Annotated in this window: 94 protein-coding genes (2 of these 94 cut by a window edge); 52 read left to right on the plus strand and 42 right to left on the minus strand. The window is 59.6% G+C overall.

Annotated features, from left to right (window positions below; translation table 11 throughout):
- The 3 genes from HGP16_RS13325 to HGP16_RS13335 all read right to left on the minus strand — a co-directional run.
- Positions 1-1,180 carry the 5' portion of an epoxide hydrolase family protein gene (locus tag HGP16_RS13325; RefSeq protein ID WP_168840497.1) on the minus strand. 104 nt of this gene lie to the left of the window's left edge, so the window shows 1,180 of its 1,284 coding nt (coding positions 1-1,180); it begins with the start codon at positions 1,178-1,180; its stop codon lies off the left edge, out of view.
- Positions 1,181-1,605: 425 nt separating this feature from the next.
- Positions 1,606-2,115 carry a cytochrome P460 family protein gene (locus HGP16_RS13330; RefSeq protein ID WP_168840498.1) on the minus strand — a complete coding sequence of 170 codons (510 nt, stop codon included), beginning with the start codon at positions 2,113-2,115 and terminating at the stop codon, positions 1,606-1,608.
- A gap of 141 nt (positions 2,116-2,256) precedes the next feature.
- Entirely contained in the window at positions 2,257-3,129 is an 873-nt protein-coding gene (locus HGP16_RS13335) for a helix-turn-helix domain-containing protein (RefSeq protein WP_168840499.1), read from the minus strand.
- Between the two features lie 111 nt (positions 3,130-3,240).
- On the opposite strand from HGP16_RS13335, the gene HGP16_RS13340 reads away from it, so the two are divergent.
- From HGP16_RS13340 to HGP16_RS13400, 13 genes are all read left to right on the plus strand, one after another.
- A complete protein-coding gene (locus tag HGP16_RS13340; RefSeq protein ID WP_168840500.1) occupies positions 3,241-4,557 on the plus strand; it encodes an alpha-glucosidase/alpha-galactosidase in 1,317 nt (438 codons plus the stop codon).
- A gap of 167 nt (positions 4,558-4,724) precedes the next feature.
- Positions 4,725-5,519 (plus strand): DeoR/GlpR family DNA-binding transcription regulator, encoded by a 795-nt coding sequence (locus HGP16_RS13345; RefSeq protein ID WP_168840501.1) that lies wholly within the window; start codon positions 4,725-4,727, stop codon positions 5,517-5,519.
- Positions 5,516-6,514, plus strand: coding sequence for an N-acetylglucosamine kinase (locus HGP16_RS13350; RefSeq protein WP_168840502.1), 999 nt, complete (start codon positions 5,516-5,518; stop codon positions 6,512-6,514). The genes HGP16_RS13345 and HGP16_RS13350 overlap by 4 nt, the downstream gene beginning before the upstream one ends.
- Entirely contained in the window at positions 6,507-7,763 is a 1,257-nt protein-coding gene (locus HGP16_RS13355; protein WP_168840503.1) for a sugar ABC transporter substrate-binding protein, read from the plus strand. The genes HGP16_RS13350 and HGP16_RS13355 overlap by 8 nt, the downstream gene beginning before the upstream one ends.
- On the plus strand, positions 7,760-8,677 hold the full coding sequence (locus HGP16_RS13360; RefSeq protein ID WP_168840504.1) for a carbohydrate ABC transporter permease: 918 nt from the start codon (positions 7,760-7,762) through the stop codon (positions 8,675-8,677). Before HGP16_RS13355 ends, HGP16_RS13360 begins: the two co-directional genes overlap by 4 nt.
- Entirely contained in the window at positions 8,677-9,534 is an 858-nt protein-coding gene (locus HGP16_RS13365; protein ID WP_168840505.1) for a carbohydrate ABC transporter permease, read from the plus strand. Before HGP16_RS13360 ends, HGP16_RS13365 begins: the two co-directional genes overlap by 1 nt.
- A gap of 12 nt (positions 9,535-9,546) precedes the next feature.
- Positions 9,547-10,500 carry an SIS domain-containing protein gene (locus HGP16_RS13370; RefSeq protein WP_168840506.1) on the plus strand — a complete coding sequence of 318 codons (954 nt, stop codon included), beginning with the start codon at positions 9,547-9,549 and terminating at the stop codon, positions 10,498-10,500.
- On the plus strand, positions 10,497-11,795 hold the full coding sequence (locus HGP16_RS13375) for a D-tagatose-bisphosphate aldolase, class II, non-catalytic subunit (RefSeq protein WP_168840507.1): 1,299 nt from the start codon (positions 10,497-10,499) through the stop codon (positions 11,793-11,795). Before HGP16_RS13370 ends, HGP16_RS13375 begins: the two co-directional genes overlap by 4 nt.
- A 73-nt stretch (positions 11,796-11,868) precedes the next feature.
- Positions 11,869-12,933 carry an ABC transporter ATP-binding protein gene (locus tag HGP16_RS13380; RefSeq protein ID WP_168840508.1) on the plus strand — a complete coding sequence of 355 codons (1,065 nt, stop codon included), beginning with the start codon at positions 11,869-11,871 and terminating at the stop codon, positions 12,931-12,933.
- A gap of 108 nt (positions 12,934-13,041) precedes the next feature.
- Positions 13,042-13,365: an ArsR/SmtB family transcription factor gene (locus tag HGP16_RS13385; RefSeq protein WP_168840509.1), complete on the plus strand. Its 324-nt coding sequence runs from the start codon at positions 13,042-13,044 to the stop codon at positions 13,363-13,365.
- Positions 13,362-13,793 (plus strand): SRPBCC family protein, encoded by a 432-nt coding sequence (locus HGP16_RS13390; protein ID WP_168840510.1) that lies wholly within the window; start codon positions 13,362-13,364, stop codon positions 13,791-13,793. The genes HGP16_RS13385 and HGP16_RS13390 overlap by 4 nt, the downstream gene beginning before the upstream one ends.
- Positions 13,794-13,914: 121 nt before the next feature.
- Positions 13,915-14,535 (plus strand): YdeI family protein, encoded by a 621-nt coding sequence (locus tag HGP16_RS13395; protein WP_168840511.1) that lies wholly within the window; start codon positions 13,915-13,917, stop codon positions 14,533-14,535.
- Positions 14,536-14,745: 210 nt separating this feature from the next.
- Positions 14,746-15,495: a 2OG-Fe(II) oxygenase gene (locus HGP16_RS13400; protein ID WP_168840512.1), complete on the plus strand. Its 750-nt coding sequence runs from the start codon at positions 14,746-14,748 to the stop codon at positions 15,493-15,495.
- A gap of 21 nt (positions 15,496-15,516) precedes the next feature.
- On the opposite strand, the gene HGP16_RS13405 is transcribed toward HGP16_RS13400, so the two are convergent.
- Positions 15,517-16,278 carry a multiprotein-bridging factor 1 family protein gene (locus tag HGP16_RS13405; protein WP_168840513.1) on the minus strand — a complete coding sequence of 254 codons (762 nt, stop codon included), beginning with the start codon at positions 16,276-16,278 and terminating at the stop codon, positions 15,517-15,519.
- Positions 16,279-16,447: 169 nt separating this feature from the next.
- Between HGP16_RS13405 and HGP16_RS13410 the strand changes: the two genes are divergently transcribed.
- Both HGP16_RS13410 and HGP16_RS13415 read left to right on the plus strand, forming a co-directional pair.
- Entirely contained in the window at positions 16,448-18,706 is a 2,259-nt protein-coding gene (locus HGP16_RS13410) for a marine proteobacterial sortase target protein (RefSeq protein WP_168840514.1), read from the plus strand.
- On the plus strand, positions 18,703-19,323 hold the full coding sequence (locus HGP16_RS13415; RefSeq protein WP_168840515.1) for a class GN sortase: 621 nt from the start codon (positions 18,703-18,705) through the stop codon (positions 19,321-19,323). The genes HGP16_RS13410 and HGP16_RS13415 overlap by 4 nt, the downstream gene beginning before the upstream one ends.
- 38 nt (positions 19,324-19,361) lie before the next feature.
- Here HGP16_RS13415 and HGP16_RS13420 read toward each other — a convergent pair whose 3' ends face one another.
- On the minus strand, positions 19,362-20,351 hold the full coding sequence (locus HGP16_RS13420) for a nitrilase family protein (RefSeq protein WP_168840516.1): 990 nt from the start codon (positions 20,349-20,351) through the stop codon (positions 19,362-19,364).
- 90 nt (positions 20,352-20,441) lie between these two features.
- On the opposite strand from HGP16_RS13420, the gene HGP16_RS13425 reads away from it, so the two are divergent.
- Positions 20,442-21,344, plus strand: a complete 903-nt coding sequence (locus tag HGP16_RS13425; RefSeq protein ID WP_168840517.1) for a LysR family transcriptional regulator — start codon at positions 20,442-20,444, stop codon at positions 21,342-21,344.
- Between the two features lie 137 nt (positions 21,345-21,481).
- Here HGP16_RS13425 and HGP16_RS34415 read toward each other — a convergent pair whose 3' ends face one another.
- From HGP16_RS34415 to uxuA, 3 genes are all read right to left on the minus strand, one after another.
- The gene (locus tag HGP16_RS34415) at positions 21,482-21,607 is read right to left on the minus strand and encodes a hypothetical protein (protein WP_281408225.1); all 126 of its coding nucleotides are present in this window, start codon (positions 21,605-21,607) and stop codon (positions 21,482-21,484) included.
- Positions 21,608-21,743: 136 nt separating this feature from the next.
- Positions 21,744-23,219 carry a mannitol dehydrogenase family protein gene (locus HGP16_RS13430; protein ID WP_168840518.1) on the minus strand — a complete coding sequence of 492 codons (1,476 nt, stop codon included), beginning with the start codon at positions 23,217-23,219 and terminating at the stop codon, positions 21,744-21,746.
- Positions 23,216-24,433: a mannonate dehydratase gene (uxuA, locus tag HGP16_RS13435; RefSeq protein ID WP_168840519.1), complete on the minus strand. Its 1,218-nt coding sequence runs from the start codon at positions 24,431-24,433 to the stop codon at positions 23,216-23,218. Before uxuA ends, HGP16_RS13430 begins: the two co-directional genes overlap by 4 nt.
- Positions 24,434-24,533: 100 nt before the next feature.
- Between uxuA and HGP16_RS13440 the strand changes: the two genes are divergently transcribed.
- From HGP16_RS13440 to HGP16_RS13465, 6 genes are all read left to right on the plus strand, one after another.
- Complete coding sequence (locus tag HGP16_RS13440) at positions 24,534-25,271, plus strand: GntR family transcriptional regulator (RefSeq protein ID WP_168840520.1); 738 nt, start codon at positions 24,534-24,536, stop codon at positions 25,269-25,271.
- A 99-nt stretch (positions 25,272-25,370) separates the two neighbouring features.
- On the plus strand, positions 25,371-26,408 hold the full coding sequence (locus tag HGP16_RS13445; protein ID WP_168840521.1) for an L-idonate 5-dehydrogenase: 1,038 nt from the start codon (positions 25,371-25,373) through the stop codon (positions 26,406-26,408).
- Positions 26,409-26,449: 41 nt separating this feature from the next.
- The gene (locus HGP16_RS13450) at positions 26,450-27,865 is read left to right on the plus strand and encodes an MFS transporter (protein WP_168840522.1); all 1,416 of its coding nucleotides are present in this window, start codon (positions 26,450-26,452) and stop codon (positions 27,863-27,865) included.
- A gap of 224 nt (positions 27,866-28,089) precedes the next feature.
- Positions 28,090-29,562 (plus strand): nucleobase:cation symporter-2 family protein, encoded by a 1,473-nt coding sequence (locus HGP16_RS13455; protein WP_168840523.1) that lies wholly within the window; start codon positions 28,090-28,092, stop codon positions 29,560-29,562.
- A gap of 272 nt (positions 29,563-29,834) precedes the next feature.
- Positions 29,835-30,212 carry a hypothetical protein gene (locus tag HGP16_RS13460; RefSeq protein ID WP_168840524.1) on the plus strand — a complete coding sequence of 126 codons (378 nt, stop codon included), beginning with the start codon at positions 29,835-29,837 and terminating at the stop codon, positions 30,210-30,212.
- A gap of 241 nt (positions 30,213-30,453) precedes the next feature.
- Positions 30,454-32,550, plus strand: coding sequence for a carboxy terminal-processing peptidase (locus HGP16_RS13465; RefSeq protein ID WP_168840525.1), 2,097 nt, complete (start codon positions 30,454-30,456; stop codon positions 32,548-32,550).
- A gap of 82 nt (positions 32,551-32,632) precedes the next feature.
- On the opposite strand, the gene HGP16_RS13470 is transcribed toward HGP16_RS13465, so the two are convergent.
- Positions 32,633-33,931 (minus strand): MFS transporter, encoded by a 1,299-nt coding sequence (locus HGP16_RS13470; RefSeq protein WP_168840526.1) that lies wholly within the window; start codon positions 33,929-33,931, stop codon positions 32,633-32,635.
- 348 nt (positions 33,932-34,279) lie between these two features.
- Entirely contained in the window at positions 34,280-35,155 is an 876-nt protein-coding gene (locus tag HGP16_RS13475; RefSeq protein WP_168840527.1) for a helix-turn-helix transcriptional regulator, read from the minus strand.
- 112 nt (positions 35,156-35,267) lie between these two features.
- Between HGP16_RS13475 and HGP16_RS13480 the strand changes: the two genes are divergently transcribed.
- From HGP16_RS13480 to HGP16_RS13500, 5 genes are all read left to right on the plus strand, one after another.
- Positions 35,268-36,722: an MFS transporter gene (locus tag HGP16_RS13480; protein ID WP_168840528.1), complete on the plus strand. Its 1,455-nt coding sequence runs from the start codon at positions 35,268-35,270 to the stop codon at positions 36,720-36,722.
- Between the two features lie 293 nt (positions 36,723-37,015).
- On the plus strand, positions 37,016-37,510 hold the full coding sequence (locus tag HGP16_RS13485; protein WP_168840529.1) for an Lrp/AsnC family transcriptional regulator: 495 nt from the start codon (positions 37,016-37,018) through the stop codon (positions 37,508-37,510).
- Positions 37,511-37,630: 120 nt separating this feature from the next.
- Entirely contained in the window at positions 37,631-39,127 is a 1,497-nt protein-coding gene (locus HGP16_RS13490) for an NAD-dependent succinate-semialdehyde dehydrogenase (RefSeq protein WP_168840530.1), read from the plus strand.
- Positions 39,128-39,158: 31 nt separating this feature from the next.
- Complete coding sequence (locus tag HGP16_RS13495) at positions 39,159-40,538, plus strand: aspartate aminotransferase family protein (RefSeq protein WP_168840531.1); 1,380 nt, start codon at positions 39,159-39,161, stop codon at positions 40,536-40,538.
- A 143-nt stretch (positions 40,539-40,681) separates the two neighbouring features.
- Positions 40,682-42,112 (plus strand): PLP-dependent aminotransferase family protein, encoded by a 1,431-nt coding sequence (locus HGP16_RS13500; protein WP_168840532.1) that lies wholly within the window; start codon positions 40,682-40,684, stop codon positions 42,110-42,112.
- A gap of 21 nt (positions 42,113-42,133) precedes the next feature.
- On the opposite strand, the gene ehuA is transcribed toward HGP16_RS13500, so the two are convergent.
- The 10 genes from ehuA to HGP16_RS13550 form a co-directional block, all read right to left on the minus strand.
- Positions 42,134-42,898 carry an ectoine/hydroxyectoine ABC transporter ATP-binding protein EhuA gene (ehuA, locus tag HGP16_RS13505; protein WP_168840533.1) on the minus strand — a complete coding sequence of 255 codons (765 nt, stop codon included), beginning with the start codon at positions 42,896-42,898 and terminating at the stop codon, positions 42,134-42,136.
- On the minus strand, positions 42,895-43,587 hold the full coding sequence (gene ehuD, locus HGP16_RS13510) for an ectoine/hydroxyectoine ABC transporter permease subunit EhuD (protein ID WP_168840534.1): 693 nt from the start codon (positions 43,585-43,587) through the stop codon (positions 42,895-42,897). Before ehuD ends, ehuA begins: the two co-directional genes overlap by 4 nt.
- Entirely contained in the window at positions 43,584-44,249 is a 666-nt protein-coding gene (gene ehuC, locus HGP16_RS13515; protein WP_168840535.1) for an ectoine/hydroxyectoine ABC transporter permease subunit EhuC, read from the minus strand. Before ehuC ends, ehuD begins: the two co-directional genes overlap by 4 nt.
- A 93-nt stretch (positions 44,250-44,342) precedes the next feature.
- Positions 44,343-45,200 (minus strand): ectoine/hydroxyectoine ABC transporter substrate-binding protein EhuB, encoded by an 858-nt coding sequence (gene ehuB, locus HGP16_RS13520; RefSeq protein ID WP_168840536.1) that lies wholly within the window; start codon positions 45,198-45,200, stop codon positions 44,343-44,345.
- Between the two features lie 104 nt (positions 45,201-45,304).
- Entirely contained in the window at positions 45,305-46,324 is a 1,020-nt protein-coding gene (gene doeB, locus HGP16_RS13525; protein WP_205927516.1) for a N(2)-acetyl-L-2,4-diaminobutanoate deacetylase DoeB, read from the minus strand.
- 9 nt (positions 46,325-46,333) lie between these two features.
- The gene (doeA, locus tag HGP16_RS13530; protein ID WP_168840538.1) at positions 46,334-47,512 is read right to left on the minus strand and encodes an ectoine hydrolase DoeA; all 1,179 of its coding nucleotides are present in this window, start codon (positions 47,510-47,512) and stop codon (positions 46,334-46,336) included.
- Positions 47,509-48,525 (minus strand): ectoine utilization protein EutC, encoded by a 1,017-nt coding sequence (gene eutC / locus HGP16_RS13535; RefSeq protein WP_168840539.1) that lies wholly within the window; start codon positions 48,523-48,525, stop codon positions 47,509-47,511. The genes doeA and eutC overlap by 4 nt, the downstream gene beginning before the upstream one ends.
- A complete protein-coding gene (eutB, locus tag HGP16_RS13540; RefSeq protein ID WP_205926448.1) occupies positions 48,522-49,508 on the minus strand; it encodes a hydroxyectoine utilization dehydratase EutB in 987 nt (328 codons plus the stop codon). The genes eutC and eutB overlap by 4 nt, the downstream gene beginning before the upstream one ends.
- Before the next feature lie 600 nt (positions 49,509-50,108).
- The gene (locus HGP16_RS13545) at positions 50,109-50,411 is read right to left on the minus strand and encodes a hypothetical protein (protein ID WP_168840446.1); all 303 of its coding nucleotides are present in this window, start codon (positions 50,409-50,411) and stop codon (positions 50,109-50,111) included.
- 95 nt (positions 50,412-50,506) lie between these two features.
- Entirely contained in the window at positions 50,507-51,349 is an 843-nt protein-coding gene (locus tag HGP16_RS13550; RefSeq protein ID WP_168840540.1) for an oxidoreductase, read from the minus strand.
- Positions 51,350-51,507: 158 nt separating this feature from the next.
- On the opposite strand from HGP16_RS13550, the gene HGP16_RS13555 reads away from it, so the two are divergent.
- Positions 51,508-52,371 (plus strand): AraC family transcriptional regulator, encoded by an 864-nt coding sequence (locus HGP16_RS13555; RefSeq protein ID WP_168840541.1) that lies wholly within the window; start codon positions 51,508-51,510, stop codon positions 52,369-52,371.
- Between the two features lie 242 nt (positions 52,372-52,613).
- On the opposite strand, the gene HGP16_RS13560 is transcribed toward HGP16_RS13555, so the two are convergent.
- Both HGP16_RS13560 and HGP16_RS13565 read right to left on the minus strand, forming a co-directional pair.
- The gene (locus tag HGP16_RS13560) at positions 52,614-54,254 is read right to left on the minus strand and encodes an FAD-binding dehydrogenase (RefSeq protein WP_168840542.1); all 1,641 of its coding nucleotides are present in this window, start codon (positions 54,252-54,254) and stop codon (positions 52,614-52,616) included.
- A 109-nt stretch (positions 54,255-54,363) separates the two neighbouring features.
- Complete coding sequence (locus HGP16_RS13565) at positions 54,364-57,390, minus strand: glycoside hydrolase family 38 C-terminal domain-containing protein (RefSeq protein WP_168840543.1); 3,027 nt, start codon at positions 57,388-57,390, stop codon at positions 54,364-54,366.
- A gap of 362 nt (positions 57,391-57,752) precedes the next feature.
- On the opposite strand from HGP16_RS13565, the gene HGP16_RS13570 reads away from it, so the two are divergent.
- The 8 genes from HGP16_RS13570 (at position 57,753) to HGP16_RS13605 (ending at position 66,361) form a co-directional block, all read left to right on the plus strand.
- A complete protein-coding gene (locus HGP16_RS13570; protein ID WP_168840544.1) occupies positions 57,753-58,055 on the plus strand; it encodes a DNA-binding transcriptional regulator in 303 nt (100 codons plus the stop codon).
- The gene (gene hyfB / locus HGP16_RS13575) at positions 58,052-60,073 is read left to right on the plus strand and encodes a hydrogenase 4 subunit B (protein ID WP_168840545.1); all 2,022 of its coding nucleotides are present in this window, start codon (positions 58,052-58,054) and stop codon (positions 60,071-60,073) included. Before HGP16_RS13570 ends, hyfB begins: the two co-directional genes overlap by 4 nt.
- Positions 60,064-61,020 (plus strand): respiratory chain complex I subunit 1 family protein, encoded by a 957-nt coding sequence (locus tag HGP16_RS13580; protein WP_168840546.1) that lies wholly within the window; start codon positions 60,064-60,066, stop codon positions 61,018-61,020. The genes hyfB and HGP16_RS13580 overlap by 10 nt, the downstream gene beginning before the upstream one ends.
- Positions 61,020-61,685: a hydrogenase-4 component E gene (locus HGP16_RS13585; protein WP_168840547.1), complete on the plus strand. Its 666-nt coding sequence runs from the start codon at positions 61,020-61,022 to the stop codon at positions 61,683-61,685. The genes HGP16_RS13580 and HGP16_RS13585 overlap by 1 nt, the downstream gene beginning before the upstream one ends.
- Positions 61,682-63,145 carry a hydrogenase 4 subunit F gene (locus tag HGP16_RS13590; RefSeq protein ID WP_168840548.1) on the plus strand — a complete coding sequence of 488 codons (1,464 nt, stop codon included), beginning with the start codon at positions 61,682-61,684 and terminating at the stop codon, positions 63,143-63,145. Before HGP16_RS13585 ends, HGP16_RS13590 begins: the two co-directional genes overlap by 4 nt.
- A gap of 16 nt (positions 63,146-63,161) precedes the next feature.
- Complete coding sequence (locus HGP16_RS13595) at positions 63,162-64,673, plus strand: NADH-quinone oxidoreductase subunit C (protein ID WP_168840549.1); 1,512 nt, start codon at positions 63,162-63,164, stop codon at positions 64,671-64,673.
- A gap of 13 nt (positions 64,674-64,686) precedes the next feature.
- Complete coding sequence (locus tag HGP16_RS13600) at positions 64,687-65,214, plus strand: NADH-quinone oxidoreductase subunit B family protein (RefSeq protein ID WP_168840550.1); 528 nt, start codon at positions 64,687-64,689, stop codon at positions 65,212-65,214.
- 118 nt (positions 65,215-65,332) lie between these two features.
- Positions 65,333-66,361, plus strand: a complete 1,029-nt coding sequence (locus HGP16_RS13605) for a DUF4365 domain-containing protein (protein WP_168840551.1) — start codon at positions 65,333-65,335, stop codon at positions 66,359-66,361.
- A gap of 268 nt (positions 66,362-66,629) precedes the next feature.
- Here HGP16_RS13605 and HGP16_RS13610 read toward each other — a convergent pair whose 3' ends face one another.
- Positions 66,630-67,004: a helix-turn-helix domain-containing protein gene (locus HGP16_RS13610; RefSeq protein ID WP_168840552.1), complete on the minus strand. Its 375-nt coding sequence runs from the start codon at positions 67,002-67,004 to the stop codon at positions 66,630-66,632.
- Between the two features lie 161 nt (positions 67,005-67,165).
- Here HGP16_RS13610 and HGP16_RS13615 point away from each other — a divergent pair, with 161 nt between their 5' ends.
- Entirely contained in the window at positions 67,166-68,302 is a 1,137-nt protein-coding gene (locus HGP16_RS13615) for an ROK family transcriptional regulator (RefSeq protein ID WP_168840553.1), read from the plus strand.
- Between the two features lie 15 nt (positions 68,303-68,317).
- Here HGP16_RS13615 and HGP16_RS13620 read toward each other — a convergent pair whose 3' ends face one another.
- Positions 68,318-69,364: a Gfo/Idh/MocA family protein gene (locus HGP16_RS13620; RefSeq protein ID WP_168840554.1), complete on the minus strand. Its 1,047-nt coding sequence runs from the start codon at positions 69,362-69,364 to the stop codon at positions 68,318-68,320.
- Between the two features lie 272 nt (positions 69,365-69,636).
- On the opposite strand from HGP16_RS13620, the gene HGP16_RS13625 reads away from it, so the two are divergent.
- The 6 genes from HGP16_RS13625 to HGP16_RS13650 all read left to right on the plus strand — a co-directional run bounded on the left by HGP16_RS13625 (position 69,637) and on the right by HGP16_RS13650 (position 76,009).
- The gene (locus tag HGP16_RS13625; protein ID WP_168840555.1) at positions 69,637-70,935 is read left to right on the plus strand and encodes an extracellular solute-binding protein; all 1,299 of its coding nucleotides are present in this window, start codon (positions 69,637-69,639) and stop codon (positions 70,933-70,935) included.
- Between the two features lie 67 nt (positions 70,936-71,002).
- Entirely contained in the window at positions 71,003-71,932 is a 930-nt protein-coding gene (locus tag HGP16_RS13630; RefSeq protein ID WP_168840556.1) for a carbohydrate ABC transporter permease, read from the plus strand.
- Entirely contained in the window at positions 71,929-72,771 is an 843-nt protein-coding gene (locus tag HGP16_RS13635) for a carbohydrate ABC transporter permease (RefSeq protein ID WP_168840557.1), read from the plus strand. Before HGP16_RS13630 ends, HGP16_RS13635 begins: the two co-directional genes overlap by 4 nt.
- Positions 72,772-72,809: 38 nt before the next feature.
- Positions 72,810-74,048, plus strand: coding sequence for an ROK family transcriptional regulator (locus tag HGP16_RS13640; protein WP_168840558.1), 1,239 nt, complete (start codon positions 72,810-72,812; stop codon positions 74,046-74,048).
- Positions 74,049-74,078: 30 nt separating this feature from the next.
- Positions 74,079-74,933: a sugar phosphate isomerase/epimerase family protein gene (locus tag HGP16_RS13645; protein ID WP_168840559.1), complete on the plus strand. Its 855-nt coding sequence runs from the start codon at positions 74,079-74,081 to the stop codon at positions 74,931-74,933.
- Positions 74,934-74,953: 20 nt separating this feature from the next.
- Positions 74,954-76,009, plus strand: coding sequence for an ABC transporter ATP-binding protein (locus HGP16_RS13650; protein WP_168840560.1), 1,056 nt, complete (start codon positions 74,954-74,956; stop codon positions 76,007-76,009).
- A 27-nt stretch (positions 76,010-76,036) separates the two neighbouring features.
- Here HGP16_RS13650 and HGP16_RS13655 read toward each other — a convergent pair whose 3' ends face one another.
- The 6 genes from HGP16_RS13655 to HGP16_RS13680 form a co-directional block, all read right to left on the minus strand.
- Complete coding sequence (locus HGP16_RS13655; RefSeq protein ID WP_205927517.1) at positions 76,037-76,699, minus strand: invasion associated locus B family protein; 663 nt, start codon at positions 76,697-76,699, stop codon at positions 76,037-76,039.
- A gap of 970 nt (positions 76,700-77,669) precedes the next feature.
- Entirely contained in the window at positions 77,670-78,563 is an 894-nt protein-coding gene (locus tag HGP16_RS13660) for a CsgG/HfaB family protein (protein ID WP_246705526.1), read from the minus strand.
- A gap of 143 nt (positions 78,564-78,706) precedes the next feature.
- Positions 78,707-79,015: a curli assembly protein CsgF gene (locus HGP16_RS13665; protein WP_168840563.1), complete on the minus strand. Its 309-nt coding sequence runs from the start codon at positions 79,013-79,015 to the stop codon at positions 78,707-78,709.
- 41 nt (positions 79,016-79,056) lie between these two features.
- Positions 79,057-79,560 (minus strand): hypothetical protein, encoded by a 504-nt coding sequence (locus HGP16_RS13670; protein WP_168840564.1) that lies wholly within the window; start codon positions 79,558-79,560, stop codon positions 79,057-79,059.
- Entirely contained in the window at positions 79,557-79,985 is a 429-nt protein-coding gene (gene csgH / locus HGP16_RS13675) for a curli-like amyloid fiber formation chaperone CsgH (RefSeq protein ID WP_168840565.1), read from the minus strand. Before csgH ends, HGP16_RS13670 begins: the two co-directional genes overlap by 4 nt.
- A 27-nt stretch (positions 79,986-80,012) precedes the next feature.
- Positions 80,013-81,107 (minus strand): hypothetical protein, encoded by a 1,095-nt coding sequence (locus HGP16_RS13680; protein WP_168840566.1) that lies wholly within the window; start codon positions 81,105-81,107, stop codon positions 80,013-80,015.
- A gap of 327 nt (positions 81,108-81,434) precedes the next feature.
- On the opposite strand from HGP16_RS13680, the gene HGP16_RS13685 reads away from it, so the two are divergent.
- The 3 genes from HGP16_RS13685 to HGP16_RS13695 are packed head-to-tail and all read left to right on the plus strand — an operon-like array spanning position 81,435 to position 82,778.
- Positions 81,435-81,920 carry a hypothetical protein gene (locus tag HGP16_RS13685; protein ID WP_168840567.1) on the plus strand — a complete coding sequence of 162 codons (486 nt, stop codon included), beginning with the start codon at positions 81,435-81,437 and terminating at the stop codon, positions 81,918-81,920.
- Positions 81,904-82,347: a helix-turn-helix domain-containing protein gene (locus HGP16_RS34680; protein WP_168840568.1), complete on the plus strand. Its 444-nt coding sequence runs from the start codon at positions 81,904-81,906 to the stop codon at positions 82,345-82,347. The genes HGP16_RS13685 and HGP16_RS34680 overlap by 17 nt, the downstream gene beginning before the upstream one ends.
- 5 nt (positions 82,348-82,352) lie before the next feature.
- Positions 82,353-82,778, plus strand: coding sequence for a DUF6941 family protein (locus HGP16_RS13695; protein WP_168840569.1), 426 nt, complete (start codon positions 82,353-82,355; stop codon positions 82,776-82,778).
- Positions 82,779-83,193: 415 nt separating this feature from the next.
- On the opposite strand, the gene HGP16_RS13700 is transcribed toward HGP16_RS13695, so the two are convergent.
- The 4 genes from HGP16_RS13700 to HGP16_RS13715 all read right to left on the minus strand — a co-directional run bounded on the left by HGP16_RS13700 (position 83,194) and on the right by HGP16_RS13715 (position 87,711).
- Positions 83,194-83,961, minus strand: a complete 768-nt coding sequence (locus HGP16_RS13700; protein ID WP_168840570.1) for a response regulator transcription factor — start codon at positions 83,959-83,961, stop codon at positions 83,194-83,196.
- Between the two features lie 260 nt (positions 83,962-84,221).
- On the minus strand, positions 84,222-84,893 hold the full coding sequence (locus HGP16_RS13705) for a Crp/Fnr family transcriptional regulator (protein WP_168840571.1): 672 nt from the start codon (positions 84,891-84,893) through the stop codon (positions 84,222-84,224).
- A gap of 227 nt (positions 84,894-85,120) precedes the next feature.
- Positions 85,121-86,368, minus strand: a complete 1,248-nt coding sequence (locus HGP16_RS13710; RefSeq protein WP_168840572.1) for a polysaccharide pyruvyl transferase family protein — start codon at positions 86,366-86,368, stop codon at positions 85,121-85,123.
- On the minus strand, positions 86,365-87,711 hold the full coding sequence (locus HGP16_RS13715) for a hypothetical protein (RefSeq protein WP_205926447.1): 1,347 nt from the start codon (positions 87,709-87,711) through the stop codon (positions 86,365-86,367). Before HGP16_RS13715 ends, HGP16_RS13710 begins: the two co-directional genes overlap by 4 nt.
- Before the next feature lie 225 nt (positions 87,712-87,936).
- Between HGP16_RS13715 and HGP16_RS13720 the strand changes: the two genes are divergently transcribed.
- The 5 genes from HGP16_RS13720 to HGP16_RS13740 all read left to right on the plus strand — a co-directional run bounded on the left by HGP16_RS13720 (position 87,937) and on the right by HGP16_RS13740 (position 103,188).
- A complete protein-coding gene (locus HGP16_RS13720) occupies positions 87,937-88,779 on the plus strand; it encodes a glycoside hydrolase family 16 protein (protein WP_246705527.1) in 843 nt (280 codons plus the stop codon).
- 296 nt (positions 88,780-89,075) lie between these two features.
- Positions 89,076-90,992, plus strand: coding sequence for a non-ribosomal peptide synthetase (locus tag HGP16_RS13725; protein WP_246705528.1), 1,917 nt, complete (start codon positions 89,076-89,078; stop codon positions 90,990-90,992).
- Positions 90,989-99,058, plus strand: a complete 8,070-nt coding sequence (locus HGP16_RS13730) for a non-ribosomal peptide synthetase/type I polyketide synthase (RefSeq protein ID WP_168840573.1) — start codon at positions 90,989-90,991, stop codon at positions 99,056-99,058. Before HGP16_RS13725 ends, HGP16_RS13730 begins: the two co-directional genes overlap by 4 nt.
- Positions 99,055-101,538, plus strand: coding sequence for a condensation domain-containing protein (locus HGP16_RS13735; protein WP_168840574.1), 2,484 nt, complete (start codon positions 99,055-99,057; stop codon positions 101,536-101,538). The genes HGP16_RS13730 and HGP16_RS13735 overlap by 4 nt, the downstream gene beginning before the upstream one ends.
- A gap of 48 nt (positions 101,539-101,586) precedes the next feature.
- Entirely contained in the window at positions 101,587-103,188 is a 1,602-nt protein-coding gene (locus HGP16_RS13740) for a hypothetical protein (RefSeq protein ID WP_168840575.1), read from the plus strand.
- Here HGP16_RS13740 and HGP16_RS13745 read toward each other — a convergent pair.
- Complete coding sequence (locus tag HGP16_RS13745; protein ID WP_168840576.1) at positions 103,158-103,895, minus strand: 4'-phosphopantetheinyl transferase family protein; 738 nt, start codon at positions 103,893-103,895, stop codon at positions 103,158-103,160. The two genes, HGP16_RS13740 and HGP16_RS13745, sit on opposite strands and share 31 nt — an antisense overlap.
- A gap of 1 nt (position 103,896) precedes the next feature.
- On the minus strand, positions 103,897-105,081 hold the full coding sequence (locus tag HGP16_RS13750) for a DegT/DnrJ/EryC1/StrS family aminotransferase (RefSeq protein WP_168840577.1): 1,185 nt from the start codon (positions 105,079-105,081) through the stop codon (positions 103,897-103,899).
- Positions 105,082-105,293: 212 nt separating this feature from the next.
- Here HGP16_RS13750 and HGP16_RS13755 point away from each other — a divergent pair, with 212 nt between their 5' ends.
- Complete coding sequence (locus HGP16_RS13755; RefSeq protein ID WP_168840578.1) at positions 105,294-107,024, plus strand: GMC oxidoreductase; 1,731 nt, start codon at positions 105,294-105,296, stop codon at positions 107,022-107,024.
- Here the strand turns inward: HGP16_RS13755 and HGP16_RS13760 are convergent.
- From HGP16_RS13760 to HGP16_RS13785, 6 genes are all read right to left on the minus strand, one after another.
- On the minus strand, positions 107,006-107,842 hold the full coding sequence (locus tag HGP16_RS13760) for a methyltransferase, TIGR04325 family (protein WP_246705529.1): 837 nt from the start codon (positions 107,840-107,842) through the stop codon (positions 107,006-107,008). The genes HGP16_RS13755 and HGP16_RS13760 overlap by 19 nt on opposite strands.
- 37 nt (positions 107,843-107,879) lie before the next feature.
- Positions 107,880-109,397, minus strand: a complete 1,518-nt coding sequence (locus tag HGP16_RS13765) for an oligosaccharide flippase family protein (protein WP_168840579.1) — start codon at positions 109,395-109,397, stop codon at positions 107,880-107,882.
- Between the two features lie 433 nt (positions 109,398-109,830).
- Positions 109,831-110,523, minus strand: a complete 693-nt coding sequence (locus HGP16_RS13770) for a sugar transferase (RefSeq protein ID WP_168840580.1) — start codon at positions 110,521-110,523, stop codon at positions 109,831-109,833.
- Positions 110,524-110,654: 131 nt separating this feature from the next.
- Positions 110,655-111,962: a glycosyltransferase family 4 protein gene (locus tag HGP16_RS34545; RefSeq protein WP_168840581.1), complete on the minus strand. Its 1,308-nt coding sequence runs from the start codon at positions 111,960-111,962 to the stop codon at positions 110,655-110,657.
- A 4-nt stretch (positions 111,963-111,966) separates the two neighbouring features.
- Positions 111,967-115,221, minus strand: coding sequence for a GNVR domain-containing protein (locus tag HGP16_RS13780; RefSeq protein WP_168840582.1), 3,255 nt, complete (start codon positions 115,219-115,221; stop codon positions 111,967-111,969).
- A 30-nt stretch (positions 115,222-115,251) separates the two neighbouring features.
- Positions 115,252-115,343, minus strand: the 3' portion of a protein-coding gene (locus tag HGP16_RS13785; RefSeq protein ID WP_168840583.1) for a polysaccharide biosynthesis/export family protein. It continues 1,249 nt past the right edge of the window; only the last 92 of its 1,341 coding nucleotides appear in the window; its start codon lies beyond the right edge, outside the window — the gene reads right to left on this strand; the stop codon is at positions 115,252-115,254.

Below are 115,343 nucleotides of genomic sequence, written 5' to 3' on the forward strand. Positions count from 1 at the left end.
GGTTGCCGTAGCACCGCTCGGTCCAGGTCTTCGGAGCTTGGTAGATTTCGCCGGGAAAGACACTCACGGCAACCGGCAGCTTTGGAATGTGAATGGCGTTAAAGTTATTGGTGTGATCTTCCCAATAGATCTGGGCCGCGGACGTTCCGGTTTCCGTGAACCAGTAGAGAGAAATGTCATCCAGCATCTCGTCGCGGCTCAACACTTTTTCCGGCTGCTTGTTACTGTAAGTCCAAGTGACAAACTTGTCGTGGATCCAAGCGGCCAGACCGACCGGCGAGTCGACGAGCGAATAGCCGATGGTCTGCGGGCGGGTGACCATCATATTGGCGTAGCCAGAGCTGTCGCGATAGAATTCCGCCAGCTTGTCGAAACAGGCGCGCTCCTTGTCCGTCAGATCAGCCGGTGCGGGATCGCCGGCTGCAAGGATGTGGGCAATCTCCTTGGGGACGATGCCGGGCATGTTGAGATGGATGCCGAGCAATCCCGGCACATTCTGGAGCGCCATGCGCTGCGAGATGACCGAGCCGCAATCACCGCCTTGCGAGGCGAAGCGCTCATAGCCAAGGCGATGCATCAGCGTGCCCCATGCCCGGCCGATATGGTCCGAACCCCAGCCCGTTGTCGTCGGCTTGCCCGAGAAGCCAAAGCCTGGGATTGACGGCACGACCAGATGAAACGCGTCTTCGGCCTTGCCGCCGTGGGCCGTCGGGTTTGTCAAAGGATCGATCACCTTGAGCATTTCCAGGATCGAGCCCGGCCAGCCATGGGTCATGATCAGCGGCATTGCGTTTTCGTGCGGGGAGCGCACGTGAATGAAGTGAATATCCAGCCCGTCGATTTCGGTGATGAACATTGGAAGGGAATTAAGCTTCTGCTCCACCTTCCGCCAATCATAGCCGTCGGCCCAATATCCAACGAGATCGCGCAGACGCTCGAGCTGCACACCCTGGGAATCATCGGCGACATTTTCCTTGAGCGGCCAGCGTGCCGTCGCAAGCCTCTGCTTCAAATCGCTGATCGCACTGTCGGGGATATCAATCTTGAACGGCTTGACGCCATCGGGCAAGGCTTGCGAGCCGGCAAAGGACATCGCAGGCTTGAGCAGCGCCGCTGCGCCGGCGACAGCAGCCGCCGTGACGAAGGCGCGTCGATTCAATGAGAAGGATGAAGGCGACATCAGGAGCTCCATATATTTGGGAAGTTTGTCGAATGCCGCGACGTTCTGCCTTCCACGTGTATCTCCGTTGTGTCTTCAACCGCATCGAATTGTATCCCTCCGTGTCAAGACCGAGGAAGGCTACAATGGATTACAGAAGCCGCCTTTCAGGTTCCATCGGCAAAGATGAAATACACACAACGCACCTCCAGCCAGATAGGTCGGCGCGAGGCGGTACGCTGGAAAACCGCAGCCTGGAAAAGCGCGCTGCGCTGTACATGGCTCGATAGCTGCGCGCTATGAGCAACGGGTCGATACCAATGAGCTGCCCGGTCCTGAAAGATAGGGGCCGCTATCCCGGCGGGAGGAGGAGACCGTGGATAGCCGGCCGGCCTGATGTAAAGAGATCGGGCCGGCAATTTCCAACTGCGCAACGTTGCAGCACCTTATGGTGCATAGCGCGTGAAGACGTAGTCATGGTCCTTCACGTTGCCGACATGGCAGCTGAGACAGGTCTCATGCTGTGCGATATCGACCGGCTTGCCATCGATGAAGCGTCCGAAGCCCCAGCCGTGGCTATCGGGATATTTCTTCGAATCCTTCACCATGACCTGCACGGTCGTCGGCGCTCCCGGCACCGTTGCCGGCGCAAACTCCGTCGATTGCTTGCGCTTGTAGGCCAGCTTGACAAGGATCGAACCATCGGGAAAAGGCAGGGTACCCTTCTTGTAGGCGTCGACGGCGATATCGTTGCCGAGCACCGCGCGAAGCTCGTCGAGCGGCGGGGCTTCCTGCGCCGGCGCAATGAATTTCCAGTCTCTATAACCTTCGGGGATGGTTACGCCATAGATCGGCGAGGCGTTTTCGGACGGCGTTGCGGGACCTGCCGACTGCGAAGCGGCAACGCCGACAGCGAGGCTTGAGACAAGAAATGCGCCAAGGAATTCGAGTTTCATTTTGGACTCCTGCCCGACCGATGATCTGATAGGAAGATCGCGCAGAATTGTATCTGCCAGATTTCAGTTGGCGGCCCGATTGTATCGAACTGTAGTTTCAATAACTGGCGGCAAGCCGTTCCCCGGCTGGCGAACCGAACATCAGTCCGTTTTCCCGTCGCGCCCGAGAGACGAACGGAACACCCTTGGCGTCGTTCCCGTTCGTCGCTTGAAGATGTCGTAAAACCGGCTGCTGGAACCGAAACCGCAGTCATAGGCAATCTGGAGGATCGGTGTCTCCGTCTCAGCAAGCTGCTGCATCGCCCGCGCCAGACGATAGCGTGTGAGATATTCGTTGACGGAAATGCCAAGGACGTTGCGGAAGATCGTGTTGGCCGTGGCCGGATGCATACCGGCAAGCCTCGCCAGCATCGGCAGGCTGACCGGCTCGGAATATCGAGCGTGAATAAGATCGGTCAACGTTTCGGCCCGACGTATGGCGGCACTGGCGCCTAATGCCGAGGATTGGCGGGTGGCAGAATGATCGCCGATGGGAGCATCGAGGACGAAGCGCCGTATCCTGAGCTTGACCTCATCCACGATTAGCTGTCGCTCGGCCGCATCGCCGAATTGCCAGTCCTCCGCCCACTGAGGCAAAAGAATTGCATCGGCGGCATAGGCGCGCGCATCCGCGAAAAACCGTCCTTGCATGATCGCCTGGCGGACGCCGCGATCGATCGGCAAACCGAGGAAATCGACGAGCGGAAGATAGAGGCAGACGAGCGGCGCATTCGGCGTAACTGCGATCGTTCTATGGGGAATGGCTGCCCAGAAGAGCACCAGCCGCCCCGCCTCGACTTGTTCCTGCCTTCCATTGAAGAGGTAGGTCATCTGGCCCTCGAGCAGATAGTTCAGCTCGATATGATCGTGCCAATGCGCCGCGTTCATAGCGTCAGCAATATGGCGCTCGATCATAAAGTCGCCCTGGGATATGACAAGAGCGCCCCGCGCGGCGGATATGCGAAGTTTTGGCATGGTCGCTCGCTCTTACGCGCGAATCTGGGAATAATCTCTTCATTAGCAGGAGGAAATCCCGATTTGAAAGGCGCACTTGGCTCGACAAACATCTTTTGTGGAGGCTTTCCCATGCCAAAGATCTGCCTGATCGGTGCCGGTAGCACCGTCTTTGCCCAGAACATCCTGGGCGACGTCCTTTCCAGCCAAAGCGGTGGCGACTATGCCATCAGTCTCTTCGACATCGATCCCCAGCGTCTGAAAACATCCGAAATCGTAGCGCGGCGCATCTGTGAGGCGCTCCGGCTCGACAAGGTGCGCGTCGAGGCCACGCTCAATCGCCGGCAGGCATTGCAGGGCTCGGATTTCGTCATCCTGATGATGCAGGTCGGCGGTTACAAGCCGGCGACCGTGACCGATTTCGAAATCCCGAAACGACACGGACTGCGGCAGACCATTGCCGATACACTCGGAATTGGCGGCATCTTCCGCGGGCTTCGTACCATCCCCGTCCTACAAGCGATTTGCCGCGACATGGAAGAAGTGTGCCCCAACGCCATGCTGATGCAATACGTCAACCCGATGGCGATCAATTGCTGGGCGATCAAGAAGATTGCCCCAAGCATTCGGACCGTGGGGCTGTGCCATAGCGTGCAGCATACAGCCGCCCATCTTGCCCATTGTCTTGGCGAGGATGTCGCAAACGTCAATTATCTCTCGGCCGGCATCAACCATGTCGCCTTTTTTCTCAAATATGAAAAGCTGCATGCCGATGGTAGCCGTGAGGATCTCTATCCGCGCCTGCACGCCCTCGCGGAGGAAGGGCACATCCCGGCCGACGATCGGGTCCGTTTCGATGTTCTCAAGCGGCTCGGCCACTTCGTGACCGAATCGAGCGAGCATTTTTCGGAATATACATCCTGGTACATCAAGGAAGGTCGCAACGATTTGATCGAGCGGCTCAACATTCCGCTCGATGAATATATCCGCCGGTGTGAGGCCCAGATTGCCGAGTGGCACGAATTGCGCCGCGATCTGGAAGGCGAAAAGCCGATCGACATCTGCCGTAGCAATGAATATGCGGCTGGCATCATTCATGCCGCGGTAACGGGCCAACCCGCGCTGATCTACGGAAATGTCCCGAACGATGGTTTGATCCAGAATCTGCCGGATGAGTGCATCGTGGAAGTGCCGTGCCATGTCGATCACAATGGCTTTCAACCGATCCGCATCGGACGCATACCCTCCCAGCTCGCGGCCGTGATGAACTTAAGCGTTTCCGTGCAGGGACTGACAGTCGAGGCGGCGCTGACGAAGAAACGGGATCGCATCTACCAGGCAGCTCTGCTCGATCCGCACACGTCGGCGGAGCTGTCACCGGACCAGATTTGGAAGCTCGTGGATGACATGATCGAGCAGCATGGCAATCTTTTGCCCGCCTATCACTAGTCTCTAATATTTCGCCGAGCACTCCCCAGAGCGCGGCCTTCTGTGAGAGGAAGCCTCCTACCCGTCCAAATTAAATTAGATCACAAAACGTCAAAAACATGATTGACATTGATCGTATTGGATGGAAATCTGAGCGAAATAGAATTTCCTATGAAAGGGAGCAGTCGTTGAGCCAAGCGGGAGCAATGAAAGTCGATCGGCTGGACGCCATTCGCAGTCATTTGTATGCGAACGGATTTTCGACGATTCAGGCGCTCGCCGATGCCATCGGCGCTTCGCTGGCAACGGTGCGCAGAGACCTGCAAGTTCTTGAAAGAGAAGGCGCCATCGACCGCGTACATGGCGGCGCTCGCATCGCCGAGGGATCATCGGTGGAACTTGCCTTTCAGGAGCGAGCCAAACGGCACTTGTCCGCCAAGCGTGCGATAGCGACTGCCGCCTATAATCTGTTGACGCCGCGCGCGGCGATCTTTCTCGATGCAGGCACCACCGTTCTCCAGCTTGCGCGCCTTATCCGTCTCAACCCAATGCCGCTTCGCATCTTCACCAACGGCCTGACCGTCGCGCAGGAGTTTCTCAACATCCCCAATTTGGACGTCGTCTTGCTTGGCGGGCATCTGCGCAGCGAGAATGCCTCGCTGGTCGGCCCGCAGGCCGAAGAGATGCTGGAATCCATCTGGTTCGACCAGCTCTTTCTCGGCGCAAGTGCCATCAGCCCCGACGGCGCGATCTACAGCGTCGACAGCGCGGAGGCGAGCCTCAACAAATGCATGCTTGCCCGCTCTGCCCATCGCTTTGTGCTCGCCGACTCCTCGAAATTCGGCACGATGACAACCTATAAGGTCGCCCCATTGAGCGCGGTGAAGGTGATTACCGATGCGGGACTTTCCACGCATTGGCGCGGTGAACTCGCCAATCTCGGCGTCGAGATGACGATTGCGGAGCTGGGAGCGCCGGAATGAGCGACGACCTGATCCTCGGCATCGACGGCGGCGGCAGCAAGGTGCTGGTCGCACTTGCAGACAGGGCCGGCAACGTGCTGCGGATGTCGCGCGGCAGCGGCGTCAATCCAATGGACAATCCGAACTGGCGGTGCGAACTGGATCGCTCCTTACGTCCCTTCATGCAGGAACAGCAACTGGCCGCCGTCGCCGCCGCCTTGCCCGCCTATGGTGAGGTGGTCCGGCTGTCGGAACAGCAGCGCGAGGCGATCGAAAAGAGTTTCCCCAAGACACGGCAGCATATTCTCAACGATGTCGACGCAGCTCATCTCGGCGCCTTTGCCGGCCGGCCCGGCATTTTGATCCTGTCCGGCACCGGTTCGATGGCCTGGGCGCGTAATGGCGCCGGCGTATCCGCGCGCGTCGGCGGCTGGGGCGATGTCATCGGTGATGAGGGCAGCAGCTATTGGATCGGACGGGCGGCGCTTAGCCTCGTCAGCCAGAGCCTCGACGGACGCGCGGCCCCAACCGCGCTGGCAAAGGCAATGTTCGAATTCCTGAATCTCGACAGTGTCGACCCGGTCAATGCACTCGGCGGATGGGCGAGCGAACTCGAAAACCCTCGTGCCAATATCGCCACCCTTTCCGTTCTCGTCGATCGCGTCGCGCGCGCCGGCGATGGCGCGGCAAAGCAGCTGATCGAACAGGCCGCATCCGAGCTTGCAAAGCATGTCGAAGCCATATCGCCGCATTGCAATCCAGCCACAGACTGGACCTATGCGGGCGGAACATTTGCAAGCCGCTCTTTGCTTGCCGCACTCGAGCGGCGGATCGGCCGCGCCGCCGCAATACCGAAGCTTCCTCCCATCGGCGGCGCCCTCCTGGCAGCCGCCCGTCTTCTCGACTGGCCGGTGGATGACGGCTGGATCACGCAAATCGCCGCAACGGCAAAGACCGCAGTGGTGCATTCAAGTGAAGCAGACCTCAATAACAAGGAAAGAAGGGAACATGCGTAAAATCACTTTGCCATTCGTCGCCTTGGCGGCACTCATTGCCGCCGTTCCGGCTCTCGCTCAGAATGCGAAACCGCTTGCCGGCCAATCGATCACGGTGCTGATGCCCTCGCCGCAGGCAGCGAATATCGCCGGCGATTTCGAGGCCGAAACCGGTATCCACGTCAACATGCAGACCCTGTCATGGGACGATATCCGGCCGAAGCTGGTCACCTCGCTGATTGCTGGTGCCGCGCCTGCCGATGTCACCGAATTCGACTGGTCGTGGACCGGCCAATTCAGCGCTGCAGACTGGTATCTGCCGCTCAATGACGTCATCGATGCGGATTCCGTCAAGGATATCGGCGTTTCCAGGATCTTCACGGTCAACGGCAATCTTCTCGGCGTGCCCTATACGAATGATTTCCGCGTCATGCTGATCAACAAGAAGCACTTCGCGGATGCAGGCATTGCTAAGATGCCAAAGACGCTCGATGAGCTGGTTGCCGCAGCAAAGCAGATCAAGGAGAAGAAGGTCGCGACCTATCCGATCGGCCTGCCGCTTTCGGCGACCGAAGGTGCGTCGACCAGCTGGTATCTGCTAACGAAAGCCTTCGGCGGCGAGCTGTTCGACCAGGATTTCAAGCCACTCTTCGTCTCAAAGGATTCCGCCGGCTACAAGGCGCTCGCCTTTGAGCTAATGCTGCTGAAGGAAGGACTGGTCGATCCCGCCTCCACCGGCCTCAAGGACAGCCAGATCAATGAAAGCATGTTCGCTCAGGGCGTCACCAGTATCATGATTTCGGGCGAGCCCGGCAGGATCGGTCAGATGAACGATCCCAAGCAGTCGAAAGTGGCGGGCCAGATCGAGGCAATCCTGGTGCCAACCGCCAGCGGCGAAACCCGCAGTTTCGGCCTGCCAGAAGCGCTCGCCATTCCCCGCGTTTCGCAGAACAGGGAAGCCGCCATCGCCTTCGTCAAATGGTTTACGAGCAAGGAGTTCCAGAAGAAGAACGCGGCCAATGGCGCCTTACCGACCCGCACTTCGGCGTTGGCCGAGCTCAATGCTGCCGGCGAACTGCAGAGCGGCGACGCGCTGGTGGCCCAGTCGAAGACGGTCGAGCCGCTATTCCAACAGGGCACACCCCCCTGGTATCCGGAATTTTCGAGCGCGGTGAATACGGCGATCAATAGCGCCGCGAAAGGCCAGGTCACCGTCGATCAGGCCGTGCAGAACATTGCAGAAGCGGCAAAACAGGCATCGGCGCAATGACAATCGCAATCTCTGCCGGTGGCAGGAGCAAGCGTGGTGCCGGCGTCAAGGCCGACACCACGCTCGGAATCCTGCTTGTTTTACCGATCCTGATCACGATGGCAGCCCTGGTCTTCTTCCCGATCGGAAGGACCGTCTGGGACAGCCTGCACAGGATTAATCCAATGCAGGCCGGCACGCCCTTTGTCGGCCTCGAGAACTACACCCGCATGTTCTCCGACGCGCAGTTGGGCACGACCTGGGTCAATACGCTTCTTTACGTTGTGCTCGCAGTTATGGCCGAAACGGTCTTCGGCGTGCTTGCAGCCGCCCTCATCAATCAGGTTAAGGTCGGCCGGCAATGGCTGCTCGCGGCCGTCGTCCTGCCCTGGGCGCTGCCGGGGGTCGTCAATGCGGTGATATGGCTCTGGATCTATCAGCCCGGTGCCGGATTGCTGAACGGCATTCTGTCGGCTATGGGCCTGCCTTTTGAAAACCACGTCTGGTTCAACGATCGCACCAGCGCCATCATCGCGGTGACCGTGGTTCACGTCTGGCGCATGATGCCGCTGACCGTCGTCATCGTGCTGGCCGCCATGCAGAGTGTTCCGGCACATCTCTATGAGGCAGCGCGCATCGACGGCGCCACGCGCACGCAGATGTTTACCCTCGTCACGCTTCCGCTGGTGCGCAGCGCGATTGCCGTCGCCATGACCAATGCGACCGTCAACGCATTCAACCTCTTCGACGAGGCCTGGGTCCTGGCCGGCTCCAGCCTCGAGACGAGGCCCGTTCTCGTCCAGATCTATCTCGAGACGTTCCAGAACCTGCGTTTCTCCTACGGGATGGCGCTATCGCTCGTGATCACGCTGGTCTCGCTGCTGGTTTCGCTCGTCTATGTCCTGCGCGTCTATCGCAACACCCGGTTTGACTGATGAAACAGAGCCTTTCCTATCGTTTGCTTATCTGGGCCGGTGTAGCGCTTCTGCTGATCTGGTCGCTCGGACCGATCTATTGGACGCTCGCAAGCTCCATCACCCCGACCGAGGATTTCTCGGTTAGACCGATCCATTTTTTCCCACAGCATTTCACGCTGGATCATTTCTCGCGCCTGCTCGGCATTGATATCGCGAGAATCGGCGGGGTGCAGGTCTGGTCGCAGTTCCGTGCCGCGCTGATCAACAGCGTCGTGACCTCGGTTGCCGCAACGCTTTTTTGCGTCGCGATCTCCGCGCTGGGCGCCTACGCCTTCACGCGCATCCGGTTTCCCGGCAGGGGTTTTCTGTTTGCGGCTGTTGTCGCTACGCTTGCAATTCCGGGCTATGCGGTACTGATCCCGCTTTACCGGATCATGATCAGCCTGCATCTGGTCGACACCTATGTCGGCGTCGCACTGATCTACGTGTCGGCCTACCTACCGCTATCCCTATGGCTGCTGCGGAGCGTCTTCGAGGCCCTGCCGATCGCGCTTGAAGAGGCGGCACAGCTCGACGGTGCCGGCAGGCTCTACATCTTCTTCAACATCGTTTTGCCGCTTGCGGGTCCCGGCCTGACGGCGGCGGCAATCCTGACCTTTCTTGGCGCATGGGGACAGTATCTCGTCCCGCTCATCTTCTCGCCGCAGGCGACGAAACCTTTGACGGTGCTGATCCCCGAATTCGTCACCAAGAACTTCATCGACTATGGGCTGATCACGGCAAGCGGAGCAATTGCCATCATCATTCCCGCCCTGGTTGTCATCTTTCTCAATCGATACCTCGTCAGCGGTCTGCTGGCCGGATCGGTCAAGTGAATCGGAGCTAGCATGAATACGACGGAAAAGGTGATTTTCGAGCAATTCTCCTATTGGGAGAAGGCGATCGGATCAGTCTCCACCCCGCATGATGCCGAACTAACGGTTTTTCTCGGCTGCGGGACATCCTACAATCTTGCCCTGTCGCTTGCGGCACATGCCAATCGCGCCGGCTATCCTGCGATTGCGGTGCCGGGCGCTGAATGGCTGAACCGGCCGGCCGTCTTCTGGCCGCGCTGGCAGAAGGTCCATCTGGTAGCCCTTTCCCGCAGCGGTGAAACAACGGAAACCGTTGCCGCCGCCAGGGCAAGCCGCAAAGCCGGTGTGTTCGTCACCGCCATTACGGTCGAGCCCGAAAGCTCGCTTGCCAGGAATTGCGATCGGCTGATCGAAGCTCAGACCCATGACGACGAAGGGATCGTCATGACGGTTTCGGCAAGCTTGATGCTGCTATTGGGCATGCAGATGGTCGGCGTAAAAGTCCCGCCATCGATTGTCCAGTCTGCACGCCGGCTGGCCGATCAGCTCGATGCTGCTCTTCCGAAGGTCATCGAAGGTCGCTCGCATTTCGTTTTCCTTGGCAGCGGATCGCTCTACGGCATTGCCCTGGAAGGTGCCTTGAAGCTGATGGAAATGAGCCAGATCATCACCCAGGGCTTCCATCCCCTGGAATACCGCCATGGACCGATCAGCCTCGTCGATAAGAACACCACAGTCGTCATGCTCTACAGCGCCGATCAGAAGGCGGCTGAAGCGCTGCTGGTCGAGGAACTGCGGGAAAAGGGAGCAACCGTCCTCGGCTTCGGCGGTCCCGGCGACCTGGAACTGGCCGTCGATTGCGATCCGGCACTTGCCGGTCTCTGTGTGCTACCGGCCCTGCAGGTTCTTGGCGAACGGGCAGCGCAGTCGAAGGGTGTCGATACGGTATCACCCCGTCATCTGACCAAGGTCGTGATGCTCGGATGAACGCCTGCGTCGAACACAATCGCAGCGTTGCGCTGAAGAAGCTTCTCGGTAATCGCGTCAAGACGTTGCCGCGCGGACTCACGTCGGTCTGCTCGGCGCATCCGCTTGTCATCGAGGCGGCGCTCAGGCGTGCAGCCTGCGGCGACACGGTCGCGCTGATCGAGGCGACCTGCAATCAGGTCAATCAGGACGGCGGTTACACCGGGATGACGCCCCGCGACTTCCGCCGCTTCGTCGAGGACATCGCCGCCGCAGTCGGCTTTCCCATCGATCGCCTCATCATCGGAGGCGATCATCTCGGGCCGAACCCGTGGAAGAAGCTGTCGGCAAAGCAAGCAATGGTGAAGGCCGAGGCGATGATTGCGGCCTATGTCGAAGCGGGTTTCGAAAAGATCCATCTCGATACATCGATGGGCTGCGCAGGCGAGCCCGTGGCCTTGGCCGACGAGCTGACAGCGGAGCGCGCTGCGCGGCTTGCCCGCATAGCGGAACAGGCGGCTCTTCGTTTTGGTCGCCGCCCGCCCGTCTACATTATCGGAACCGAGATCCCGCCGCCCGGCGGCGCTACCCATGCCCTCGACGAGCTCGAGGTGACGCGACCAGAGGCTGCGATAAACACACTGGCAGTGCATCGTGCCGCCTTTGCGAAGGCCGGCGTCGAAGATGCTCTGGAGCGGGTGATCGCTATCGTCGTCCAGCCCGGCGTCGAGTTCGGCAATGCCAATGTCGTCCTCTACAGACCGGATCGCGTGCATGGTTTGGTTGCCGCTCTCGACCAAATGCCCGGCCTGCTTTTCGAAGCGCATTCCACCGACTACCAGCCTGGAGAGGCGCTTGCCGCCCTCGTGAAGGGCGGTTTCGCAATCCTCAAGGTCGGCCCGGGCCTGACCTTCGCCTTGCGAGAAGCGCTCTATGGACTCGACACCATTGCGTCGGTTCTCGCCGGAGAGGCTTTGCCTGGCGCGATCTACGCGACCATGGAATCCGTCATGCTTGAAAATCCGGGTCATTGGAATTCCCACTATGGCGGATCGGCCGGGGAACAGCGCCTGCAGCGGCACTTCAGCTATAGCGACCGAATCCGCTACTACTGGCCGGACGAGAAGGCAGCAGCGGCAGTCGAGACTCTGCTAGCGCGCTTCGATGGCGATATTCCCGAAACGCTCATCAGCCAATATCTCGCCCGGATCTACCCGGCCGTGCTCGCAAAAAAAGTTCCGCCTCGTGCGCGCGATCTCTGCATTGCTGCGATCGATGCAGCCCTGGCGCCCTATTGCGCCGCAACCACCGCATAGGCCGACTTGGCGCCTGCAAGGCCTGCGAGGTCGCGGCCGATCGAGCAACACGCTTTTCTATTTGGAGATCATTATGGCATCAGTAAGCGTGACGAACGTCCGCAAGAGCTACGGTCATTTCGAAGTTCTGCATGGGGTGAATATCGATATCGAAGACGGTGAGTTCGTCATTCTCGTCGGGCCTTCGGGCTGCGGAAAATCGACCCTTCTTCGCATGATCGCCGGGCTTGAGGAGATCAGCGGCGGCGATGTCGCCATCGGCGGCAAGGTGGTCAACGATGTCGAGCCTAAGAGCCGCGATATCGCCATGGTGTTTCAATCCTATGCCCTTTATCCGCACATGACTGTCGAGGCGAACATGGGCTTTTCGCTCCGGCTGGCGAAGGCGCCGAAGGAGGAGACCCAGCGGCGCGTGCGCGGCGCTGCGCAGATTTTGGGGCTTGAGAACCTCCTCGACCGCTATCCGCGCAACCTGTCCGGCGGCCAGCGCCAGCGCGTCGCCATGGGCCGTGCGATCGTGCGCCAGCCGCAAGTGTTTCTGTTCGATGAACCGCTATCGAACCTGGATGCTAAGCTGCGCGTCCAGATGCGCTCCGAAATCAAGCAGCTACACCAGCGCCTGCGCACGACGACCATCTACGTCACGCACGACCAGATCGAGGCCATGACGATGGCGGACCGGATCGTGGTCATGCGAGATGGTTATGTCGAGCAGATCGGCTCGCCTCTTGAGCTTTATGATCGGCCGGCCAACCTTTTTGTCGCCGGCTTCATCGGCTCTCCAGGGATGAATCTCATCCGTGGCAAGATCAGCAGTACCGGCGCGCTGGAATTCGTCGCCGATGGCGGCGGGCGCCTGCCGCTGCCGGAAGGGCTCGATCTCACGCAAGGGGCCGAGGTCTTCTATGGCATTCGGCCGGAAAACATCTCGATCAGTGAAGGCGGGATCGATGCTGAAGTCGTGGTCGTGGAGCCCACCGGAGCAGAGACGCTGATCGTCTCCCGCATAGGGCAGGACAATCTCGTGATGGCGTTGCGCGAGAGGGTAAGTGCGCGGGCTGGAGAGCGTCTCTCGCTGATGCCCGACCTTGGAAGGCTGCATCTTTTCGACGGAGCGACGGGCCGTCGGCTTGAATGAGCTAACCTTTCTCGATCGAAGTTCGTCGCAAAGGTTGTGCGCCTACTTGACTTATTCATAACTCTTTGGCTATCAATTAAATCAATAGCCAAAGAGTTATGAATTGCCATGGCAAAAGCTCACGATCCAATTTTCAGGGCTCTCGCCGATCCGACGCGGCGGGCGATCTTCGAGCGATTGTGCCACGATGGCGATCAGACAGTCGCCGCACTTACCGCTTATGCCGGCGTGTCTCAACCAGGTGTTTCAAAGCATCTCGCCGTTCTAAAACAGGCAGGGCTGGTGTGTGACCGGCACGAAGGACGCCAGACCCATTACAGCGTACAGCGAGACGCCCTTAAGCCGCTGGTTGATTGGGCAGGCCAAATGGCTGGCTTTTGGGAGGGCAAGCTCGACGATCTCGAAGACTTGCTCGGCAGGATGGACCAATGAAAGAAGTGTCGCCCGACTTGCGCGCTGTCGTCGTCGAGCGCGAAATCGCTCACCCGCCTGAGCGGATTTGGCGAGCCCTCACACAGCCGCATCTGATGGCGGAATGGCTGATGAAGAACGATTTCGTTCCCGCCTTGGGTCACAGGTTTACTCTTCGCACCGACTGGGGCGGTGTTTTGGATTGCGAGGTGCTCGTTATCGAGCCGAACAGCAGGCTATCCTACAGATGGAATTTCGCACATGACGATCCTGCTTTCGATCTGGAGAGTGTCGTGATCTTCACGCTGGCGCCGACGGTGAGAGGAACCCATCTGCGCGTGGAACAACTCGGCTTCCGACCGTATCAGAAACAGGCCTATGGAGGCGCCAAAGCGGGATGGCGGCAGTTCCTTAAAAGGCTTGAACAGGTGCTGGCGAACGTGAGTTGAGACCACAGTCGGCAAGCCGAGGATGTCATCATGCTTAGACTGCCCCACCGCCTTCGTTCGTCGGACATGGTATCCTGTTTGACGATGTGCCGAGTAGCAAAATTAGGAATTGGATGAGGACATGATTACCGATATCGAGGACTTCTTCAGCAAGGGATGCGGACGCTGCGAGCGCTTTGCGACGCTGGACTGTTCGACCAGGCAATGGATTGACGGTCTGAACGAATTGCGTCGGATCTGTCTGGAGGCGGGGCTCGCCGAGACGGTGAAATGGGCTCATCCATGTTACATGCATGAGGGACGAAACATCGTCATCATCGGCGCATTTCGCGGCGATTTTCGCCTCACTTTCTTTAACGCGGCACTGATGAAAGACCCTCAAGGGATGCTCGAAAAGCAAGGGCAGAATACCCGGCATCCGGATATGATCCGCTTCGTGAGCAATGCCACCGTGGCGAAGATGGAGCCCGTCATCCGAGCCTATCTGGAGGAGGCGATGGGATATGCGGAAGCTGGTATCAAGCCTGCGAAAGAGGTGGGCGAAATCGAACTGCCGGACGAACTGATCGAGGCGCTTGATTCCGATCCCGAGCTGGCGGAGGCTTTCCACGATCTGACGCCAGGGCGAAAGAAAAGCTACGTGATCAACCTCGGCTCCGTGAAGAAGTCCGAAACGCGAGCCGCGCGGATAGCGAAGTTCCGCAACCATATTCTCGCCGGAAAGGGTGCACTGGAGCGATAACCGACCTACTCGACCGCTATCCTCGCAACCTGTCTGCCGGCCAGCGCCAGCGCGTCGCCACGAGCCGAGCGATCGCACGCTAGCGTCTCATTCATCTGAGCGGCTGAGTGGAAATCGGGTGGCCGTCGTTCAGGTTTGGACGCTAGGATTCGAGTTCTCGCGGCGCCGGGAGTATCAAAGCTCCCAAGCCGCCTACACCGAGGACGCGACATGAACACATCGACATCCATTCCTGCCCAGGCCTCCACGGAAAACCCTGTCGAGGCGCGCGTCGACGCCTATGATTGGAAAGCCCTCACCGGGGAGCTCGACAGCTTCGGCTGCGCCATCCTCCCACAGCTGCTCACGCCCGAGGAGTGCCATGCGATCTCCAGGCTGTACCCGCAGGAGCGCCACTTCCGCAGCCATGTCATCATGGCGCGTCACGGTTTCGGGAAAGGCGAATACCGCTACTTCAGCTATCCGCTACCCGGACTTCTCAGCGGGTTGCGCACCGCGCTCTATCCTCATCTGGCCGGCATCGCCAACGAATGGAATGAACGCATGGGCATGGATGAACGCTATCCGGATGAGCATGCGTCCTTCCTGACGCAATGCCATGAGGCCGGCCAGACACGCCCGACACCGCTGTTGCTGCAATATGTTCCCGGAGACTTCAATTGCCTGCACCAGGATCTCTACGGTGAGCTTGCCTTTCCCATCCAGGTGGCGATCCTGCTTTCCGAACCGGGCCAAGACTTTACCGGAGGCGAGTTCGTTTTGACCGAGCAGCGGCCGCGCATGCAAAGCCGCGTGGAGGTCGTGCCCCTTCGCCAAGGCGATGCTGTCGCCTTCGCGGTTCATAATCGCCCCGAGCAGGGAACCAGGGGAAGTTACCGTGTCAATCTCCGCCACGGGGTCAGCCGGGTCCGCTCGGGCATGCGTCACACTGTCGGCATCATCTTTCACGATGCCCGATGACGGCTATGCCGGCAGCGTGTCTCAGCCCACGAAGCCGGCGTAGCTCTCGCCGGTAATTCGGCGCATTACCGCGGAATAAGCCTCGTGATTCTGATCTTCGGCCGAAACGCGCCCCAACGATGGTTTTGCAAAGGCCGCGATTGGCAGCAGGGCCAATGGCGTCGAGACGGGCGTCAGATGCGAGCCCTGGCCGGCGCGCAAGGTCGTTAGTAGGCCGAACATCTCGCCGGTGATGCTCGGCCTGGACAATATCGCCATGCGGTATTGCCCGGACGAATTCGTCACGAGGTAGATATGCCCCGACAGATGCGGAACGGATACCGAGCCCTGCTGCGAAAACGAGGCGTCGCTGCGCTCGCGCTCCCTGAAGCTCAGGCAGGCGCGCTCCCCATCCCAGGCGATCTCGGTGCAATAGGCAAAAATCGCATTCGGATCGCCGAAGGACGGACGAAGCGTCAGGTAAGTGCCCTCGAGCCATGAGACCGACGCGCGGGAATAGGCGCCAAGTTCCTCGGGAGCATGACCGGGCTTGTCGTTGATCGGAGGCGATTGTGCTCCGCCCGCATCGCGCAGGACGACTCCCATCGCCTGCTCCAGGCGGATGAGGGTCGCAAGCGTGAAAGGGCGGTGCCCGGAAAGAGCCTTCTCCAATGTCGAAAGACTGATGCGCGCATCGTTGGCAAGTCGCTGCCTGGAAATTCGCCTCCGGGCGATTTCCTCCCTCACCCGCTCCGCCACGGCACTGTTCTGATGATCGGATAGATACGGGTCGCCCTGGACCATTCACTCGTTTCCTGATTGCGTAATTTCCTTCACAATTCCACACATGGCCGCCACCTACAAGACCGTTTGCGGCAAGATGCGGACGAAACAGGGCGAAGCTTACGCTGGCAAGAAAATCGCCTTTGTTCACAATGGCTTCAGTCATTCCTCAGCGAACAAGGAGCCTGTCATGTCAGCCTCGCCAAACCTTTCCCGCAGCCGAAATCGGCAAACAGCCCTCACGAGAATCGGCCTGCTATTGTGGTTCAGCAACGCCATCCTGCTGCCGGTGCTTGCCGTCATTTTCGCACTGCTTCATCCCGTGGAATCGCACGCGCAGCCGGCGGCCTTCGTCACGCCGAACGACATGGGTGCGGGCAGCCTTCTTCTGCAGACCAAGGAAGAAGGCAAATATATCGAGGCGCCGCGCCTTGCGACCGATGTCGATATCGACGTCAACGGACCGACGGCGCGCGCGGTCCTGACCCAGGCCTTCGAAAACTCGACGGACAAATGGGTCGAAGCCCTCTACGTATTCCCTCTTCGGGAGGATAGCGCCGTCTATTCGCTGAAGATGATCGTCGGCAACCGGGTCATTGTCGCCGACATCAAGGAGAAGCAGGCCGCACGTGCCATCTACGAGAAGGCGCGCAGAGAAGGGAAGAAGGCGACCCTGGTCGAGCAGCAGCGACCGAATGTCTTCACCAATGCGGTTGCCAACATAGGCCCGCATGAAAAGATCGTCGTTCAGATCGAATACCAGCAGGCCGTACACCTAGCCGATGGCCGCTTTTCCCTACGGGTTCCGCTGGTCGTCGCTCCCCGCTACACGCCGCAAAATGCAGAAGCCATCACACAGCAAGCCGATCTGAAAGCCGGCTGGGGACAGACCAAGCAAAGCCCATCGCGCAAGACCGGCGACAAGCCCGTCTCCGCACCTCTGTTGGCACCCGACAGCAACCGCATCAATACCGTGACGCTGAAGGTCAATCTCAATGCCGGCTTTCCGCTCGACGATGTCAAAAGCCTCTATCACACGGTCAAGATCGATAAGGTAAGCGACGGTGCACGGCGGATCGTTCTCGACGGCGAGGCGACGGCTGACCGTGACTTCGTGCTGGAATGGAACGCTGTCGCAAGCAATGTGCCGAGCGTCGGTCTGTTCCGCGAGCATGTCGGCAAGGATGATTATGTGCTTGCCTATGTGACGCCGCCGGCATTGTCGACACCGCAAAAGACCGGCCGCGAAGTAGTCTTCGTTATCGACAATTCCGGCTCCATGGGCGGCACGTCGATCGAGCAGGCACGGGCAAGCCTCGATTATGCCCTGTCCCGGCTCGAGCCGAACGACCGCTTCAACGTCATTCGCTTCGATGACACGATGACCAAATTCTTCCCGGATTCACTCACAGCGACATCCGACAATATCGCCTCGGCCCGCCGCTTCGTCACCGGCCTGGAGGCTGCTGGAGGCACCGAAATGCTGCCGCCGCTCCATGCAGCACTTAATGACAGCCATCAGGCCAATGGATTGCGTCAGGTCGTGTTCCTGACCGACGGCGAAGTCAACAACGAGCAGCAGCTTCTCGATGCCATCGCCCAATCGCGTGGACGCTCGCGCATCTTCATGGTCGGTATCGGCTCGGCGCCGAACACTTATCTGATGAGCCGCGCCGCCGAACTCGGCCGCGGCAGCTTCACCCATATCGGGTCGGTGGCAGAGGTGAACGAACGCATGCGTACCCTCTTCGACAAGCTGGAGAATCCCGCCGTCACCGACGTCGCGGCGGCCTTCTCGGAAAAGAACGTCAACATCTCACCCAACCTTCTGCCCGACATCTATCATGGCGAGCCGCTGGTCCTGGCAGAGCGCATGGGGAAAGCTGCCGGCACCCTGACCGTCAGCGGCATGGTCGGCGATCGGCCCTGGACAATCTCCCTGCCGCTCGATCAGGCAAGCGATGCCAAGGGCATCTCCAAGATCTGGGCACGCCGCCAGATCGATGACGCCGAGGTCAATCTCACGCTCGGCAAGATCACGCAGACGGAAGCAGACAAGCGCATCCTGCAGCTGGCGCTGGAGCATCATCTGGTGACGCGCCTGACGAGCCTCGTCGCGGTCGACACCAAGCGCCTGCGCCCAGCAAACGCACCGCTGACAGCAGCCGCCATTCCGCTGCAGCTGCCGGCCGGCTGGGACTACGACAAGCTCCTCGGCGTCGATGCGGCGCGGGAAGCAAAGGCAGACACCAAGCACCATCAGACGGGCAACAAGTCGCAAGGCGTCGAAACAGCCGCAGATGCTCAGGAAATTTCGGCACCATCTTCCACAAGCCCGCCCCTGCCGCAGACGGCAACACCCGCAACACTCCTCATCCTGCAGGGATTGCTTGCCCTGCTGTTCGGAACGTCGCTGCTGGTCTTCGTATCGAGAAGGAGCAAGGCATGATCGCCGTCGCTCGGATCCAATCAATCGGGAGCGCGCCTGCGCGCTCCCTTCTGTCCCTCGCCGCCGGCGTTTTGATAGCCACAGGCCTTTTCCTCGCCGCTCAGGGGGGATGGATCTACGCGAAAGCAGCTTTGGCGCAGGTTCTGCTGGAGCGTGCCTTTGCCGAAAGCGTGACGTCCGGCTTGCCGGTCAAGCCCTGGCGCTGGGCCGACACCTGGCCCGTGGCGCGCATCGAGGTTCCACGTCTCGGCGTTTCCGCCATCGCCCTTAATGGCGCAAGCGGTCAGGCGCTGGCCTTCGGCCCCGGTCATCTCGACAACACGCCGGAGGCCGGCGAGAATGGAATGGCGGTTTACGCGGCCCATCGGGACACGCACTTCACCTTCCTGCGAAATATCAAGGAAAATGACCAGATCGGGATCACACGCCGCGACGGCCGGATTTTCACCTTCCGCGTGACGCATATGGCCGTCGCACGCTGGGATGAGGCCGGGATCGACCCCGACGCGCGAGGCGTTCACCTCGTGCTCGCGACATGCTTTCCCTTCGACGCCGTGACCTCAGGGCCGCTTCGCTATCTGGTCTATGGCGATCTTGAAGAAACGGCCATGCCATGACGACTCGGGTGAAATGCCCTGACATCTTGCACTAGACCCTATTTGTTCGGCCCCGGCTGCTCGATGCCGCGGGTAGACGCTTCCGAGTAACGCGCGTCCATGGCTGAAAGACCATTGGCATTGGGTTGGGTCAAGACGCCGTAGAGTTCCGGGCGGCGGCCCCTTATCCAGCGCTGGCCTGTGCATTTGTCGAGCAGAGCCAGATCGATTTCAGCGCTCACCCTTGCATCGGCAGCCGCCCAGGTTTCAACCAGAATCCGTCCATAGGGGTCGAGGATCATGGCGTTGCCGGTTCGCACTTCGTCTTCATCCTGGCCGACGCCGTTGCTGAAGACGATGAACATCCCGTTGTCGTGCGCGCGCGAGGGAAGCCAGCGCATGAACCACTCCCGGCCATTCGGACCGCGAAACTCGGCTTCCATCGCCTCTGGATCTTGGTGACGATTGATCCATTTTTCGACGGGTATTCGCTTCAGCCCGTGCGGGCTTACCGATTGGCCGCCGCCTGCCTGGTGCGGCGCGATCAACAATTCGGCGCCAAGCAACGCCGTTACTCGAGCATTCTCGATCAGATTATTGTCCCAGCAGATCAGGATGCCGGCGCGAATTCCCCAAGGCGTATCGAAGACCGTGAAGGCATCGCCGCTGGAAATGAGGCGATGCTCCCAGGCATGCAGTTTGCGATGGCAGTGGATCTTTCCGTCCGGCATGCAGACCGCATAGCTGTTGTAGAGCTTCTCATTCTCGCCCGCTTCCAAGAAACCCGCGCCGATCGCGATGCCCTTCTCCCGTGCCAGAGCGGCCACCCGACTGAGCGAGGGACCTGAGAGCGGCTCCGCCAGCGCCTGCAGCGCGGGACCATCGAGCTTGGGAACGTGCCAATATCCGCAGATGCACATTTCGGGAAATACGACGAGCTGGTTGCCCGCCTGAACGGCTTCTTCCGTGAAATGCACTATGCGCGAGAGATTGTAGGCCTTGTCATTGGCCCGATGCTGAAACTGCACGGATGAAATCTTGAGCGCCATGTCGATTGCTCCTTTTGTCTCGAAGCAATTTGACCACGCGCCTTCTCTTTCGTAAAATGACTTTATCGATTAAAATTATTCTTAGATAGAATGGAAATAAAACTCCTCCGATCCTTCGTTCAATTGATCGACACCGGCCATTACGGCAAGGCTTCGGCAAAACTGTTCGTCACCCAATCGACCCTGACCAAGCAGATACAGGCTCTCGAAGCGGCGATGGGTGGAGCGTTGTTCGAACGTGGTCGTCATGGCGCGAAGCTGACGCCACTCGGAGAGCTGTTGCAACGCGAAGCACGCCCGCTTCTTCGCTTGAACGACGATGTCGACCGGAAGATGCATCGCGCCATTACCGGCCTTACCGGATACCTCGATATCGGATTTGGAATATCGACGCTGGTCGCCGCACCGCAATTGATCGCCAGCTTTCGTGCCGTGACACCGGATTGCAGCATCACACTCAACGACCTGTCTTCACGGGACCAGCATCAGCGCCTGCTCGACGGCCGGCTTGATATCGGTTTCTGCCGGGCGCCGGAGGAAGATAGTGGCCTGGCGTTCATGCCCGTACTCGAAGAGCATCTGGCACTGGTGCTTCCAAGTGGAGTGACGATGCCGGCCCAGGGTTGGTTGACGGAACTGAATGAGCTCGGCTTTGTGGCACTTTCGCCATCGCGCGGGCCAGGACTGGATGACCAGATCAAGCGCTGGTGTTCGCTCATCGGCTTCGAGCCCCGTATCGTCCAATATGCGGATGATATACTGACCGTGCATGCCATTGTTTCTGCCGGCCTGGGCGCGGCATTTCTGCCCTGGCGTGGCGTGCAGGCATTGGCTGGGTCAAGCCATAAGCAGTCTCTTTCAGGACCAGAATCAAGATGGCCGGTTGGGATTTGCTGGCATCGCAGACATACGAGCCCACTATCAGCCCGCTTCGTGGATCATGTATCGAAGAATCTTGAATTCGACCGAGCGCAGGCCGAGCGGCAATCCTGACGCATCGGCGTTCTGCGATGCAAAGCGATCGCTCTCTTTGCCGGCAATGGGGCTATACATCCCAACGCCATTGTCCAAAAGGCGCTAAACGTGAGTCCACTCGACGTCGTCGGTGGACGGCTCAAGCGCCTTGATTGTCAAAACGAACCATGCAGCCAAAGCATTGTCGGCGTGCCGAGAATTGCTGCGGCAATTACCGCCGAAACCGCCATCTTGATCGCCTTGATGCGCCGCGTCCTGACGCCGCTCCAGTCGTAACTCACAATCACTAACCCTCACAAATCATTAGAAATTCGCAAACTAGAGCTCAACGGGCCCTCGACAAGGGAGGTGTGTGATTCGTCCACAGCGGATATTTTTGAGACTGTGCTCGTCATCTAAGACGGCATCAGTCGCATGCTAATGCACCAGTTCGGAAGCAACCGCCGCCTGCATCCCATCCCTCATCATCTTGCCAAGCCGGGACGACACGGCATTCAGCCATTGGGGATCAGAGCGAAGGCGGTCAGGAAATAGGCCTGGAAGGGCATGCAACGCCTTGGCCAAGTCCGACGGCGAGCGGCTGCTCGAAACAGCCTTGGCGATATCGGTCTCGCGCGGGTCGTTGAGGGCATAGACCGTGCCGTCGTCCAGGCGCCCGAGACAATAGCGCATCCAGGCTGCAACGGCGAAAGCGAAGGGCCCTATATCCGCGTCTTCGGCCAAGAGTTCGGCGGCCGGTGTCAGCAGGCGCTGCGGCAACTTCTCAGTACCATCCATTGCAATCTGGCGGGTCTCGTGGGCAATGGCCGGATTGGCGAAGCGGGCAAGAATATCCGCCGCATAAACATCGAGTTCTATGCCGGGTAACGGCCGAAGCGTCGAAGCCGCAGCGCTCAGATGCCGCATGATCAACGGTCGGAAACCGGCCGGGCCGACCGTATCGCGGACATAGCGCCGGCCAGTCAGGAACCCCGCATAAGCCAGCATCGAATGCGATCCGTTGAGCATGCGCAGCTTCATCGTCTCATAGGGACGCACGTCATCGACAAACAATGCGCCGCCTGTCTCCCAGGCCGGGCGTCCGCTTGGAAAGCGATCCTCGATCACCCATTGCCGAAAAGGCTCGGTTTCGATCGCGGCATGGTCCACATAGCCCGTTATTTGCTGGGCATCGTCGAGCGTCCGCTGGGTTGCCGCAGGTGTGATGCGATCGACCATGCTTGACGGAAAGGCGACATCCGTTGCGATCCAGTCGGCAAGCGCCGGGTCGAATCTGCGGGTAAAATCAATAACACCAGCCCGGACGAAAGCTCCGTTGTCAGGCAGATTATCGCAGCACAGCACGGTGAAAGGCGCCGTGCCGGATGCGCGCCGTCGCTTTAGCGCCTCCGTCAGAACGCCGAGTACGCCAGTCGGCTGCGCAGGTTTTGCCAGATCTGCCGCAACGGCGGAATGGTTGAGATCGGCCGTCATCCTGGCGCGATCGATGCCGTAGGCCTTCTCCGTCACGGTCATCGACACGATACGCGTCGCCGGATCCACAAGCGCCTGCATCAGCGCGGCAGGCTCACGGCTCGCGGCGATGACGCGTTCGATGCTGCCGATGACCCTTGCACGTGCCCTGGCAGCATCGCGTTCGATCAGCGTGTAGAGGCCGTTTTGCGGATTGAGGGCGTCGGCAACGTCATGGCCGCGAAGGCTCACGCCGACGATACGCCAATCACCGCCGCGAGCGGCAAGCGCCGCATCCGTATAATCGGCCTGATGCGCACGATGGAACGCACCGACGCCCAAATGCACGATGCCGCAACCATGACGGCTTGGCTCATAGCCGGGCCTTGACGCGGAGCCGGCTATATCGGCGAGCGAAGACAGGCGTTTTCGATCGGTCATGCCCGCAGCCCTGCCGAGGGATGGGATAAAGCTGTCTCGATGCCGCGCAGTTCGGCAAGCCCCTTGAGCCGACCGATTGCGGGATAGCCGGGCTGACCTTCGCGCTTGAGGTCATCGAGAATATCCTGCCCGTGATCCGGCCGCATCGGGATCTGCCAGTCAGCGCGCCCGCTGGCGGCGCGCCGACGCTCCTCGCGCAGGATGGCGGCAATCATCGCCACCATGTCGGTGCCGCCTCCAAGGTGCTCGGCTTCGTAGAATGAGCCGTAGACACCGCTGGATTCGCGCTGGACGTTGCGCAGGTGCAGGAAATGTACGCGATCGCCGAGCCGTTCCATCATGCCGGGCAGGTCATTGTCCGGCCGGGCGCCCAAAGATCCGGTACACAGCGTGATGCCGTTTACCGGACTGTCGACAGCTTTCATCAGCGCCGCATAATCCGCCTCCGTCGACATGATGCGCGGCAGGCCGAGAAGCGCGAACGGTGGATCATCCGGATGGCAACAGAGCCGCATGCCAAGCCGTTCCGCCACGGGAACGACTTCGGACAGAAAATCTATCTGATGAGCCCGCAGCCGGTCCGCCGAGACATCATCATAGTCCTCCAGATGGGCACGCACGTCCGCCAGCGTGAAGTTTTCGGCAGCACCCGGCAGGCCGCAGACGATATTGTTTGCCAGCCGCTGCCGTTCCTCCTCACTCATGCCAGCATGCCTCTCGCGCCCCTGCTCCACGAGCCAGTCGGGCAGCTCCTGTGCGGCGGCGGCGCGGGCGAGAATAAAAAGATCGAAGGCAGCAAAATCGACCAGATCGAACCGCATGCAGGTCGAGCCGTTGGGCAGGCGCCATCTCAGATGGGTTCTCGTCCAATCCAGAACCGGCATGAAATTGTAGCAAATCGTTTCGATGCCGGCGTCGCGAAGATGGCCAAGGCTGAGCTTGTAGCTTGCGATATGCTCGCGCCACTCGCCTTTCTGCTTCTTGATATCTTCGGAAACAGGCAGGCTTTCGACCACATCCCAGGCCAGACCGGAGGGGCTGCCATCCGTCATCCGGCCTATTTCGGCCTTGCGCTTGGCAATCTCGGCTGCGGACCACACGGCCCCGGTGGGGACGTGATGCAATGCGCTGACAACACCCTGCACGCCAGCCTGCAGCATATCGTCGATCGAAACCTGATCCCGCGGCCCGAACCATCGCCAAGTCTGCTTCACGATATCACTCCCTTCCGAGACGGCATCACTAAATGTGCGATTGCATTAGCACGCATGATTGTGATTGACTAGTATGGTAGTCCACTATAAGTGAATAGCCATGGCGACGATTGAACCCCCAACCCGAATAGCGGCGCAACGCACGGACGAGACCCGATCGACGGTATGGTCGCTGGAAGCGACGGCCCCCGTGGGACCGCAAATATACAAAGCGCTTCGACGGTTGATCGTCCGGGGCGAGTTCAGTCCCGGCACCGCGATGTCGGAAGTGGATATTGCAGGGCGATTTACCACGAGCCGCCAGCCGGTGCGCGAGGCCTTTATCAAGCTTGCCGAGGACGGCCTGCTCGAAGTCAGGCCACAGCGCGGTACCTTTGTTCGAAAGATCAGCATCGCTCAAGTGATCGACGCGCGTTTCGTGCGCGAGGCGATCGAAACCCATATCGTGCGCGAGCTTGCGACCAAGAGCGACGCGCGCCTGATCAGACATCTTCGCCTGCAGCTGGAAGATCAGGCGGCAATCCCGATCGACAGGCCGGACGACTTCATGAAATTGGACGAGCAGTTTCATTGGACCCTGGCCGACGCGGCGGGCCGGTCCTATGGCTGGAAGGTCATCGAGGACGTGAAGCTGCAGATGGACCGCGTGCGTCACCTTACATTGAGAAGCTTTCCGCAGCAGAAACTCGTGCGACAGCATACCGCCATCGTCGACAGCATAGAACGCTCCGCCCCGGACGAGGCCGAGCGCGAAATGAGACAGCACCTGCAGCTCATCCTGGAGGATCTGCCGTCGGTCGCGGCGCAATATCCCGATTTTTTCACGCCGTCGACCTAGCCGTTTGGCAATCGGCGCAGCCAAGGCAGCGGCGCTGATTGGCTGCTCAGAGCCGTGTCCTAGCGGTGATGGCCATCCAAGACACACAGGAGGAAGCTCATGAAGACGAGAGCTTGCGTGCTTCACGCTCAAGGCGACATACGCATCGAGGAGCGCGAGATCGGTACGATCGGCGACAGACAAGTCCGGGTGCGTGTTGGAGCCGGGGGGATCTGCGGATCGGATATCCATTATTTCTGGGATGGCGGGATAGGCACCATCCGCGTCACCGAACCGATCATTCTTGGTCACGAGGTCGCCGGCACCGTTGAGGCCGTCGGCGCAAGCGTTGGGAACGTGAAACCGGGGGATCGGGTGGCACTTTGCCCGAGCCGGCCCTGCGGCCACTGCCACTTCTGTCAGATCGGACAACAGCAGCATTGCCTGGAAATGCAATTCTTCGGAAGCGCGATGCGCAAGCCGCATTGCGATGGCGGCTTTCGTGATCTCATTGTCATCGAGGATTTTCAATGCGAGCCCGTCGGTGAGGCAAGCCTGGACGAGGCGGCCTGCGCGGAGCCACTCTCGGTCGGTCTTCATGCCATCAACAATGCCGGCAGCCTGCTTGGCAAGAGCGTGGTGGTTATGGGAGCAGGTCCGATCGGCGCCCTACTGATCGGAGCGGCACGCATGGCAGGCGCGCGCGAAGTCGTTGCGGTCGACCTGGCGGAGGCTCCGTTGAAGGCGGCGGAGAAAATGGGAGCCGCCCTGACCATCAATGGCGGCGACGGCGATCGCCTCGCCAGCTATTCCGAAGACAAGGGATACTTCGATGTCGGTTTCGAATGCACCGGATCCGGCATCGCTCTGGGCAGTCTGTTTCCTATCGTGAAGCCGCGCGGCACCATCGTTGCGGTCGGTGTTAGCAACGGCTCGCATATTCCGTTCAATGCCCTGGTCGGAAAGGAGATCCGGCTGATCGGCACGCATCGCTTCCACAGCGAATATGCTCTAGCCGCCCGGATGATAGCGGAGCGGCGCATCGATGTGCGGCCGATCATCACCTCGACGATACCGATGGAACACATCCGCGAGGCGTTCGATATCGTCCGCGACCGGACCACGCAAATGAAGGTGCAGCTCAGCTTCGCGACATAAGCAATCAAGGCGCAATGATCGACAATATGGAGGAGGAGTGAATGGCAGCAATTGATACTCATGATCCGGCAACCATACGGAAATTGTCGGATGAAGCGACGAGAGTCCTGTTAAACAAGCCCAATACGATATCCAGCACGCATGGCGGCTGGATGATGATCGCAACTATCCTCATCGAGGCCTGGGACCTCTATGCCATCGCGTTTGTGCTGATCTTCATCAAGACGGATTTCAATCCGACGGCGGCACAGCTCGGTCTTGCCACCGCCGCCGTCCAAGGCGGCGCCTTGATCGGTGCGCTGCTCGGGGGGATTTTTGCCGACTATTTCGGACGGAAAAAGGTCTTCATCGGCACGATGATCCTGTTCATCATCCTGGCGATCGCGCAGGCTTTCGTGCGCGACATATGGGAGCTGATCCTCATACGCTTCCTGATCGGTATTCCGCTCGGCAGCGACATCTCCAATGGCTATGCCTACATCATGGAATCGATGTCCAAGGGCAAGCGCGAACAGATGGGCAGCCGTTGGCAGTTCATGTTCGGGCTCGGCGAGGTATTCGCCATTATCATCATCACGGTGATGTATGTCATCGGCATGGACCATTCGCTATTGTGGCGCGTCGCTCTCGCACTCGGCGCCGTTCCCGCGGCGATCCTGCTGTTCTGGCGCCTCGATCTGCCGGAGACGCCGCTTTCCCTCTTGCAGCGCGGCCATTTCAGAAAAGCCAAGGAGGTTTCCAAGCGACTGTTCGACGATCCGCTCGACATGCTTCCGAACGAGGATGTGAACCCCCCCAAGCCTAAGCTCGGCGATTTCCTCAAGGTTATCTGGGCAGATCCGATCAAGAAGCGGGCGACGATCTTCTCATGGATTTCCAACGCATGCCAGGGCGCGGAATTTACCGCCTGGGGCTTCTACCTGCCTGTTATCCTGGTGCTGAGCGGTGTCGGCGTATCGAGCGACGGCAATATCACCGGCACGAACATGGTGACGGCGCTGATCTTCTGCCTTGCGACGATTTCCGGCTATGTGGCGCCTCTCATGCTTCCCAAGATCGGCCATCGCGGCGTTGCCATGTGGGGTTTCGGCCTTGCATTTTTCGGCCTCATCCTGGGCGGCCTCGGCATCCAGTATGACTGGAAGATCATCATCGTCGTCGGCGCCTGCATTCTTATGTGGGGCCATTATTGGGACGCGTCCAACGGTATGACCATATCGTCCATGGTCGCCCCAAGCCGTTTCAAGGCGACGGCGTCGGGTTTCGGCTACGTCTTCGTCAAGGGAGCTTCTTTCTTCGGCGCCTTCGTGTTTCCCATCCTCAGCGAGCAGTTCGGCAAGGCTGGCGCGACCTTCTCGGTGGCGATCCTGTCGCTGATAGGATTTCTCGCGGCCAAGTTTATATTGCCAGAAGTCTATGGCTACGTCGAAACCGAAGAATTGTCCGATCCCCAATAAAGGCTTGTGACGACGGAAGCCACCGGAGCTGAACCTTCGGTGGCATCCGGCATAGGCGGAGCATGCGCTACCGACACGGCTCCGAAACCCGCCGAGCCACGCGGCCCCTCACCCACCGGTAAGGTGTTTCGCATTTTTCTATAAAGTCACGCGGAGCCAGTCACCGTAACTTACCCTTCTCATTTGGAGGAAATGAGAAACGCAAAGGTATGGAGGAGATTACCTTGGCAGCAACCGCAGAGGAAAATACAGCATCCCTGTCCCCCGAGGACGAAAAACTCAGCCTTGGCGCAAACCTCGCCTACGGCCTTCAGCATGTTCTGACGATGTATGGCGGCATCGTTGCCGTTCCATTGATACTCGGTCAGGCATCCGGCCTCTCGCCAACCGACATCGGCCTGCTCGTGACGGCCTCTCTGTTTGCGGGCGGCCTGGCCACCATCCTGCAGACGATCGGGATACCGTTCTTCGGCAGCCGCCTGCCTCTTGTGCAAGGCGTGTCCTTTTCCGGCGTCGCGACGATGATTGCCATTACCGGACATGGCGGCATTCAGTCTGTTCTTGGCGCCGTTATCGCGGCCTCATTCATCGGCCTCGCCATCACGCCGGTATTTTCGCGCATCACGCGCTTCTTTCCACCGCTGGTCACCGGCATTGTCATTACGACCATCGGGCTCACGCTCATGCCGGTTGCGGCAGGCTGGGCCATGGGCGGCAACAGGAATGCACCGGATTTCGGCAGCCAGGCCAATATCCAGCTCGCGGCCGTGACACTCGCGATCGTCTTGCTGCTCAGCAAGCTGGGGAGTGCGGCCATATCGAGGCTCTCCATCCTACTCGCGATCGTCATCGGCACCGGCATCGCTTATGCCATGGGCATTGCCGACTTCTCGCGGGTCATGACTGGTCCCTTCCTCGCCCTGCCGCAGATCTTCCACTTCGGTTATCCGGTCTTCGATACGGCGGCGATCGTCTCGATGTTCATCGTTGTCATGGTGACGCTCGTTGAGACTTCCGCCGATATTCTTGCCGTCGGCGAAATCGTCGGCACCAAGGTCGATGCCCGCCGGCTCGGCAACGGCCTGCGTGCCGATATGCTCTCCAGCATCCTTGCCCCTGTCGTCGGTTCCTTCACGCAGAGCGCCTTTGCCCAGAACGTCGGCCTTGTCGCGGTGACCGGGGTCAAGAGCCGATATGTCGTGGCAACCGGTGGGCTCTTTCTCGTCGCTCTCGGACTGCTCCCGGTCGTCGGCCGCATCGTGGCGGCCGTCCCGAGTTCCGTGCTTGGAGGAGCAGGCCTCGTTCTGTTCGGAACGGTGGCCGCGAGCGGGATCCGGACTCTCGCCAAGGTCGACTACGACAACAACATGAACCTCATCATCGTGGCGACTTCGATCGGATTCGGGATGATCCCGATCGCATCTCCGGGCTTCTATGAGCATTTTCCTGCGTGGGTCATCACCGTTTTCCACTCCGGCATAAGCTCAGCAGCATTGATGGCAATCACGCTCAACCTTCTGTTCAACCATCTGAAGGCCGGCAACTCGGACCAGCAGTCGGTTTTCGTCGCGGGAACGGAGCGTCTGATCCGCTTTCAGGATATCGCCATTCTCCATGACGGCGATTACTTTCTGAACGGCAGGCTCTATGATGCCAACGGCGCAGAGGTTCCGCTGATCGCCGCGGAAGCCCATTGACCGCCATATCCATCAATCGACTTGCTTGAAAGTGCGCCTGCTTTCAAGCCATTTATCATTCAGCCTCGGGAATCATCTACCCCGATGTGGCGCATGAGCGAGGTGGATCAGTCCCAGCACGACAACCGGACTAAACCCTTTGAAAGCCCGGTCTCGGGATTGACGGAGCGGCGGAAATCACGACAAAGTGCGCCCGCATAACCCTCTCCATCGAATTGCCCCGGCGTTGGAAGGGGCCAGACAGAACCTCGTAGCGAGCAGGAACGATAGCCATGGCCAAGCTTTCCGATATGACAAAGCACCGCGGCTTTCCATCCGGCATGCCAGGAACAGGCATCCAATTCACCATTCGCCGCGCGAACCCCAGGGGCGTGACGCCGATCAAGCAGCTTCCTCGCCGCGCGCGGCCGGGATCGCAGGAACACCGTGTCGACGCGGCCTTCCTGCACGCGCTCTGGCACCAATTCGGAGCAGAACCATTCGAGCGCGGTAACCTCGACGCGGCCCGTCTGAACCTGCTCTTTGGACGTGAGGTCGTGGCGGCTGACAAGGATTTCGATCCGATGTCCTATGAGGCGATGCTTGTCATCAACGAAAAGCTGGCGCGCGAAAATTTTCCGGAGGCCTTCGAAGACGTCATGGAGGTCTGACGACGTCACGCCCTGTCTGGGTTCGTTCAGAACCTGCTTCGCAGAGCTTGCCGACGCTCACGCAGACCGGGTTGGAACCGCTCATAAACTGCTTTCCGAAGATGTCGGCGGCTGGCTCTCCCGGCGGTGTTTGGAAAAATCTTTCCGCAAGGAGAGCATCGTTTGGTTGCCAAAAAACCATAATTGTTCCACCTAGATCATATACCGAACACTCAACGATCCAGAATCGGGCCAAGATTTGATGCGTATGAAATATGGTTTACTCTGCCTTTTCCTGGCAATTGCTCCGTCGGCATATGCCCTGGAAGCAGGTTCGCCGCCAATTTTGACGCCACTGCCGCAACAGGCGCAGGCCGCTCATTTGAGCGCAGAATTCCTCACCCGTTTCCATTACAGGCCAGTTCCGCTGGATGATGCTCTATCGGCCAAGGTCATGAACCGGTTCATCAAATCCCTGGACCCGGACCGGATCATCTTCTCGCAGGCAGATATCGACAAGTTCATGGCCGGCAGCACCAAGATCGACGACGCCATCAACCAGGAAGACCTGAATATCCCGTTTTCCATTTTCAACGTGTATGAGCAGCGGGTGGTCGACCGCATGAGCTATGCGCGCAGCCTGCTCAAGCAGAAGTTTGATTTCAGCGTGCAGGAAGATTATCCCCTGGTGCGCGACAAACAGCCTTGGCCGCAATCCGAAGCGGAAAGCAACGACCTGTGGCGCAAACGTGTCAAGAACGACTGGCTGCGCCTGAAATTGGCCGGCAAGGATGATGCCACCATTCGCGACACGCTCGACAAACGCTACGAAAATTCGCTCGAGCGTGCCTACAAGTACAAGAGCGACGACGTGTTCCAGTCGTTCATGGATGCCTATACGACGTCGGTCGATCCGCACACCGACTATTTCGGCGCGACCGCTTCGGCTGAATTCGATATTTCCATGAAGCTCTCGCTGGTCGGGATAGGCGCGGTGCTACAGGAAAGAGATGATTACACGACGATCCGCGAGCTCGTGGCGGGCGGCCCGGCGCAGTTGTCCGGCAAGCTCGCCGTCGGCGATCGTATTATAGGTGTCGGCCAAGGCGAGAACGGCGCGATCAAGGAAGTGGTGGGGACCCGCCTCGACGAAATCGTGCAGATGATACGCGGCGCGAAGGGTTCCGTCGTGCGCCTAGATATCCTGCCGGCGGATGCCGGCCCTGATGGCAAGCATCACGTCATCAGCCTGCTGCGTGACAAGATCAGCCTCGACAAGCAGGCTGCCAAGAAGACCATCCTGTCGGTCAAGGATGGCGATGCCAGCCGCAAGATCGGTGTCATCACCCTGCCGGCATTCTATGAAGACTTCGAAGCGCGGCGAAAGGGCGACAAGGATTACCGAAGCGCGAGCCGCGACGTCGCCAAGCTTCTCGATGAGCTGAAGCAGGACAAGGTCGAAGGCGTTCTCATTGACCTTAGAAACAATGGCGGCGGCTCGCTCGCCGAAGCGATCGATTTGACGGGTCTGTTTGTCGGCAAAGGTCCGGTGGTTCAGCAGCGCAATGCGGACGGCCAGGTGGAAGTGGAAAACGACGATCTTTCCACCCCCGCCTGGACTGGTCCGGTCGGTGTGCTGATCAATCGCGGCTCGGCGTCGGCTTCCGAGATTTTTGCCGCGGCGATACAGGATTATGGCCGAGGCGTGATCGTCGGCGAACCGAGCTTTGGCAAGGGCACGGTGCAGACCGTTGTTAATCTCGACCAGGTTGCCCATAACGCCAAGCCGAAATTCGGCGAACTGAAATTGACTGTGGCCCAGTTTTTCCGGGTCGATGGCGGCACGACGCAGCTGCGCGGCGTGACGCCCGACATCAGCCTGCCGGGTCTTTCGGATCCAAAGAGCTTTGGTGAATCGAGCTATGACAATGCCCTGCCGTGGACGCAGGTCAAGCCGGCCAAATATGCGCCGGCCGGCAACGTAAAGGCATTGCTGCCGCAACTGCAAAGCCGCCATGAAGCGCGCGTGCAGAACGATAAGGATTTCCAGCGCTTTGTCGAAGACATCGCCGTGCTGAAAGCACAGCGCGACAAACAGGTCATTTCCCTCAACGAAACCGAACGTCGCAACGAAATGGCCGCTCAGGCAAATCGCCTCAAGTCGCGCGACCAGATCAATGATGGCGTGGATACCGGCGAGGACGACGGCCTGCAGGCCAACGAACGCAGCCTGAGCGCCGATATCGCCATCGAGAAAGCCCGCAAGAATGCAAAGGACGTGCTGCAGAACGAGGCTGCCGCAATCCTCGCCGATGAGGCGATCCTGCAGGCGGGAGCGCCGAAGACGGCGGCTCAGTAGCGCGGAAACAAAGGGTTTGTATAAGGGAGAGATCGCGGTAAACCGCGATCTCTCCCTCGACTGGCAGGCAACCGTAATAGGTTCAGGACATTCCCTCATGTAATCTGGATGATGCGACCTGGATGGGTTTAGGCGCCGCGGCAGCGGCGCGCAGGATTCCATGAAAACCGGCCCAGAGCGCAATCGACCCCAGCGCGAAGCTTCCCAAAATCACGAACATCGCGCTATAACCAATTTCCTGCGCGAGCCAACCGCCTATGGCTGGACTCAAGGAAGCGCCGACACCTTGTACGGTCATCACAATGCCCTGGCCGGCATTAATGCGGCCGGTTCCGTTCAGGATGCGTGCGACCAGCGCCGGCACGGCGACACTCTGCAGGCCCGCGCCGACGCCATCGAGGATTTGGACCGGATATACGCCCCAGGCGGTAATCAGGTGGGCCGCGACAAAACCGCGGACCGGCAAAGACATGAAGGAGACCAGCAGCACGAGCCACTGCCCCCTCTTTTCCGCCATATGCATCGCGATCAACGAGGTGATGATCATGGTGCCCTGTGCCACTACGACGGTCAGGGCAACAAAAGCCGCCGGATCGCCCCGCTTGGCGGAGACCACGGCAAGCCCGTAGAGCGGCAGCATCGCCCCGTTACCGAGATGGAATAATGCGAGAGCACCGGCCAGAATCAGCAGCGGCTTTGACCCCGCAAGCACCTCGAAACCGCTCGGTTTGCGCTGCGCTACAGTTCCCGTTTCCCCTTGCAGGTCGATCACGCGAAGAACGGCGCCCCGCGCCTCGTTATCGTCGATCGCGGCGGGCGGAATCATCAGAACGGAACCGATGGTGAGCACGCCGAATACGGCGGAAAGCCAGAATACCGCCGTTAGTCCGAACATCCAGCCGAGCCATCCTGACAAAGCGGCGCCGACCAAATTGCCGGCATGGTTGAAAGCTTGATTGTAACCAGTCTGCCGATTGAAGCCGGCTTGCCGCGCGATACCGAGGGTAATCCCGCTGAGAGCCGGGCCGATCGCGGCGCCCGCAACGGCAGTCGCAATCTGGGACAGCGCCACAACCCAGAAGACCTGTGACAACAATATGATCATGGAGGCCAGCACGGTGCAGATGCCAAGCACGATAACGCACGCGCGCTTGTGCGTCGTCTCATCGATGAAGGCCCCGGCCGGCGCCATCATCAGCATGCCGGCAAAGCCGCCGATCGTCATGACCGAACCGATCGATCCGCTTTGCCAGCCATGCGCGATCAGGAAGACACCAAGAAAGGGGCCGATGCCTGCCTGAACATCGGCCATGAAGAAGTTGAGGAGCGCGAGCGAGATGAGTGCGCGAGCTTGCTGGTCAAAAGGCGATGAGCGCGGCAAAGGATAACCATATCGTTCCTGAAATCGTCAGATGAACAGCACCCGGCCGCAAAAGGTTCCCAGCGAGCGGAGCGCCATGTCTTCGTACGTCGACGCGTCACAGTTACGCCTGGTGTTGCTATGGCGGAAATGCCATCGAGTTAGAGCGTGATGCCGAAAAGTGTAGGCGGTTTTTGGACGGCATTACGCTCTACTTCTTTGATTCTAGAGCGGATTCAGATTTCAGGTCGATTCGACCTAAAATCATCCGGCTATAGGGCCAATGATTATATGGTGATCGGACCATGAACGACGCGAGGTTCTGGCAATCGCGGCCCGTTCGACGGTAGGGCATTAACGCCAAATCCCTCAGCAGGTACGCTTGCGTTTCATCATGGTTTTCAGCCTTTCGGCTCCGATCTCATCGACGGGCGTGTAGACGATCATGCGGTCGTCATTGCTGGGGCTTGCCCACCAATTGTTGGATTGCAGCGCAAGGATCGTACCGTCGGCAAGACGGAAGCGCTTGACAACGTTCTCGATGCCTTTGAGCTGGTAGCGGTCCCAGACGATGCGGAACTGATCCGAGGCGCTCATATAGCGCTCCAGCTGCCGCTCCCAGACAGGATCGTCGAGATGTTCCGCCATAGAGGCACGAAACAGGGCGGCCATGTTGGCCAGCATCTCGTCGGGGTCGGCCTGGCTTGCACGCCAGGCAGGATTGACGAGGGATAGGTAGATGCAGTTTCGATCTTCGGGTGGGAGCGCATTCAGGTCCACCCCGACGAGACGGCGATAGGCTTCGTTGAAGCCGCGGATATTGTAGCGCTTCGTCTGGATGAGCGCGGGATAAGGACAGAGTTGATCGAGAATGTGCTGGCTTGCCGCGGTCAGCGGCTCGCAGACCCGGGGAGGTTCGAGCCGGGGCGGTACGGGCAGGTTCGCCAACCTGAACAGATGCTCCGTCTCGATCTCATTGAATTCCAGTGCCTGTGCGACAGAGAGGAGCACGCGCGGCGACACGCGGATCGGCCGGCCCTGCTCAAGCTTCGTGTACCAGGTAATGCCGATATCGGCCCGTGCCGCCACTTCCTCGCGCCGCAATCCAGGTGTACGAACCCGTCCTGCGCGGCCAATGCCCAATCGCTTGGGATCGAGCGTTTCGCGCCGGCGTCGCAGCATCTCGCCCAGTTCCTGCGCACGCGACAGCATGTGATTGGAGGTTATGTCGAGCGTACCGTGCATGTCCATTCTCCAGCCTGATACTTTTTATACCAGTCTAAACAGATGTCTTGTACCGGTTTAACATAGGTATAGAAGACTGTGGACTCAGTTTTCCAAATCCTTTGAGGTCTTCATGTCATCCGCACCAATCCGGCTCGGCCAAGTCGGCCTGATGATCCTGCTCGCCGGCCAATTGCTGCTGCAGCTCGATTTTTCCATCATCAACGTCGGCCTTGCCGCCATCTCTGCCTCGCTGCACGCCGGCGAGACCGAACTTGAACTCTTCGTTGCCGCCTATGGCGTGGCGTTCGCCGTCTGCCTGGCCATGGGCGCGCGCCTCGGCGACAATTTCGGCCGCCGACGCATGTTCGGCCTGGCCGTGCTGATGTTCTGCCTTGCCTCGCTGCTCTGCGGCGTCGCGACATCCGTCGCCTTCCTCATCGTCGCCCGTGCGCTGCAGGGAATTGCGGCAGCGCTGATGGTGCCGCAGGTGCTGGCGACGATCCATGTCACGCTCACCGGACGCGACCATGCCCGCGCGGTTTCCCTCTACAGCGCAATCGGCGGAATTGCCTTCATTGTCGGCCAAGTCCTCGGCGGCTTTCTCATCTCCGCCAATATCGCCGGCTCCGGCTGGCGCAGCATCTTCCTCATCAATCTGCCGATCTGCGTCCTGATCCTTTGCAGCATCTGGCGCCATGTTCCCGAGACACGCGGCCAAGACAGAGTCCCGGTGGACTGGTCCGGTATGGTCACGCTGGCATTGCTGACGCTATCCGTGCTGCTGCCGACGGCGCTTGGCCCGTCCCTGCATTGGAACTGGCTCTGCCTGCTGGGCTTCGTGCCGATCCTGCCGCTGACGGCGCTTCTCTGGCGCATCGAGCGGGCCAAGGAGGCACGCGGCGCCTTCCCGATCCTGCCACCATCGCTGACCCGCATCTCCAGCATGCGCTTCGGCGGGCTGATCGCCATCATCTTCTTCACCTGCTGGAGCGGCTTCATGTTCGTCTTCGCCCTGACGCTGCAGGCGGGCGCCGGTCTGACGCCGCTGCAATCGGGCAATGCGCTGATCGCGCTCGGCGGCTCCTATTTCGTCTCGGCCGCTTTCGTCACGCCCCGGCTTGCCGGCATGCGCCGCGAAGCCATGCTGGTGACGGGCTGCCTCATCCAGATGACCGGGCTCGTCCTGCTCATCGTGACGCTGGAAATGGTCTGGCCGCGACCAGGCGTCATCAACCTCATCCCGTCGACCATCCTGATCGGGTTCGGTCAGGCGCTGATCGTCAACTGCTTCTACCGCCTCGGGCTCGCCGATGTGCCACATGAACATGCCGGCGCAGGCAGCGCCATGCTCGCCACCATGCAGCAGGTTTCGCTGGGCCTCGGGCCGGCGATCCTGGGTGCCGTCTTCGCACAGGTCCTGCAATATAAGAGCTTCTATCTCGCTGCGGGGGTGACGGCCATCGCCGTCGAGCTCGGGCTGATGGCCATTCTGCTGCTAGCCACGCTTCTACGCCTGGCTCGTCAGCGCGCCCTTCCAAAAGAAGCTGTCGAAATCGACGACACGCTGATCGTGGCGCCCGAATGATGCCGCGATGAAGCTGCCGCTGCTGTGCCGCCAGCAACAGCGGCTTCACGCCAGAAATACTCCCATGCCGGATCTGCCGCCGGCGTGACTGATCACTCAATTCCGCTTAGAGCGCGATGCCGAAAAGTGTAGGCGGTTTTCGGACGACATCACGCTCTACTTCTTTGATTTTAGAGCGGATTCAGATTTTAAGTCGAACAGACCTAAAATCATCCGGCTCTGGGCGCGCTTGTCAGTCCCGGTTTCGAATGCCATTGCTCTTGGAACCTCGGATGACAGACAAGCAGCTTTAGATGAAACTGGACACAATCGACCTGCGGATACTGGACGCCATTCAACGCGATGGCCGCATCACCAAACTTTCGCTCGCCGAGAAGGTCGGCTTGTCGCCGACGCCATGCTGGCTGCGCCTTCGCAAGCTGGAAAAGGCAGGCATCATCACAGGCTATCATGCACGCCTTTCGCTGCGCCGGCTCGCGCCGATCGCCAATGTCATGGTTGAGCTGACACTTGCCAACCATCGACAGGCCGACTTCGAGCGCTTCGAGCGAGCAATCGCAGCCATCCCGGAAATCGTAGCCTGCTGGGCCGTCGGCGGCGGCGTCGACTACATTCTGAAAATCATGGCCGCCAATATCGACGCCTACCAGCGTCTGATCGACGATCTCCTCGATCGCGATCTCGGCATCGAGCGCTATTTCACCTACATCGTGACCAAGACCGTGAAGGAGGAGACGGCACTGCCCGTCACCGACCTGCTCTCTCCGGATGCGTCTGGCGACGAATAGAGAGACTCTCTACCGACGCCATCCTCTTTAGCTGCTTTCTCTCTTCCGCCCGCTACCAATGGACAATCTCTCGCGGCGTTCCGTGAGAGCATTATGGCATCTGGAACGAGAGACCCGACCATGCCTGCGCTCCACGCCCGCACCACCTATCATGAAGCCCTTTCGCGGCTGAACGACCGCCATCTGCTGCGAGACCTCTCCTATGTGGCGGGCCGTTGGGTCGCCGGCAAGGCCGGTCGCAGCTTCCAGGTCACCGATCCCGCATCCGCCGCAACACTTGCCTGGGTCACCAGCCTCGACCAGAGAGAAGCCTTCGAGGCCATCGACGCGGCAACGGATGCCTTTGCGGCCTGGCGTTCACTCCTGCCGCAGCAACGATCATCGATCCTGCGCAGGTGGTACGAATTGATGATCGAGGCGCGCGAGGATCTGGCGCTGATCATGACGCTGGAACAGGGCAAGCCCTTGGCCGAATCCCACGGCGAGATCGATTATGCCGCAGGCTTTATCGAGTGGTATGCCGAGGAAGCAAAGCGCATCAACGTCGAAAGCGTGACCAGCCATCTGCCCGACACCGAAATGTTTGTCCGCAGGGAAGCCCTGGGTGTCGTCGGCATCGTCACGCCCTGGAATTTCCCCGCCGCGATGATCACGCGCAAAGCAGCCGCAGCGCTCGCGGCCGGCTGCACCGTCGTTGCCCACCCATCATCGGAAACGCCATTGTCGGCGCTTGCGCTCGCGGAACTCGGCGAACGCGCCGGTCTTCCCGCCGGCGTCTTCAACGTGCTGACCGGCGATGCCGCAACCGTCGTCGGCGCCTTCTGCGACGATCCGCGGGTCAGGGCGTTGAGCTTCACCGGGTCGACCGGCATCGGCAAGCTGATCGCCGGTCAATGCGCCGCAAGCATGAAGCGGCTTGTCATGGAGCTTGGCGGTCATGCGCCCCTGATCATCTTCGACGATGCCGATCTTAATCGTGCCGTCGATATCGCCATCAATGCGAAGTTCGCAACTTCCGGCCAGGATTGCCTCGCCGCCAACCGCATCTTCGTTCAACGCCCGATCATGGACGCTTTTGTCGCGGCTTTCAGCAAGCGCATCGCTGCCCTGAAGGTTGGGAACGGATTGGCCGATGGCGTCGACATCGGACCTCTCATGCACGAGCGCGCCATTGCGAAAGTCGAGGAACACGTCGCCGATGCCCTGAATGGCGGCGCGAGACTTGCCACCGGCGGGAAACGCCACTCCGCCGGCCCGCTGTTCTTCCAGCCGACCTTGCTTGTCGATCCCGCGCCGGATGCCCTGATCATGCATGAGGAAACATTCGGACCAGTCGCGGCGGTGACGCCCTTCGATACCGAAGACGAGGTCGTCGCCCGCGCCAACGATACCGAGTATGGCCTTGTCGCCTATGTCGTGACGACGAGCGGCGCCCGGCATATGCGGCTTGGTCGAGCTCTCGAATACGGCATGATCGCCGTCAACCGCGTGAAGATCACCGGCAGCTCGATCCCCTTTGGCGGCTGGAAGCAGTCGGGCCTCGGCCGCGAAGGCTCCCGCCACGGCATCGAGGCCTTTACCGAGCTCAAATATCTCTGCGTCGACACGACAGCCTGACGCCCCGAATAGAAAAAGAAGGAACCACACTATGCTGGACAAGCGCAACGAACTGAACGCCTGGGACAGGGACCATTTCTTCCATCCGTCGACCCATATGGGAATGCATGCGCGCGGCGAAACTCCGACCCGCGTCATCGCCGGCGCCGAAGGCGTTTACATCACCGACACCAACGGCAAGACAAGCCTCGACGCCTTTGCCGGTCTTTACTGCGTCAATGTCGGTTATGGCCGGCAGAAAATCGCCGATGCGATCGCCGAACAGGCAAACAACCTCGCCTATTACCACGCCTATGTCGGCCATGGCACGGAAGCCTCGATCACGCTATCCAAGATGATCATCGACCGCGCGCCGGATGGCATGAGCCGCGTCTATTTCGGCCTTTCCGGCTCCGACGCCAACGAGACCAACATCAAGCTCATCTGGTACTACAACAACATCCTTGGCCGCCCGGAAAAGAAGAAGATCATCTCCCGCTGGCGCGGCTATCATGGCTCCGGCGTCATGACGGGGAGCCTCACCGGCCTGGAGCTCTTCCACAACGCCTTCGACCTGCCGCGCGCGCCCATTCTTCATACCGAAGCACCTTATTTCTTCCGCCGCGCCGACCGGTCGATGAATGAGGAGCAGTTCGCGCAGCATTGTGCCGACAGACTGGAGGACATGATCCTCGCCGAAGGTCCGGAAACGGTCGCAGCCTTCATCGGCGAACCGATCCTCGGCACCGGCGGCATCGTTCCGCCGCCGAAGACCTACTGGCAGAAGATCCAGGCCGTTCTCGACAAATACGATGTGCTGCTCGTGGCTGACGAAGTCGTCACCGGCTTCGGCCGTCTCGGCACGATGTTCGGCTCCGATCATTACGGCATGAAGCCGGACCTGATCACCATCGCCAAGGGTCTGACGTCTGCCTACGCGCCGCTTTCCGGCAGCATCGTTTCCGACAAGATGTGGCAGGTTCTCGTTCAGGGATCCGACCAGCTTGGCGCCATCGGCCACGGCTGGACCTATTCTGCCCACCCGATCTGCGCGGCTGCCGGCATCGCCAATCTCGAACTGGTCGATGAACTCGGCATCGTCGAAAATTCTGGCTCCACCGGTGCCTACTTCCGCTCGGAGCTCACGAAGGCAGTCGGCGATCACAGGCATGTCGGCGAGGTCCGTGGCGACGGGCTGATGGCGGCCGTCGAATTCGTCGAGGACAAGGATGATCGCAAGTTCTTTGACCCGGCGAAGAAGATCGGCCCGCAGGTGGCGGCAGCGCTGCTTGAGCGCGGCGTCATAGGTCGTGCCATGCCGCAGGGAGACATCCTCGGCTTTGCCCCGCCGCTGTGCCTGACCCGTGAGGAAGCCGATACCGTCGTCAAGGCGGCCGCCGGCGCCATCGAAAGCGTGCTTTCGAACCGCTGATCCGGCCGGCCGGAAGAATGGCTCTGTTTTGCGAGACGATTTGGCGGCCCGTTGTTGACAACGGGCCGCCAGATCTCATTCGGTCATCGCCATCCGGCAATGGATGGTATACATGGATCTTGAGAATTGTACCGGATCAATCCATGTATCGTCATGATTCAAAAGACCAGGACAATGGCGCCTGGAAACCCGTCCTCCAGCATCGCAAGGGCGTGACCAAGCACAAGCTGCTCACCGACAAGATCATCGCCGACATCGATGACGGCATCCTGCCGGTGCACGCGCAGATGCCGACGCATCGCGATCTCGCCCATGCGCTTGGCATTTCGGTCCAGACTGTGAGCCTGAGCTACAAGGAAGCGGAGCGTCGCGGCTATCTGCGCGGGGAAGTCGGACGCGGTACCTTCGTGCGCAGCCGCGTCACCGAACGCGCCGACAGCTTCATGCTCGATCGCGATCCGAGCGGCAGCGCCGATCTCTCCATCATCCGGGCCGTCTATACGGAGGCGCATGAACGATCGGCTCGTGAACTCATGCAGGCGCTGGCCGAAAGCGACAATAGCAGCTTCATGCGGCCCTGCAGGCCGATCGCTGGCCTCGATGCCCATCGCGCAGCAGCGCAGGTCTGGCTCTCAGGCCTGTCGGTCAAGGCCGATCCGGACCGAATCCTGGTCACGAATGGCGCCGCCCACGGACTGTTCCTTGCCGTCGCCTCGGTTGTTCGGCCCGGCGAAGTGGTCCTGACGGAAAGCCTGACCGATCACGGCATCATCGGCCTTGCCAATGTTTTGGGTTTCACGCTGCGTGGTCTTCCGACCGATCGCGAGGGTATCCTGCCAGAGGCTTTCGAGGCGGCCTGCGCCATCGGCGACGTGACGGCGCTTGTCATCGTTTCCTCGCTCGGCAATCCCACCAGCCACGTCATGGGGGCCGAGCGCCGGCGCGCAATCGCCGATATAGCTCGCCGGCATGGTATCTTCGTCATCGAGGACGAGGTTTACAAATCGATGCTGCGCGATCCCCTTCCCTCCATGCCGGATCTCATCCCGGAACTCGGCTTCTTCGTGACCAGCTTCACGAAGTCCGTGATGACGGGATTGCGTATCGGCTATCTGGTGGTGCCAGCCCATTATTCGATCCGTGCCGCCTCGATCCTGCGCGTTACCGGGTGGAGCGCCACCAATGTCGTTGCCGAAATGGCGTCGCGCTGGGTTCTGGATGGGACGGCGGAAGCCCTGCTTGCCGTCCAGCGCAGCGAAGCGGAGGCCCGGCAGGCGATCGTCTCCAACGTGATGGCCTCGTTCGTTGCCGGCAGTCATCCCCTGTCGCTTTGTGCATGGCTGTCGGTTCCCGAGCGCTGGACGGAGGAAGGCCTTGTGCGCGCACTTGCCCGCAAGGGTGTCGCGGTCACGCCGTCCGATCCGTTTGTCGCCGGTGGAGAGCGGCCGGTTGGCGGCATTCGCATCTGCCTGGGCGGCCGCCTGTCGCATTCCGCCCTTCGCTCGGCACTCGAAACCGTTCGCGGCACCTTCGAACAGTTGCCGCCTGTCTTCGACGTCGGCTCGATCGTTTAGCCTTGCCGCAGCTCAATCCCGTCAAAGGATCGAGCGCAGAAACTCCTTCGTGCGCTCTTCCTTCGGCGCGCTGAAGATCTCTTCCGGCTTGCCTTGTTCGCAGATGCGGCCCTTGTCGAAGAAACAGACGCGGTCGGACACTTCGCGGGCAAAGCGCATTTCATGCGTGACCAGCAGCATGGTCAGATCGTGCTCATGGGCGAGATCGCGGATGACGCCGAGCACTTCGCCGACAAGCTGCGGATCGAGCGCCGATGTCGGTTCGTCGAACAGCAACACTCTTGGACGCATGGCGAGCGCGCGTGCGATTGCTACGCGCTGCTGCTGGCCGCCGGAAAGCTGGCTTGGATAGTGATCCTTCTTCTCCGAAAGCCCGACCATGCGCAAGAGATCGACGGCACGGCATTCGGCTTCCGCCCGCCCAAGCCCGAGCACGCGCATCGGCGCCTCGACGACATTGCGCAGCACGGTCATATGCGGAAACAGATTGAAGCTCTGGAAGACCATGCCGACATGGGTGCGGATCTGGCGCAGATGAGCCTCGCTGGCGAGGAAGCGCCCGCGGCCGTTTTCCTGATGATAGGACATGCCGGCCAGGTGCAGGGTTCCTTCCTGGAAAGGTTCAAGCGTCATCAGGATGCGCAGGACGGTTGATTTTCCGGAACCGGAAGGGCCGATCAGTGTCACCTTCTCGCCGGGCGTGACGTCGAAGCAGAAATTGTCGAGCACGGTCAGGTGGCCGTAGCGCTTGGTCACATCTTGAAAGCGGATCAGTGGTTGCGTCATTTGAGAGCGATTCCGTTTTTCGGCAACGCCTTTTCGAGCCAATGAATGGCTGCCGAGCAGACGAGCGTGAGGATGAGGAAGATCAGACCGACGAGGGAAAGCGGCACCAGATACTCGAACGTCCGATCCCCGATGAGATTGGCGAGGTTGAGCATGTCGACCACCGTGACGACGGACAGGACCGGCGTCTCCTTGAGCATGGAGACGAGATAGTTGCCCATGGCCGGAATGATGCGGGGAATGGCCTGTGGGATGATGATATCCCAATAGGTGCGGCCGCGCGCGAGATTGAGTGCCGTCGCAGCCTCCCATTGCCCAAGCGGCACCGCATCCAGACCGCCGCGATAGACCTCCGACGTATAGGCCGAATATTGCAGCCCGAGCGCCAGCGCACCGGTCAGGAAGGCCGGCAGCACAATGCCGTAGATCGGCAGGACGTAGTAAAGGAAGAAGAGCTGAACGAGCAGCGGCGTATCGCGCAGGAACTCGATGACGAAAGCCGTCGGCCAGGAGATCGCCGCGAAGCGGCTGCGCCGCAGCAAAGCGAAGACCAGGCCGAGAACAAGGGCGATCGCAAAACCCGCGGCTGCCGCCTCCAGCGTGACGATCAAGCCGATGCCGAGGATCGGCAGGATCGACAATGCGAAGGACAGCGTGGTCGACGTGTCCCAGGTAAAACCATACATCATGCCGGCGCCCTCCCCGGGAAAGCGACGCCGCGGCGAAGGATCGTTTCCAGCCAGCGCATGAAGGCAACCAGAATGAGCGCCATGATGAAATATCCAATCAGCGTCAGCGAATAGATCGTCACGCTGTCGAGCGTGATGTTGCGCAATTGCTGTGCCTGGAACGTCAGATCGCTGATCGAGATCAGCGACACCAATGCTGTATCCTTCAGGTTCTGCACGGCAAGATTGCCGAAAGCCGGCATCATTTCGACCACCGCCTGCGGCAGGACGATATGGAAGAGCGTCTGACCCTGCTTGAAATTCAACGCCCGCGCCGCCTCGTGCTGCGTATCGGGAACCGCTTGCAGCGCGCCACGCACCACTTCCGCGCCATAGGCGCCGATATTGAGTGCCAGACCGGCAATGCCCGTGGTGATGGGATCGAAGGAGATCCCGATCAGCGGCAGCGCATAATAGAGCCAGAAAAGCTGCACCAGAAGCGACGTGCCGCGAAATATCTCGATATAAACGATCGCGATTCCGGAGAGCAACCGCCCTCCGGCAAAGCGTGCAAGGCCGGCCGCAAAGGCGAAGATCGCGCCGAGAAACATGGAGGCGATGGCGATGAGCGCCGTCACCTCGGCGCCCTTCAGTAATGCGGGCAGATAATGTGTCCAACTCATGTCCGGGTCACCTCCGTTTCAGGATGGGAGGGGCCGAGCGACCTGGCGATTGTCCGCAGACCGCCGCCAGATCGCTCACGATTATCAATAGGCTCACTTGCCCGCGCACAGATCTTCGGTGCTCTTCGTGCGTGCGGCCTCGACACTTTCGGCGCTAAGACCATAAGACATCAAGATCTTCTTGTAGTCGTCGGTCTTCTTGAAGGCTTCGAGGGCGGTATTGAAGGCCTTGTAAAGATCCTTGTCCTCGGGCCGGAAATCGAAGCCGCCATAGCTTCTGACGGATTTTCCGCTGATGACCGGATCGGTGAACGGCTCCGCATGCTCGACATTCGTGCCACCCTGAACGAGCTTGGCGACGGTCAGCTCGGTTGCCGCATAGGCGTCGGCACGGCCGGTCTGGATCGTGGAAAGCGCATCCGCATTCGCCTGGATCATGACGATCTGGGATTCCGGAATGCCCAGCCCATGGAAGAAATCGAGCTGATCGGCACCCGATACGATCGCGACCTTCAGAGACGGATCCTTCTTGATGTCCTCATAGGAATGCAGCTTCTTCGGATTGCCCTTCGGCACCAACAGCCCCTCGCCATAGCTGGAGTTCGGCGTGGTGAACTGCACCTGCTTGCAGCGTTCCGGCAAAATGTTCTGCTCGGCGGCAACGAAGTCGAAGCGCTTGGCTTTCAGGCCGGGGATCAGCGATCCGAACGGCGTCACGGTCCAGTCGACTTCCTTGACACCCATCGACTTCAGGACCGCGGCGGCGACATCGGGACCGATGCCCTTGGCGGCGCCGCTCTCGTCCATATAGCTGTAGGGAACCTCATTGGCGCTGGCGCCGCGGATATAGCCATCCTTCTTGATCTGCTCGAGGCTGGCGGCATGGGCGGATGCGGCCAGGCCGATGGTCAGGCCCATGGCGGCGAGGCTGCGGTAAAAATTCGATCTCATCGTTCACTCCTCTGTGGTTGAAGTCCGTCATCGGCTGTCCGGTTTTCCGGATCTTTGCCGTTAACGGGGTGGTGATCCGCGCCGCGCTGTCGCGGCACGGTAATTCAGGGGCCTTCCGTCAAGGTTGCAACGACGGCGAGGCAATCCCCGGTCTTGATGAGGCCGGGGAAATGACGTGCGGCAAGAACACCGTCCAGCGCCGCCCGATAGTCTAATGGTACGGATCCAGTACGGCCGATTGGATGGATGCGGGCGATGATCTCTCCCCGCAAAACCGTGTCGCCCAAATCCTTGAGCGGCTCGAAAAGCCCGTCGGCCTCGGCGAAGACGAAACAGTCGGAGGACGGCATGTCGAGCCATTGCGTCGCTTCGATCTCCGGCTTGCCTGCAACGATTCCCGCGTGCTTCAGGACATTCAGGACACCGCGCTTGGCAATGGAAGCCGTACGCGCCGATATGGTTCCACCGCCCGAAAGCTCGGTGGTCACGAAGACCTTGCCCATCTCCTCGGCCGTGGTGTCGTACATGCCGACGGCATCGATCTCGATCATCCGCATGGAATAGGGTGCGGAAAACGCGGCGACGCCATCGAAGCAGGCTTTCTCCTGGCCCTTATCGGGCAGAGCATGCGCTGCGGCATAGGGCAGGAAATCGAGGGTACGGCCGCCCGAATGGAAATCGAGCACGATGTCGGCCAGCGGCAGTAGATGGCGGGTAAAGTAATCGGCGATCTTCTCCGTCACGCTGCCATCAGGCCGACCGGGAAAACTCCGATTGAGATTACCCTTGTCGATCGGAGAGGTGCGGGTGGCTGCCTGGAAGGCAGGATAATTCATCGCCGGAACGATGATGATCCTCCCCTCGATCTCCTCGGCCTTCAGCGTCCGAGCCAGATCGAAAAGCGCGACAGGCCCCTCATATTCATCGCCATGATTGGCGCCGGTCAAAAGCGCCGTCGGCCCCTCACCGTTCCTGATGACGCAGATCGGGATCATGATCGAACCCCATGCGGAATCGTCGCGCGACCAGGGAAGACGCAGGTGGCCGTGCTGGATACCGTCGCGGCCGAAGTCGACGGTCGGGGTGATCGGCGATGGTCGTTTGGAAATGCTCATGCTGTTCATCTCAGGCAATCACTTCACGACAAGCCGGCGTGGCACGTTAGAGAGGCATTCGACGCCGCTCTCGGTGATGACGATGCTTTCCGTGATCTCCATACCCATGTCTTCGAGCCAGAGGCCGGTCATGAAGTGAAAGGTCATGCCGGGCAGGAGTTCGGTGCGATCGCCAGGGCGCAGGCTCATGGTGCGCTCACCCCAATCCGGCGGATAGGACAGGCCGATCGGATAGCCCGTGCGGTTGTCCTTAACGATCCCGTATTTCTTCAGGACGGCAAAAAAGGCGTTGGCAATGTCCTCGCAGGCGTTACCCGGCTTGGCGGCGGCAAGGCCGGCCTCCATGCCTTCGAGCGTCGCCTTCTCCGCATCCAGAAACGCCTGGGTCGGCTTGCCGAGGAACACGGTGCGCGACAGCGGGCAATGATAGCGGCGATAGCAGCCGGCGATCTCGAAGAAGGTGCCCTCGCCGCTTTTCATCGGCTTGTCGTCCCAGGTCAGATGCGGGGCGGAGGCATCGGCTCCCGACGGCAGCAGCGGCACGATTGCCGCATAATCCCCACCGAAGCCGTCGACGCCGCGAATGCCGGCATCGTAGATTTCGGCAACGAGATCGGACTTGCGGATTCCCGGCTCGACTTTCTCGACGATCCGCTGGTGCATGGCTTCGACGATACGGCCGGCCTTGCGCATATAATCAAGCTCGGTCGGGCTTTTGACGGCGCGCTGCCAATTCACGAGCCCCTGGGCATCCTTGAAGCGGGCATTCGGCAGATGCTTGACGAGCGAGGCGTAGGCTGCGGCGGTGAACCAGTAATTGTCCATCTCGACGGCGATCGAGGCATTGGCCCAGCCGCCCTCCTCAATAATCTTCGAGAGCAAATCCATCGGATGGCGCTCGTTGGATTGTACATAGTGATCGGGATAGCCGATGATATTGTCGTGGGCGAGATAGGTCGTGCGCTTGGCGCCATTGGCATCCTGGCCGCGCCCGTACCAGATCGGGTCGCCGGAACCGGGTACCAGCACGCATTGATGGACGTAAAAGGACCAGCCGTCATAGCCGGTGAGCCAGTGCATGTTGGACGGATCCGTCACGATGACGAGGTCGACACCGGCCTTTTCCATGGCGCGGCGCGTCTTGGCGAGCCGCTCGGCATATTCGGCGCGGGTGAAATTGAGGGTCGGTTCGCTCACGCGGGGTCTCCTGATGCTTTTGTCGTTTCGATCGCCTGCCCCGTACCGGCTGAGACAGCACGGCGATGGGCAAGCGTGGCAATGGCGGTATCCTGCACGCCCGTCCCGGTCAGATCGCAAAGGGTGATCGCCTCGCGCGACCGTCGACCGGCCACCTGGCCTGAGACGATGGCGCCAAGTTCGGGAAAATCAGCCATCTCACTTGCAAGCCCTGCGGCGATCGCATGATGGAGCTCGCCCAGCCGCCGCGTCTGCTTTAAGCTGTCGGCGACGTAGGGCATGGCCTTTGCAATAGCTGCCGGATCGATCTCGTTCTTATGTTCGGCATCCGAGCCCATGGCGGTGATATGCTGGCCGGGCTGCAGCCAGGCGGCATCAAGGATCGGCTTATCCGAGGGTGTGGTGGTAACGATGATGTCGGCGCCACGGCAGGCTTCTTCGGCATCCGCTTCCGCCGAAACGGAGAAACCGAGCTCCACCGTCAGCTCCCTTGCGAGCTTCTCGGCCTTTACCGGATCGCGCGCCCAAATTCGGGCCGCCTCGATCGGCCGGACGAGTGTAAGCGCGCGCAATTGCAGGCGAGCCTGCATGCCCGCGCCGAGAATTGCGGCTATCCGGGCATCCGGACGGGAAAGATGCCGCGCGGCCACGGCGCCCGCAGCGGCCGTGCGCACATCGGTCAGATAACCGTTATCGAGCAGAAGCGCCTCGACCAGGCCGGTGCGCGCCGACAAGAGCATCATCAACCCATTGGTACTCGGCAGTCCAAGCGACGGATTGTTGAAGAAACCGGGACTGACCTTGATTGCGAAACTGTCGAGATCGGGAACATAAGCGGTCTTCACATCGACCTCGCCACGATGGGCGGGGATATCCAGCCGCATGATGGGCGGCATTTCCACGGCCCTTGTCGCCAGTGCGGCAAAGGCCTGCTCGACGCAATCGACGGCATCTCCGTCGAGCTGGACGATCTTGCGAAGGTCGGTTTCCGTCAGGATCAGCACACGCGTCATGGCGCCACCTCCACCTTGAGATCATCGACGATCGCCCGATGGACCACCGGATCGATATTGCCCCCGGAAACGACAATCGCGGTCGGGCCATCGGGCCTGATCTTGCCGGCAAGCAAGGCCGCTATCCCGACTGCACCGGCACCCTCGACGGTCTCGCCTTCGATCCTGGCCGCATGGCGAATGCCCTCGGCAATTTCGTCTTCGCTGAGCAGGATCACATCATCCAGAAGCGCGCGGCACATCGCGAAGGTCAGGCGGTTGTCGAGGCCGATGCCGCCGCCAAGCGAATCCGCCAGGGTCTCGACCTCCCGCACATCGATCGGCCGACCGGCTGTGAGACTTGCCGCCATTGCCGCGCCGCGCTCCATCGACACGCCGACGACTTTGGCGGCCGGCAGACGACCCTTGATTGCCGCGGCAGTGCCCGAAGCCAGACCACCACCCGATAGTGGCACGAGAACAAGTGTCGCCTCCGGCAGATCGTCGGCGACTTCCAGCCCGAGCGTGCCCTGGCCGGCAATGACGGCGGCGTCATCGAAGGGAGGCACGAAACACATGCCTTCTTCACGGACCAGGCGCTCGACCTCCCGCATGGCATCATCCTGCGAATGCCCGACGATGCGAACATCTGCCCCGAGGCTTCGGATCGCGCCGACCTTATTGACGGGAACAAGCGCAGACAGGCAGATGGTCGCGCGTGCGCCCATCGTTTTGGCGGCATGAGCGACTGCTCGGCCGTGATTACCGGTCGACGCCGTCACCAGTCCGCGCGAACGGGCCTCCTCGTCAAGGCAGAGAAGCGCGTTCGTGGCCCCACGCAGCTTGAAACTGCCGGTCTGCTGATGGTTTTCCAGCTTGAGATAGACGGGCACGCCCATACGCTGAGACAGCGCATGTGAGGGCCGCAGCGCCGTGCGCTGCACATATCCGGCAATGCGGCGCTGCCCTGCCTCGATATCTCGCAGCGTGACCATCATCGTCATGGCGCACACTCGCACCTTGCTATCGATGTGACCGATACCATTACGATTTTCATTCCTCTCGCGCTGGATGTTCATGACATCAGCGTGAAAGAGGTAATGGATCATGTCAATCTGTATATTGTTTCATTACAATTATACGTGTTCTTTTCGAAGGCAATGGCAAATCTCTTTCGAACGGCAACTCCCGCAACGCATTCGGCGGTCTATACCGACCATGATAATTGCTGAGCGCATATCGCAATCCGGCGCGCGCCCGCCCGTAGAGGAAGTCGGGCTATACGTAAACGACATGTCAAATCTGACAATTTACTGGAGATGCGCGCGCTCGACCGCGACAGGGTATGTCCCCGCGGCCTTTTGCTCTCATAGCGCGCTACGCCGATCAATGAGCGCCCTGGTCACGGAAATGATAAACCTGCCATCCCAACCTTCTCACAAAAGGTGGTGGCAGGATTGCATCGGGCGAAGCTCACGCCGTTTCCAGCGTAGCACTGTCCCGATTGGCGGGCGGCCGACTTGCAAGCATGAACGTCTGCCGCCCGGCTCTATTCGTGAACGACGAAGCTCGTTCCTTAAAGTGCTCTCATTGGGAGCGTGGGCTTAGTTGTTCAGAGCGCCGCCGATAATGGCGCCGAGCGCAAAGGCTGCTGCCGGATACCAGAGGCCATCATTGTGACGACGATAGCCGGGTCGGCGATCGCGGTAGCCTCTATAGCCATGATAATAGCCTGCGCGGTCCCTGCCGCGATATGGTACCCATCCGGGACGTCCCGGACCGCGCGGCGGCATGTTGCGATGAACCTCGCCGGGACGATCCCGATGATGACGGGGCCATTCCTGTGCGTTGGCGAAAGGCGCTGCAAGCGTTACCGTGGCCATGGCGATAATAAAGATCTTTTTCATTGGGCTTCCTTCTCATTCGTCAGGGGACCTTAGTAATCGCAGGGTGAATAGAGCGTTAACACGCCACTACCTTAAATAGCCGGTTGCGCAAACTATCAGCTCTCGAAATCAACGCTCGTCGTCACCTCGGCCAAGGCTTCGAATTCAGCCTTCAACGTCTCTAACCGTGCCTTGGCGACCTTCAGCGCGGATGTCCCAAGCAGAAGCCGAAGCGGCGTTTGCTCGGTTTTGACGGCGTTCAGGATCGCTTGTGCTGCCTTCCTCGGATCTCCCGGCTGTAAACCGGAAACCGCACGCGTAGCGCTCCGCCTCTTCCCCGCCGTCTCGGCATAGCCATCAATGATGACGGGGGATTCGATCATGGACCGTCCAGCCCAATCGGTACGAAAGGCCCCCGGTTCGACGATCAAAACCTTGATGCCGAGCGGCCCGACTTCATAAGATAGCGATTCCGAAAGCGCTTCGACGGCAAATTTCGTTGCGTGATAATATCCGGTTGCCGCGAATGCGACCAATCCTCCGAGCGAGGAAAGATTGACGATGCAGCCGCGCCGTCTTGCACGCATGCCCGGAAGCACGGCCTTGGTGACATCAAGCAGACCGAAGACGTTGGTTTCGAATTGGGCGCGTATCGCGACATCTTCTCCCTCCTCAATCGCCGCGAGATAGCCGTAGCCGGCGGCGTTGACGAGCACATCGATCCGGCCGAAACGCCGCTCGGCCTCGCCGATCACCTGCTCGATGGTTGCACGATCGGTTACGTCAAGCCTCGCGGCGACGACGCGATCCGGAAATCTTTCAACGAGTTCGCGGATCGTCTCCGGGTCGCGTGCCGTGGCAATCGCGATATCGCCTGCCTCCAGCGCCACCTCGGCAATCGCGCGTCCAAGTCCTGATGAAGCTCCAGTGATGAGCCATATCGATCGATGATCCGTCATTCTCTTATCCTTCCAAATGCTGCGATCATGATGATCTCGCATGCGGAAGAGATACGCTCGCCAATGGCGTCAGCTTAGGCCGATCCTTTCGAAGTTTTGCACAATCCTACCATCCTGGCCTATCTTGACCGCGACAAAGCGAGAAGATGGGGAAGGCGATGAAAACCACACGACGAAGCTTGATCGAGCTGATGCACTTTCACTGCACGGCGCCCAAGCAAAAAACGCTCGTTCCCGGTTTGACGCTCTTTCGCAGCGATGCACCGACCGAACCGGTCCGCAGCCTTTACGATCCGCGCCTTTGCGTCGTCCTGCAGGGTCGAAAGGAGCTCATCCTGGATCGGCAGCGCATCGAAATCGGCCTAAGCGACTACCTGGTCGTCGTCCTCGATCTTCCGGTGACAGCGCGCATTGTCGAGGCAAGCCCTGGTCAGCCGCATTATGCGATAACGCTTGATCTCGATCCGGCAATCATTGCCGAGCTGGTTGCAGATAAAAAGGAACTGAGATCGGTCGCAAAAACGAAGGGCGCTGCGATTGCCGGGCTTACCCTGGACATTCTGGAACCCCTCGAGCGACTGGTGCGGCTGCTGGATCGGCCCACGGACATCGAGACGCTTGCGCCACTTGTTCGACGCGAGCTTTTCTACAAGCTTGTCCAGGGCAGTCTCGGCGACATGGTCGTCGAAAGCGGAATAGGCGGCTCTCGCCTGTCGCGCATCGCCCGTACGACCGCCTGGATTAAAGCCAACTTCGATCAGCCGGTCGATATCGCGACTTTGGCGGATATCGCCGGCATGAGCCAGACCTCCTATTATCGTGCCTTCAAAGCCGCCACTACGATGAGCCCCTTGCAATTCCGGACACGGCTACGGCTGCACGAAGCACGACGACGGTTGCAGCTGGGCGTCGACAAGATCGGATCCATCGCATTTGCGGTCGGCTACGAAAATCAGTCGCAGTTCAATCGGGAATATCGGAAGCTATTCGGGAGACCGCCCGGTGTAGACCTGTCTCGCTGAGGCGCTGGCCAGCCGTCCATTCGGGTAGGTACACTAAATCGTCGTGGCCGCTATTGTTTCCATTGTCGGCTCGGACGCCACCCCCGAACCGATCACTACAGCGTCCGACGAGACTGCATGCCCTCGCAGTGTCGTCGGACACCCGTTGACATGCGTGCCAGTGACAAAGGCTGCCGCCGATGTCGATGGCCCCGGGCAGGTTTAGCCTTTACCGGAAACAACGGCGTCAAATACGCCCGTTCTCATGCTGCCCTTCCGGCGTTGCGCCCGGAAAAAATGCAGCCTCCCAGGAACGTGCCCTCCAGCGCATTGTAACCGTGATATCCACCGCCGCCGAAGCCTGCCGCCTCACCGCAGGCATATAGCCCAGGGATGAGCACGCCGCTCAGCCCAAGCGCCTGACTGTTCAGATCGGTTTCGATCCCGCCCAGAGATTTGCGGGTCAGGATGTTGAGGCGCACGGCGATCAGGGGACCCGCCTTGGGATCCAGTATCCGATGCGGTGGTGCTGTGCGCATGAACCGATCGCCGAGATAACCACGCGCCTGCCTCAGCGCGACGATCTGCGCATCCTTGGCGAAGGGATTGTCCAATTCGCGGTCCCGGGCTTCGATCTGGCTGCGCAGATGGACAAGATCGACCGGATAATCCCCGATACGGTTCATGCCGGCGACCAGCTCTTCCAGCGTTTCGGCGACGATGAAATCCTCACCCTTCTCCTTGAAGGCTTCCACCGGCGGAGGAGCCGAACGGCCAAGCCGGCTGCGCAGGAGCAGGCCGACGTCGCGGCCCGTGAGGTCGGGATTCTGTTCGGACCCCGAGAGCGCGAACTCTTTCTTGATGATCTTCTGCGTGGTTACGAACCAGCTGTAACTATGCCCGAGTTTGCAGATATGCTCTAGCGTCGCGAGGCTATCGAAACCCGGCAGACAGGGGGCAGGCATGCGGTTGCCGTTGGCGTCGAACCAAAGCGAGGACGGCCCGGGCAGGATGCGAATGCCATGGTTCGGCCAGATGGGGTCCCAGTTGCGGATACCCTCGGTGTAATGCCACATCCTATCGCCGTTGATGAGCCGTGCGCCTGCCGCTTCGGCATGGCCGATCATCAAGCCGTCGACATGGTGAGGCACCCCGCTCAGCATCCGTTCAGGGGGTGGACCGAGGCGATCGGCGGGCCAGGCGCGGCGAACCAGTTCCGGATTGCCGCCAATGCCGCCGCTCGCCACGATCACGGCGCCCTGAATGCGAAAATCCCCGACGACATCGCGGTTCGATTGCTGACCGCGCGGAATATTGTCCTCCGCCAGGATCTCGCCTTCCACGCCGGTGATGCCGTTGCCGTCGGCGATCAACCGCGTCACGCGTCGGCGGAACATCAGCTCGATCCTCCCCTGCTTCTCGGCGGCTAGCACCCGCTTCAAGAATGGATCGATCACGCCCGGACCCGTGCCCCAGGTGACGTGAAAGCGCGGCACGGAGTTGCCGTGGCCGTGAGCAAGGCTTCCGCCGCGCTCGGCCCAGCCGACGACGGGGAACCAGCGCATGCCGAGCCCATATAGCCAGCCACGCATCTCGCCGGCGGCAAAATCGAGATAGGCATCCGCCCAGGCGCGCGGCCAAAAATCCTCAGCACGGTCGAAGGCGGCTGAGCCCAGCCAATCCTGACGGGCAAGGTCGATACTATCGCGAATTCGCATGCGCCGTTGTTCCGGCGTATCGATCATGAATAGCCCGCCGAGAGACCAGAAGGCTTGGCCGCCGAGGCTTGCCCGCGGCTCTTGGTCGACGAGGATCACCCGCTTTCCGCGCTCAATCAGCTCCAAGGCGGCGACAAGACCCGACAGGCCTCCCCCAACGACGACGACATCCGCGTAACTGCCCATTCGACCTCCCAGCGAATAGCTATTTGCCGGGACTTTAGCGACACTTACGTAAAAGTAAAATGGAGAACGGCTTTCACGTCGGCTCGTCCATCGGGGCCGATTTCCGCTATCAGCTTCTCTGCAGCCTCCACGTCCGAATCTCGAACGGCATGATGTCGGCGGGTCCCTCGCGTTCGATCGGCTCCTCGAGGATATTCAGCGGCCCCGACGCTTTCCATCCCGACGCCAGGTTCAGCGACAGGCGGCCACGACGGCCGGCAGGCTCGTAAAGCCGCAGGATAAGGCCCTCGCCCTCCTCGGCCGATTTCAATCCGGAGAAGGCGACCGGTATGCCCTCGACACCGAGAGGCGAGAGCGTGCCCTGCGAAAGCCCGCTTGCCTCCATGGTGACGAGCGGCTGGTTGAGATCGATCGCCTCCGATAGAACGCCGCCTTCATGCCAGGCGCCTTCATGCGGCATCAGCGCATAGGTGAAGCTCTGCTGGCCTTCGTCGGCAAGCGGATCGGGATAGATCGGTGACCGCACCAGGCTCATGCCGATGACATTGCCGCGGGCGCTGTGTCCGTATTTGGCGTTGTTGAGCAAGGCGACGCCAAAGCCGGGTTCGCTGAGATCGACGAAGCGATGGGCCGCTGCCTCGAACATCGCCTGCTCCCAGGGGGTGTTCGTATGCGTCTGCCGCTCGACGATGCCGAAGGCACATTCGAACGTCGCTGTGCGCGAATGCACGGCAACCGGATTCAGTGTCCTGAGCAGGGTGCGCCGGTCATGCCAATCGATCGTCGTCTCGATATCGAGCCGGCGGGCATTGGCCGTCAAAACATAAAGCTGGGTGACGGTCGAGTTGCGATATCGATAGACGACACGGATGGTGGCGCGATGCGGCCCTTCCTCGACCAGAGCGACGCTTTCGGGCTGATCGAGGCGGATGCCTTTTTCGGCATAGTCCGCGTCGACGTCCCAGGCGTCCCAGTTGCGCGGCTTGTCGGCGGGATACACCCAGAGCTGGTTGGCAGCCTCTTCGATCGCCTCCCGTCCCGTCGCCTTGTGGACAAGGCTCGACACGGCACCATCCTTGCCGATGAGGACCGATAGATGCTCGTTCTCGATATGATGGGCATCGGCCTTCAGCATGCCGGCGGGCCTAACACCCTTACGATCGAAGACCGCGACGGAAAGGGGCGCGACAAGATCGGCAGATGACAGGACCGTTCCGTCGGACAGCGCGGCGGTGAGCGGCCGCGGTGAAAGAGACGGATTGACGACAATCAGTGCGTCGCTAACGCCGCCTGTCGGAAGATGGGCCGATAGTTCCTTGAGCGCCTTGGCCTGCTCCGCCTTCGCATTACCGATCACGCCGTCAAGTTCCCCTTCGGCATCGACGTAGACCTCGCGAATGCTTGATCCCGGCAGGATGTCATGAAATTCGTTCTTCAGGACGGTGCGCCAATCCGCCTCGAGGCTTTGCGGTTTTGCAGCGCCGAGCACGTGGGCGAGTGACGCCAGTGTTTCGGCCGTGATCAGCGCGCGTTCGGCCTGGCGATGCTTGCGCTTGACGCCGCTTTGCGTCGTCAGGGTCGCGCGGTGCAGTTCGAGATAGATTTCTCCCTCCCAGACCGGCAGGTCCTTTTCCGCCGCCGTGCGATGGGCTTTCTCATAGTAGCCTTTTACAGTGCCCCAACGTGCCCTAGGGATTGCCGGGAAGTCGCGCAGCTGCACTTCGCGCTCGACCATTTCCGGCGTGACACCGCCGCCGCCGTCGCCATAGCCGACGGCCAGCAGCGACGTGTCGTGCTCAGTCTTGCCGCGGAAATTCTTCCATGTCGGCACGAAGCAATCCGGCTGCACGAAACCATTATAGCCTTGCATGGGATTGTCGAACGTATGGGTCAGCACCTTGCTGCCGTCGAGCCCCTTCCACCAGAAGAGGTCGGACGGGATGTGATTGGTCTCGCTCCAGTTCACCTTGATCGTAAAAAAGCTGCTCATGCCCCCGAGCCGCAGGATCTGCGGAAGGGCACCCGAAAAGCCGAAGCAATCCGGCAGCCAGCAGACGGTATGGCGCAGACCGAAATGCTTTTCGAAATAGCGCTGCCCATAGAGTACCTGACGGGCGAGGCTTTCACCCGTCGGCATATTGGTGTCAGGCTCGACCCACATGCCGCCGACGGTTTCCCACTTGCCCTCGGCCACCTTCTTCTTGATCCGTTCGAGAAGCTCCGGATCATCCTCTTCCATCTGCGCGTAATAATGGGCGGTCGATTGATTGAAGCGGAAGTCGTCGGAGCGCTCCATCAGCGAAAGCGCTGTATTGAAGGTGCGGCGCATCTTCCGTCGCGTCTCGCCATAGGGCCAAAGCCAGGCGAGATCGATATGGGCATGACCGCTCAGCAGCAATTCGCCGTTTTGCGGAAAGCGCTTCTGAAGTTCCTTCAATCGTTCAAGCAGGCGGTCATGCGCGGCCAAGGCCGAAGCGCTCTGCGTCTCGCTGAGACCGGCTGGATTGTCCTGAAGTTCCGGCAGTTGCCAGATCTTCTGCTGCATCTCCGCGCCTGATATGCGCGCGACATAGGTGGCCGTGTCCGAAGGCCAATCGAGGCTGCGCAGCGCTCGTTCCGCCGCATCGATGAGATGCGGCACGACGTCATGACCGTCAAGCACATCGACAGCTTCGCCGATCTGCCGCATCAGAATATGCAGCCGATGGACCGGCTCGTCCAACCAGATCAGGCGCGCCTTATTCAACTTCGGAGCCCGGTTCGGCTCTCCGAAAGGAAAGCGTGCGACGCTCTCGGTCGCGATCGAGAAGTCCCTACCCTTAATCGGAAACTCCTGGTGATAGGGATCCAGTCCGAAGATCTCGGTCCGGCCGTCCACGTAGCGCAAGGTCAGCAGGCTCTCGCCGCCAAGATCGAGCTGCAGGCGGGTCTGCTCGAGCGGCCAGTCATGCGGGATCGTTGCCGCCGCGGCGAAGTTGACGGTTCCCTTGCGGTGCGGCCAGTCCTGGCCACGCGCGATCGGCTCGCCATCAAAAGTCCAGCCATCGATGTCGCGGCTCTGTTTGTCGCGCCAATGGGCGAGCTCGGTTATCCGGACTTTGAGACGATCGAGACGTTGGGCAATGGTGAGAGACATGGCGGGTCCTATCGGAAAATCGGCGATTGACGGCGGGGGAGAACATATCAGCGCGAAGAGGTCGCAGCACCACGCCCCCGTCTCCTCCAAGCGGATTGCATAGCCGAATTTTAGATTAAGTAACTTTGTTTTTCCGTCAAGCGGCCAAGAAATAAGTTACGAGAATTTTTGGCTGCGACGTCCCGACCGAGCCTCGCCTTAGAGCTTTTCTTCTCATTGAGGACGGTTTTCTTATGGGCTGTCACAAGTGACCTTTTGGCTTTGTGTGGCGATGCCGCATCACAAACGTGATTTGATACATCAGTAAGCATGCGCTAAACTGCTAACATCGGAGCTTGTAGAGCAAAAGTGATGGTTCCGCCATGATCACCGCCGCACAGATGCGTGCCGCCAGAGCCCTTCTTGGTATAGATCAGCGCCAACTCGCGGAATTGGCAGGGGTATCCGTTCCGACAATCCAACGAATGGAAGCAAGCTCCGACGTCGTGCGCGGCAATGTCGATTCCCTGATGCGACTGCTGGCGGCCTTGAACGAGGCCGGCATAGAGGTGATCAACGAAGGGGCCGTCAGCCAGGATGGAGGGCGCGGCGTCAGGCTGAAGGCCAAGCGGTCGGAGAGCGGTTCGCCTGGATTGCCCGGGCGAGGAGCGGGACCTCGCTCATGACCTCTCTGCCCACGCTCCTTTTATGCTCAGTGTTTCTGCTTACAACCGCCCCCTTTGCGGTCCTCATCGTCCGGTCGAAACAAGCAACGAAGGTCACCTATGGTCTAAGCTTCGGTCTATCGGCAATCGCCTTTGGCGTAGCGATCGACGCGCTCGCCACGATGGCTTCTCCCGACGCCCTATCCACGCTCGTGCTTCCCATCGGCCTGCCGTGGCTCGGCAGTCACTTTCGTCTGGACGCACTGTCCGCCTTCTTTCTGACAGTCATTAATTTCGGCGGCATGGTTTCGAGCCTCTATGCCCTCGGCTACGGCCGTCACGAACATGCGCCGCAGCGAGTACTGCCGTTCTTCCCCGCTTTCGTCGCAGGCATGAACCTCGTGATCCTCGCGGACGACGCCTTCACCTTCCTAATGTCCTGGGAGTTCATGTCGCTCGCCTCCTGGGCGCTTGTGATCGCCCATCACCGCGATATCAGCAACCGGAAAGCCAGCTATCTTTATATCGTCATGGCTAGCTTCGGCACGCTCACTCTTCTGCTCGCTTTCGGCTTGCTTGCAGGACCGGATGGCAATTACAGTTTCGCCACGATGAGGGCGGCCGAACATGCGCCGCTGACATCAGGCTTGGTGCTCATTTTGCTGCTGCTCGGTGCTGGATCCAAAGCCGGATTGGTGCCTCTACATGTCTGGCTGCCGCGAGCGCATCCAGCCGCTCCCAGTCATGTGTCGGCCCTGATGAGCGGTGTCATGACCAAAGTCGCGGTGTACGGCTTCATCCGCGTGATCTTCGATCTGCTCGGCGCGCCGGCCTGGTGGTTCGGCATGGTCGTCCTGGCGATCGGCGGCATCACCGCGGTTCTGGGCATCCTGCACGCGCTGATGGAGAGTGATCTCAAGCGCCTGCTCGCGTATAGCACCATTGAAAATATTGGCGTCATCTTCGTCAGCCTCGGTCTGGCGCTTGCGTTCAAGGCGAATGGCATGGGTTTGCCGGCCGCCTTGGCGCTGACCGCCGCCCTGTTCCATGTCCTGAACCATTCTTTCTTCAAGAGCCTGCTTTTCTTTGGCGCCGGCGCAGTACTGACGGCAACCGGGGAACGGGACATGGAAAAACTCGGTGGGCTCATCCATCGTATGCCGGTAACGGCCGCGTTCTTTCTCGTAGGCTGTATTGCGATCTCGGCCCTTCCTCCCTTCAATGGTTTCGTTTCCGAATGGCTGACTTTTCAGGCCGTCTTGCAGAGCCCAGCCCTGCCGCAATGGGGATTGAAGCTCCTCGTGCCGGCCGTAGGCGGCCTGCTCGCATTTGCCGCCGCCCTTGCCGCGGCTTGTTTCGTCAAGGTTTTCGGTGTGACGTTTCTTGGCCGTCCGCGTAGCGGGCTGGTCGAACGGGCAACGGAGGTCGATCGTGCCTCGCTTGCCGCTATGTCGGTTCTGGCTTTCCTCTGCCTTGCTGCCGGTGTCCTGCCGGGAGTCGTCATCGATGCACTCGCACCGCTGTCGCTCTCTTTGATCCACGAGCGGATGCCGGTGCAAACGGATATTCCATGGCTGTCGATCGTGCCGATCGCCGAAGCCCGCAGCTCTTATAACGGCTTGCTCGTTTTCCTCTTCATCCTCTTTTCGGCGTCGTTCACGGTCTATCTCGTCCACCGCCTCGGCTCTCGACGCATCCGCCGCGCGCCGGCCTGGGATTGCGGCTTTCCGCTGAGCAGCCCGGCCACGCAATATACCGCCAGCAGTTTCGCCCAACCCATCAGGCGCGTCTTCGGCGCGCTGATCTTTAGCGCGCGCGACCGGGTCATCATACCACCGCCCGGCGATCTCCGGCCGGCGCGGTTCTCCCTGGAAATGCATGACCATATCTGGGAAGGACTGTATCTACCAATCGTCGGCGCCATTGGCTTTGCCGCGGAAAAATTCAACTATCTGCAGTTTCTGACAATTCGGCGCTATCTGAGCCTGGTTTTCCTCACGCTCGTCCTGCTGCTTCTGGTACTGGCGCTATGGTCATAGTCTCAGCCCTTTTCGCCCAAGCCTTCCAGATGTCCCTCGTCGTGCTGCTGGCGCCACTGCTGACGGGTGTTGTGCGCATGTTCAAGGCACGGCTGTTGCGCCGTCGCGGGCCTTCCCTGATCCAGCCCTATCGCGACCTTATCCGGCTTCTGCGCAAGGAGGCAGTGGTTGCGGAAAACGCATCCTGGCTATTCAGAGCAGCACCTTACCTGATCTTCGCTGCGACATGGGTGGCTGCCGCCATCATTCCGACCTTCGCCACCGGCCTCCTCTTTAGCTGGACCGCGGACCTGATCGCCATCATAGCGTTGCTTGGCAGTGCACGCTTCTTCCTGGCCCTTGCCGGCATGGATGTGGGCACGAGCTTCGGCGGCATCGGCTCGAGTCGCGAGATGATGATTGCGACGCTGGCCGAGCCGTCTATGCTGCTCATCATCTTCACGCTTGCCCTGGTGGCCGGCTCGACCCAACTTTCCGCCATCGCTGCCTTCATGACGTCGCCGCAAGTGGGATTGCGCGTCTCGCTGGCGATTGCCCTCATTGCCCTCGTCATGGTCGCGATTGCCGAAAACGCCCGTATCCCCGTCGACAACCCGGCGACCCATCTGGAATTGACCATGGTGCACGAAGCCATGGTGCTCGAATATTCCGGGCGGCACCTGGCCATGATCGAGCTCGCGGCATCGCTCAAGCTGTTGCTCTATATTTCGTTGATCGCGTGCCTTTTCGCTCCTTGGAAGCTCGTCGCCTTCGGGGTCGGCCCGCTTGCCTACCTGATCGGACTGTTTGCATATCTCGCCAAGCTGGCGGCGGGTGGCGCCCTGCTTGCGCTGTTTGAAACCGCAACCGCCAAGATGCGCGTATTCCGCGTGCCGGAATTCCTCGGTGCAGCGCTGATGCTCGGTCTGCTCGCCGCACTGTTGCGTTTCGTGTCGAGGGGGCTCTGATGAGCGCGTCGATCTTCGACATCGCCCACATGCTTGCCGGCGGCCTGGTGCTCGTCAGCATGATGATGCTCTATCAGGACCGTCTTTATGCTCTGCTGAACGTCTTTGCGCTGCATTCGCTGGTGCTGACGCTGTCGGTTGCTTGGCAAGCCCTCATCCAGGATGCGCCGCATCTCTTTGTGACGGCGGCGATCGCTCTCATTTTCAAGGCAATCATCATTCCTGTGGTGCTGCATCGCATGATCCGCCAGCTCGGCATCCATCGCGAGATAGAGACTGTCGTCGGGGTCGGCCCCACCATGCTCGTTGGCCTGGGACTGGTGGCTCTGGCCACGGTCGTCATGCTGCGGGTGACGCCATCGGCCGATCCGATCGCACGCGAAGATCTTGCCTTCGCCCTGTCTGTTCTGCTGCTGGGGCTGCTGATCATGGTCACGCGCCGCAATGCCGTCAGCCAGGTCGTCGGCTTCATGTCCCTCGAAAACGGATTGGTGCTGGCGGCGACCGGCGCCAAGGGCATGCCGCTGGTAGTGGAGATCAGCGTCGCCTTCTCGATCTTGATCGCCTTCATCGTCATCGGCGTCTTCCTGTTCCGCATCCGCGAGCGCTTCGACACGGTCGACGTCCGGGCGCTCGACGACTTCAAGGGGAGACGGCGGAAATGAACGCCCCTTCCACCCTCCTCGGCTTCGACGCGGTAACGGCCGTCCTCGTCGTTCCAATCTCCGCTGCAGCCCTTCTGGCACTGCTGCCCGGCTACCGCATGACGGCGCGGCTAAACATTTTCGCGAGCCTTTTGACATTGCTTGCGGCGCTTTTGCTCTTTTTCAGCACTCGACCACCACCTGGCCGCTATCTGCTCGTAGACGATCTCAATATCATCTTTATCGTCCTGAATGCCTTCGTCGGCTTCACCACCAGCGTCTTCAGTGCCGGCTACATCGCCCATGAGCTTGAGATCGGCCGTCTGACCCCCGCAAACTTGCGATTCTACCACGCGATGTATCAGATCATGATGTTTGGCATGAATCTCGCCTTCGTGTCGAACAATATCGGTTTGATGTGGGTGGCGGTGGAACTTGCGACGCTGACCACGGTGCTGATGGTCGGCATCTACCGCACCCATGAGGCACTGGAAGCGGCCTGGAAGTATTTCATCCTCGGAAGCGTCGGCATCGCCTTCGCGCTGTTCGGTACCATCCTCGTTTACCTGGCCGCTCAGGCCGTTGTTGGCACCGGCTACGACGCGATGGTCTGGACGACGCTGGTAGAACATGCCGCCGGCTTTGATCCGGCTCTTCTCAACCTCGCCTTCATCTTCCTGTTGCTCGGCTACGGCACGAAGGTCGGACTTGCGCCACTCCATGCCTGGCTGCCGGACGCGCATGCCGAGGGGCCGACACCGATCTCGGCGGTGCTTTCGGGCCTTCTGCTTAACGTTGCGCTCTATGCCGTTTTGCGCTTCAAGATATTGCTCGCAGCCAGCCCGGAAGCAATTAGCCCTGGGCCGCTGATGATGACGATGGGGCTCGTCTCGCTGATCTTCGCCGCTTTCATGCTCTATCGCCGTCGCGACATCAAACGTCTGTTCGCCTATTCCTCGATCGAACATATGGGCATCATCGTGTTTGCCTTCGGTCTCGGCGGCTCGCTCGCCAATTTCGCCGGCCTGTTGCATATGGTCATGCATTCGCTGACCAAGTCGGCGATTTTCTTTGCCGTCGGCCACATCGCCCAGATCAAGGGGACACAGAGGCTTTCGGCCATTCGGGGCCTTACCGAGACGCATCCGGGACTCGGCTGGGGCTTGTTGACCGGGGTCATCGCCATTGCCGGTCTGCCACCGGCCGGTATCTTCATGAGCGAGTTCCTCATCATCAGCTCGACTTTCGCGAGGCAGCCGCTGCTCGCCATTCCGCTTGTCTTTGGGCTGTTGGTCGCTTTCGGGGCACTATTGCTGCGCTTGACGGGAGCTATCTTCGGCCAACCGCGCGGCAGCATTGCTCCTGCCGAGACATCCTACTTGCCGATGTTTCTGCACCTGGCGCTGGTTCTTGGGGCCGGAATCTACCTGCCATCGCCGATGGTTGCTTGGTTTCAGCATATCGCCAATCTTCTTCGATGATGCGGGGGGCAGGAATATGTCGATGCTGGATGATCTCATAGGAAATGGCCGCCCGGTTTCGCATCATGGGCCATGGCCGCGCACCGTTACCGATTCTTCCACGTGGATATCGGCTGCATCGAGGTTATCGGAAGGACAGTTGACGATGCTTGGCCTTTGGGGCGAGCGCAACGCCGTGCATATGGCGCTGCTCGACGAGCAGGCCGGCAAGAGCGCTATCCTCAGCCTGGAGGAACTGCGCAATGGCTATCCGTCCATCGCGCAATACCATCCACCGGCACTACGTCTGGAACGAACGCTCCGCGACCTTACGGGATTGGAACCGGAAGGACTTCCGGATAACAGGCCATGGATCGACCATGGCCGCTGGGATCTGCAGTTCCCATTGGGAAAACGCGGCGTGCCCGCCCCGGCATTCTCATACGCCTTTCTGCATGCCGATGGAGAGAACTTGCACCAAATTCCGGTGGGGCCGGTGCATGCCGGCATCATCGAGCCCGGGCATTTCCGCTTCATGGCCAATGGTGAAACCGTCGTGCGCCTCGAGGAACGGCTCGGCTATACCCACAAGGGGATCGAGTCGCTGATGGCCGGGGCCGATCTGCCTCGTGGGATACAGCTTGCCGGGCGGACATCCGGCGACAGCAGCGTCGCCTATGCCTATGCCTTTTCGCGAGCAGCCGAAGCAGCTCTCGGGCTCGAGGTGCCGCTGCGTGCCGTTTGGCTACGAGCGCTGATGGCCGAACTTGAGCGGATCGCCAACCACCTCGGAGATATAGGCGCGATCTGCAATGACGCCGCCTTTGCACTGATGCTTGCTCATTGCGGCATGTTGCGCGAGCAGGTGCTGCGTGCCGCCGACGCTGCCTTCAGTCACCGGCTGATGCGCGACCGCATCCTGCCAGGCGGCGTTGCCGCCGACCTCGACTGCAACGGAAAGGCTGGTTTGCAGGCCCTGCATGCCGAGCTCAGCCGGAAATTCCCAGCTCTGGTGGAACTCTACGACAATACAGCCTCGCTTCAAGACCGGACAGTCGGTGCGGGCACATTGCACGATGGGCTTGCACGCCAATATGGCGCGGGCGGATATATCGGGCGAGCAGCCGGCCGTAGGTTCGACACCAGACGCAACCTTGCCTATCCGCCCTATGACGAACTGACCTTCGATATACCATCACTTAGCGACGGTGACGTAAACGCCCGGATATGGATCCGCATTCGCGAAGTCGAACAGAGCCTGTCGCTCATCGAACAGATTCTCGATCAACTCCCGGGCGGGCCGGTTCTTTCGGATGTGACGCCTGCCAATGATTTTCGGGAGGGCGTGGCTCTTGTCGAAGGGTTCCGCGGTGACATCCTGGCATGGCTACGCCTTACACCGGAAGGCAGGATCGAACGCTGCCATCTGCGCGATCCCTCCTGGTTTCAATGGCCACTGCTGGAGGCCGCGATCAAGGATAATATCGTCGCTGACTTTCCGCTCTGCAACAAGTCATTCAACTGCTCATACTCGGGGCACGATCTGTAAAGGCTAAGAGACCATGCGCAAGCTCCTGTTCGAAAGCCTGATCCGGCCGCCTTTGACGGAACCTGCACCGGTCCGTGCCGATGCAGCGGCTCAAGAACTCGCGGCCGCGCTCGACAGGAAAGCGCGCCACAGGCTCGGTCGCAGTCTGGCGATCCGCGCCGTCGACGCCGGATCCTGCAATGGTTGCGAACTCGAAATGAACGCTCTGAGCAATGCCTTCTATGATATCGAACGGTTTGGCATTCGTTTCGTGGCCTCGCCTCGTCATGCTGATGTGCTCATGGTCACCGGCCCTGTGACAAAGAACATGGCTGAAGCCCTCGAACGGACATATAATGCCACGCCGGAACCGAAATGGGTCGTTGCGCTGGGCGACTGCGCGCGCGATGGCGGTTGCTTTGCCGGAAGCTATGCCGTGGCCGGCGGGGTTTCGAAGATCGTGCCCGTCGACTTGCACATTTCCGGTTGCCCTCCTTCGCCAACGGACATCCTCAAAGGATTGCTCGCACTGCTTGATCACGTAAGCGAGGACACCGGCTAGAGATATTCCAGGAAAGGTGCGCGGCGGTTTTCCGTCCGGAATGTGTAAAGACAAGACGATTGAGGGCTTTCGCGATCCGAAGACAGACGAAAATACTCTAGTATGACGGCAAGGTTCGATGACTGGACGTCTGCAGGCAGTAATTCTTATAATCGTTGCTGCGGTGATGGCGGTGTGCCGCTTCTTCGCAGCAGCCGGTCGCGGAAAGCTGTCGCGAAGCCGCCGGCATATCATAGGCCTCAGCGCTTCTCATGCAGACCCTGCCGTTTGCGCCGCTATCGACGCTGTCGAGAAGGTGTTTGTCCGAGACTTTAACTGGCCTTTCCGCCGGCTATCATACCCGCAAGAGAGCGGCATTGATGCTCGCGCCGAGATCCTCGACAACGGATGGTCAACCGGTCGTTTTCTAGCAATGCAGATCAGGCCGGCTCCGCCGGCAAGGGACGATCGCGGCGATTACATGCATCAAATTCAGAAGCGCGATTTGGATTACTGGACGTCGCATTCCCTGTCGATTTGCGTGATCCTTTTCAATCCGGATAGCGGCGATATCGCGTGGCAGTGGGCTTCGGCTGTATCCGGCAACGACAGAAATGAAGAGCGATGGTTGCTGACCGTTCCAGCATCCAACGTCATGGACGCGTCCGCCAGATTGAGTTTCGAGGAGGCCATCCAGGCGAACCCGCAGATGTTGCTGCGCTCCGCGTTGGCGGTCGATCGTGCCTTGATGGAAAGGATTAGCGATCATGGCGCGCTATTCATTTGGGACGAATGGGGCGATTCTTCCCCCATGTTCCGCAATTTGCGCGTCTTTCTGGACAAAGACGAGCCAGAGATACAGGTCGATTATCGCATTCGCGCACATGATCTTCACGAATTGATGGTCCAACTCTTCCCTTGGGCAAGCTATTCTTACGCCGAACCAATCAATGAATATTCCGGCAAGGTCGCGGTGCATGTGCTGGAGGTTCAGGTTCGACCGGAAGCCCTGGCCTACCTAGAAGCGGAGGAATTTCTGGAAGCGGGCTACCCCGAAGAACAAGATCCTCCATCGCCAGAGACGGAGGATTACATGACCGATGAGGAAGAGGCTGCCTTTTGGCAAAGTAGACGCGCATCGCGCGGCTCCGCCGAACCAGAAAATTGAATGAGGCACGTGAACGCGGCAATCGCAATAAGTCGAGCTCATGATCTCCATCGGACGGCAACTTTTCTTTTCCCGAAACGAGCCGGGCCGGAGATGATGGAGCGCGATTTATAGCCGCGGACCGAGTCTTGGTCATATCGATGCCGTTCGCTTCCCTCGATCTTAACGCGAATCCACATCCCTTTGTGCAAAGACCCGGCGAGCCCTACGCCGACGGTTGCAGGCGTCCTGTAGACCTTCAGCCACCTTTCGCTGGGTCAGACCTCAGCTAGCTAGCGGCCGCTCTTTCAACATAGCGCAAGATTCTGGTTACCGTCGCCCGGCTGACACCGGCCTCTCTTGCGATATCATCGGTTGATCTGCCATCAGCCTTTAAACGCAGCACGTTTTCGGATTTGCGTCTCGTGGTGGCGGCAGACGGATGGTTTAAAGGCATCACGCCTGGGGAAACCATATGTTTTCCCGCCGACGTTTCGAAAAGCTCACTATCAACAGGCATAGTGACATCCTCCTTCAAGTCGCTATCGGCAGGAAGAATGGCGCCAGCCTCAAACTGAGTAAATTCCCATATAAGCAGTATGCGGCTAAGCCAACTTGACGATGCCACAGCCACAATGGGGAGAACCAATATGTCAATCGCCAACAAGTCGTCCGAAAATGGCTCCCGCCATTACATTTGCACCCAACGCAGTACGATTGCGACCGAAATGAAATCAATGACTTGCAAGAGCCAGTTGGAAAATAGTTAGGGGCATCGACATTTGCCGTGATACACACGCATGAGGGTGCTCAGGGAAGTCGGTTATGCGGTATCTTCGATCCGGGCCGCGGCGGCGTCAGCCGGAAGAAGCGGACGTTACGCGGGGTAAAACGCTTGGTCTGCGGTCAGGAGAAATCGCCGACAGAAATATCCGCGTCATTTTAGAGGCAATCCGCCGTCATGGCCCTTTGACCCGCATGGAACTCGGCCGACACTCCGGGCTGACCGGGCCGGGGATCACCAACATTCTCCGCCGCCTTGGCGAGGAAGGATTGGTGACCTCGCACCGCCGCAACGGTGTGGGCAGTGGCGCGACCGCGACCGAATTTGCCCTGCGGCCCGAGGGAGCCTTCTCGATCGGCGTCCGGGTTCGTCAAAGCCGGGGCGAAGCCGTCCTCGTCGATCTCAGCGGCCAGGTTCACGACCGCGTTTATTTCACCCTCGTTCGAACAAGAAGGGTGGACTCCATCCTTTCGGCCATCGAAGCCATGCTCGGCCGCCATCCCGGCCTGCCGATCATCGGCGTAGGAATCGGCTCGAATGACTGGACCGCGGAAGAGGCGGGCGAGCTTGATGCGGCGTCAAAACTTCCGTCTAGCCGTGTCGAGAACGAGTGCACGACAGGCCTGCTTGCCGAGCGCACGATCGGCACACCTGCGCCCGGAGGCGGGCTGGCCATGATCATCATCGACGAGGATGTCCAGGCCGGCTTCCTTGTTCGCGGCATTCCCTATTCAGGCGTCCACGGACGCGCCGGCAATATCGGCGACATGCACACTGGTCCCGACAATGTCCCGTTGAGCACCGTTGTCGGCTTCGGCGCCCTGCGCACCCTCATCGGCGATGACGAATTCGCCCGCCTTTTGGAGGGCCAGGAGCTGTCTTCTCCGCTGCTGGCGCAATGGATCCGCGAGGCGGCAAGCCACCTGCTCGATCCGATCATCGCAATTGCCGGCTTCATCGCGCCGAGCGTCATCATGATCGGCGGCGACCTGCCGAGAGGCGTCATCGAGGCGCTGATCCATCAGCTTTCAGTCGAGCGGCGCGACACGTCGAAGCGGCCGTTCCTGACGCCATGGATTTCGCCGATGAAGCCCGCAAGCTTCAGCGGCGGCGGCGTGGCGCTGGGGGCAGCACTTCTGCCTTTCCTCAACACCCTGTTGCCGCCGGTTTCCGCCTGACTCAATGATGCCGGCTCAGGCAAGAGCCTCATCGGCATGGCTGATGTCCGAGGCGATCGCCTTGTCCAGAACCTTCTGAATATTCGCGGCACGACGAAATGAGGGTTCCTGCGTCTTGCCCATCCTGACCGCCTGGACGAAGCGCTGATAGTTCGTCTCCACTTCGTTGAACGGAACGTCGCGCCATGTCGCGGTATGAACGTCTTCGCCAAGGCAGGCGCGCAACGTCGACGGTCCGGTATCATAGATCATCTCGATCGAACCTGTCTCGCCATAGACCCTGAGACGAAGTTGATCCATCTGGCCCGCAGCGGTGCGCGTCGCCTGGATGGTGCCGATTGCTCCCGTCGTGAAATCGACGTTCATGGTAAAGCTGTCATTCGCGTCGAGGTCATAGTCGCCGATCCTATGACCCGGCGCCTTGTCGAAAGTCTTCAGCCGCGCAAAGACATGGGCAACGTCGAGGCCAGAACCATAGGAGGCGAAATCGACGATATGGATGCCGATGTCGCCGAGTGCGCCGTTCGAGCCATGTTTCTTGCTCAGGCGCCACAGCCATTTGCTTTCGGTCTTCCAGTCTCCCCAATGCCGTCCGACGAGCCAGCTCTGCAGGTGAGACGCTTCAACATGCCTCACCTCGCCTATCTCGCCGGCGAGCACCATCTGCCGGCCTTTCTGCAGGGCGGGCGAGTTGCGATAGGTGAAATTCACCATGCCGACCTTGCCCGCTTTCTCAATCGCGTCGGTCATTTCCATCGCCTTGATCGCATCGGTCGCAAGCGGCTTTTCACAAAAGACGTGCTTGCCGGCCGCAATCGCCTGAAGCGTCGTCGCATGGTGGACGCTGTCGGGCGTCACATTGGCGACGGCATCGAACTCGCCCCAGGCAAGGGCTTCCTCAAGCGAGCTGAAATGATTGGGAATGCCATGTTCCGAACAAAAGGCGACAAGCCGCTCCGCAACGACGTCGACGCCGCCCACGACGCTAACGCCCTCGATCGCCTTGAAACTTGCAGCATGCTTATGGGCCATTCCGCCCGTGCCGAGAATGAGTAAGCGCATCCGATCCTCCATAGATGTCAGGGTCAGCCGGCTCTCGCCAGCCAAAAGTAAACCGCCCATCACGGATGCCCGCGGTGGCTCGATCATTCCGTCATCAGGAAACGCGGCCGCACGCCGCTAGCTGCTGTTGAATGTCGCCGGCATCTTGATCCTCCGAAGCTGCGGCTTGACATCAAATCAAAGTAACTTAATCTAATTAATGCAGCATGGAAATGAGGAGAGGTCAACCGACCACCAGGCTGTATCCGTTCAAAATGGGGAGGAGACCCATCATGAAGAGAGCGTTCGTCAGTGCGCTAGCGCTGAGTACAATGTTGTTTTCAATGCCTGCCGCATTTGCCCAGGAAATTGCGACAAAGGATCGGATCGGCCTTGCCGATGCGCCGAAAACCCTCACCGTCAGGCTTACGAACGATAGTCCCAACAATGCCGATCCGGCGATCGCCAAGGGCTATCAGGCGCTCTTCATCGATTTCATCAAGAAACATCCCGACTGGAAGCTGCAGATGCAGTTCATGTCGACCGATATCGGTACCGAACAGGCAAAGATGCTCGAGCAGGCAAAGGCCGGCAACGCTCCGGACTGCGCCGCCGTCGACTCTTTCGTTCTCTCTCAGTTCATGGTCAACCATGTGCTGGCCGACTTCACCCCCTATTTCTCGAAGGATGAGATCGCCGACCTGTTCCCCTTCATCCGCAGCGGAATCAGCGACAAGGACCAGACGATCCGCGCCTGGTGGTGGGATACGGATCTTCGCGTGCTCTATCGCAACAAGTCCATCGTCCCGGATGCGCCGCAGACCTGGGCCGACCTGAAGAAGGCCGGCATCGCCTCCGTCAAGGAGGGTATGGAAGGCATCCTCTTCAATGCCGGCCGTTATGAGGGCTCAACGTTCGACTGGCTCGCGAATTATTGGGCGCTCGGCGGCAAGCTCGTCGACGACAGCGGCAAGCCGGTCTTCGGCGAGGGCGAAAACAAGCAGAAGTTTCTCAAGGCCCTGACCTACTACAAGGATCTCGTCGATTCCGGTGCGGCGCCCAAGCGGGTTACCACGATTGCCAACTATGACGACCTGAACGCGGCCGCGGCTGCCGGAACCACGGCGCTCTTCATTGGCGGCAACTGGCAGCTCGCTCAGCTGAAAGCCACGCTGGACGAGGATGAATTCGGCAACTGGACTTTCTCGCCGATTCCCGGCCCCACGGCCGATCAGCGCTCCACCGGTACCGGCGGCTGGACGGTCGCTTCGTTCAGCAAGGACAAGGGCAAGGTCGAGATGTGCGCCAACCTTGCCCGTGATGTCTATATGGGACCCGCCAACGCGCTGCAGCAGCAATTGCCGACGCGCAAATCGCTGTTCGACAAGTATCAGGTCTTCTCGACCGACGCTAACAAGACCTTTGCCGAGGCGCTCGCCAACGGCCAGGCTCGTCCGGGCGCTCCGATCTATCCGGAAATCTCCAACCAGATCCAGATCATGATGGGTGACGTCCTGTCGGGTACCAAGCAGCCCGAACAAGCTCTCGACGCGGCGTTCAGCGCGACGATGGAGGCTTACAAGCGTCTCTAACGATTGGGATCGCGGCGGCGCCTCCAAAGGGCGCCGCCGGTAGCGTCAACCCGGACAGAGAAGCCCAATGACCCCTATCGCCATCGAGGCTGCCGACCGGCCGCACAGCAGATCGTTCATGCGTCGTTTCGCCGGGGCACCCTTGCCCTGGATGTTGCCAGTGATCATCGTCATCGGCATCTTCTATCTCTATCCGATGATCGACGTGTTCCGCCTGTCGTTTACCAATGCCACGCTCATCGGCAATACTCAGGACTATACGCTCGGCTCGATTGCCAACATGCTGAGCTCGCCGCAGCTTCCCGATATCCTGTGGGCGACCCTCGTCTTCGTCGGCGGCAGCGTCATCGGTCAGCAGATTCTCGGCCTTGCTGTCGCCGTCGTCGTTGTCCGCGGAGAAAAGCGCGGCCTGTTCGGCACGACGATTTTGCGAACCACGGCGCTCATTGCCTGGGTCGTCCCGGGGATTGCCGGCGGCATCATCTGGCAGATGCTGTTTTCGGAAGCACCCTACGGTGCGCTCAACAGTATTTTGCGGCTCATGCACCTGCCCGTCGTCGCCTGGCTTTCAGATCCGGCGATCGCCCCTTGGTCGGCCCTGATTTCGAACATCTGGCGCGGGACGGCCTTCTCGATGGTCGTCATGTACGCCGCTCTCAAGGCGATCGACCCCTCGCTCTACGAAGCGGCCGAAGTCGATGGCGCGACGGGTTCGCAGCAATTCTTCTTCATCACCATTCCGCAGTTGCGCGCGGCTATGCTCGTCAACATGATCCTGATCACGATCATGACTTTGAATACTTTCGACGCGATCATAACGCTGACGGGCGGCGGACCCGGGCGCGCGACCGAAGTCATATCGCTCTATGTCTTCAACATCGTCTTCCGCAACTACGATTTATCAGGCGGAAGCGTGCTTTCCGTGCTGATGCTGATCATAAGCCTCGGACTGGCGCTTGTTTCTGCATCGTTCCTGCCGAAGGAGGAAGAGAGATGAGCAGGCGTACCGGCACACGTTTCGGCGATTTCCTGAGCTACCTCTTCATGTTGGTGATGTTCGTATTCTTCGCCGGTCCCCTCACCTACCTCCTGTCGCTGGCACTGCGTGACCGGCGGGAGATCTATCGCGGCGTGGCACGCTATATCCCGCACAATCCGACCATCGACAATTTCGTTACTGTCCTCAACAACAGCTATTTCCCGCTCTATCTCTGGAATGGCCTGAAGCTCGCAACGCTGAGCGGCTTCGGCGTTCTGATTGTCGCACTGCCGGCGGCTTACGCCTTCTCGCGCTTCCAGTTCAGGGGCAAGGGCCTGTCCATGATGGGCCTTTTGCTGTTCCAGATGATTTCACCGCTGGTGATCATGGTGCCGCTCTATCGCTACATGAACCGTCTTGGCCTACTCGATACGCATTTCGCCGTGACGATGGTCTATATTGCTCTTGGCGTGCCGCTTGCGACATGGCTCTTAAAGAGCACGGTAGACGGCATTCCGCGCAGCCTCGACGAAGCGGCAATGATCGACGGATGCAACCGGTTTTCCGTCTTCTGGCGGATCGTCCTTCCCTTGTCGGCGCCCGGCATAGCTTCCGTCTTCATCATCACCGTGATAGCCGGCTGGGCGCAGTTCCTCGTGCCTTTTCTGCTGTTGACGCAAAACAATTTGATGCCGATCGGCGTAGGAATCTTTAACTTCCGGGGGATGCAAACCGACTCGTCCATCCAGCTGCTGGCGGCCGCCTGCCTCATCTCCGTCGTACCGGCGATCGTGGCGTTCCTGTCTCTCCAGCGGTTGATCCTTGGTTCCATGACCAGCGGCTCGGTGAAGGGCTAAGGCGGTTGCATGCCCATGGCTGACAGAGGATCCCGACCATGAACCCAACGATCGGCGTCAAACTCTCTCCCGACCTGACGGGCGCCAATGTCGAGGACGCAGGCGAGTACAACAGAGCCGTCGTTCTGCGCTGCATTCATCGGCAAGCGCCGATCTCGCGCGCCGAGACCGCTCGGCAGACAGGCTTTACCAAGCCGGCGATCGCGCGGATCGTCGATCGCCTGCTTGACGAGGGCCTGATCATCGAGGCTCGCCGGCGCCACGGCCTCAGAGGACAGCCGGCGATCGAGCTTGAGATCAATCCGGATGCATTCTTCGCCATCGGCATCAACATCGATCGCGACCATCTGACAATCCTTGCCGTCGATGCGGTCGGCAACGTTCGCGCCCGCGTGCATCATGAGAAACGCTACATCCTGCCAGCCGAATTCATGCAGCTGACGGCCGACGCGATATCGCACTTCCAGCGAAGCCGTCTGATCGACGACGCGCATCTGGCCGGTATCGGCCTTGCCATGCCGGACTGGCTCGGCGAGATCGCCTTCATGGGCAAGCCCGATGACTACGGGGAGTGGATGGAATTCGACGTGCGGACAGCACTGGAAAACCTCACGCCGCATCCGGTCTTCATCGAAAACGAAACCAATGCCGCCGCGCTTGCCGAGCTCGATTATGGGCTCGGCGCCGAAAGCCGCAGCTTCTTCTACATTGCGGTCAATGCCTGCCCCGGCGGCGGGCTCGTGCTCGACGGCAACGGTCACCGCGGCGCCATGGGTCTCAGCGGCGAAATCGGTTGGCTTCCGATCGCCGACCCAAGGGACAAGAAGGCGCAGAAGGTCGAACTCCTCGGCGAGATATTCTCGCTCTTCTTCCTTTACAAGTTTCTGGGAGAGCACGGCATCGAGGCGAGCGTGCCGCAGGACCTCCTTACGTTAGATACCCGCGGCAGGAAGCTGGTATCTCAATGGCTCAAGACCATGAGCGCGCATCTCGCCGTCGCGGTAAAGCACATCGGCATGATCGTCGATCCCGACGCCATCATTCTCGGTGGCCGCTTGCCCATTCGCATGGTCGATGAGCTGCTGCGTTACGTCCACGAGCATCTCGATGCCGGGGACACTGCTCTTCCCACGCTCCATCGCGCTTCGCTCGGCGAGGACGCCTGCGCGATCGGTGCAGCGGCGATGCCCATGTCGGCCGCCCTCATGCTCGCATCGGCCGACCAGGTTCAACGTACGCGATCACCGCTCAAATTCATGGATCGCCTGAACAACTGACGCGGCCGCCAAGGCCACAGGGAGGTTTTGATGAGGATCGGCTTTTATACCTCGACGTTCAACGACAGGCCATTCGAGGAGGTCGTCGAGTTTGCGGCTTCCGCCGGCTTCGATGCAATCGAGATCGATGTCCGCGGCCACATCAAGACCCCGGATAAGGTGCAGGCGGCCGTCGCGCTTGCCCGCGGCCACGATCTCTTCGTTTCCTCCATTGTCTATTTCGGCAATCAGCTCGATACCGATCGCGATAAACGCGGCGAACTCAGGGCTATCACCGAGGAATTTGCCCAAGCGATCGGAGAAGCTGGCGTACCGATCTTCGTGATTTTTCCCGGCCGCGATGACAGCGCGGACGAGACGGCCAACTACGATGATTTCGCCGACTTCGCCAATCGGCTGATCGCCAAGACGACGTCAAGCGGGCTCATTTTCGCAATCGAGAACTGGCCGGGGCCTAAGGATAATTTTATCGGGACGACGCCGAGTGGCTGGCAGGAGCTCTTCAAGCGAATCCCGGACCGGCGGTTCGGTCTCGAATTCGATCCCTCCCACCTCCTCCGCATCGGCGTCGATCCCTACGCCGCGATGGGCGCGGTGAAGGATCGTATCGCCATCCTTCATGCCAAGGATACCGCGATCGATGCGGCTGCTCAGCAGGCCATTGGCTATCACGGCAAGGGCTGGTGGCAGTATAAGCTTCCGGGGCATGGCCTTCTTGATTGGCCCCGGTTCCTGTGCCAGGCCCGTGCCAACGGTTTTGACGGCACTCTCTCGATCGAGCATGAGGATGCTGCCTACGGATGGCCGGGCAAGGATCTCGCTCAAAGGAAGGAGGGCGAACGCCTCGGCCTTGCCTACCTCAAAAATGTCTTGGACACGCTTTGACAGCAGCCGGGGAGGACGAAATGGCCCATGTGAGAGTGAACAATGCACGCAAGGACTATGGCGCGTTCAAAGCCATAAAGGGCGTGTCGGTCGATATTCGCGACGGTGAGTTCGTCGTGCTTGTCGGCCCCTCCGGCTGCGGTAAATCCACGCTGCTCAGAATGATCGCCGGCCTGGAAGGCATCACCTCAGGCGATATCCAGATCGGCAAGCACATCGTCAACGATCTCGCGCCGAAGGATCGCGACATTGCGATGGTGTTCCAGAACTATGCCCTCTATCCCCATATGACGGTCGCGAGGAATATGGGCTTTTCCTTGCGGCTGAAGCGGATGCCGAAGGCGGAAATCGACCAGCGTGTCGGCAATGCCGCGAAGATCCTCGGGCTTGAAAATCTTCTCGAGCGGTATCCGAAACAGCTCTCGGGCGGGCAGAGGCAGCGCGTTGCAATGGGCCGGGCGATCGTTCGCGATCCCGCCGTCTTCCTCTTCGACGAACCTCTCTCCAATCTCGATGCCAAGCTCCGCGTCCAGATGCGATCCGAAATCAAGGAGATGCATCAGCGGCTGCAAACCACCACCATCTATGTCACTCACGATCAGATCGAAGCGATGACGATGGCCGACAAGATCGTCGTCATGAAGGATGGACTGATCGAGCAGTCGGGATCACCGCTCGATCTCTATGACCGGCCGAACAACCTCTTCGTCGCGGGCTTCATAGGCTCTCCCTCGATGAATTTCATCAGGGGCGGCATGACTGGCGAAGGTTTCCGCACTGCGGATGGGCTTGTCCTGCCGAGCGAGCGGCGCCCATCCAGCGCCGTCACCTACGGCCTTCGCCCGGAAGACATCAGGCTCGACGTCAATGGCATCGAGGTTGAGACCGTCGTCGTCGAACCGACAGGATCCGAGACCATGGTCATTGCGCGGCTGGGCGCGCAAACGATCACTTGCGTTTTCCGCGAGCGGATCAGGGCCGCGCCCGGCGACGTGCTGCGGATTGCGCCGGTTCAGGACGCCGTCCATCTGTTTGTCGAGGCCGGGCAGCGCATCACCGTCGAAGAGACCGGTTAGACGGATTGGGCGAAGCCATGCCACTCTTCACCCGTTATTGGCTTCCATCGCCCGGTACGCCGCGCTGAAGCCGCTAAGAGATATGGGAAGCTCCGCCATATTTCCCTGCATCATGCGGATCGAAACTTTTCCCGATTTTTCCTTCAACAGAGCATCGAGCATTCCAGGCGGGCACAGGCCCTCCACGAGGCAGCCCTGGTTGGTGCAGCGAGATACCTTTGCCATCGTCGAATATTTGCCGCCAAAGCCGATCTTGACGCCGGCCTGGATGGAGAAACCGAGTGGAAGAGCCATCTGCATGCCGACCTTGTTTTCAGCGGAGCGCGCCATGCTGACCACCAGGAAGACTTGCTTCTGATCCGGCGATGTCAACCGGTACATGATTTGGCAGGGAGGTTTCATCGTTTTGTCGGTGCTGCATTGCAACGTCCATGCGTCGAACTTCTGTTCGGTGACCTGTGGGCCCGCGGGCGCAGCCGCCGGCGAGCCTGTCGACGGGGCTGGCATGACAGGCGCCGGACTGCTCTTGTCGGGTTCGGCCGTCCCCTTGGGAGGATCGGATTGCGGTGTCGTCGCGGTGTCGCCGCCGAACGCCGAAGGCGCCACGGCCTGTAAAAGCAAAAAAGCGATACAGCACATAGCTGACTGCCAAGGTGGACGCATGCACTCCTCCCATAATTTAATTTGCAATCCTACAATAAATGAACAATAATGTCGAATACATCGCGGGCAGATCGCAGTTCAATAAAGTAAACTTATTATATAAAATCAATTTTCCCGCCGGAATGTGGGAATTTTGAATTTTTGTATTTCAATATACCTCCAAGGGATTAATTCAGATGGCACAAATGATCATTGCAAACCACGCTCTGGTCGTGTTGCTGGCACTGAGTGAAAGCGCTGTGTTTGGTGAGAGTTATCTGCAGCAGGCACCTCCTCTGGAAACGAACCCTGCTTTCGTTGAGCAGCTGCCGGAGACTTCCGTCGTGCCCGCGCCTCGGCCGCCAGCCGACAGCGGTAAGCTTTCGCATAGGCCAAGACAGCAAACGCGCGCACGGCCGCCGGCTCTCTTGGCAAACAGCATTTTTCCCAGCGTCGGCAGCGGCGTTACGGAGCGCACAGCGCCCGGGCCTGCAGACAATCGTCTGCCGACGGTGGGATCGGGCACCGTGGGACATTGACGGCATTGCGATGGCTGGCAGGCGTAAAGGCGCAAGGCGGAAGCCTTAAGGCTGCGGCCAGAGCGATGCCGGCCAGGGAACTCCCGATGAGCGCGGAACCGAAAAGCGCGCATCCCGTTGAAATTTCGTGAGCGGCGTGTCCAAGACCGACAGCTCGATCTCGGTTCACAGCCATGATCCAGGAGCAGCATCGAAATGATAAACTCCAATAAAGTCATTGTGGTTACAACCATCATGCTGGTTGCAGGCGCGCTTGGTCCGGCGCATGCCTTTGCCAAGGATCAGTCCATCATTCGGCGTCCCGGATTTTCAGAGACCCGTATTCCCCAGGTCAACGGGCGTGTTCCCATCAGGAAGAGCGGCAATCTTGAGAAAGGAACCGCCGCAGCCAAGTCAGGCCAAAGCGGAACCGCCACCTGCGGACCCGACAACGCACAATCCGAATTCTGCCGGAAAAAATGACGCGGCGCCGGCGGCAATCACGAATTCGTCGGCTTGTCCTTGATCATGACCGGTCTTGATTCCGCCTCGACAGCCGGTTGCCCGGCGTTGACCACTGGAGGGTCGATAGCCGGCGCGATCGGGCGACCGTTCGCGTCAAGCTTGTATGTCATGGCTCTTTGATGCTGCTCCAGATACCGCATGAACGCGGCTCCAGCTGAGGCATCCTCGAATTCCCAAAGGCCGTTCTTCACGCCTTCGAAGATCAGCGAATAGACTGCGAGCTGTATCCCTTCCTGGACCCCCAGGGTCGTCGGCGCATTTCGTGTAACGCCGCCTTCGATCTGGAGCAGCTGATCGACGCCGACGAAGCGGAACGCCGAGCCCTGCACCTGAACCGAATAGATGGTCTTGGTCGTGCTCACGGATGCAAGAACGCGACCCGTGCTGACACTCACCGCCCGCAGTGATACCGTCACGATATCCTTGCGGTATTGCGTGTTCCCGCCGATCCCAAGGTAGTTGGCGCCCACGCCGCCGGTGGTTTCATTGGAATCATAGCCTATGACGCCGCCGTCGAGCAGGACGCCGGCAAACCGAAGCGGCGGTATGCCGCCGGCCTTTGCGCCGTACACAGCTGCCCGCGTATTCTGGATGATCTGCCTCTCCTGCAGAAGCGACTGCAGGTCGGTGCGTTCGACGACGCTGAACCAATTGCCGTTGCCCGCCCTTGTCAGAACGTCGGTCAACAATTGCGCGCCGCCCTGCGTCAAAGCACGGGAATACTCGGCGAAGTTCTCGTTGGGTTTGTTTTGCCCGGTAAGATCGGGAAACGAGTAAACGGCCACATCAAGCTTTTGCTTGGGGCGCGGCAGGCTTTCCAGCGCCACACCCGTCTTCGTCGAGGGCATGAGGGTCGCTGGAGTACTCATCGGATCAAGACTGCTGCCGGCAGCCGCGCAACCGCCTAAACCTAATCCGCACAAAATGGCTGCAACCGGAAAACCGACACGTGACATCGCCGCTCGAATAAATCGCTCCCAACAGAATGGAATTTTCACGCAATCAATTTGGCTCAGGGATTGGCCGGCACCTGACCGTTTCCAATCACGATGATCGGAGACGTTCCGGTCGAGCCCGTACCCTGATTTACATTTCCGAGGTTGCCCAGCGCATCGTTGAGACCAGAGAGATCCGGCGTCTGTTGCTGACCGGACTTGACGCCGGCGCCTTGCGTCTGCGCCGTCGATAGAAGGAATGAGCCATTCAACGGGTTGCCGCCAAATGTCGGGTTGGTCGGCTGGTAGACCAATTGTCCTGCCAGAGCCGGCACAGCCATAAGGGCCGTCAAACCGATTGCGGCTATCGTCACACGTACCATCATTACCATTCCCCTCCCTTGTTTCCGAACGGCGCCGCGCCCGTTCAACGCTTGATAAGCAAACCACCACCCGGCAAACGCGCGATCAGGACATTGACCGGGGCAGAACCGGCAGGCTGAAGAACGCTGACGCTCAAACCTGCTCCATTCAGCAATACGACGTTTGATTTGAGGTTATTCCCGGCCTGGAGCACATTTATATTGCCGTAGTTTCCGATAATTCCCGCAGTCGAAGTATTGTTCGCTCCGGACTGAAAATGATACACGCTGTTGCGCGTGCCCATTTCCAGCGTCTGCGCCAGATTGTTGCCGTGCGCCGCAACCGGAGCCTCGGGCAAACCCACGACGCCGGCCGAAGCATAATTCGATGCGTGATGATATTGCTGCGGCGGCTGCTGGGGCGTCACGCCGCTAAACGGCACGGTCGTCGTCACATTGGTCGGAATCTGGACCACATATGCGGTTTCGGCCCGGCATTCCGCGGCCGTCAAAGCAGTCAACGCGACCGCAGCGCCGAGCGCGAGTTTTGAACCGTTCAGGCATTTCATTCTGGTAATCCGCATTGTGATGTACCTCGATCGGTTTCGATCAATAGCCTTGCAGTCAGTTCCGTCTGGTCCGCCGCGTCGACCATCGTCGTGGCAAGAAGGCCATCCGAACCGGGCCGCAAAGCAAAACTGCCCTTTTGAATGCTCTGGCTCGTGCCAGCGGCGCTATGCTTGACGAGCACCAGCCTGTACCCCCCGGACACCGCTTCCTCGGATCGAACGATGGCCTGCACCACAAGAAACTGCTCCTTCCTGTCCGTTTTTATCAAGCACTCGACACCAGCCTGCGATGAGGCCGGGACGGCGCATGAGAACAGCAGGATCGAAAGGAAGAAAAGCTTCAGCGGCAAGTTGAACGCTGATGGCCCGCAATCTATCCCCGCGCATAGGACTGGCTCAGGCGATTTGAAGGAGGAGGCGGACATTTGCTCTCGCCTCCTCCGTGGGCTCACTCAGTGCTGGACCGTAACGGCCATGTTTCGATAGCCGAACTGCGCCGTGACCGACGTGTTCGTCAGTGCACTCGCGCTGGCCTGAGAGGTAACGGCATAGTTACCCGTGCCGATCTGAACAGTTCCCTGAAGGTTGGAACCGCCGTAGGGGAACACGGTCTGCACGCCGGTCTGAGATGCCATCGCCGTATTGCGATAGCCGGCCTGCACGATCAGCGAATCGTTGGAGCCCAGCGGGTTGGCGATCTGAGAGGTCAAGGCGGTGTTGCCGACACCGAACTGCGCTGTCGCCGACTTGTTCACGCCGAAGAACGAGGACTGACCCGTGACGGCGAAGTTACGCCCGCCGGCCTGGAACGTGTCCTGTGAGTTATTGCCCCCCGCTTGATCGGCAAAGGATATGTTGCCCCAACCGAACTGCGTTGTCGAAGAGGAGTTGCCGTTGCTTCCGATAACGTCCCACTGGGAAGTTGCGGCGAAGTTCCCCGTACCGACCTGCAACGTTGTCTGATCGTTGTTGCCGCCGTCCTGCCCGACGATCGCGCCGTTGCCCCAGCCGAACTGCATGATATCGGACTTATTGGAGCCGGGCTTGCCGTCGGTCTGGGTCGTCGAGGCGAAATTCAGGCCGCCGACCTGCAGCGTATCCTGGGAGTTGTCCCCCTTGGACTGATCCGCGAAGGCGGAATTGCCGAAGCCGAACTGGCTGATCGTCGAGTTGTTTTCCGCCCCATCACGCTGCAGGGTGGAGGCAAAATTCAGGGTGCCGACCTGGAGGGTGCTCTGGTCGTTGGTCTTGCCCTTCTGGTCGGCAACCGCGAAATTGCCGGAACCAAACTGCAGGATAGCGGACGTATTGGACTTGGCCGTATCCTGGTTGGTGACCGCGAAATTGCCGAAGCCGTTCTGCAATGTCAGCGCTTGGTTGTTGCCGCTATTCTGGCTGACGAAAGCGCCGTTGAAGGCGCCCACCTGGCCGATAAATGATTCATTTTCCGCCGGTGTCGGTGGGCTTCCGCCATGCGGGCCAGCGGGGCCGGCAAGAGTCAAAGACGTACTTGCCAGCAAAATAGAGAGAGCTGCAATCGTCCTCATATGATCCTCCCTGTTATCCAAGACGGGGCAAGCGGTCATTCGCCGCCCTCAAGCTTGTTAATAAGCCGCCAGCGGAGAGCCGAACAAGAGAACCGTTCGTATTAGGACGACAACATCGGATCGCATCAAATATAAATGCCATACCTCAAAATGAGTAACGGATGAAACATGTATCGACATGACGTATCCGCTATACTCTTCTTTGACTATAACGAACTACGCCATCGGAAAGGCAAATAAATACAATCCAAATGTGCGGCAATTCATGATACCCTCAAGGAGGCCCGGCGAAAGGCTTGCCACATTATAATGGATTAGTTGACAGGCATGACTACGTTTGACAGTCTCGTAGCATCCGAAGCAATCGTTAAAGTTGAGATTCAGCTTGGTGGAGGGCAGCTGCCTAAGCGGCTGCTTTTCGCGACCCCAAGCTTTGCGGAGTGGTTGAGTGAGCGCGTCGCCAAGAACGAACCATCGTCGCTAGGCGCTGTCCTCACCCCGATCGAACAGCTGGATTTTCTCTTTTATACGTTCGTCTCCGGGAAGCCTCTTATTCATTGCAGACAATTCCGGGCAATCCGGATCGAACGAAATGCAGTTTGGGAGTTGAAGACCGTCGATCTGCGCATATTCGGCTGGTTTGCCATGCGTGATTGCTTTGTGGCGGTTTTCGGGGACTGGGCCGACCATGTGAAAGATCATGATCTTTACCGTGGCTATCGGCTGGAGGTGCGCCGACTGCGCCGCGAGCTTGGTGTGGGTGATGCGTTGTGCGTTGAGGGAGTAAACCCGGAAGATGTCATTTCGGTTTGAGATAGGCGCGCGTGCGCGTGCGGCCAGCCGCTTCATCGCAAACGTTCGCAGCGATCTCATTGCCGCCGCCGTCGAAAGGCGATCCCAAACGGGCTTTACGCAGCAGCAGCTCGCAGAGCAGGTGGGTGTCAGCCGACAGGAGTTGAACCGCTACTTTTGCGGGCAGAGAGAGCTTCCGCTTCGTTCGATCGCGGACCTGGCCTGGGCGCTCGACAAGGAGATTCACGTTGAACTGCGCGATCCGGCGGGTTTGACGCAAAACGGTTGCCTTGCTCAACCCGAAACACGCGCCGAGATACCGGCCGATATGCGGATCGAGACGCGGGCAGCCGTTCATTTCATTAGCTTCGGCGAGGCCTTCTCCTGGAGCTCTTCGCGAGCAATCCGCACCATTATTGCCCGCGCCACTGCTGATAGGGACGATTGAAACACATGCGCTACGGATATTGCATCTTTTGCGATGACATTCGCACCGAAGTTGGCGAGAAGCTGAGCTTCATCGGCGTCTATAGCGGCGTGCTGATGCTGCCGGAATTTCCCATTTCGCTGGCCAAGTTTTGCGTGCATGTGAATTTGGTCACCTTGGCGGCGGAACCTTACCGCTCGATCGTGCTGCGTTGCGTTGCCCCAGGAGACCAGCAGCCTCTTCTCGAGGAACGCTTGGAGTCAGCACAGCTCGACGAGCAGCGCGACCTGACGGATGGGTTCGAAACAAGCGACGGCCCCATGCACGTCGTGGTCGGCGCCAGCCTTGTCTTTTCACCATTGAGACTGCGCCGCCCGGGACTGCTGACGGTAAGCGCGATAATCGACGACAAGCCGGCGGAAATCGCCTCCCTGCGCGTAGCCCAGCGCTGATCGAGCTCTCAAAGTTCAGGGTCACTCGTCAACCGACGCCAGGATTCATCGGGCTATGTCCTTCCCCGAATCTTTGCGGTCCTGAGACGTACCGGCGCTTTAGAAGATATAGGCGCACATTTTCGCCAACGACTAATAAGGACTAACCGCGAGACGGCCAGTTTGCACGCCGGCTGGCCGGATCGCGGGATACTGACGGAATGGTTTTAGTCTGGCGAATATTTAGGGATTTGCGGCATAAACTTTTGGCGCCCCACCGGGGCGCCGTCGCTCTTCAGCAATCGGCCAGCGGATGCTCGCCCTACCGATAGTCCCGAACCCTGCCCTGCCCCGATGTCGGGACGGGTAGCCGCGAAATATATCAATGCGGGCTCATTAACATCGTTCCCGCAATCGGTGACCGACAGCGCAGACGTTAGCGGACGAGTTCGCGGATCTTATAGGCGACTTCCGTTCGGTTCGTCGCGTTTAGCTTCTTCATGATGTTGCGAATGTGAACTTTGACTGTGCTCTCGCAAAGATCCATCTCGTAGGCGATGATCTTGTTCGCCTTTCCTCGCCTCAGCGCTTCAGCGACGACAACTTCACGTGGCGTGAAGAGGCTGTCGAGGCAGTCATTTCGGCTGGCCACAGGCGTAATCGCTTCTTTGGCGGCAAGAAGGCTGCTCGCCGGTACGAAGACGCCGCCTGCGCGAGCAAGAGCAACGGCCTCCGCGGCAACGCGTATCCCGACACTGGTCGGGATATAGCCGCGAGCTCCGCATTCCAGCGCGTGTAGGAGCTGCGCAAGCTCGTCGCCATCTGCGCCGACGATCACGGGGCTTGCCTGGAATCTCTCCACCAAGGCACAGATCTTCGCGCTGATGTCGGGGTCAGAGACTTTGCGTCCGCCGATCATGAAAAGAATTGCGGACGGCAGTACTTGCATATTGCGCGTTTGCCATTCGTCGAGCGATCCGACGGTGACGACATGCATGGCGTCGTCATACTCGCTTAGGCTCTTCGACAGGCATTCGCGATCCAGAGCGCGGGAATCGACGAGAAGAATGTAATCTTCCCACTCGTCGACGCCGGGCGTGCCGGACGCAATGAACGGCCGCAAGGTCTCGGACGTTCGAACCGAAATAAGGCGTGCGCCCGCATCGGTGGTGAATTTTTCACTTGTGAGCATTTGTCCATTCATGGCCGGCATCCCCAACTTTTAAAGTGGCCTTCGTATTTCTTGTAACTAGCTCAGTATTGGCTCCATACGGACAGCAAGAACTTTGTCTAAATTGAATCTTTTCTTTCTTTCTCATATCGTCCCCCTTTTTTTAGGATCTTCTTACTACAGTAATTGCTTATTTTGTTTTTACGCGCATTAACATATGTTAACAAAGATTTTAAATATTGACTAAAAGGAATCTTTTTAGCCTCTAGTCAGAATTTGATTCGTTTTATTCTTCAAATCATAGTTGCGCCAAAATAGGATTCGTCGAAGTCGACGAGATCCATGAGCCGCGGCCGGTCAAGAAATGCAACGACACCGTTGCGGAATGACAGGAGGCCGGCTTCGCGCATATCCCTGAGCACGCGATTGATGTGAACGGTCGACAAACCGACGGCGTCCCCGATGTCCGATTGCGTCAATGGGCAATCGAAGCATTCCAAATTGGGGACGTCTTGGGAGGTCCCGATCCGCGTCCCGAGCTCGAGCAACAGGTAACCAGTTCTCTCTAACGCGTCGCGCCGTCCTATGTTGGCAAGGCTCTCCGACATGCGAGCTTGGCGTCTCACCAATTCGGCGATCGCAATTCGATAAAACAATGCCGGCGCATCGATCTTGGGAAGGGAGGTGAAATCTGGGAAGGCCATCACGGATACATTGGTGATGGCTTGCACGGTCTCTCGTGAAAGCACCGTCAACGACGTTGAGATCATATCGCCGCGCAGAAGGAATTCGGTCACGAAGCGCGTACCGTTCGGCAGCATCTTGCTGGACGCTGCCCACCCATCCAAGAGAAAGAGAAGACGCGGCGCTATGCTCTCGTAGTCGCAGATCACGCTGCCGGCAGCAAAGGTCCGTGCCGTGCCACCCATGCTTTGGATATGCTCGATCGAAATCTGCGCTGTCATGCGGCGGTCCCCTCGGTCGAAAGCATACCTCGAATGCTCAAACGACTATCCCACAATATAAATTTCTCGCTTCCCAAGTATTCTATATCATATAAATTCTTTTATGTCTTGAATGCAACTCAATATTTGTCATTCTCCTAACATATATCGTCATCATATATACACTAACCCAGTTTTAACGTACTGGTAGCGGTACTGCACTCATCCGCGCGTTGAATATATTTCGGTCATTCAGTATTGCGCGAGCGCACCGACTGTATTCCCGATATGGCGCATACGTCGCAGCCGACCAAATGGCGGCGCATATTCGAGATCCCCGCGTGAGCTTCCGCAATTGTCACACGGTGCCGAAGCCCCTCTATCCCTTCTTTTTCAGCGGCTTTCAGCAGCAGGGCGACATGCACGGCGGGCGACAGTGAATCTTTTATGAAATAAGCCTCGCGGCCGACTGAGTTGAAGAAACCTTCGACCTTGCTGTCCCAGGCCAAGCCTACATGCGGGATTTTGAGCGCGTAGGCCGCGATACAGGCATGCAGCCTGTGAGCGAGGATCACATCCATCGACTGAATTGTCTGAATGAGATCGGCCGGAACCCGCGGGCGACTGGCGATATCGAGCATGCCGCCCGCAACGACGCGATGCTTGTTGACCGAAGTCCGGATGCGTTCGGCAAACAACTGGTCCTCCCTCGCGCCATTGCAAAACAAGACGACGCGTTGGCCGTCATCCAGGAGCACTCCGATCAAATCCCTGTATGCACCAATGCCGGAAAATGGAATGTGGGACGCATGATCCTTGCCATGCCTGTCCAGGATGACGGGATCGGTCACACATAGGCCAACGGTCAACTGGCGCTTGGAGGATGACGCAGGCTTTTCCGCGATTGGCGTCGCATGGACCAATAGTCCCGGATCCCGCACGATTTTCGCGCTCGGTCCTTCTGGAAAATGCTCCTGCCAATTGTCCTTAGCAAAGCCGTCCCGCACGGAGAGATGAACAAGCCTTGTCCGCCTTAGTCGCGCGAAGAGATCATAGGCGGGCTCCGACCATTGCTTGCTGACGCCGACGGCATAAACCGCCAAGGGGCGATCGTGCCGCGAGACGCAATCGAGCACCTCGCCGATTTTCAACGGAAAATTGAGGTCATCGTCCTGAAACAAATTGCCGCCGCCGATAATGACGGCGTCCGCAAGTGCAATCTTGTCGTCCCAGAGGCGGCGCAGCTTGTTCAGCCTGCGCTCCAGCACCAGGCGGACGAGCCGGCGCCGGACGAAAAAGGGCAGCCGACGGAGCAATCCGAGCGCCAAGCGCCTGCGCCCGCCGCTGCCCGTGGCATAGGCCCGGCGGCCGGCAAGATCGATCGTTTCCACTTCGATCCCATCCGCGCCTTTCATCAAGGCGGTTTCGACGCATTCCGCCAGCAACCCGTCGCCGAGATTCTCGCTGTATTTGACGTTGAAGACGACAATCTTCATCTCAAACCTCCGGCAGCGCTCAAGTGTGGGCTATATTCGGCCTTGACTTCGCGCACGCCGGCGGTGAGCGCTGAAACGCTCCCCGCTAGAATGTAAAACATCAGTCCGAGATCGTAGACCGTGCCTGAGATAACCGCGGAAACGAGGACGGTGATCAAACCGGCCTTGCCCGCGCGCACAACCGCGACGGCCTCGCGCGATAACGGATGCCCCGGTTGCGTACCGGCCATCAGCACTCGGCCGACAAAGAGCGCAAATAGCAATGCACCGAAGATGCCGATATTGGACAATAGGACGAGGACGAAGCTCGATGCACGGGCACTCCCCAGGCCCGCGCCAAATCCAAGAGTATCCACGAACGCCTCATAGGCCATGGAATTCCACATGAAGCGCTCACGCCCGGACTGGCTGCCGGCCTTCGAGAACAGCATTTCGTCAAGAAAATCCTGCAAATTATGGGCAAGATCCGGCATGACAATCAGAACGAAGAAGATGACAAGCGGCATGCACGCGAGAATGGATACAATCAGAACAGGCCGGCCGGCGCCCGGGTCGCGCCGAGAGGCCAGGAATGACTGCAGGCTGAGAATCGGCAGGATGATGGCGAGCCCGACAAGGGCGGTTGCCGATGTCGACAGGATTAGGGCCATAAGAAGCAAACCCGCCACAATGCCGGTCACGCTGGAGCGTATGCCGCCGAGCCACAGGCTTGTGACGATCGCAAAGAGGACGAGCGTGAAATCGGCGAATGCCGAAGCTTCGGGGAAGGTCCCGGAAATGCGTTTCAGCCCGCCTTTCTCGGCGTTGGTCAACAGCGCGTAATTGGCCGTCCGCACGAAGTCGAGCAGGAAATCCGTATGCGTGAAATGCGTAATGATATCGGCAAGCGCGAAACCGAGGTTGACGCCCGCCACCATCAAAACGCCGCTGATGAAAATTTTCGGAACGCCATTGCCACGAAAGACGGCAAAGGTGGCGATGAAACAGACGAGCCCGCCGGCGGCGTAGACCGATTGGGTAATGTTGTTCGAAGAAAAACGCAGCGGCACCAGCGCGATAAGGCTACGCGCGCCGATTGACCGCTCCACCGTCATTGTCTGCACCATGCCCTGAAACAGCCGTGGGAAGAAGATCGCGGTGAAGATGCCGAATGCCGTCAGAAGCAGAAGGAAGAAGCCCGGACGCCAGGGTGCCAGCGCGGCGAGGAAAGGCGTCTCGCCATATGCTGCGAACAACCGGACGGCGAAGAATAATAGAAAGAGGCTTGGCACCAGCACCGATGCCCCGCCAAGGCCCGGTACGCTGAAGGCAGCAGCAGCGCCAAAGACCGTCGATACGATCATAATGATGAATGACAGTCGAACTGGTGCGATCAGTGTTACAATACCGACAACTAATGTTATAAGTCCCATGAAATTCATAGAATTCAGCCCATTGTTCTTCCCTTTATTGGAAAAGCTACCACGTGGACGTGCAGCTGTATCTCCGCCGTGCCTAAGCCTTTTGGGGGACATGCTGGCCGAAATACGTTCTATACGCCATGGGTTGTACCGTTCATCCTTATGCACATGGATCGCTTCTCACACACACGTCGTGCTCGATGCATGCACAACCGTCGCGGGTTTCTTCTCGCGTCTATTGCCGCCGCACTCATGACGATCGTGGATATCGATGTTGCCCACGCTGGCGATACGGGGGATACGCTCGATATCAGCAGCATGACACTGACATTCGAAGATCCTTTCGATGCTCTCAGTATCTCTGCCTGGGGACCTGGCACCCGCTGGATTTCCCACACTCCGTGGAATGGTGATTTCGGAGGTGCCCGCTTCTCCAATCCGGGTCACGATTTTCCCTTTGCAATACAGGATGGCATGCTGCGCATTACCGCGGCACGTGATGACAAAGGCGCATGGCGCTCGGGCCTGATTGCCTCCGTCGATCGAAATGGGGATGGCTTCTCCCAGCAATATGGCTATTTCGAAATGCGGGCACGCCTACCCGATGGCCCTGGTGTCTGGCCAGCCTTCTGGCTGATTGGCAAGGATCGCTCAAAATCGACAGCCGAGATAGACGTCATCGAATATTACGGTGATAAGCCGGGAGCCTATTCCTCGACGGTGCATGTCTGGCACCGGGATGGACGTCACGATTCCGCTCATGCCCGCATTGATGCATTCGGTGCTGCAAGTCCCGGTGACTTGCACACCTACGGCGTGAAGATCGATTCCGACTTCATACGGATGTATTTTGATAGAAAGCTCGTTTGGAAAACCAAAGCTTTACCGGAACATCGCCAGCCAATGTATATGCTCGTCGATCTCGGTATCGTTGAAGGCATAACGAAGATGGCCGCAGCCGATCCATCCTTCATGTTTGTAGATTATGTCAGAGCTTACCAGTTCAGGTAGCTGTCTCATCATCAATCCCAAATCACTATCGTCTCGATCGGCGTGATTGAGAACCCATGCATGGCGCTTGGTGCCTAGTCATTGCCGCCATGCGTAATGCTTTTGGCCGAGTCTTTGTCGCCGCATCGGATGTTTCCGACGAATTGGCTACGCACCTTCAGGACTTACGACTTTCGGTGGTGAAGACGATCATCCCAATGATCAACTGGTGCTTTTGCCGCAGCGTGAAATTCTGCGGTAGACGATCAGGCATCGCATGTCGTGCCATCGTCAGTCGCAGGATGACCCGGAGGGTGATGATGATTGATCGCGAGCCTCAAGCAGAAACAGGTGGCGCAGCAGGCCTGCACTACGATCGCAACATTTGCCTTCACGAAATGCTGCGCATTCAGGCTCGGGCGACGCCCGAGGCAACCGCGCTTGCCTTTGGCGATACTAGGCTCAGCTACGGTGACCTCGACCGCATATCCGACGCGCTTGCGTTGCATCTGGTCAGGATCGGCGTCCACAGGGCCGATATTATCGGTCTCTTCCTGCCGCGGAGCGCCAATGCCATCATCTGCAAGATAGCCATACTTAAGGCCGGCGGCGCCTATCTGCCGCTTGATCCTGCCCTTCCGGTCGACCATCTCGATTTCGTTGTCGGCGAATGTTTGCCGAAGGTTATTTTCGTCGATTCGGCTTTTGGCGATAAACTCTGCAATGTGCCAAGCATGAATGCCAAGGTCATCGAGGCAAATGCCATTATCGCCGAGATGGCAAGCCAACCGCGGGTTCCTCTGCCAGCAACGACGATCACCGGCGCCGATCTTGCCTATGTCATGTACACGTCCGGCTCGACCGGGCGCCCCAAGGGAACGATGATCTGCCATCGCAGCATTGCGCGGGTGGTTCTCGACCAGAATTATATCGATTTTCGCCGGGACGACGTCGTTCTTCACACGGCCACCATTTCCTTCGACGCGTCGACCTTCGAAATATGGGGGGCGCTTCTCAATGGTTGCACACTGGCAATCATGCCCGATGCCGATTTTTCCATTTCGCGCCTGACCGACTTCATGCGAGCGAGAGATGTCAGCATCTCTTTCCTCACGACAGGGCTGTTCAATCTCTTTGCCGATCATGCCCGCATATCCCTGCCGAAGCTTCGCCATATCCTTTTCGGTGGCGATGTCGCCTCGACCGTTCACGCCCGGCGCTTTCTCGATCACCATCCCGGCTGCAAGCTCACCAATGTCTACGGCCCGACCGAGACGACGGTGTTTGCCACCGCTTTCAAGGTCCTGCCTAGTTTTTCAGGCGGAGAGCTGCCGATCGGCAAGGCGATCGCGCATACGGGTGTCGCCATACTGGACGAGGAGTTGCGCGTCGTTCCGCCCGGGATCGAAGGCGAACTGGCAATATCGGGCGATGGCCTGGCCATCGGCTATTTCAAGCGCCCGGAACTGACAGGGCAGAAATTCGTGACTATTACCACGAAGGAAGGCGCGACGCGTTTCTATCTGACCGGCGACGTGGCCTGTATGAAGCCTGATGGCACCGTTACCTTCAAGGGACGGCGCGACAGGCAGGTCAAGATCAATGGCAAGCGCATAGAGCTCGATGAGATCGAAGCCGCGCTCAGGCGTGACCCGCGCCTTGCCGACGGCGTCGTCCTTTGCCACGTCCAGGGCGAGACCCTAAAACGCATCGTTGCCTATCTATGCCCCAAGGAAAGCCATGTGGGCGCAGGCGCCGACCTCGCGCAGGATGTCATGGCGACGCTACGCATGGCACTTCCGACCTATATGATCCCGAGCACGGCCGTCATCGTCGACAGCCTCCCGCTCACGGCCGCCGGCAAGGTCGACCGCTCCAAACTCTTGCCGCCGCCCGTCGAAATGCAGGCAAAGCCCGTGGATACAAGGAGCCGGACGGAAGAGCTGCTGACGGCGCTGTGGCAGGACGCGTTGAGCCTTGCCGGCGTCGATCTCGACCGAAACTTCTTCGACCTTGGCGGCACCTCCCTGCAGCTGATGGAAATTCACGCCGGTCTCGAGGAAGGGCTCGGCCGTCCAATCGACGTGGTTGCGTTGCTGCGCCATCCGACAATCCGGGAATTGGCACTCTATCTGGATGGAGGGACGCCTGGGCCGACGCGGATCGCCGCCGCGGCCCAGCGTGCGGCCCTGCAGAAGAAGGCAATCTCTCATATCCGCAGGAGCTCCTTATGAAACGAAGTCACCAGGAAAAGGGCGAACAGCGTGATTTCGAAGAGAGCGAGGATCTGAACGAGCAAATTTCGGGGCACATCGCCATTATCGGCATGTCCGGTCGTTTCCCGGGCGCCCCCTCCGTCGATGAACTCTGGAAGCTCGTGCTTGAAGGAAAGAACGCCTTTTCGCGCTTCTCACCGGATGAAATCGAAGACGCGTTCACCGACGAAGAGCGGGCACAGCCGAACTATGTCGCCGCAAGGCCTCATCTCGACAATGCCGATATGTTCGACGCTGAATTCTTCGGCATGTTTCCACGCGAGGCTGCCGTCACCGATCCGCAGCATCGCATCTTTTTGGAAATATGTTGGGAAGCGCTCGAGGATGGGGGATATGATCCGCAGCGCTATGCCGGCCCGATCGGCGTCTTCGCCGGCTCCTCGATGCCGACCTATCTGATCAACAATGTTTTGCACGATCGCGCCAAAGCGGAAGAGTTCACGTCGAACTACCAGATCGGCTCGTTTCATGAGCTCGTCGGCGCGCTCAATGATACGCTCGCGACCCGCGTCGCCTATAAATTCAATCTGCGCGGCCCCGCCTTCACGCTACAGTCCGCATGTTCGACCTCGCTTCTCGCCGTTTCGCAGGCATGTCAGAATCTGCTTACCTATGGCTGTGACATGGCTCTTGCGGGCGGCATCTCGGTCACCATTCCGCAAAAAAGGGGCTACATCTATCAGGATGGCGGCATGGCCTCGCCGGACGGCACCTGCCGGCCTTTCGACGCCGACGCCGCCGGAACGGTCTTTGCCAGCGGAGCCGGGGTCGTTCTCCTGAAGCGCTACGAAGATGCGCTTCAGGATGGCGATCACATCTACGCGCTCATTCGCGGCTACGGCATCAACAATGACGGCAGCGACAAGATCGGCTTCACGGCTCCGAGCGTGGAGGGGCAAGCCGAGGCGATAGCCACAGCGATCGCCAATGCAGGCGTGGAACCCTCAACGATCGGCTATATCGAATGCCACGGCACCGCGACGCCGCTCGGCGATCCCATTGAGTTCAATGGCTTGACCAGGGCCTTCGCGGATGGCGCGCCGGGACCCGCGGGCTGTGCGCTCGGATCGGTCAAGGGCACCATCGGCCATACGGACGCCGCAGCCGGCGTAACCGGGCTCATCAAGACGGCGCTGGCGCTTCATTGCGCAAAAATCCCACCGATGCCGAATTATCATCAGCCCAATCCGCGCATCGATCTCGAAGGAAGTCCTTTTTACATCCCAACCGCAATGATCGACTGGCCACAAGGAAAGGTGCCCCGTAGAGCCGGTGTGAGCGCCTTCGGGGTCGGCGGCACGAATGTCCATGTCGTTTTGGAGGAGGCGCCTCGCCCGTCGACTACGCCCAATGAGGTAGAAGGGCATTACATCCTCCCCCTTTCGGCGCGCAACAAGCTGGCCCTTACCCAGATGCGCACCAATTTGAGTAATCATCTCGCCGACAACCCGAAGCTTTCAATCGCGCAACTTGCCTGCACCCTGCAAACGGGCCGGCGCGAATTCGGCCACCGGCTGGCGGTCGCCGCCGGAAGTGTCGAGGAAGCGATCATCAAGCTGACGACAGAAAATTATCAATCCCTTGTTGCCGCAGATCGGCCGCCGGTCGCATTCATGTTTCCCGGTCAGGGTGCGCAATATGTCGGCATGGGCGCCGGCCTCTATAGCTCCGAGCCGGAATTCGCTCGCTGGATCGATCGCGGCTCCGAGCTTCTGAAAATGACGCTGGGGCTCGACCTGCGCGACTACATCTGCCACACCGGCCCCGTAACGCAGGCGATCACCGAGGAACAGCGCGAAACCCGGATCGCTCAGCCCTGCCTCTATCTTGTCGAATATGCGCTTGCTCGATTGTGGCTGAGCCGCGGTGTCAAACCGTATGCCATGATCGGTCATAGCGTTGGCGAGTTTGTTGCCGCTACGCTCGCCAACGTCATTTCCTTCGAAGACGGACTACGTCTCGTGGCCAATCGCGGACGGCTGATGCAGCATCAGCCGCAGGGCGCGATGGTCTCGGTTCGCGCCGACGCCACCACGACGGCTTCCTATCTGCAAGGCGATGTTGAGATCGCAGCGATCAACGCTCCGAAGCTTTGCGTCATCTCCGGCCCGTTCGGCGACATCGACAAGGTATGCACGGCGCTTGAAGCCGCCGAGATCGCCTTCAGTCGCTTGCACACATCGCACGCCTTCCACTCGGTCATGATGAAGGATGCGGCCCTTGCGCTGCGCCAGGAGACGGAAAAGGTGACCTATGGCACCGCGACGCTCCCCTTCATCTCCGGCGTCACAGGCGACTGGCAAACCGCCGAGCTAATGACCTCTCCCAATTATTGGGCCATGCATTGCCGCGATTCCGTCCGCTTTGCCGATGGTCTCGTCACGCTTTGCCGTGATCGCAAGCCACTTCTTCTCGAAGTCGGGCCGGGGCGGACGCTTTCGGTGTTTGCCGCACAGACGATTGCCCGTGATAGTCTTGCCGCCGTCGTGCAATCCCTGCCCGAGCATGACCGGGCCTCCGCCGCCGCCGAAACGCTCGCGGAAGCGCACGGCAAGCTGTGGATGGCGGGCTGCCGGCTCAGCTGGCCGGCTCTCCCACCGGCCGCGCGCAAGCACCTGTCCCTGCCCACCTATCCGTTCCAGCGCCAGCGCCATTGGATCGATGCGCCTTCGTCCGCGCGTCGGGCATTGAGTCGGGGCGCCCTTGCCAACCAGGAGAGCGCTCCCGAAAGCGAGCCCTCTGTCTCTGACGTCAACCTCACCGAGGAGAAACGAGCGATGAATGTTGCAGCATCAATTTCCATCTCCAGCCGCCTGCCGCAGTTGGAAACGGTTCTCCTGACGCTATTGAGCGATATGTCGGGTGAAACGCTAGGTCCCGACGAACGGGCGGCGACATTCCTGGAACTCGGCTTCGATTCTCTCTTCGTCGGCCAGTTCGCGCAACGCATCGAAAAGGACTTCAAGGTCAAAATCTCCTTCCGGGAATTGCTGAGCGATATCCCTTCCGTTGCCGATCTGGCCCTCTACCTCGATCAACAAATGCCAACCGAGGCGATGAAAGCGGCTGAACCCGCGCCATCCCCCGCCGCCGCGCCGATGCCGGCCCTGTCAGTACCAAGCGCGTCAGCGCCAATCATGCCTGCCGCCACACAGCCGGCAGCAATGCCGGCAGCGGCATCGGATCTCGCCACCGTGCTGCAATCCCAGATTCAGATGGCGCAGACCCTGTTCTCTCAACAGCTGCTGATGCTGCAGGCCATGCAGGGTGGCGCCCAGGTGTCCTCGACGCCGAGCGCGGTGCCAGTGACAGCGGCTGCGCCTATGGCACAACCGGCAACGAGTGCGCCCCTTGCTCCCACCGCCGCGGAAAGCGATTTCGGCACCGAGCGCATCAAACTCTATCGCCCAAATGCCAAGAGCCCGGCGCCGGAGATTACCGCGGCCAAGCAAGATTTCATCACCAGCCTAACCAAGGCCTATGAAACCAAGAACGCCAAATCGAAGAGCTTCACCCAGGGTCACCGGGGACACCTGGCCGATCCCCGTTCCGCCTCGGGCTTCCGGGCGGATTGGAAGGAGATGGTGTTCCCGATCGTTTGCGATCATTCCAAGGGTGCTTATATCTGGGATATCGACGGCAATCAGTATGTCGACCTGGTCAACGGCTTCGGGCAGACGGCCTTCGGCCATGCGCCGGATTTCGTCATCGATGCCGTCAAGGCTCAGGCCGACCGGGGGTTTGCCATCGGGCCGCAGACGCCGCTTGCCGGCGATGTCGCAAAGATGATTGCCGAAGTCACCGGCCATGAGCGGGTCACATTCTGCAACACTGGTTCGGAAGCAGTCATGGCTGCGATGCGGCTTGCGCGCGCCGTCACCGGCCGTGATCGGGTCGTGGTCTTTGCCAATGATTATCACGGCCAGTTCGACGAAGTTCTGGTCAAGGGCCGCAATCGCGCCGACAAGCCGATCGCCCTGCCCGTCGCCTCCGGCATTCCGATGGCCTCTGTGTCGAATATGACCGTGCTGCGCTACGGCGCTCCGGAAAGCCTCGACTTCATCCGCACCAACGCCGCCGATATAGCGGCTGTCATCATCGAGCCGATCCAGAGCCGTCATCCGGAATTGCAGCCGCGCGAATTCGTCGTGGAACTCCGCGACATCGCCACCAAATCCGAATTTGCCCTGGTCTTCGATGAGGTCGTCACCGGATTCCGCGTCGATCCCGGTGGCATGCAGGCGATCTGGGGCATCAAGGGCGATATGGCAACCTATGGCAAGGTCGTCGGCGGCGGAATGCCGATCGGTGTGCTTGTCGGCAGCCCGCGCTTCATGGATGCGCTCGATGGCGGCTATTGGGATTACGGCGACAGCTCCGTGCCCATGACAGCGCCGACATTCTTTGCCGGTACCTTCGTGCGTCATCCCCTAACGCTCGCAGCCGCCAGCGCCGTGCTGCACCACATCAAGGGAGAGGGATCTGCTCTCTACAACCGTGTCGCCGAGCGAACGGAAGCGCTGGTCGCGGAAATCAGGGCCGATCTTGCCCGACGCGGCATTGCCGACGTCGTACACGGCTACAAGAGCTGGTTTGCGACCGACTTCTCCAGCCAGGATCCGCTCGGCGCGCTATTCTATGCCCAGATGCGGCTGAATGGCGTCCACATACAGGATGGCTATCCCTGCTTCCTGACGACAGCCCACAGCGAAGACGACTTCCGCACGATCGCGAAAGCATTCCGCGACAGTCTCGACGCAATGCAGGGCGTCGGAATATTTACGGCGAGGGAAGAGCCATCTGTATCGGCAAAGCCGACGCGGGCATCCGTCGCGAAGCCGGAATCCGCGCCGCTGACGGAGGCGCAGACGGAAATATGGCTCGCAGCTCAGGCGGGTGACGAAGCCTCCTGCTCATTCAACGAGTCCTTTTCGCTGACGCTGGAAGGAATCCTGGACGAGCCGGCCATCCGGAAGGCTTTCGACACGGTCATCGCGCGCCATGACGCGTTTCATATTCGCTTTGACCGCGGCGGCGAACATTTCCGGTTCATTCCGGATTTCAAGCTCGACCTGCCGATCCTTGAAGATATCGATGACCAAGGCCTTGCCATTCTCATAGACGATGACGCTCATACGCCCTTCGATCTCATCAACGGCCCCCTGGTTCGCGCAAGCATCGTCAAGCTGGCACATGACAAGCACGTGCTGGTCTTCACGGCCCATCACATCATCTGCGACGGCTGGTCGATCAATACCTTCGTCGAAGAGCTCACGGCCGCCTACGAAGCCTACAGGACGGGCAATGATCCGGAATTCCAGCCGGCCCTTTCCTTCGCCACCTATTCGACGGATCTTTCCCCCAGGCCGGAGAAATCCCAGGCGACCGAACAGTTCTGGCTCGACCAGTTCAAGACGGTTCCGGACCTCCCTGACCTGCCGCTCGATCGGCCGCGTCCGGAATATCGCAGCTTCGCGGGCGGTAGCTGCACCGGCTATATCGATGTCGATGTCTATAAGGCGCTGAAGAAGAAGGGTGCCAAATCCGGCGCCACGCTGTTCTCGACGCTGCTGGCGACACTCCAGGTGATGATATCGCGATTGTCGGGTCAAGATGACATCGTCGTCGCCATTCCATCGGCCGGTCAAAGCCTGCTCGACGGCCAGATCCTTGTTGGGCATTGCGTCAACCTGCTGCCGCTGCGTCAGGCGGTATCGCAGGCGGAGCCGTTCGCGGATCACCTGAAGGCAACGCAGCAACTCGTCTTCCAGGCCTTTGAACATCAGGATTACACCTACGGCACGCTGGTGCGCAAACTGGATACCAAGCGCGATCCGCGCCGCCTGCCGCTCACCGAAATACAGTTCAATCTCGAACGCATGGCCGGCGGATCGTCCTTCGGCGATCTCAAGCCGACGATGGAGCCGAACGCAAAGGCCTTTTCCAACTTCGACCTGTTCTTCAACATGATCGAGGCAGCCGACCACATCCGCATCGATGTCGACTACAATGCCGATGTCTTCGAGCGTTCAACCGTGGAACGATGGATCGGTCACTTCGCGACACTGGCCGCTACTTTGGCCAAGGACATGGACCACAAGATCGGCGAACTGTCGCTGCTCTCGGCGGAGGAGAAATCCTGGCTGGTCGACGACCTCAATCGGACGGCTGTGCCTTATGACCACGATCAGTTTGTCTTCTCGCTCTTTTCCAAACGGGCAGCCGAACAGCCGAATGCCGTCGCTGCGCAACATGATGGCCAGGCAATTACCTATGGCGAGTTGGAAACGCGCTCTAACCAGCTTGCTCTCTACCTCCAGATGGCGCTTCCCGATCCCGGCCAGCGGATTGCAATATTGGTCGAGCGCTCGCTGAACATGATCGTCGCCCTGCTCGCGGTCATGAAGGCAGGACATACCTATGTCCCCATGGATCCCGCTCACCCGGAACCGCGCCTGCTGCAGACGCTGGATATCGCCCGTATCGGCGGCCTGATTTGCCACGGCGACGACACGGCCCGGCTTGCATCCAAGGATATTCCCGTGATCCGGCTCGACCAGGATGCCAAGGCGATCGGCTCGATGACCGGCCATCCGCTAAAGACCCTGCCTGTCGATACGACCGCATCCGCCTACATCATCTTCACCTCCGGCTCGACCGGCATGCCGAAGGGGGTCGAGGTTTCGCATCGAGCCCTGACAAACTTCCTTCTCTCTATGGCAAAGGAACCCGGCTTCGGTGCGGATGACACGCTGGTCGCAGTCACGACCATCTCCTTCGATATCGCCGGTCTGGAACTTTACCTGCCGCTGATATCGGGCGGAAAGCTCGTCATCGCCAGTCGCAGTCAGGTCCAGGACGGCTTTGCGCTGGTCAAGCTCATCGACGAACATGATGCCACGGTGCTGCAGGCGACGCCGACGCTTTGGCAGATGCTGGTCGAAGCCGGCCTGACGGAGCGGCGGACGCTGAAAATGCTCTGCGGCGGCGAACCCCTGCCCAAGGAGCTGGCGCGCTCCCTGCTTGGTATCGGCGGCGAACTCTGGAATATGTACGGCCCGACGGAAACGACGATCTGGTCGTCTCTGCAACGCATCACGGATGCCGATCAGCCGATCACCATCGGTCATCCCATCGCCAATACCCAGCTCTTCATTCTCGACCAAAGCGAGACTATTGCGCCAGTCGGCGTTATCGGTGAGCTGCATATCGGTGGCGACGGCCTGGCGGAAGGTTATTTCGATCGCCTCGATCTTACAGAGAAGGCCTTCGTTCCGCATTGCTTTGCCATTGGCAGGCCGATGCGGCTTTACAGGACCGGCGACGTTGGGCGGCGGCTGGCCGATGGTTCGCTGCAGTTGCTCGGGCGGCGTGACCAGCAGGTCAAGCTGCGCGGCTTCCGCATCGAGCTCGGCGACATAGAGGCCGTCATCTCCAAGGCGGCGGGTGTGCGCCAATGTGCCACCGTCGTTACCGAAAACGCCAAGGGCGATCGCTCGCTGGTTTGCTATATCGTGCCTGAAACAGGCGGCAATGACGCATTGACGGCCGATGTCGCGGCGCATGCCAAAGCCAATTTGCCCGGACATATGGTTCCGAGCTTCTGGGTGCTGGAAAGCGAGCTGCCGCACACCGCCAACGGCAAGCTCGACCGCAAAGCCCTGCAGCAGCGCGGCGTACCGCAGCGGGGAGCCGCGCCAACCAAGGCCCAGCCAAAAACCGAAATGGAACAGCGGCTGCTGGCGATCTGGCAGGATGTTCTGAGCCTTAGCGATATCGGCATCGATGACAATCTCTACGCGCTCGGCGCCGACTCGCTTGCCATCTTTCGCATCGCCGCCCGCATGCGTGACAACGGCTTGCCGCTGGAAGCAAAACATCTGCTGCGTCACCCGACGATTGCCGCGCTGGCTGCCTTTGCCGATGGCCAGGCGGAAGCTCCGTCCGAGTCCGTTCAGCTCCACATTCCATCACTGCGAGATTTTCGTAACGGCGCACGCCGCGGCCTGGGGGCATCTCTATGAGTACAGTCGACAATAGTCCAAGCGGTCTCCTTGCCGAACCGCAGATCATCGGCGAATTTCCCTGTACGCAGACGCAATTGCGATGCTGGATTCTCGATCAGCTCAATCCCGGCAATCCGGCGCTCAATGTCGCGGTCCGCTGGGAAATCCGGGGCGCATTCAAGGTCGCGACTCTCGAGGCCGCCTTTCGAAAAGTCATCCAGCGCCACGAAATACTGAGAACCCGCTTCATCGAGAAAAGTGGGCGGCCATTCCAGCAGGCCGTCAGCGACGTCAATTTCAAGATGTCGGTGATCGATCTTCGCGGCATGGCCCCGGAGCAGCGCCAGGCAAGAATCCTGTCGATCGGCGAGGAGACTGCGCAGGCGCCCTTCGATCTGGGTGCACCAGGCCTGTTTCGCGTCACCTTGCTGATGGCTGAAAACGACCGCGGCTTTCTGCTGATCACCGCGCATCAGAGCTGCTTCGACGGCTGGTCCATCCGCGTTCTCGGGCGGGAGGTCGGCGAGATAGCGGCCGCGATCGACGCAGGACGCCAACCGGCCCTGCCCGAGCTGCCGTTGCAATATGGCGATTATGCCCTCTGGCAGGAGGAATACCTGCAAAGCTATGGCTTCGAGACGGAGAAGGCCTTCTGGCGGGAGACCATGCAGGGCGCTCCCTATTTCGAGGTCGCCGCCGACCGGCCGCGCGGTCAGGTCAAGACCAATCGCGGCGACATCCTTTCCATCGCCCAACCGCCCGCTTTCACCGATCGCATGGATGCAGCGGCGCGCGCGCATTGCGTCTCGCAATACAGCTTCGGGGCGGCGGTTCTAAGTGCTGCCCTCCACCGCCTGACGCAGGCCCCGACCGTCCTGTTCGGCTCGCAGATCGCCGGTCGTGAACAAAGTGAGCTGGAAGACCTGATCGGCGTCTTCATCAACAATCTGGTCCTGCGTTTCGATTTCGGTTCCGATACCAGCTTTGCCGAGCACATACGCTCCGTCAGCGCGACAATCGAAGGAGCGCTGAACCATCAGCGCATGCCGTTCAACAAACTCGTGGAACTCGTCAATCCCGTGCGCGATCCGGCACGCAATCCGCTGATTTCCGTCAACTTCAACCTGCAAAAGGCGTTTCTCGAAGATCGGCGCTATGGCGGCTTCGAGTTGATCAGCTCGCCCTCGCAGTCCCCAGGTGTCATCTACGATCTGAGCTTCATCATGATCGGCCGACCGACAGGCTGGCGCATGTCGATCGAATACAATGCCGACCTTTTCGAAGCCAGCACGATCGAAAGCCTCCTGCAACTATGGAGGAACGCTTATGAAATTGCTCTCGACCGCCCTGAGGCGCCGCTTTCTTCGCTCGCTGCGCCGGAACGACACCTGGCAGCTTCCGCCAAGGCTGCGCCGATGGATGGCGCCGTCACAGGCAAAACGCCGGCGGATACGCGAATGGAAACGCTTGCTGAGCTTTGGAAAGAAGTCCTACAGGTTCCGCAAATACGTCCGGATGATGATTTCTTCGCACTTGGCGGCCACTCGCTCCTCGCGTTACGGCTCCTATCGGAAGTACGCGCAAGATTCGAAGCAGCACCGACATTGCAGCTTCTATTCAAGCAGCCGACGTTTGCAGGCTTTGCAGCGGCGATCTTCCATGTCGATACGGCGCCGACAACACAGGAAAAGTCGGTAAACCCGTGGGAACTGATCACCTGCAAGCACGGCACGGGGACCGGTACGGTTTATACACTCAATCATCCGTTCCTTTATTATCGCCTCGCCAACGAGCTGCCGGACAGCGTCTCGGTGCACAATGTCAACATGTTCCATGCGGATCTGGCAAACGGCCTTGATCGCCTGAGCATCGAGGATATAGCCGGTCGCGCGATAGACGCCATGCAGATCGACAAGGCTGTCGGCCGTGTTGCCATTGTCGGGCTCTGCGTCAATGGAATCCTGGCGCTGGAGGTCGGGCGGCAATTGCAGGAACGAGGCATCGATGTCGGCACCACGGCAATCATCGATGCATGGGCTCCGGGCTATTTCACATCCCTGCCGAAACGGGAGCAGGCACGTTGGAACCGTGAGCGGCGGCGCAAGCGGCTTGCCTATTTCACCCGAAAACTGTTCTCCGGCCGTATCCGGCTAATCGACTATCTCAAGGAATTCGAAATCTCGCTGTCACTTCTGAGGATATTCGGCATCAAGGCTGGTCAGTATTCACCCGAAGAGGAAGCGAACGAGGCGGTCACCAAGTTGCTCGTAGCGGCAGCGCGTCGCTACAAGCCGCGGCAGACAAAAGATCGCAGCGTCGTCCTGCTGCGAAGCAGCGCAACCCATTCTCGGGCGCATAAATTGCGGTTTGGATGGGGCGATGCGATCGGGGATGACTGCATGGTGGTCGATATCGATGGCTGGCATGAGGATTCGCTCACCAGCAACGGTATCCGCGACCTGGCGTCGACACTCTCTGGAAAACTCGCCGAGGATTAAATTCCGTCCAATGGCTCGGAAAGAACCCGGCCATAAGAGGAAGCAGTGATGAACGAGACCAAGCCATTGAGGATCGGCATCCTTGTCGCACGCGGGCGTGCGCTCGAAAATTGGGAGCTGATGATCCTGGATCGAATCCTCGCAGAACCCTCTCTGGAGCTCGCGGCGGTCTTTCCCCATCCCGATCCGTTCGAAGATGGCGCGACGTCGAAGCTGTTATCCTGGGGCGCACGGCTGGAGGCGGGCACCCTTGCGCGCCAACCGGCCTACTCGCCTAAATATTTCCATAGCCATCGCCATTTTATCGATTGCTACGATGCCGACAGCGACAAGACGTGCGCTGCCGTCACCATCACCGCAGCAATGCTGCGCCGTCTGAAGCTTGACCTTGTCATCCGCACGACCCCGAAAGGCATGGCGGACGATGCGATCGCCGCCTTGCCTTTCGGAGAATGGGCTTTCAATTTCTCCGACCAGCGATCCGCCGAAGCGGACTGGTTCGGATATGCCGAGGTCCTGGCACGCGCTCCGACTGCAAGCATCGCGCTCTATGCAAGATGCGGTGGCAAGGCCGACAAGCGGGAGATTGCAAGGGCGGAATTCAACATCAAACCCAGTGCGGCGAGATTGAGCGCCTTCGTGCGGGAGCGAAGCGTGACGCTTCTGATGCGCGAATTGGCACGGCTCGCCGACACAAGACAGTTCGACCCGCCCGCCCTCATCGAGGCAGCTGACGCACATGCACCATCGTCCGGCGATCTTCTTCGTTACGGTTGCATCGTCGCGGGCTCAGTCTCGGCCAAGGCGTTCAGGTCGATCAAGGCAAGGCTCCATGCCGATTCCGCCATATGGACCCTCTATACCGGGCACGGGCAGATCGATGACTTCGATCCGAGCGAGGCGGTCGAGATCCCTCCTTCCGACGACAGCATCAAGGCCGATCCGTTTCTCTTCCAGCACGAGGGCAAATGCTACCTGTTCTACGAGGCCTATGCCCGCGGCGATCGCAAGGCCCATATCGCGGTCGGCCGCTTCGACGGCGACGCGCTCACACCGGTCGGGATCGCGCTGGAGCGCCCCTATCATCTTTCCTATCCGTTCATATTCCGCGACGGCGATCAGATCTTCATGATACCGGAAACGCATCAGGCGCGGCGCCTCGAGATCTGGCGATGCTGCCAGTTTCCGTTGAAATGGGAGCTGCATGCCACGGCCTTCGAGGGCCAATCGCCGGCCGACAGCATTCTCAGCCGTCACGGCGGCAAATGGTGGCTGTTCACCAACCTGTCGGATTTTCATGCCTACGAAGATCACTGCAGCGAGCTCTATCTGTTCGAGGTCGATGGGCCGGCACTCACGGGCATCAAGCCGCACAAGCGAAATCCCGTCGTCATCGGCAGCACCGAGGCTCGCGGCGCCGGACGCATTTTCGAACATGACGGCAGGCTCCTGCGGCCCTCGCAGCACAACGCACACGGCATCTATGGTTACGGGCTCAATATCATGGAGATCGAGACACTCACGCTCGATGACTATCGCGAGCGCCGCATCCGCACTATAACGCCCGGCTTCAAGGCCGGACTGCACGGTTGCCATCATTTCGATGCGACTGGCGGCCGCTATATTGTCGATGCCAGGCTGACCATCTGACCTGCGCCCTCGTTGCGATAGCGCAAGCGAAGCCGGCGTCCTCCAGTCGAGGCAACAATCGCGCCGGCGAAGTTGACCGGCGTCGCAAGCTCCAGAACGATCCAGTTTTCCGGCGCGTCCGGCTCTCCTTCCAGTCGTTCCAATCGCGGTTCGGCCGAACCGTCGACGGTGACGTCGAAGCTATCCAGCGGCAACGACAGCCCGGCGCCATGCGCCTTGATGAAGGCCTCCTTGCGCGTCCAGCAGCGATAGAAACCATCCAGATAATACTCCGCCGGCAAAGACCGAAGCGTCTCATATTCCTTGCGCGAGAAGAACCGCTTTGCGACGTCCTCCTTCAAAAACCGGATTTCCTCGATGTCGACGCCAAGCTCGTAACGATCGGAAACGGCAAGGACGGCCAGATCGGCGCTGTGGCTGAGATTGAAGTGAATTGGGAGGGTGCCGCAGGCCGACACGGACGGCTTTCCGTGGTCGCCGTAATTGAAGCGGATCGCTTGCGGCGGGAGGTCGAGATAGCGCCCCAGTATCAGCCGCATCCCGCTTCTTGCGGCAACAAAGCGAAGCCTGTGGCGCTCATGAATGAAGCGATCTGCCCGAGCGCGTTCGTCGAAGGACAGCAATGTTGTCGACGAACCGAGATCGGGCAGCGGCACGTCCAGGCTCCAGCTCCAGACATCGATGACATCAGGGCCGATATTCTCCATGCTAGATCGTTGCATAGAAGAGATTGGTGGGTATGGACTTGGCCTGTCGCGACATTCGCCGGGCCATGTGCGCAACCAGCGCCACGGGATAGTTCTCGCCGAGACTGATGCGACAGCTGCGCTTCAGAATATCCAGCGTTTGTGCGCAGAGGTCCGGCGTGTACTCGATTTTCCGCTCCGTCCAGTGAAACGGATTCATCGCCGGATGGCCGGTGCGCTGCTGCAGTATCGGTTGCCAGTTGGTATAGACGTGGCGGCTGGAATCGAAAAGCCGATAGACGCCGCGCTTGTTTTCCTCGGCAAATCTCTTAGCCTCTTCCGAGGTCTCGAAGATGACGTGAAGCCCCGCCGCATTGCCGATATCGTTATGTGGCCCCACCATCAGCCGCGCGTTCTTGGCAAAGATTTCGCTGATCACGTCGTAACGCTCGCGCATGCGTGCGATCATCGGATCGAGCTTCTTCAACTGCACGTTCAACATCGCGCCTTGGATCTGGCTCGCCTTGAAATTGACGCCCAGCATGGGCGGCTCGTTGGCATTGTCGAGATGACCGCGAAACATGGAGCCGATGTCGTGATACATGCGGGCGCGCGCGAACAGCCGCGCATCGTTGGTCACGACCGCGCCGCCCTCCCCGCAATTTATGTTCTTGAATTGATTGAAGCTGAACGCTCCTAAATCACCGATGGTGCCGACCCGCTTGGTCTTGTAGCGCAACCCGACGGCCTGGCAGGCATCTTCAATCACCACGAGATTATTCTCGCGGGCTATGCGCATGATACTGTCCATGTCGCAGACCATGTTCGACATATGGACAGGAATGATTGCCCTTGTCTGCGGCGTGATCTTGCGCAGGATATCGTGCGGATCCATGGTGAGCGTATGGTCGACATCGACGAGAACGGGCACGGCGCCGGCTGCCAGGGGCGCCGCGGCGGTTGCGATCCAGGTATAGGCCGGCACCAGCACTTCATCGCCTGGTCCGACGCCAGCGGCCACCAGCGCCGAAATCAAGGCCCCGGTTCCGCTGCTTGTCGTGAGCCCATGCCGCACGCCGAACTTGGCGCAGAAATCGGCCTCGAAACGCCCCAGCGGGCCGCCGGTCTCGTCGCTGTATCGCGCCAGTTTTCCAGAAGCAAACACCGGCGCGAGCGCCAGCCATTCCCGTAACCCAACCTTGGCCATCGTTTTCGCTCCCCAGGAAACACGGCATTTGTAGAAGAGCCTAGCGTGTGATCGCCCCGTTTTCAGCATGGCTTTCCGACGGAAAAGAACATCGCAAACGATCAAAGCACCTATCCGAAATCGGTAGATGTCGCCCCACTCTATACCAATCGAACAATTATCCGAGCGCTCGCGACGATGGTAAAAACGGGAAAAGCGGATGGAAAACGACCATGATGAGCCGCGACTTGAGCTCTGTGCCGCATGGCATTGAAATATATGCAGATATCGCCATTATCGGTGGAGGGCCAGCAGCGATCGCGATCGCGCGAGAACTTGCCGATACGCAGATCCGGGTTCTCGTCGTTGAAAGCGGCAGCCACGATTACGAGGCCGAGGTTCAAGCGTTGAACCGTGTCGAAAATATTGGGCAGCCTTTCGGTTCGCCGAAGGGCACGCCCGAAGGGCGAGGCTATAACGGCAACCTGGCGTGGCTGAACGACATTCCGGCATTTGAGCTGCGAAATCGCATGCTTGGCGGCAGCAGCCATACATGGATCGGCAAATGTGCCGCCTTCGATGAAATCGACTTCGCCAGCCGGCCGTGGCTGCCGCTGTCCGGCTGGCCGATCGACCGTCGCGAACTGCTGCCCGCCCTCGACCGCGCCGGCGAGCTGCTCAATCTCGGACCCAATCATTATGACGAAAGCCTCTTTGCCCTGTTGCATTCACGCCCCGATGATCTCGGTCTGGACACGCAGCTGCTGCGGCCCTTCTTCTGGCAGTTCAGCCACATGCGCCATCCGCGCGCCGAGCCGACGCGATTTAATCGCCTTGCCCGCGATATCAGGGCAACGAATATAGATTTTCTGATGCATGCCACGGTGGTCCAGATCAATCTCGACAGCCCGGGCCGGAGAGTGACCTCGCTGGATCTCAAAAGTCCGACCGGCCGCAGCGCCAGCGTGCGCGCGGATACCGTCATTCTTTGCGGCGGCGGCGTCGAGAACGCACGCCTCCTTCTGGCATCGAATTCCGCGCAGCCCGCAGGCATAGGCAACCGACACGACGTCGTGGGGCGCTATCTCTGCGATCATCCCCGTACATCGCTCTGCCGCCTCACAGGGCGCGATATTGACGCTGTCGCGCGGCATTTCAATTTCTACGGCCTTAGCCATGGCAAACGGACGCATTTCTATCTGAGGGGACTATCTCTAAGCCCGGAAATGCAGGCGCGCGAAGGCCTCACCAATTGTGCCGCCTATCCCGTTCAAGTTCACGCGGACGACGATCCCTGGGCAGCGCTCAAGCGCTTGACGAAGGGGGCAAGCAAGACGTTCAAGGGCGATCTGCTGGCGGTGGCGAAATCGACCGATATGATTGCTTCGGGACTTTATAATCGCCTTATCCGTAAGCGCGGACTTCCGCATCGCTCGACCGAACTGCGATTCGACGTCATGGTAGAACAGCAGCTCAATTCCGAAAGCCGCATCACGCTCGCGGACCAGTGCGATCAGTTCGGCCAGCCTCTGGCACGCATCGACTGGAAGATTGGCACGCGCGAGACAAACAGCGTCAAACAGCTTGCACTGACGATCTCGAATGAGTTCGCCCGCGTCGGCCTGCCGAAACCACGGCTGCCGGATTGGATCATTGCCGACGAGAATGCCGGCGCGGCGTTCATGGATATGGCTCATCCTTCTTGCACGACCCGCATGGGAACCGATCCGCGAACGAGCGTCGTCGACACCAATTCCATGGTTCATGGCACGGACGGCTTGTTCATTGCCGGCAGCTCCGTATTTCCGACGCCCGGCCACGCCAATCCGACATTGATGCTGCTCGCCTTGTCGATCCGGCTCGCCGACCATCTCAAGCAACGGCACGCGGCCGCACAATCGCGCAAGCCGCGTGTCAGCGAGCTGGATCTATCCCTCCTCCAAGGCTACCCGAGCCGAAAATAAAAACCGGCGCTTTCGCTCAGTCCCAGCTCGGGATGCGTGTCGATAGCATGCGACAAGGAGGGAATGGACCAGCGATCGACCTGCCTATATCCAAGCTTCGTGATATCAGCGATGAATTCAGCCTCGTTGCGCATGTGGTAGGGGACGTATGACTTGCCGATCCGTTCAAGCGTAACGACGGTGCTGCCCTTGCGGAGCGCAACTTTATTGAGGACCAGATGGTGCGGCCGTGAAGGCATCTTCATCAGGAGGCCGGAGAGCGGCATATCGAGATATTGCATGAGCCCTGACCCGAGGAACAACGGCATCTCGCCCGCATCCTCTATCCGCTCGACAAAGCCGAGACCGGCCAGGCCTTCCTTCTGAGCAAGATCCTGTCCGGCATGAACGATGGCGGGTAGATCATAGACGAGCCAGCGAAACGAGCCCTCCAGCGGCAGCAGCGGGCGAAAGGCGCGATATTTCGTTCCCATATGACCGCCTGCATCGACGAGACCGTCGAGCTGGGGCAGCAGGCTGCGAATCCAGAACAGCACCGGATAATCCCAAGGCGTCACTTGGCACATTTTGGCGAAGGCAACGGTTGCGATCTCCTGGTGATCGTAACCGGCTAATGTCCGCCTGCGGGCGGCGGCCATGGCCGCGTCATAAGAGCCATAGGCGCCGGTAAATCGTCGCGGAAAGGGAGAAAGGTAATTCAGCCGTCCTCTGGCGAGCCGCAGAGGCGAAAGTCCCCGCACGGCGGTTTGCTTAGCTCCCTTGAAAACCATGCGCGCATGGTTCGACCACGATGAACTGGACCACAACGATGTTGCCATCATCCCCCTCCTTGTACGTGCCAGCCGGCCGCCGCCATCATCGCCTGACCGGCAAAATAGAGGTCATGCCTCCGAACATCTTTTTCAAAACAAACAGCGTGCAGGCGTAGATCGCGCTGCCAGCGGCCACCTGCAGCAGCACGGTCAATACACGCCGCATGCTGACCGTCTCGGCGAAATAGCCGAGCGTGTAGACCGCCGCCGCCATCAGGGCGATCGCGACCATAACATAGCCGCTCTTGCGCAAGACCTTTCCCCAGCCAAGACCGCCATAGTTCTTTTGCAGATGCACCGAGGTCAAAAAGGAGATCAGCGATGCAGCGCATTGGCCCCATGCTGCGGCCGTGACGCCGAAGGGCGCCAGAAGCAGGATCAGCGAGACGGAAACCAATGCGTTGAGCAGCAAGGTCGCGGGCATGCGCCTGATATTACCGGACAAGGACAGCAGAGCCTCGGTCACATAGCCTGGCGTCAGCAGAACCTGCTTCATGGAGAGAATCGCGACGAGGACCGCGGCAGGCGCCCATTTGTCACCGAGGACGATGTCGATCAGATTGGAGGAAATCAGCGAGAGACCGAGATAGATCGGCGTGGAAATTGCCATGAGAACCATCATGAAAACAGTCGCGGCGGCACCGGCGTCACGAACAGGCCTTCCGTCTGAACTCATCACCATTGCCGACCGGCGAAACAGCGTCCAGGCGAGCATCCGCGCCGGCTCGCCGATGAGCTCGGAAAACGCCGCGACGATACGCTCCGCCACACGGAAGTAGCCCGCCTCCGCAAGCCCGAGAAAGCTGCCGATCGCCAATGTTCCGGAATAGGAGCGTAGAAAGACGATCAGCCGGTTCGACAGAATATGACGCGAAAATTCGAGAATTTCGCGCGCAAGAGGCCAGGTCAGATATAGCCTGGGGAACCAGGCGAGCACGATTGCGGAAGCGCCAAGGCAGACCAGCTGCGACACGAGCCGGCCAGCCACAAGCGAAAACACGTTCCACCCGAGCCACAATCCCAGCATGGTGCAGCAAAGCCCGGCTAGCTCGCTCGCCATCCGGATTGCGGCCTGCCGGCGCAGCAACCCACGGGCGACTAGCAGCCCGTCATAAACGGCATAAAGCGACGACGGCAAGAACCAGCAGCTGAACAGAGCCAGAAGTAGCGCTTCGTGCGGCCGCCGAAAGATGAGCCACGCAACGGTCGCCGCCGCTAGGCCGACGAGCGTTACGAGAAGACCAGCGATGATCGAAATCGTTCCGACCTGGTCGAGTTCCCGCGCGCTACACTCGGCCTTCATGACGAATTCGCCCCAGCCGCCTTCGGCAATCACGACCAGCATGACCACGATGGCGGAGCTGAAGGCATAGAGGCCGAATTCCGCCGATTCCAGTACGCGGGCGGCGACAAGGAATATGAGGAGCTGGACGACTTGGGCGACGATTTTCGAAACGAGGGTCCATGCGCCGTCGCCGACCACCGACGGCATGCGCGAGCGAAGCCAATGACGCAGGCTAGTCCAGCCAACGTTCTTGCGGCGAAGCGGGAAACTGTCCATTAGCGCACCATCGCTGGAAGCAGGCAGGGGTCGAAACTCGTTTTAATGCCAGTTGAGGGAGAAATTTTCGCGAAATATAGGAGGAAGTTGAACAAACGCGTCCAGTTTTGCACCAGATAAAATGTATAGTGTTCCCATTCAGGACATGATTCCGTGCGATGAAGCGCTGCCTGTAAGCGAGAAAATCTGAAACTATACGATTTTATTTCACGAAGACATCTACCCTGCAGACCAAGGTCGGACCGAAATTCTCGGCAATAGAAGAGGAGCTTGCCGGCAAACGTCATGAAACACCACGCAGAGCCCCTTATGAAAGACGATAACCATGATCGCATCGCCTCAGGACAGTCGGGCAGATCGAGACAGAAATACCTCCTTCGGTGGATGCTGGTGATCTTCTGTCTCGCCGTTTGGGTTGCTGTAGCTGCGTTCTTCATTTGGTGAGACGTTCTTTTTCGTTGCGCGCGAGCAGGACGACGCCGGCGGTTTTGACGAGAATGGCGAAGTCGGTACGCATTGAACGACTGTGGAAATACTCCACGTCGAATTGAACGCGCTCTTCGTAGGTGGTGTCGGCGCGGCGATTGACTTGCCAAAGGCCGGTAATGCCGGGTCGCAGGCCAAGATAGCAATAAAGATCGGATCCGTAGCGCTCGAGTTCCGAAGCGACGACAGGGCGGGGGCCTACCATGCTCATGTCGCCGCGCTGAACATTCAGCAACTGAGGCAGTTCGTCGGCACTGCTCATCCGTAGATATTTCCCGAACCAATGCACGCGTGGATCGTTCATCAGCTTCTGCGTCGACAGCCATTCCAGCCTTCGAGGCTCGTTGCTGGCAAGTAGCTCCGCCAGCTGCCGGTCGGCATCCTTGCGCATCGTGCGGAATTTCAGGCATTCGAACGGCCGGCCGTCGCGGCCGATGCGTGTGTGGCGATAGATGATCGGACGGCCGTCGACCAGGAGCAGTACGATCGCGATCACGAGCAGCGCCGGCGCCAGAAATAGTAACCCCGCTCCGGAAAGAAGAATGTCGGCAATGCGTTTGGAGCGGCCCAGCCGCTCCGCCCGCTTCACGTCGCGGCGAGTTCTCTCACCGTGGGCAACGCCGTCAATAGTCGATAACATGGCTCGGACCCCTGACCACTGATATGCTTCGTCCAGAGGCTGCCAGCTGCCCTCATCATTGACAATTGACCCTGCGGGCATTGGGCTAGTCCCATTGGCGTAGGGGGAGAACACGCATCTAACCACAAGCATCAGCTCGTCTCATCGATCAGTCGATCCTCGGCCGGAATGTCAGCGTCCATAGCCGTTCCTGGACGCATTCTGACGGCATTTGCGCGCTTCAGCATGCCGTCGTATAGCGTCAGCAGAGCCTCGAGCCACGAAGCCGGCGTGTGAGCCAGGTCGCCTGACCGGCGGATGCAATTCACACTCATCAAACGGAGTAGCATATCGTCGCTGGCAAGCTTGCGTATGCCGCTTGCGAGCGTCTCAACCTTGCCGCTCTGAAAAGTGAGGCCACAGCCAAGCGTTACAAGCTCTTCGCCCAGAAGTGCAGCGTCGGGTAGAATCACGGGTATGCCGCTGGTCACCGCCTCGAGTGCCGCCAGACCGAAGGGTTCAGGCACCCGCGACGAAATGACAAGCGCGCGCGCCTCTTCGAGGATGGTGCGCATCTCGTCCTTGGACTTCCAACCATGAATGACGACCTCCGGAAAGTCCCTTTCCAGGCGCGCCCGACCGGCGCCATCACCTATGACGTGGAGTTTGACGCCTGCGAGCCTTGCCGCGATCGCCGCGTCCTCGAACCCTTTTTCAGGCTCAAGCCGACCGACAAAGAAGAAATCGCGCTTTTTCCATGGATCGGTCGGATGCGTGAGAAAGGGTTCGACCGGGTTGCGGATCGTTTCAATGTTGCTCGTCTGCACCTGCCCCCGCGCGAAATATTCGCGCATGCGCTGATGAACGACCACGATGTTGGCGGCAACCTGCCGGACGGGATAATAATGCTCCCTCACCAGATGGCGCGCGGATCGCCAGATCTTCTCGTGATAACCGCGCTTGTCGCAGTTTGTCGTCAGACATGCGATCGACATCGGCTTCAGGGGACAGACCTGGTTTTTGCGATAATTGGCGAACCCTCCATTCGGACAGGAGAGAAAATAGTCGTGGGCATGCAGGACGACGCGCTCGCGAACAGGCCACAAAGCGCGAAAGATCGAAGGCGACAGGATCTTCGACCAACCATGAACGTGATAGATGGTGCCTTCGGTGTCGACGCGCGAAATAAGGTCCTTCAGCGAAGCATGGGCCTGGCGGCTGTAAAGACCGCTGGCGAATGCGCTGAGACGCGCCTGCTGCATCAACGGCTGCGCCGCCAGATTGATGGTTTCGGGTGCCGGCGGATCGGAGCCGGCGGCATCGCCGGCGAAATAGGTCACCGCAACCCCTGCTTTCTGCAGCAAATCGGCCGAAAGAATCGCAAGATTTGACGCTCCGCCCACCCGGACGGAGCGATCGTTTATAACGACGACGCGATCGAGACCGAACGGACGGACCACCGGACTATTCCAATGCTTCGATATTCTGTGGCGCCAGCCTGCCCTTGAGCAGATCACGAAATGCGATGACGTTGCCTTTCAGCCGCCCCTTACGATCGACCCAAGGCTCCGGCCGCCACACCTTGATGAGATTGGCAGCAAGATTGCGGCCGATCTGCCCGGCGGCCTGCGGCACGCTCATCGTCCGTTTGCGCATCAGATAAAGCGGGTTGGCGATCTGCGAATAGCCGAGACGGACGCCGCCCGCGCGGCCACCTTTCGTGCCGAGATGAACGCCTTCCAGCTGTTTAGCGCTGACAACCTGGCCATAATGGGCAACGAGCCTGCTGAAATCGACGTCCTCAAGCCAGCCATAGGAGGGCAGGTTCTCGTCGAAGCGCAGTGCGGCGGCTCTGACGATCGCCATGCGAATCACCATGTTGCAGCCATAGGCGTTGTAGATCGGCCGAATTTGCATGGCGGGCTCTGACCGCCGCCGGCGCCTGCCGTCCACCAAACGTAAGCCATCGCGAACAGAAATGCCCGGGCCGGTGATGCCGTCCGCCAAGACCGTGCCGGTGCACATGGCAACGTCGGGCTGAAGCTGAAACAGCCGTTCCGCCTCCTCGACATAGGTCGAGGTCATCAGGAAGTCGTCGTCGAGGAAAAGAACGACATCGGCATCCTGCACGTTATCGAGTATCTTGTTGCGCTGACGGCAGAGGCCACGTTCGGAGATCAGGACCTGCACTGGAATATCGAGATTTCGAAGGCAGCTTGGATCGATATCTTCCGGCGAGGATAGGCAGACAATGATCTGATCCGGCTTGCGCGTCTGATTGGCGATATGCGGGAGAATAGACGACAGGATATCGCGGCGCCCCGAGCTTGCGATGCCGACTGCGACCTTCAAGGGACGGCTCGTCACCTGACCCGTGAGGCGCCGTGCAGACGCACGCACCTGGCGCCCTTCCAGCCTGCGGCGCCACAGGCGTGTCGGCTCGCGGCGACGCTTTTCGTAGCTTCGGTTGGCGATGATCCCAAGGATATTGACCGTCGTCGTGCCGAAGCTTGCGAGCGCATCTGACAATCGTTCGACGGTCATCTTGTTCGTCTGGCCAACGACCACGACGATACCTTCGAGATAGGTGCAGATGACGCGGGTGTCGGCGGAATCCTCGAAAGCCGACATATCGACGATGACGACCTTATATCGCCGCCGCAGCAGGTCGATCTCGGCCTTCAGCGCCGGCAGATGCCCATAGCGCTGAAAGGCCGCGACGGATTTTTCGGTCTCGTCGACGGTGACGACCGGAACTCCACCATGGCCCTGCACGATCTCCGCCTCGGGCTCATGATCGGCCTTCGCGACAAGCAGGCCGCCCTCCTGGGCAACGGCATAGCGGCGCGGCACGTCGTTGATGCTCAGCGCCTCCATGCCGAATTCCGTGCCGGACTCGGTCACCACGCAACTCAGTCTTGCATTGAGGAAGTCGGCATCGACCAGCACCACGGATGCGCCCTCATGCTGGTAGAGTTGCGCGAGATTGGTGGCAATCGTGGTCTTGCCTTCGCCGGTGCCGACCGAGGTGATGCCCACCACCATCGGCGCATTCGGTGGGAAAGCGGAGTCGATCGAATGCTTGACGCCGCGCAGGGCTTCGGAAAATTGCGAATAGGGCGTATCGAGCACGGATCTCAGCGGCAGCATCGTTCGTCGCCAGGTGGTATTCGCCGTCACCATGCTTCCGGGCAGGAACGACGGGCTCATATAGACCGGAACATGGCCGAGCGAGCTGATCCCCAATTCGCGCCGCAGCTTCTCGCTGGAGCTGACGCGCCGGTCCAGACCATCCCGCAAAAGTGCGGCCATGACGCCGGCCGCCAAACCAAGCATAGCCGTAAAAGGCAGCACGAAGGAGGATTTTGGCCAGGTCTTCGAAAGCGGCACCGCAGCAGCCGTGACGATGCGTACATTGCCAAGCGGGAAGGATTCCTTCTGCAGCGCACCGATCAGCTGCTGCAATATGCTCTCATACATCCGGCGATAGGTGGTGGCCCGGCTTTCCATTTCGGACAGCTCCACCCGCGCCAAATTCTTGTCCGTTCCGGCGTCCTTCAATGAGGTCAGCTCTTCGCTCAGAAGCTTCTCGCGAGTCTTGGCGACATCCAGATTTGACTTATACACCGCCTGGATGCGTTCGAACTCCTTGCGCATATCACCCTTTACCCGATCGATTTCCTGCTGGGCGGCAACGATCGCTGGATTGTCGGCATCATACCGGCTTCTCAGGTTGTTGAGTTTGGTCGTCGCTACTCCGAGATCCTCCTGCAGTTTCTGTATGCGAGAATTGTTCATCGTCTCGTCGACATCTCCCTCAAGCTTGGCGCCGGCCATGAGCTGGTTGAGCGTCTCGAGCTTGGCCGATTCGGCCGCGGTCTGCGCCCGGGCCGCGACGGCCTGGCTGCTGATCTCGGACAGCTGCTGCTGATCCAGGGAAGAGGACGTGCTGATCTCCATGATGCCGTTCTTGGCGCGAAATTCCTCCACGCTCATGGATGCTTCGCGCGCCTGCCTGCCGACTTCGATCAGGCGTGTCTCCAGCCATCTGGCGCCGCTCTGCGCGGCGGAAGCGCGTTCGGACAGGCCGGTGCTGATATAGGCTTGCGCAATAGCATTTGCCGCCCGCGCCGCCTTGTTGGGATCGACCGAGCTATATCCGATCTCGAGAATATAGGACTGGCCAACGCGATTGACGGAAACCCGAGAAAGGAAGGATGCCATGGTCCGGCGCATCACGTCGTCGCTGCTGGCTTCGGTCTTCGCGCCATCGTCACCATGCCTGAAAAAATTGACGATCGCGCGCATCCTGTCCCGCAGAGTGGCCTGCCATGATATGCCGCCTATGATTTCCGGATCTTCGGTGAGGTTGAGTTTCTGGACAACGGCGCGTGCGGTCGCCTCCGATTTGACGATCTCGACCTGGCTTGCGATCTCGGCGGCTTCGATGATGACCGTGCCGGTGAATGCATCCTGCGAGACGATGCGCCCCTGGTCCGGATCCATGACGAGGCGTGTGGTCGCCAGATAGATTGGCTGGGTTGTAGCCATGTAGAAGACGCCGATGCCGAGGCCGGCGGTGGTGAACAGGGCAAAAATCAACCAATGGCGCTGCACGAAACGCCAGACGTCGCGAAACGAAATATATTCGCCATCCCCCATGCTCTTGTTGTCCGACGGCGCGTTGCGCAAGCCTTTGCCGATTTCGTGAACTGCCATAACTATCGCCCCCTTGGCTCACACTCATCGTTATTGGGATTGACCGGTCTCGGCCGACGACAGCGTCGTGCCGTCCAGGCTTCCGGAAATGTTGTAGCGCACATCGAGAACATCGCCCGGCT

The organism is Rhizobium sp. P40RR-XXII, assembly GCF_012641405.1.
Taxonomy (GTDB): Bacteria; Pseudomonadota; Alphaproteobacteria; order Rhizobiales; family Rhizobiaceae; genus Rhizobium.

Coding starts and splice junctions, on each gene's coding strand:
- HGP16_RS13635 (WP_168840557.1), top strand. CDS start 71,929: ATGAGCAGGCGTACCGGCACACGTTTCGGCGATTTCCTGAGCTACCTC.
- HGP16_RS13400 (WP_168840512.1), top strand. CDS start 14,746: ATGAACACATCGACATCCATTCCTGCCCAGGCCTCCACGGAAAACCCT.
- HGP16_RS13680 (WP_168840566.1), bottom strand. CDS start 81,107: ATGAGGACGATTGCAGCTCTCTCTATTTTGCTGGCAAGTACGTCTTTG.
- HGP16_RS34680 (WP_168840568.1), top strand. CDS start 81,904: ATGTCATTTCGGTTTGAGATAGGCGCGCGTGCGCGTGCGGCCAGCCGC.
- HGP16_RS13370 (WP_168840506.1), top strand. CDS start 9,547: ATGAATACGACGGAAAAGGTGATTTTCGAGCAATTCTCCTATTGGGAG.
- HGP16_RS13420 (WP_168840516.1), bottom strand. CDS start 20,351: ATGGCGCTCAAGATTTCATCCGTGCAGTTTCAGCATCGGGCCAATGAC.
- HGP16_RS13770 (WP_168840580.1), bottom strand. CDS start 110,523: ATGTTATCGACTATTGACGGCGTTGCCCACGGTGAGAGAACTCGCCGC.
- HGP16_RS13640 (WP_168840558.1), top strand. CDS start 72,810: ATGAACCCAACGATCGGCGTCAAACTCTCTCCCGACCTGACGGGCGCC.
- HGP16_RS13410 (WP_168840514.1), top strand. CDS start 16,448: ATGTCAGCCTCGCCAAACCTTTCCCGCAGCCGAAATCGGCAAACAGCC.
- HGP16_RS13570 (WP_168840544.1), top strand. CDS start 57,753: ATGATCACCGCCGCACAGATGCGTGCCGCCAGAGCCCTTCTTGGTATA.
- HGP16_RS13720 (WP_246705527.1), top strand. CDS start 87,937: ATGGATCGCTTCTCACACACACGTCGTGCTCGATGCATGCACAACCGT.
- HGP16_RS13585 (WP_168840547.1), top strand. CDS start 61,020: ATGAGCGCGTCGATCTTCGACATCGCCCACATGCTTGCCGGCGGCCTG.
- HGP16_RS13620 (WP_168840554.1), bottom strand. CDS start 69,364: ATGCGCTTACTCATTCTCGGCACGGGCGGAATGGCCCATAAGCATGCT.
- HGP16_RS13350 (WP_168840502.1), top strand. CDS start 5,516: ATGAGCGACGACCTGATCCTCGGCATCGACGGCGGCGGCAGCAAGGTG.
- HGP16_RS13710 (WP_168840572.1), bottom strand. CDS start 86,368: ATGAAGATTGTCGTCTTCAACGTCAAATACAGCGAGAATCTCGGCGAC.
- ehuB (WP_168840536.1), bottom strand. CDS start 45,200: ATGAGATCGAATTTTTACCGCAGCCTCGCCGCCATGGGCCTGACCATC.
- eutC (WP_168840539.1), bottom strand. CDS start 48,525: ATGACGCGTGTGCTGATCCTGACGGAAACCGACCTTCGCAAGATCGTC.
- HGP16_RS13740 (WP_168840575.1), top strand. CDS start 101,587: ATGAACGAGACCAAGCCATTGAGGATCGGCATCCTTGTCGCACGCGGG.
- HGP16_RS13555 (WP_168840541.1), top strand. CDS start 51,508: ATGAAAACCACACGACGAAGCTTGATCGAGCTGATGCACTTTCACTGC.
- HGP16_RS13705 (WP_168840571.1), bottom strand. CDS start 84,893: ATGACAGCGCAGATTTCGATCGAGCATATCCAAAGCATGGGTGGCACG.
- HGP16_RS13660 (WP_246705526.1), bottom strand. CDS start 78,563: ATGAGTACTCCAGCGACCCTCATGCCCTCGACGAAGACGGGTGTGGCG.
- ehuA (WP_168840533.1), bottom strand. CDS start 42,898: ATGACGCAACCACTGATCCGCTTTCAAGATGTGACCAAGCGCTACGGC.
- HGP16_RS13430 (WP_168840518.1), bottom strand. CDS start 23,219: ATGACCGATCGAAAACGCCTGTCTTCGCTCGCCGATATAGCCGGCTCC.
- HGP16_RS13750 (WP_168840577.1), bottom strand. CDS start 105,081: ATGGCCAAGGTTGGGTTACGGGAATGGCTGGCGCTCGCGCCGGTGTTT.
- HGP16_RS13625 (WP_168840555.1), top strand. CDS start 69,637: ATGAAGAGAGCGTTCGTCAGTGCGCTAGCGCTGAGTACAATGTTGTTT.
- HGP16_RS13560 (WP_168840542.1), bottom strand. CDS start 54,254: ATGGGCAGTTACGCGGATGTCGTCGTCGTTGGGGGAGGCCTGTCGGGT.
- HGP16_RS13385 (WP_168840509.1), top strand. CDS start 13,042: ATGGCAAAAGCTCACGATCCAATTTTCAGGGCTCTCGCCGATCCGACG.
- ehuC (WP_168840535.1), bottom strand. CDS start 44,249: ATGAGTTGGACACATTATCTGCCCGCATTACTGAAGGGCGCCGAGGTG.
- HGP16_RS13600 (WP_168840550.1), top strand. CDS start 64,687: ATGCGCAAGCTCCTGTTCGAAAGCCTGATCCGGCCGCCTTTGACGGAA.
- HGP16_RS13735 (WP_168840574.1), top strand. CDS start 99,055: ATGAGTACAGTCGACAATAGTCCAAGCGGTCTCCTTGCCGAACCGCAG.
- HGP16_RS13630 (WP_168840556.1), top strand. CDS start 71,003: ATGACCCCTATCGCCATCGAGGCTGCCGACCGGCCGCACAGCAGATCG.
- HGP16_RS13395 (WP_168840511.1), top strand. CDS start 13,915: ATGATTACCGATATCGAGGACTTCTTCAGCAAGGGATGCGGACGCTGC.
- HGP16_RS13565 (WP_168840543.1), bottom strand. CDS start 57,390: ATGTCTCTCACCATTGCCCAACGTCTCGATCGTCTCAAAGTCCGGATA.
- HGP16_RS13335 (WP_168840499.1), bottom strand. CDS start 3,129: ATGCCAAAACTTCGCATATCCGCCGCGCGGGGCGCTCTTGTCATATCC.
- csgH (WP_168840565.1), bottom strand. CDS start 79,985: ATGTCCGCCTCCTCCTTCAAATCGCCTGAGCCAGTCCTATGCGCGGGG.
- HGP16_RS13580 (WP_168840546.1), top strand. CDS start 60,064: ATGGTCATAGTCTCAGCCCTTTTCGCCCAAGCCTTCCAGATGTCCCTC.
- HGP16_RS13390 (WP_168840510.1), top strand. CDS start 13,362: ATGAAAGAAGTGTCGCCCGACTTGCGCGCTGTCGTCGTCGAGCGCGAA.
- HGP16_RS13440 (WP_168840520.1), top strand. CDS start 24,534: ATGGCGACGATTGAACCCCCAACCCGAATAGCGGCGCAACGCACGGAC.
- HGP16_RS13495 (WP_168840531.1), top strand. CDS start 39,159: ATGCTGGACAAGCGCAACGAACTGAACGCCTGGGACAGGGACCATTTC.
- HGP16_RS13590 (WP_168840548.1), top strand. CDS start 61,682: ATGAACGCCCCTTCCACCCTCCTCGGCTTCGACGCGGTAACGGCCGTC.
- HGP16_RS13415 (WP_168840515.1), top strand. CDS start 18,703: ATGATCGCCGTCGCTCGGATCCAATCAATCGGGAGCGCGCCTGCGCGC.
- HGP16_RS13550 (WP_168840540.1), bottom strand. CDS start 51,349: ATGACGGATCATCGATCGATATGGCTCATCACTGGAGCTTCATCAGGA.
- HGP16_RS13330 (WP_168840498.1), bottom strand. CDS start 2,115: ATGAAACTCGAATTCCTTGGCGCATTTCTTGTCTCAAGCCTCGCTGTC.
- HGP16_RS13765 (WP_168840579.1), bottom strand. CDS start 109,397: ATGGACAGTTTCCCGCTTCGCCGCAAGAACGTTGGCTGGACTAGCCTG.
- HGP16_RS13760 (WP_246705529.1), bottom strand. CDS start 107,842: ATGGCAACATCGTTGTGGTCCAGTTCATCGTGGTCGAACCATGCGCGC.
- HGP16_RS13650 (WP_168840560.1), top strand. CDS start 74,954: ATGGCCCATGTGAGAGTGAACAATGCACGCAAGGACTATGGCGCGTTC.
- doeB (WP_205927516.1), bottom strand. CDS start 46,324: ATGAACAGCATGAGCATTTCCAAACGACCATCGCCGATCACCCCGACC.
- HGP16_RS13645 (WP_168840559.1), top strand. CDS start 74,079: ATGAGGATCGGCTTTTATACCTCGACGTTCAACGACAGGCCATTCGAG.
- HGP16_RS13425 (WP_168840517.1), top strand. CDS start 20,442: ATGGAAATAAAACTCCTCCGATCCTTCGTTCAATTGATCGACACCGGC.
- HGP16_RS13490 (WP_168840530.1), top strand. CDS start 37,631: ATGCCTGCGCTCCACGCCCGCACCACCTATCATGAAGCCCTTTCGCGG.
- HGP16_RS13380 (WP_168840508.1), top strand. CDS start 11,869: ATGGCATCAGTAAGCGTGACGAACGTCCGCAAGAGCTACGGTCATTTC.
- HGP16_RS13465 (WP_168840525.1), top strand. CDS start 30,454: ATGCGTATGAAATATGGTTTACTCTGCCTTTTCCTGGCAATTGCTCCG.
- HGP16_RS13355 (WP_168840503.1), top strand. CDS start 6,507: ATGCGTAAAATCACTTTGCCATTCGTCGCCTTGGCGGCACTCATTGCC.
- HGP16_RS13545 (WP_168840446.1), bottom strand. CDS start 50,411: ATGAAAAAGATCTTTATTATCGCCATGGCCACGGTAACGCTTGCAGCG.
- eutB (WP_205926448.1), bottom strand. CDS start 49,508: ATGACGATGATGGTCACGCTGCGAGATATCGAGGCAGGGCAGCGCCGC.
- HGP16_RS13445 (WP_168840521.1), top strand. CDS start 25,371: ATGAAGACGAGAGCTTGCGTGCTTCACGCTCAAGGCGACATACGCATC.
- HGP16_RS13405 (WP_168840513.1), bottom strand. CDS start 16,278: ATGGTCCAGGGCGACCCGTATCTATCCGATCATCAGAACAGTGCCGTG.
- HGP16_RS13605 (WP_168840551.1), top strand. CDS start 65,333: ATGACTGGACGTCTGCAGGCAGTAATTCTTATAATCGTTGCTGCGGTG.
- HGP16_RS13480 (WP_168840528.1), top strand. CDS start 35,268: ATGTCATCCGCACCAATCCGGCTCGGCCAAGTCGGCCTGATGATCCTG.
- HGP16_RS13715 (WP_205926447.1), bottom strand. CDS start 87,711: ATGATCGTATCGACGGTCTTTGGCGCTGCTGCTGCCTTCAGCGTACCG.
- HGP16_RS13365 (WP_168840505.1), top strand. CDS start 8,677: ATGAAACAGAGCCTTTCCTATCGTTTGCTTATCTGGGCCGGTGTAGCG.
- HGP16_RS13725 (WP_246705528.1), top strand. CDS start 89,076: ATGATGATTGATCGCGAGCCTCAAGCAGAAACAGGTGGCGCAGCAGGC.
- HGP16_RS13755 (WP_168840578.1), top strand. CDS start 105,294: ATGATGAGCCGCGACTTGAGCTCTGTGCCGCATGGCATTGAAATATAT.
- hyfB (WP_168840545.1), top strand. CDS start 58,052: ATGACCTCTCTGCCCACGCTCCTTTTATGCTCAGTGTTTCTGCTTACA.
- HGP16_RS13475 (WP_168840527.1), bottom strand. CDS start 35,155: ATGCACGGTACGCTCGACATAACCTCCAATCACATGCTGTCGCGTGCG.
- ehuD (WP_168840534.1), bottom strand. CDS start 43,587: ATGATGTATGGTTTTACCTGGGACACGTCGACCACGCTGTCCTTCGCA.
- HGP16_RS13485 (WP_168840529.1), top strand. CDS start 37,016: ATGAAACTGGACACAATCGACCTGCGGATACTGGACGCCATTCAACGC.
- HGP16_RS13595 (WP_168840549.1), top strand. CDS start 63,162: ATGTCGATGCTGGATGATCTCATAGGAAATGGCCGCCCGGTTTCGCAT.
- HGP16_RS13745 (WP_168840576.1), bottom strand. CDS start 103,895: ATGGAGAATATCGGCCCTGATGTCATCGATGTCTGGAGCTGGAGCCTG.
- HGP16_RS13780 (WP_168840582.1), bottom strand. CDS start 115,221: ATGGCAGTTCACGAAATCGGCAAAGGCTTGCGCAACGCGCCGTCGGAC.
- HGP16_RS13360 (WP_168840504.1), top strand. CDS start 7,760: ATGACAATCGCAATCTCTGCCGGTGGCAGGAGCAAGCGTGGTGCCGGC.
- HGP16_RS13615 (WP_168840553.1), top strand. CDS start 67,166: ATGCGGTATCTTCGATCCGGGCCGCGGCGGCGTCAGCCGGAAGAAGCG.
- HGP16_RS13375 (WP_168840507.1), top strand. CDS start 10,497: ATGAACGCCTGCGTCGAACACAATCGCAGCGTTGCGCTGAAGAAGCTT.
- HGP16_RS13670 (WP_168840564.1), bottom strand. CDS start 79,560: ATGAAATGCCTGAACGGTTCAAAACTCGCGCTCGGCGCTGCGGTCGCG.
- HGP16_RS13700 (WP_168840570.1), bottom strand. CDS start 83,961: ATGAATGGACAAATGCTCACAAGTGAAAAATTCACCACCGATGCGGGC.
- HGP16_RS13460 (WP_168840524.1), top strand. CDS start 29,835: ATGGCCAAGCTTTCCGATATGACAAAGCACCGCGGCTTTCCATCCGGC.
- HGP16_RS13730 (WP_168840573.1), top strand. CDS start 90,989: ATGAAACGAAGTCACCAGGAAAAGGGCGAACAGCGTGATTTCGAAGAG.
- HGP16_RS13500 (WP_168840532.1), top strand. CDS start 40,682: ATGTATCGTCATGATTCAAAAGACCAGGACAATGGCGCCTGGAAACCC.
- HGP16_RS13685 (WP_168840567.1), top strand. CDS start 81,435: ATGACTACGTTTGACAGTCTCGTAGCATCCGAAGCAATCGTTAAAGTT.
- HGP16_RS13695 (WP_168840569.1), top strand. CDS start 82,353: ATGCGCTACGGATATTGCATCTTTTGCGATGACATTCGCACCGAAGTT.
- HGP16_RS13450 (WP_168840522.1), top strand. CDS start 26,450: ATGGCAGCAATTGATACTCATGATCCGGCAACCATACGGAAATTGTCG.
- HGP16_RS13665 (WP_168840563.1), bottom strand. CDS start 79,015: ATGATGGTACGTGTGACGATAGCCGCAATCGGTTTGACGGCCCTTATG.
- HGP16_RS13340 (WP_168840500.1), top strand. CDS start 3,241: ATGCCAAAGATCTGCCTGATCGGTGCCGGTAGCACCGTCTTTGCCCAG.